This window comes from Mesorhizobium sp. M1312 (genome assembly GCF_040318115.1).
Classification (GTDB): Bacteria; Pseudomonadota; Alphaproteobacteria; order Rhizobiales; family Rhizobiaceae; genus Mesorhizobium.
The window spans coordinates 115,015-207,675 of the sequence record NZ_JAMYLQ010000008.1; the positions used below are offsets into that span (position 1 = coordinate 115,015).

Annotated in this window: 79 protein-coding genes and 3 pseudogenes (1 of these 82 only partly in view); 26 read left to right on the forward strand and 56 right to left on the reverse strand. The window is 57.6% G+C overall.

Annotated features, from left to right (window positions below):
* Together NKH36_RS12275 and pcaF are read left to right on the forward strand one after the other, a co-directional pair.
* Nucleotides 1–71: the end of a 3-hydroxyacyl-CoA dehydrogenase NAD-binding domain-containing protein gene (locus NKH36_RS12275; RefSeq protein WP_352960496.1), read on the forward strand. The gene continues 2,011 nt to the left of window position 1, outside the view; 71 of the gene's 2,082 nt are visible here — the last part of the coding sequence; its start codon lies off the left edge, out of view; it ends in the stop codon at nucleotides 69–71.
* 1 nt (nucleotide 72) lies between these two features.
* Nucleotides 73–1,278, forward strand: coding sequence for a 3-oxoadipyl-CoA thiolase (gene pcaF / locus NKH36_RS12280; protein ID WP_352960498.1), 1,206 nt, complete (start codon nucleotides 73–75; stop codon nucleotides 1,276–1,278).
* Between the two features lie 88 nt (nucleotides 1,279–1,366).
* Here pcaF and NKH36_RS12285 read toward each other — a convergent pair whose 3' ends face one another.
* The 15 genes from NKH36_RS12285 to NKH36_RS12355 form a co-directional block, all read right to left on the reverse strand.
* A complete protein-coding gene (locus NKH36_RS12285; RefSeq protein ID WP_352960500.1) occupies nucleotides 1,367–1,510 on the reverse strand; it encodes a hypothetical protein in 144 nt (47 codons plus the stop codon).
* 123 nt (nucleotides 1,511–1,633) lie between these two features.
* The gene (gene gabT / locus NKH36_RS12290) at nucleotides 1,634–2,938 is read right to left on the reverse strand and encodes a 4-aminobutyrate--2-oxoglutarate transaminase (protein WP_352960502.1); all 1,305 of its coding nucleotides are present in this window, start codon (nucleotides 2,936–2,938) and stop codon (nucleotides 1,634–1,636) included.
* 469 nt (nucleotides 2,939–3,407) lie between these two features.
* Nucleotides 3,408–5,618, reverse strand: a complete 2,211-nt coding sequence (locus NKH36_RS12295) for a N,N-dimethylformamidase beta subunit family domain-containing protein (RefSeq protein WP_352960504.1) — start codon at nucleotides 5,616–5,618, stop codon at nucleotides 3,408–3,410.
* A complete protein-coding gene (locus NKH36_RS12300) occupies nucleotides 5,611–6,018 on the reverse strand; it encodes a N,N-dimethylformamidase alpha subunit family protein (protein WP_352960506.1) in 408 nt (135 codons plus the stop codon). The genes NKH36_RS12295 and NKH36_RS12300 overlap by 8 nt, the downstream gene beginning before the upstream one ends.
* A 266-nt stretch (nucleotides 6,019–6,284) precedes the next feature.
* Nucleotides 6,285–7,937, reverse strand: a complete 1,653-nt coding sequence (locus NKH36_RS12305) for an ABC transporter substrate-binding protein (RefSeq protein WP_352960508.1) — start codon at nucleotides 7,935–7,937, stop codon at nucleotides 6,285–6,287.
* A gap of 843 nt (nucleotides 7,938–8,780) precedes the next feature.
* Nucleotides 8,781–9,089 (reverse strand): hypothetical protein, encoded by a 309-nt coding sequence (locus tag NKH36_RS12310; protein ID WP_352960510.1) that lies wholly within the window; start codon nucleotides 9,087–9,089, stop codon nucleotides 8,781–8,783.
* Between the two features lie 10 nt (nucleotides 9,090–9,099).
* Nucleotides 9,100–9,294 carry an SDR family oxidoreductase gene (locus NKH36_RS12315; protein WP_352960512.1) on the reverse strand — a complete coding sequence of 65 codons (195 nt, stop codon included), beginning with the start codon at nucleotides 9,292–9,294 and terminating at the stop codon, nucleotides 9,100–9,102.
* On the reverse strand, nucleotides 9,261–9,548 hold the full coding sequence (locus tag NKH36_RS12320) for an SDR family NAD(P)-dependent oxidoreductase (RefSeq protein WP_352960514.1): 288 nt from the start codon (nucleotides 9,546–9,548) through the stop codon (nucleotides 9,261–9,263). The genes NKH36_RS12315 and NKH36_RS12320 overlap by 34 nt, the downstream gene beginning before the upstream one ends.
* Before the next feature lie 42 nt (nucleotides 9,549–9,590).
* Nucleotides 9,591–11,837: a N,N-dimethylformamidase beta subunit family domain-containing protein gene (locus NKH36_RS12325; protein ID WP_352960515.1), complete on the reverse strand. Its 2,247-nt coding sequence runs from the start codon at nucleotides 11,835–11,837 to the stop codon at nucleotides 9,591–9,593.
* A complete protein-coding gene (locus NKH36_RS12330) occupies nucleotides 11,834–12,151 on the reverse strand; it encodes a N,N-dimethylformamidase alpha subunit family protein (protein WP_352960517.1) in 318 nt (105 codons plus the stop codon). Before NKH36_RS12330 ends, NKH36_RS12325 begins: the two co-directional genes overlap by 4 nt.
* Nucleotides 12,152–12,153: 2 nt before the next feature.
* Entirely contained in the window at nucleotides 12,154–13,482 is a 1,329-nt protein-coding gene (gene gabT / locus NKH36_RS12335) for a 4-aminobutyrate--2-oxoglutarate transaminase (protein ID WP_352960519.1), read from the reverse strand.
* A gap of 44 nt (nucleotides 13,483–13,526) precedes the next feature.
* Nucleotides 13,527–14,261 (reverse strand): SDR family NAD(P)-dependent oxidoreductase, encoded by a 735-nt coding sequence (locus tag NKH36_RS12340; RefSeq protein ID WP_352960521.1) that lies wholly within the window; start codon nucleotides 14,259–14,261, stop codon nucleotides 13,527–13,529.
* A gap of 48 nt (nucleotides 14,262–14,309) precedes the next feature.
* Entirely contained in the window at nucleotides 14,310–14,924 is a 615-nt protein-coding gene (locus tag NKH36_RS12345) for a short chain dehydrogenase (protein ID WP_352960523.1), read from the reverse strand.
* Nucleotide 14,925: 1 nt separating this feature from the next.
* The gene (locus NKH36_RS12350) at nucleotides 14,926–15,795 is read right to left on the reverse strand and encodes a dihydrodipicolinate synthase family protein (RefSeq protein ID WP_352960525.1); all 870 of its coding nucleotides are present in this window, start codon (nucleotides 15,793–15,795) and stop codon (nucleotides 14,926–14,928) included.
* Nucleotides 15,796–15,812: 17 nt separating this feature from the next.
* The gene (locus tag NKH36_RS12355) at nucleotides 15,813–17,165 is read right to left on the reverse strand and encodes an NAD(P)/FAD-dependent oxidoreductase (protein WP_352960526.1); all 1,353 of its coding nucleotides are present in this window, start codon (nucleotides 17,163–17,165) and stop codon (nucleotides 15,813–15,815) included.
* A gap of 117 nt (nucleotides 17,166–17,282) precedes the next feature.
* Between NKH36_RS12355 and NKH36_RS12360 the strand changes: the two genes are divergently transcribed.
* The 7 genes and pseudogenes from NKH36_RS12360 to dddP all read left to right on the forward strand — a co-directional run bounded on the left by NKH36_RS12360 (nucleotide 17,283) and on the right by dddP (nucleotide 24,903).
* Nucleotides 17,283–18,191, forward strand: coding sequence for a LysR substrate-binding domain-containing protein (locus NKH36_RS12360; protein WP_352960528.1), 909 nt, complete (start codon nucleotides 17,283–17,285; stop codon nucleotides 18,189–18,191).
* A 208-nt stretch (nucleotides 18,192–18,399) separates the two neighbouring features.
* A complete protein-coding gene (locus NKH36_RS12365; RefSeq protein WP_352960530.1) occupies nucleotides 18,400–19,938 on the forward strand; it encodes a trimethylamine methyltransferase family protein in 1,539 nt (512 codons plus the stop codon).
* A 59-nt stretch (nucleotides 19,939–19,997) separates the two neighbouring features.
* Nucleotides 19,998–21,645, forward strand: a pseudogene (locus NKH36_RS12370) (ABC transporter substrate-binding protein).
* A gap of 91 nt (nucleotides 21,646–21,736) precedes the next feature.
* Nucleotides 21,737–22,432 carry a cobalamin B12-binding domain-containing protein gene (locus tag NKH36_RS12375; protein ID WP_352962233.1) on the forward strand — a complete coding sequence of 232 codons (696 nt, stop codon included), beginning with the start codon at nucleotides 21,737–21,739 and terminating at the stop codon, nucleotides 22,430–22,432.
* Between the two features lie 23 nt (nucleotides 22,433–22,455).
* Nucleotides 22,456–22,851, forward strand: a complete 396-nt coding sequence (locus tag NKH36_RS12380; protein ID WP_352962236.1) for a type 1 glutamine amidotransferase family protein — start codon at nucleotides 22,456–22,458, stop codon at nucleotides 22,849–22,851.
* 173 nt (nucleotides 22,852–23,024) lie between these two features.
* Nucleotides 23,025–23,384: a helix-turn-helix domain-containing protein gene (locus NKH36_RS12385; RefSeq protein WP_352962238.1), complete on the forward strand. Its 360-nt coding sequence runs from the start codon at nucleotides 23,025–23,027 to the stop codon at nucleotides 23,382–23,384.
* Nucleotides 23,385–23,571: 187 nt separating this feature from the next.
* Nucleotides 23,572–24,903 carry a dimethylsulfonioproprionate lyase DddP gene (dddP, locus tag NKH36_RS12390; protein WP_352962241.1) on the forward strand — a complete coding sequence of 444 codons (1,332 nt, stop codon included), beginning with the start codon at nucleotides 23,572–23,574 and terminating at the stop codon, nucleotides 24,901–24,903.
* Nucleotides 24,904–25,015: 112 nt separating this feature from the next.
* Here dddP and NKH36_RS12395 read toward each other — a convergent pair whose 3' ends face one another.
* The 4 genes and pseudogenes from NKH36_RS12395 to NKH36_RS12415 form a co-directional block, all read right to left on the reverse strand.
* A complete protein-coding gene (locus NKH36_RS12395; protein WP_352962244.1) occupies nucleotides 25,016–26,131 on the reverse strand; it encodes a mandelate racemase/muconate lactonizing enzyme family protein in 1,116 nt (371 codons plus the stop codon).
* A gap of 10 nt (nucleotides 26,132–26,141) precedes the next feature.
* Complete coding sequence (locus tag NKH36_RS12400; RefSeq protein ID WP_352962329.1) at nucleotides 26,142–27,215, reverse strand: alcohol dehydrogenase family protein; 1,074 nt, start codon at nucleotides 27,213–27,215, stop codon at nucleotides 26,142–26,144.
* 417 nt (nucleotides 27,216–27,632) lie between these two features.
* A pseudogene (locus NKH36_RS12410) lies at nucleotides 27,633–28,126 on the reverse strand (HupE/UreJ family protein).
* A 278-nt stretch (nucleotides 28,127–28,404) separates the two neighbouring features.
* A complete protein-coding gene (locus NKH36_RS12415) occupies nucleotides 28,405–31,056 on the reverse strand; it encodes a CehA/McbA family metallohydrolase (protein WP_352962247.1) in 2,652 nt (883 codons plus the stop codon).
* Between the two features lie 919 nt (nucleotides 31,057–31,975).
* Here NKH36_RS12415 and NKH36_RS12420 point away from each other — a divergent pair.
* From NKH36_RS12420 to NKH36_RS12430, 3 genes are read left to right on the forward strand one after another with little or no spacing between them, the layout of a single operon-like run.
* Entirely contained in the window at nucleotides 31,976–33,463 is a 1,488-nt protein-coding gene (locus NKH36_RS12420; RefSeq protein WP_352962249.1) for an aldehyde dehydrogenase, read from the forward strand.
* 1 nt (nucleotide 33,464) lies between these two features.
* The gene (locus tag NKH36_RS12425) at nucleotides 33,465–34,352 is read left to right on the forward strand and encodes a dihydrodipicolinate synthase family protein (protein ID WP_352962252.1); all 888 of its coding nucleotides are present in this window, start codon (nucleotides 33,465–33,467) and stop codon (nucleotides 34,350–34,352) included.
* 2 nt (nucleotides 34,353–34,354) lie between these two features.
* On the forward strand, nucleotides 34,355–35,689 hold the full coding sequence (locus NKH36_RS12430) for an NAD(P)/FAD-dependent oxidoreductase (protein ID WP_352962256.1): 1,335 nt from the start codon (nucleotides 34,355–34,357) through the stop codon (nucleotides 35,687–35,689).
* Between the two features lie 644 nt (nucleotides 35,690–36,333).
* Here NKH36_RS12430 and NKH36_RS12435 read toward each other — a convergent pair.
* The 12 genes from NKH36_RS12435 to NKH36_RS12490 all read right to left on the reverse strand — a co-directional run bounded on the left by NKH36_RS12435 (nucleotide 36,334) and on the right by NKH36_RS12490 (nucleotide 45,377).
* Nucleotides 36,334–37,128: an SDR family NAD(P)-dependent oxidoreductase gene (locus NKH36_RS12435; RefSeq protein WP_352962259.1), complete on the reverse strand. Its 795-nt coding sequence runs from the start codon at nucleotides 37,126–37,128 to the stop codon at nucleotides 36,334–36,336.
* Nucleotides 37,129–37,264: 136 nt separating this feature from the next.
* Nucleotides 37,265–37,402: a hypothetical protein gene (locus tag NKH36_RS12440; protein WP_352962262.1), complete on the reverse strand. Its 138-nt coding sequence runs from the start codon at nucleotides 37,400–37,402 to the stop codon at nucleotides 37,265–37,267.
* Nucleotides 37,399–37,731 carry a transketolase C-terminal domain-containing protein gene (locus NKH36_RS12445; RefSeq protein ID WP_352962265.1) on the reverse strand — a complete coding sequence of 111 codons (333 nt, stop codon included), beginning with the start codon at nucleotides 37,729–37,731 and terminating at the stop codon, nucleotides 37,399–37,401. Before NKH36_RS12445 ends, NKH36_RS12440 begins: the two co-directional genes overlap by 4 nt.
* Nucleotides 37,732–37,772: 41 nt before the next feature.
* Nucleotides 37,773–38,030 carry a thiamine pyrophosphate-dependent enzyme gene (locus NKH36_RS12450; protein ID WP_352962268.1) on the reverse strand — a complete coding sequence of 86 codons (258 nt, stop codon included), beginning with the start codon at nucleotides 38,028–38,030 and terminating at the stop codon, nucleotides 37,773–37,775.
* A 196-nt stretch (nucleotides 38,031–38,226) separates the two neighbouring features.
* The gene (locus NKH36_RS12455) at nucleotides 38,227–38,391 is read right to left on the reverse strand and encodes a hypothetical protein (protein WP_352962271.1); all 165 of its coding nucleotides are present in this window, start codon (nucleotides 38,389–38,391) and stop codon (nucleotides 38,227–38,229) included.
* A 239-nt stretch (nucleotides 38,392–38,630) separates the two neighbouring features.
* The gene (locus NKH36_RS12460; RefSeq protein WP_352962274.1) at nucleotides 38,631–39,404 is read right to left on the reverse strand and encodes an SDR family NAD(P)-dependent oxidoreductase; all 774 of its coding nucleotides are present in this window, start codon (nucleotides 39,402–39,404) and stop codon (nucleotides 38,631–38,633) included.
* A 259-nt stretch (nucleotides 39,405–39,663) separates the two neighbouring features.
* Nucleotides 39,664–40,641, reverse strand: a complete 978-nt coding sequence (gene proX, locus NKH36_RS12465) for a glycine betaine/L-proline ABC transporter substrate-binding protein ProX (protein WP_352962276.1) — start codon at nucleotides 40,639–40,641, stop codon at nucleotides 39,664–39,666.
* 453 nt (nucleotides 40,642–41,094) lie between these two features.
* The gene (locus tag NKH36_RS12470; RefSeq protein ID WP_352962279.1) at nucleotides 41,095–41,448 is read right to left on the reverse strand and encodes a SemiSWEET family sugar transporter; all 354 of its coding nucleotides are present in this window, start codon (nucleotides 41,446–41,448) and stop codon (nucleotides 41,095–41,097) included.
* A 313-nt stretch (nucleotides 41,449–41,761) separates the two neighbouring features.
* Entirely contained in the window at nucleotides 41,762–41,995 is a 234-nt protein-coding gene (locus NKH36_RS12475; protein ID WP_352962282.1) for a tautomerase family protein, read from the reverse strand.
* An 8-nt stretch (nucleotides 41,996–42,003) separates the two neighbouring features.
* A complete protein-coding gene (locus NKH36_RS12480; RefSeq protein WP_352962284.1) occupies nucleotides 42,004–43,245 on the reverse strand; it encodes a mandelate racemase/muconate lactonizing enzyme family protein in 1,242 nt (413 codons plus the stop codon).
* A 206-nt stretch (nucleotides 43,246–43,451) separates the two neighbouring features.
* Entirely contained in the window at nucleotides 43,452–43,871 is a 420-nt protein-coding gene (locus NKH36_RS12485; RefSeq protein WP_352962287.1) for a response regulator, read from the reverse strand.
* A gap of 111 nt (nucleotides 43,872–43,982) precedes the next feature.
* Nucleotides 43,983–45,377 carry a M24 family metallopeptidase gene (locus tag NKH36_RS12490; RefSeq protein WP_352962290.1) on the reverse strand — a complete coding sequence of 465 codons (1,395 nt, stop codon included), beginning with the start codon at nucleotides 45,375–45,377 and terminating at the stop codon, nucleotides 43,983–43,985.
* Between the two features lie 186 nt (nucleotides 45,378–45,563).
* On the opposite strand from NKH36_RS12490, the gene NKH36_RS12495 reads away from it, so the two are divergent.
* The 3 genes from NKH36_RS12495 (at nucleotide 45,564) to NKH36_RS12505 (ending at nucleotide 49,414) form a co-directional block, all read left to right on the forward strand.
* Entirely contained in the window at nucleotides 45,564–46,391 is an 828-nt protein-coding gene (locus NKH36_RS12495; RefSeq protein WP_352962293.1) for an SDR family NAD(P)-dependent oxidoreductase, read from the forward strand.
* A gap of 10 nt (nucleotides 46,392–46,401) precedes the next feature.
* Complete coding sequence (locus NKH36_RS12500; protein ID WP_352962297.1) at nucleotides 46,402–47,214, forward strand: SDR family NAD(P)-dependent oxidoreductase; 813 nt, start codon at nucleotides 46,402–46,404, stop codon at nucleotides 47,212–47,214.
* A 163-nt stretch (nucleotides 47,215–47,377) separates the two neighbouring features.
* A complete protein-coding gene (locus tag NKH36_RS12505; RefSeq protein ID WP_352962332.1) occupies nucleotides 47,378–49,414 on the forward strand; it encodes a hydantoinase/oxoprolinase N-terminal domain-containing protein in 2,037 nt (678 codons plus the stop codon).
* A gap of 406 nt (nucleotides 49,415–49,820) precedes the next feature.
* On the opposite strand, the gene NKH36_RS12510 is transcribed toward NKH36_RS12505, so the two are convergent.
* The 6 genes from NKH36_RS12510 to NKH36_RS12535 form a co-directional block, all read right to left on the reverse strand.
* Nucleotides 49,821–50,681 (reverse strand): GlxA family transcriptional regulator, encoded by an 861-nt coding sequence (locus tag NKH36_RS12510; RefSeq protein WP_352962300.1) that lies wholly within the window; start codon nucleotides 50,679–50,681, stop codon nucleotides 49,821–49,823.
* A gap of 196 nt (nucleotides 50,682–50,877) precedes the next feature.
* Nucleotides 50,878–52,398, reverse strand: a complete 1,521-nt coding sequence (locus tag NKH36_RS12515; protein ID WP_352962303.1) for a trimethylamine methyltransferase family protein — start codon at nucleotides 52,396–52,398, stop codon at nucleotides 50,878–50,880.
* Nucleotides 52,399–52,663: 265 nt separating this feature from the next.
* The gene (locus NKH36_RS12520) at nucleotides 52,664–53,380 is read right to left on the reverse strand and encodes an SDR family NAD(P)-dependent oxidoreductase (RefSeq protein WP_502912023.1); all 717 of its coding nucleotides are present in this window, start codon (nucleotides 53,378–53,380) and stop codon (nucleotides 52,664–52,666) included.
* A 153-nt stretch (nucleotides 53,381–53,533) separates the two neighbouring features.
* Nucleotides 53,534–54,586, reverse strand: a complete 1,053-nt coding sequence (locus tag NKH36_RS12525) for a betaine/proline/choline family ABC transporter ATP-binding protein (protein WP_352962310.1) — start codon at nucleotides 54,584–54,586, stop codon at nucleotides 53,534–53,536.
* A 148-nt stretch (nucleotides 54,587–54,734) separates the two neighbouring features.
* On the reverse strand, nucleotides 54,735–55,721 hold the full coding sequence (locus NKH36_RS12530) for an ABC transporter permease (protein ID WP_352962313.1): 987 nt from the start codon (nucleotides 55,719–55,721) through the stop codon (nucleotides 54,735–54,737).
* Between the two features lie 284 nt (nucleotides 55,722–56,005).
* A complete protein-coding gene (locus NKH36_RS12535) occupies nucleotides 56,006–57,025 on the reverse strand; it encodes a LysR substrate-binding domain-containing protein (protein WP_352962314.1) in 1,020 nt (339 codons plus the stop codon).
* A 406-nt stretch (nucleotides 57,026–57,431) separates the two neighbouring features.
* Between NKH36_RS12535 and NKH36_RS12540 the strand changes: the two genes are divergently transcribed.
* Together NKH36_RS12540 and NKH36_RS12545 are read left to right on the forward strand one after the other, a co-directional pair.
* Nucleotides 57,432–58,124: a cobalamin B12-binding domain-containing protein gene (locus NKH36_RS12540; RefSeq protein WP_352962317.1), complete on the forward strand. Its 693-nt coding sequence runs from the start codon at nucleotides 57,432–57,434 to the stop codon at nucleotides 58,122–58,124.
* Nucleotides 58,125–58,292: 168 nt separating this feature from the next.
* Entirely contained in the window at nucleotides 58,293–59,234 is a 942-nt protein-coding gene (locus tag NKH36_RS12545; protein ID WP_352961067.1) for a GlxA family transcriptional regulator, read from the forward strand.
* Between the two features lie 491 nt (nucleotides 59,235–59,725).
* Here NKH36_RS12545 and NKH36_RS12550 read toward each other — a convergent pair whose 3' ends face one another.
* The 3 genes from NKH36_RS12550 to NKH36_RS12560 form a co-directional block, all read right to left on the reverse strand.
* On the reverse strand, nucleotides 59,726–60,820 hold the full coding sequence (locus tag NKH36_RS12550; RefSeq protein WP_352961065.1) for a GlxA family transcriptional regulator: 1,095 nt from the start codon (nucleotides 60,818–60,820) through the stop codon (nucleotides 59,726–59,728).
* The gene (locus NKH36_RS12555) at nucleotides 60,817–61,860 is read right to left on the reverse strand and encodes a mandelate racemase/muconate lactonizing enzyme family protein (RefSeq protein ID WP_352961064.1); all 1,044 of its coding nucleotides are present in this window, start codon (nucleotides 61,858–61,860) and stop codon (nucleotides 60,817–60,819) included. The genes NKH36_RS12550 and NKH36_RS12555 overlap by 4 nt, the downstream gene beginning before the upstream one ends.
* Nucleotides 61,861–61,931: 71 nt before the next feature.
* Nucleotides 61,932–63,485, reverse strand: coding sequence for a trimethylamine methyltransferase family protein (locus NKH36_RS12560; protein WP_352961063.1), 1,554 nt, complete (start codon nucleotides 63,483–63,485; stop codon nucleotides 61,932–61,934).
* A 628-nt stretch (nucleotides 63,486–64,113) separates the two neighbouring features.
* Here NKH36_RS12560 and NKH36_RS12565 point away from each other — a divergent pair.
* From NKH36_RS12565 to NKH36_RS12580, 4 genes are all read left to right on the forward strand, one after another.
* Nucleotides 64,114–65,004: an SDR family NAD(P)-dependent oxidoreductase gene (locus NKH36_RS12565; protein ID WP_352961061.1), complete on the forward strand. Its 891-nt coding sequence runs from the start codon at nucleotides 64,114–64,116 to the stop codon at nucleotides 65,002–65,004.
* Complete coding sequence (locus NKH36_RS12570) at nucleotides 65,001–65,732, forward strand: SDR family NAD(P)-dependent oxidoreductase (protein ID WP_352961059.1); 732 nt, start codon at nucleotides 65,001–65,003, stop codon at nucleotides 65,730–65,732. Before NKH36_RS12565 ends, NKH36_RS12570 begins: the two co-directional genes overlap by 4 nt.
* A 70-nt stretch (nucleotides 65,733–65,802) precedes the next feature.
* Nucleotides 65,803–66,927, forward strand: a complete 1,125-nt coding sequence (locus NKH36_RS12575; RefSeq protein WP_502912024.1) for an alcohol dehydrogenase family protein — start codon at nucleotides 65,803–65,805, stop codon at nucleotides 66,925–66,927.
* Between the two features lie 10 nt (nucleotides 66,928–66,937).
* Nucleotides 66,938–68,053 (forward strand): mandelate racemase/muconate lactonizing enzyme family protein, encoded by a 1,116-nt coding sequence (locus tag NKH36_RS12580; protein WP_352961057.1) that lies wholly within the window; start codon nucleotides 66,938–66,940, stop codon nucleotides 68,051–68,053.
* A 123-nt stretch (nucleotides 68,054–68,176) separates the two neighbouring features.
* On the opposite strand, the gene NKH36_RS12585 is transcribed toward NKH36_RS12580, so the two are convergent.
* A complete protein-coding gene (locus NKH36_RS12585) occupies nucleotides 68,177–69,850 on the reverse strand; it encodes a flavin-containing monooxygenase (RefSeq protein WP_352961056.1) in 1,674 nt (557 codons plus the stop codon).
* A gap of 360 nt (nucleotides 69,851–70,210) precedes the next feature.
* On the opposite strand from NKH36_RS12585, the gene proX (NKH36_RS12590) reads away from it, so the two are divergent.
* Nucleotides 70,211–71,185 (forward strand): glycine betaine/L-proline ABC transporter substrate-binding protein ProX, encoded by a 975-nt coding sequence (gene proX / locus NKH36_RS12590; protein ID WP_352961054.1) that lies wholly within the window; start codon nucleotides 70,211–70,213, stop codon nucleotides 71,183–71,185.
* A 46-nt stretch (nucleotides 71,186–71,231) separates the two neighbouring features.
* A complete protein-coding gene (locus tag NKH36_RS12595) occupies nucleotides 71,232–71,981 on the forward strand; it encodes an SDR family NAD(P)-dependent oxidoreductase (protein WP_352961052.1) in 750 nt (249 codons plus the stop codon).
* A gap of 19 nt (nucleotides 71,982–72,000) precedes the next feature.
* Here NKH36_RS12595 and NKH36_RS12600 read toward each other — a convergent pair whose 3' ends face one another.
* From NKH36_RS12600 to NKH36_RS12625, 6 genes are all read right to left on the reverse strand, one after another.
* Entirely contained in the window at nucleotides 72,001–72,258 is a 258-nt protein-coding gene (locus NKH36_RS12600) for a hypothetical protein (RefSeq protein WP_352961050.1), read from the reverse strand.
* Between the two features lie 30 nt (nucleotides 72,259–72,288).
* A complete protein-coding gene (locus NKH36_RS12605) occupies nucleotides 72,289–73,413 on the reverse strand; it encodes a mandelate racemase/muconate lactonizing enzyme family protein (RefSeq protein WP_352961048.1) in 1,125 nt (374 codons plus the stop codon).
* A gap of 39 nt (nucleotides 73,414–73,452) precedes the next feature.
* Nucleotides 73,453–74,541, reverse strand: a complete 1,089-nt coding sequence (locus NKH36_RS12610) for an alcohol dehydrogenase family protein (RefSeq protein ID WP_352961046.1) — start codon at nucleotides 74,539–74,541, stop codon at nucleotides 73,453–73,455.
* 405 nt (nucleotides 74,542–74,946) lie between these two features.
* Nucleotides 74,947–75,690 carry an SDR family NAD(P)-dependent oxidoreductase gene (locus NKH36_RS12615; protein ID WP_352961045.1) on the reverse strand — a complete coding sequence of 248 codons (744 nt, stop codon included), beginning with the start codon at nucleotides 75,688–75,690 and terminating at the stop codon, nucleotides 74,947–74,949.
* 188 nt (nucleotides 75,691–75,878) lie between these two features.
* Entirely contained in the window at nucleotides 75,879–76,907 is a 1,029-nt protein-coding gene (locus tag NKH36_RS12620) for a quaternary amine ABC transporter ATP-binding protein (protein WP_352961043.1), read from the reverse strand.
* Nucleotides 76,904–77,875 (reverse strand): ABC transporter permease, encoded by a 972-nt coding sequence (locus NKH36_RS12625; protein ID WP_352961041.1) that lies wholly within the window; start codon nucleotides 77,873–77,875, stop codon nucleotides 76,904–76,906. The genes NKH36_RS12620 and NKH36_RS12625 overlap by 4 nt, the downstream gene beginning before the upstream one ends.
* Nucleotides 77,876–79,039: 1,164 nt before the next feature.
* Here NKH36_RS12625 and NKH36_RS12630 point away from each other — a divergent pair.
* Entirely contained in the window at nucleotides 79,040–79,951 is a 912-nt protein-coding gene (locus tag NKH36_RS12630; RefSeq protein WP_352961039.1) for a LysR substrate-binding domain-containing protein, read from the forward strand.
* A gap of 3 nt (nucleotides 79,952–79,954) precedes the next feature.
* Here the strand turns inward: NKH36_RS12630 and NKH36_RS12635 are convergent, their stop codons facing one another.
* Genes NKH36_RS12635 through NKH36_RS12645 form a run of 3 tightly spaced genes read right to left on the reverse strand, consistent with a single transcriptional unit; the run spans nucleotide 79,955 to nucleotide 83,740 of the window.
* Entirely contained in the window at nucleotides 79,955–81,277 is a 1,323-nt protein-coding gene (locus NKH36_RS12635; protein WP_352961037.1) for an NAD(P)/FAD-dependent oxidoreductase, read from the reverse strand.
* A gap of 14 nt (nucleotides 81,278–81,291) precedes the next feature.
* A complete protein-coding gene (locus NKH36_RS12640) occupies nucleotides 81,292–82,818 on the reverse strand; it encodes an aldehyde dehydrogenase (RefSeq protein WP_352961035.1) in 1,527 nt (508 codons plus the stop codon).
* Nucleotides 82,796–83,740, reverse strand: coding sequence for a dihydrodipicolinate synthase family protein (locus NKH36_RS12645; protein WP_352961033.1), 945 nt, complete (start codon nucleotides 83,738–83,740; stop codon nucleotides 82,796–82,798). The genes NKH36_RS12640 and NKH36_RS12645 overlap by 23 nt, the downstream gene beginning before the upstream one ends.
* 1,243 nt (nucleotides 83,741–84,983) lie before the next feature.
* Here NKH36_RS12645 and NKH36_RS12650 point away from each other — a divergent pair.
* Nucleotides 84,984–86,066 carry a proline racemase family protein gene (locus tag NKH36_RS12650; RefSeq protein ID WP_352961031.1) on the forward strand — a complete coding sequence of 361 codons (1,083 nt, stop codon included), beginning with the start codon at nucleotides 84,984–84,986 and terminating at the stop codon, nucleotides 86,064–86,066.
* A gap of 560 nt (nucleotides 86,067–86,626) precedes the next feature.
* Here NKH36_RS12650 and NKH36_RS12655 read toward each other — a convergent pair.
* Nucleotides 86,627–87,742, reverse strand: a complete 1,116-nt coding sequence (locus NKH36_RS12655; RefSeq protein ID WP_352961030.1) for a mandelate racemase/muconate lactonizing enzyme family protein — start codon at nucleotides 87,740–87,742, stop codon at nucleotides 86,627–86,629.
* Between the two features lie 11 nt (nucleotides 87,743–87,753).
* Nucleotides 87,754–88,881 (reverse strand): annotated as a pseudogene (locus tag NKH36_RS12660) (alcohol dehydrogenase family protein).
* Between the two features lie 746 nt (nucleotides 88,882–89,627).
* Between NKH36_RS12660 and NKH36_RS12665 the strand changes: the two are divergent.
* Nucleotides 89,628–89,957 carry a hypothetical protein gene (locus NKH36_RS12665; RefSeq protein ID WP_352961029.1) on the forward strand — a complete coding sequence of 110 codons (330 nt, stop codon included), beginning with the start codon at nucleotides 89,628–89,630 and terminating at the stop codon, nucleotides 89,955–89,957.
* 76 nt (nucleotides 89,958–90,033) lie between these two features.
* Here NKH36_RS12665 and proX (NKH36_RS12670) read toward each other — a convergent pair whose 3' ends face one another.
* The 4 genes from proX (NKH36_RS12670) to NKH36_RS12685 all read right to left on the reverse strand — a co-directional run bounded on the left by proX (NKH36_RS12670) (nucleotide 90,034) and on the right by NKH36_RS12685 (nucleotide 92,539).
* Nucleotides 90,034–91,044, reverse strand: coding sequence for a glycine betaine/L-proline ABC transporter substrate-binding protein ProX (proX, locus tag NKH36_RS12670; protein ID WP_352961028.1), 1,011 nt, complete (start codon nucleotides 91,042–91,044; stop codon nucleotides 90,034–90,036).
* Between the two features lie 474 nt (nucleotides 91,045–91,518).
* Nucleotides 91,519–91,575, reverse strand: coding sequence for a hypothetical protein (locus NKH36_RS12675; protein WP_352961072.1), 57 nt, complete (start codon nucleotides 91,573–91,575; stop codon nucleotides 91,519–91,521).
* 48 nt (nucleotides 91,576–91,623) lie between these two features.
* A complete protein-coding gene (locus NKH36_RS12680; protein ID WP_352961027.1) occupies nucleotides 91,624–92,037 on the reverse strand; it encodes an FAD-dependent oxidoreductase in 414 nt (137 codons plus the stop codon).
* 223 nt (nucleotides 92,038–92,260) lie between these two features.
* Nucleotides 92,261–92,539 (reverse strand): FAD/NAD(P)-binding oxidoreductase, encoded by a 279-nt coding sequence (locus NKH36_RS12685; protein WP_352961025.1) that lies wholly within the window; start codon nucleotides 92,537–92,539, stop codon nucleotides 92,261–92,263.
* Nucleotides 92,540–92,661: the final 122 nt, after the last annotated feature.

Genomic DNA, 92,661 nt, shown 5'->3' on the forward strand with positions numbered 1-92,661 from the left:
GCCATGGATCTGGTTTCCAAACTGGACCGGTGACGGCCCTTCTGTTGGATAAAACCGAGAAGGCTTCCTGATATGGCCGAGGCCTATATCTGCGACTACATCCGTACGCCGATCGGCCGATTTGGCGGTTCCTTGTCTTCCGTTCGTGCAGACGACCTCGGCGCCGTACCCCTGAGGGCACTGGCGGAGCGCAATTCCGGGATCGACTGGCAGGCGGTAGACGACGTCGTCTACGGCTGCGCCAACCAGGCCGGCGAGGACAATCGCAACGTTGCGCGCATGGCGCTGCTGCTGGCCGGCCTGCCAAAGGAGATTCCGGGCTCGACCGTCAATCGGCTGTGCGGCTCCGGCATGGATGCGCTGACCATCGCCGCGCGCGCCATCAGGGCAGGCGAAGCCGAGCTGATGATCGCAGGCGGCGTCGAGTCGATGAGCCGTGCGCCTTTCGTCATGCCCAAGGCGGATACCGCTTTCTCGCGCAATGCCGAGATTTACGACACCACCATCGGCTGGCGCTTCGTCAACCCGCTGATGAAGAAGCAGTATGGCGTCGATTCTATGCCGGAAACCGGCGAGAACGTGGCCGAGGATTTTTCTGTGTCACGCGCCGACCAGGACGCCTTTGCCGTGCGCAGCCAGGACAAGGCGGTCGCCGCGCAAGCCAATGGCCGGCTGGCGAAGGAGATCACGGCGGTGACGATCCCGCAGCGCAAGGGCGATCCGGTGGTCGTCTCGAAGGATGAACATCCGCGCGCGGGTACCACGGTCGAGGCGCTGGCGAAACTGCCGACGCCGTTCCGGCAAGGCGGCACGGTCACCGCCGGCAACGCCTCCGGTGTCAATGACGGCGCCGCGGCGCTGATCGTCGCATCCGAGGCAGCCGTGAAGAAATACGGCCTGACGCCGATCGCCCGCATCCTCGGCGGTTCTGTCGCCGGCGTCGCGCCACGCATCATGGGTTTCGGCCCGGTCCCGGCAACGCAGAAGCTATGCGCGCGGCTTGGCCTGACGCCGCAAAAATTCGACGTCATCGAACTCAACGAAGCCTTTGCCTCCCAAGGCATCGCCGTGCTCCGCGCCCTCGACGTCAAAGAGGACGCGGAGCACGTTAATCCAAATGGCGGCGCTATCGCGCTCGGCCATCCCTTGGGCATGTCGGGCGCCCGCGTCTCCGGCACGGCTGCACTGGAGCTTCGCGAACGTGGCGGCCGCTATGCACTGGCCACCATGTGCATGGGAGCCGGCCAAGGCATCGCTGTGGCGTTTGAGCTAGCCTGAGGATCTTCGCGGACTCTCAATCTAAAGTGCAACAGGGTTACACAAATCGCATAAGATATATTATGGAACTTGATTTTGTTTAATTATATCAAAAGCTTAATATTGCTCTGCCGATGATAGCGGCCTTCATCAGCGGGCACTGGCGGTCCGCAAAATATTCCAGCAGCGTGCCGCCGGCTGAAACCATGACCAGCGGTCCGAAGTCCGCATCGTGGACGTAGCCGAAAGCCAATTCGATGCCCCTTGCCGGCCATCTTTTGAACGATCACGCGGTCGCCGAGGCTGGCGCGCAGATAGACTATGTCGGCCAACGGGCTCGCCCCTGAATTCAAGGACGAGCCTCGTCGGAATCTTTTCAGGCACGGACAGGATCGGCCGCCCTTGCAAGCGAGCCCGCGAATATGGAAAGAGCCTCATCCAGAATTTCGTCCGATGTGGTCAGCGGCACGAGCACGCGGATAACATTATGGGCGCGACCCGCCGAAGCTAGGAGAAGTCCGTTCTCGGCCGCATCCTTAATCAGCCACGACGTTAGTTCGGGAGCCGGACGGCGGGATTCGACGTCCTCCACGAGTTCGACACCGACCATCGCTCCGGCATTCCGGACCTCGCCGACAATCTGTCGGTTCGTGGACTGGTTGAGGGCGCGGAATCCGGCAGCAAGACGATCGCCGATCTTCACACTGCGCGCAGCGAGGCCCTCTTCCTGGAGCACGTCTAGCGCGGCCACGGCCGCCGCGCAGGCGAGCGGGTTGCCTGCGTAGGTACCACCGAGGCCACCGGGCGGCACCTTGTCCATGATCTCGGCCTTGCCGATGAGAGCGGCGATCGGCAGTCCCGCGCCGAAGCTCTTGCCGATAGCTACGAGGTCCGGCTCGACACCGGAATGCTCGATCGCGAAGACCTTGCCAGTCCGTGCGAAACCGCACTGTACCTCGTCGGCGATCAGGACGATTCCGCGCTGGTTGCAGACCTCGCGCAGTCCCCTCAGGAATTCCGGCGGTGCGGCGACGAAGCCGCCTTCACCCTGCACAGGTTCGATCACGACGGCGGCGATTTGCTCGCCTTCCGTCTGAGATTCCACCAGGTCCCTAAAGGCATCGAGCGCTTCGGAAGCGCTAGGCCCACTATACGGCGACGGGAAAGGAGAGAAATGGATATCCCCCGGGAATGGGCCGAACCCGCGCTTGTAAGGGTCGATCTGCGAAGTCATCCCGAGGGTCAACAGGGTACGGCCGTGGAAGCTGCCGCGGAACACCACGATGCTTCGCCGCCCTGTGTGGTAACGCGCGACCTTGATCGCGTTTTCGACCGCCTCGGCACCTGTCGTGACTAGAAGCGTCTTCGACTTCCCGGAGAACGGAGCCAACGCGTTCAGCCGCTCGGCAAGCTGAATGTAGCCCTGGTAGGGAATGCTTCCAAAGAATGTGTGGGAGAACCGGTCGAGCTGTGCTTTCACAGCCGCGATGACCTTGGGATGAGAGTGTCCGACTGCCAAGGCCCCCATACCGCCGATGAAATCGATGTAGCGACGGCCCTCAATGTCCCAAACCTCGGCGCCTAGGGCGCGCTCGGCATAGACCGGAAACGCAACCGCAACCCCGTGGGGCAACGCCTGCTCGCGCCTTGCCTCTAGATCCGCGCCGACTTCCGATACCATACCGCAATCCTCCGCCACTCTGTTCAAGCCGCGCCGCTTGGGAAGGCAGTCCGACGGCTCTATTGCCGAATGGAACGTCTAGCAGATGGCATACTGGTCGCTATCGAGAAAAACGAACCAGGCGGGTGAGAATTATTCGCCGGCGAGCGGCGCTTCTCAATAACGGGCCGCCTTCGTCGGCTGAGCAAGACGTCCTGATTAGGCGACTGATCTCGGCTTGAGCGGATCCTGCGCCGCCAAAGTCGATGTCGAGCTTGGCATAGCGCACTCCATTCGCCTCACAGAGGCACTCGGCATATTTCGGCACACGGACTGACAGCCTTCAGCCTGCCTCAGCAAGACGGCGCTCGCTTGAGACCCTATGCGCTAGATCCTAAGGGCGGATCACACTTCCTGCAACACCATGTCTTGGGAGACCAGCACCGGCTTGTCCGGGCCATTTGATAGCTGCTTTGAGCGACTGCCACTATTACTCAGGCATCCGGAAGGGTGTCGGATCGCGAAAGCGGCGTAGCACGTTCGCAGATATGTGTGCGACGTGGTTGTTATTTTCGGCGTGCGGGAGGCAACTGCCCCAAGCTATCGAGCCGACAGAAAAGACCGCGCCGCCCGCAGGGGTCTCAAAGAACGTCATATCGGCACGAATGGGCTCCCTTGGTGCATCGTTCCACAGTCTGGTGAAATAGTTAAGCCCTCCCAGTGTACGAATGAACGAACTACCATGCTGCTCGGAGGATGCTACGACGAGTGCGTGACGCGGCGTACCTAGCCCTACATCAGCCACGTCAATCTCAAGTCCGGCGGCTCCGCCTGTAATGCCGAAATCGCCAATGATATCTTCTGTAATACCATCGAAAATAAAGCGAGCTCGGGGGTCTTCTCCGGCCTCCAGACGACGATAATAGCTGCTGCGGTCGAATGCCTCGGTCAAATACCCAACGCCCACCAAGGATTGTTCGGGTCTGCCTAGATCCGACCACGTCCCGCAGGGGCGGCCAATAAAGCTACTGTATGCTTCTCCAGCACCAAAGCGGCCGTTTCCGGGCCGTCTCCGCCTGATCTCAATCAGGCCGTTTCGTGCGGGATGGAAATCGATTGCCCAGTAAAACCCGTTGGCGCCGAGGTACATAAGCCGTCCACCTCTCGCGAGAAATCCGTCGAGAGCCTGCAACATCGGTAGCGACCAATATTCAGGATGACTTCCGGTAACGAGCACCTGACATCCGTCCAGGGCCGCCAATCCCTCACGGTCGAGGTCTTCGTCTGTCATTGTCTGGTGATCCGGAGCTGCATGGGCAAGCCAGCCGAGCAAACAGAGGTCGATCTGGAAGTTCCAGAGCCAGCCCCCGGGCTGGAGGTTCAACGCAGGTCGCCGCAGAGATCCAATGCATCGCTCACTGCCATCATCATGGGGATCGTAGAGCGATTTGCCGAGGCCGGGGTGCTCAAAGGCCAGAAGATCAAGCGGGGTGTATGAGGAGGCGACGCAACCGAGGTTATATTCGTTCGTTTGCCGCTGCATGGTCAAGTTCGCATAGGCCGCATATGTTGCAGTCGGTGCCAGAAAGGCAACATCGCCGATAGCGTCGGCAGCCTTCCGCACAAAGAATGGAACAAAAAACTCGGCCTCCGCGCCGCGCAAGCGCGCTGCGTAGCATCCGCTGGGCCAATCAGTTGGCACGGTAAGCCTCAGGTCCTCCTGCCAGCCGGGGTTCTCGATGTCGTCGTGGTGGAAATGAGCTGCGCCATACTGTTCAGGCGCGCTGCGCCAATCCATGGTTGGGCTTTCCCAGTTCGAACCCTGAACGGCGCGGGTGGGCTGGTTAATGCACACGCCGTCATGGCCACAGCCGGATCGATCCGGAACAATTTCTGACGCTGGATCACTCAGCAAATCCCAGTCGCCCAGACAGGACCAACTCAAAGGTTCCGTCGGCTTGCGCAAAGCCAAGTCGTTAAGACTTTCGAGCGACAGCGCCCCAGCCAGGATGCGAGGACGCTCGATCTTGCCATTAAAGTGGTGATGGGGAATTCCACTGTGATCCCGCTCCGCCGCTATCAAAAGGCGACCATCGCTTAGTGCTGGCGGCTCCACATTGTCTACTGTTAGGCGGCTTACGCCAATATAGTCATGTGTTCCGGACTTAAGACCACGCGTCACAACCAGCAGATGATGGCGCTCAGCATCATAGCTCAGGGCAACGAAGCTCCATAGCCAGAGAGGCAAGGGGCCATCCAGGCGGTAGGTGCGCGGCCCGGCGGGACCCCCGAGAATCGCCGCCAGACAGCCGTCGGCCTCCAGACGCAAGGCCATGCCCCCATCTCCACCGGCGGTCAGAGTACTGAGCACGCTGTGAGGTTGGCCTGCAATCAGAGTCGGCATGACATTGGCACAAATGGTCACCGACCTAAGATCGGCCAAGCGCTGCGATCCCTTAACCTCAATGCGGGAGCCGGCACGAATGGGCTGCTCGCGTCCGGGATAACGGCGAGCCTCGGGCGCCGTCATGACGAGCGGGCGAAATGGTAGCATCTCCGGCCCGAAGTCGCCGCCGAGCAGGCGGACGAAGTCGCATTCGAAGCTGTCGAGTTTCAGACAGCTTACAGCGAAGGCGATACTTTCGCCAGGCTTAACGCTGTCGCGGTCGGCATAGGCGAGAATCGCTGCGCGATCAGACATCGTTGCCACCCTCCTGCATGGGCAGCGGACCGATGAGATGCTGCCAACGCTGCTTGAACACCCAGCGATCAACATCCTCGCGTGATTGAAAAGGCAGTGGCCCGATCTCGACCACCCGCATGGGCAAGTCCAGCGACCATCGCGCAGCACGCCATTCGCTATACGGCTTGGTCATAATGGCGATCCATTTGCCAGCGACCGGCTGTGAGCGCATGACGTCCAGAATAAGGCTCAGCTCGGCACTGTGCCGACCGAAAGGTGCGGCCTCGAATTCGCGGACCAGGTCCGAACGACCGGCAAAGCCAGCCAACGCAGAGCGGGCGGCAGCTGTACCGGCGCTCTCCGGCGAGTAGTCCGGTTGAAAGTTCTCGAATTCAGGGCTCGGGCGGTAGGTCGTCATAGCGGGCCTCTCGGCGGAGCGTGCCAATCGTTCGATCCGTGCATTGTCACCCCTCGATACCGCTACATTTCTCCCCGACGAACTCTTCGCGGCATCATGTTTTTCTTGTAGCGACGATGGTCGTGGGAGGCGGCATGTCGTTCGCGCCAAGTGAACGTAACGCACCACGAAACTCCACCTGGAACGCCTGTCGACGAGCGAAAACCCAGCTGCCGGCGAGATGACGGGGCTTCGTCGTACCCGACGAAGCCCTAAACAAACCTAGCTCATGAGGCTAGGTCGAGCCACACCTTATCGAGGTGGATCTCAAATGTGGGGTGCATCGCGTTGCCCCTAACGTGCTTTGCAGAATGATTGAACAGGGTAAGCCAATAAGGTTGTATGATAACGCCAGATTCCTGCAGGAGCGTTTCTACATCTTGCATGAGCGCTTTGCGCTTCTGCGGGTCCGGAATCGTCAACGCGGCGTCAAGTTTCTTATCGAATTCCGGATTTGACCACGCCGTCTCATTCCATGCTGCGCCGCTGCGATAGGCAAGCGCCAATACTTGTACGGCCAATGGCCGCATGTTCCAGTTGGTAGTCGACAGGGGGTATTTCAACCAGTCGTTCCAAAAAGTGCTACTGGGAATAACCGTACGTTTGACCTTGAATCCGGCCTCCCGCAACTGCGCGGCAATCGCATCGCCCGTGTCTTTATGCCAATCCTCGTCATTGCTGATGATCTCGTGTTCGAAGTCCATTTGGTTGGCATCGATCATGAGGCGTTTGGCAGCCTCAATATCCCGTTTCTTTTCCGGAACCGGGTAAAACTCGGGATGTATCGGCGCGACATGATAATTCGCGCCAACGGTGCCATAGCCACCAGCCGCAAGTTGCAACACAGAACGGTTGTCAACTGCCAGCTGCAGTGCATTGCGCACCCGCTGGTCGTCGTACGGTTTGGTAGTGGCATGGGCGCGGCACACCAGCGTTGTGGCCGTTTGCGCTTCAGACCTTACCAAACCGAGTTTATCGAATATGGTGACGTAATCTGCGAACGTCTGATAATTCGCGTCGACTTCGCCTGACTCAAAGGCGCTCATAAGAGCGGACGGATCGCTGCCATAGTCTATGAATTGCACTTCGTCTAGGTAAGCTTCACCGCCCCACCAGCTTCCATTGGTTCGACGCTTCAGAACAGCCTTTTGGCCCACGTCCAATGACACCAATTCAAACGGCCCCGTGCCGACGGGATGTGCAACGAGGTCCGCCCCGTTCTTTTCGTAGTCACGGTGTACAATTAGTGCAGGATAATCGGCAAACCCCGGAATGATGGTAATATCGGGCTTGGGAAGCTTGAGTTTGACGGTGTGGTCGTCAATTTTTGTAATAGCGCCCTCCAATGCTTTGCCGGTCTTTTCATCAACGAGCGTGGCCATGCGCGCAGCCATTGAATTCCCAGGCACATCCCTTTCACACCAGCGCATCAGGTTAAAAATGACGTCATCTGCAGTGAAGTCATCGCCATTGTTCCATTTGACGCCCTTGCGCAGATGCAAGACGTATTCCGTCGCGTCGTCATTCGTGTCCCAAGATTCAAGAAGCATCGGCTCAAAAGTATATGCATTGGTATATTTTACCAGCGATTCAACGTATTGACGATACATATTCCCTAATACAGGAAGATCATTTATACGGGGGTCCTTCTGACCAAAAAGCTGCATGGCAATTCGCAGAGTTCCACCCTTCTTCGGGACTTCTTCGGCATGCGCCGGCGGTATTGCATCCAGCATCGAGTACGCCATCGCTGTTGACGCACCAAAGACGGAAGCGAGAGCCAAGAACTCGCGCCGGTCCATTTCCTCCCTTTTTGCTCCCTCGGCGAGACTGTCGAAGATCTTCGGCATAGGTTTGCCATGCCTAGTAAAATACCCCATTTAAACCTCCCAATTGGTTAAGGACAGCGGCTTTATACCCGCACGAAAAGCGCCAAAATCTCTGGTTCGATAGTCGGAAGAGCTGTGCTTTCCGCTGAATGCTCCATTCACGTACCAGGGAATGCTCCATTCACGTACCAGGGGATGTTACAGAGAATGGCGCTTCTGAGCATGTGAATTAAAATCAACCGGCAAGCGACTTTTTTGCGATGGCTTGAGGTAAACCATGCTGGAATGTCCGTGTATGGACGCGGAAGCCCGGGCATTTCAGACCCGCTGCGGCAGCTTACCGCTAGCCTGTCGAAGCTAGCCCCCGAACATTGCGCCAGCCAGAGGACCGAGATCCCCCTCGAAAATCTTTACCTAAACCCGCCAACCGGGTTAACGTCGAACGCCAATCCGTACACCATTGTCCAGATCCGAGCTGGGCGGAGTACGCCCGACTTAGGAACCGTCAGGGCTCTTCGAAAGTTTGGATCACGCCGTCAGTTCATTGATCCGGATTGCTTTACGATGAACGATGCGGCAAGAATGTCGACGGTATCTGGGCGATTTCCCTTCGTGCCGGGAAGCGGATCAAAGACCCTCGAACATGCGACGATCCCTAACGAAGGCCGAATCGGCCGGTTGGAAATAGCGGCGATCGGTTCAGGCCGGCCAGATGGCGTGGGAGGCGTTCAGTCTCCTCATCACCTCATGCTCCCTCAACTCAGCGCACCGGCGTTCGATCAGGGGCTCGGAACCTCGGCATGAATTCGTCAGCTGCAACGGCGCAGGCTGATGTGACGATGGTCAAGGCGCCTTCGGCAGGGAAAGTGGGGTTGGGCTCTAGAACGTTGCGCGTCATCGCGACACGTCATTGTCATAGTCGTTACAGGCAGGCTCATGCGCCAGGAGATCGAGCCGACTGAAAAAACCGCCCCCGCCCCCGCCGTTTCGAAAAAGACATATCTGCCCGCACGTTTTGTTCTCACTGCCGCCAATCATCCAATGCATGGCCCCGAATTCTTCCTTAGCCAGTACCATGTAGTCGGTGTGGTTCGTTGAGGAAGCAATCACCACAGCGTGTTGTGGCGATCCCAACTCTGGGTCATACCGATCCAGCTCTTGTCCGGCCGCCTCATTGCCAGCAAGACCATAATCGCCGAACACGCGGCCTCGGCTATAACGGCCTTCTTCTGGCTTGCCTGCGCGCTGCCGATTTGCTTACGGAACGACTTGGGCTCAGGCATACTTCAATAAAATCCACGTTCAAATCGGTGTCGATCCAACCGGGCGCGACCGCGTTGCAACGCACGCCATCGTCGCTGTGGTCCGCCCGGGTCAGGCCGTGGAGACCCGCCTTGGAGGAGCGCAATAGGCCGCGTGTTTCGGATTGGACCCTAGTCCCTCAATTGATCCCACATTCACGATTGTGAATTCCCGGTCCTCACCGCGTTGCGCCGTAAACACGCGAGCCTCTTCGGTCCGAAGCCGATGCGCTACTGCGAAGCCGATACCGCTACGCCCGCCTGTCACAAGGGCAACCTTTATGCTTGCTGAAGCGGCCTCTGCCGGAAGGACCTTCACCCGGCAGAGCACTTTGAGAACTTTGAGATGCTTTCTGATCACGTTCTTCGCGACGCTCGAAGGGCGAGCGCCCAGCTAGATTGTTCAGGACGGGGACGAGAGCGGAAACGGTGCGGGATCACGGAACCGCTCTAACACGTTTCTGGTCAATCGGGACACGTCATTGTCGTATCCGTTACTGGGCAGGCTCATGCACCAAGATATTGAGCCGACTGAGAAGACTGCCCCGCCGCTGGAGGTTTCGAAAAAGACCAGGTCTGATCGAACGTTCTTGTTCTCGCTCCCCCCGATCATCCAGTGCATAGCCCCGAACTCCTCCTTGGCCAGCACCATGTAGTCAGAATGGTTGATTGAGGACGCGATCACCAGCGCGTGTTGAGGCGATCCCAGATCTCTATCATAGCGATCTAACTCCTGCCCGGCCGCTCCATTGCCGGCAAGCCCGTAGTTGCCGAACGGTCCGTCCTTGCTGATATCCTTGCAAATGAAGTCAACGCGAGGGTTGGCGCTGTCCGGATTCCACTGATAATAGGATCCGGACTGGAACCCTTGAGCACAAAAACCCACTCCCAAAAGTTCGTTGGGGGTCCGATCTTGGCGACGCCAGAGGCCCCCGTATTCGCCCGTCGTACTCATAAAATACTCGCCGGGCTCAGCAGACCAGGTACGCGAGCCGTCCTCGGAGCGCCGAACTTCGATCAAACCCGGTAGGGTCGGATGGAACGCCGTCCTCCAGTAGAACCCGTTCCCACCAAGATAGATCAGGCGCCCGCCCCGGCTGAGATGAGTCCGCAAAGCATCCCACATAGCCATGGACACATATTCGGGGTGGCAACCGGTCAGGACGACGCGATAGGGTTCGAGTATGCTCTCGCCCTCTTTGTGAAGATCCTCGTCGGTGATGACATCCGCGGAGATACCCATGGCATCAAGCCAGCCCGTGACATACCCGTCGCCGCCAAACGACCAATACTTTGCATTTGGAGATATGTTCAGGACCGGCCGCAAACGGGACGAATAACAAACGCCACTGCCGTCGGTGTGTAGATCGTAGACCGATTTCCCATATTCTGGGTTTTCGTCGAGGAAGATGTCGTCTTCACCGAAAATGGGAAGAGCCCCCATGCTCATCTCATCAAGAGGGTCGCGTGCGATAAGCCTTTGGTTCGCATAAGCCGTGTAGGTCGCCGTGGACGCCAGATATACAACCTCGGAGGTCGCTTGCCCCTTCGGCGGCCGCACGAAGAAGATCACGTACGCCGGCATCGCACCGCGAGCGTCAAGGCGAGCAGCATAGACTCCGCTGGCGATGCCCTCGGGCACAGTGAACGTAAAATCTGTCGACCAGCCAGCGTCGTAGAGATCATCGTCATGGAAATGAATGGCACCATATTCCCCTGGCGCAGAACGCCAATCGTGAACCCTTCCCGTCCAATTAAAGCCTTTCATCGCCCTGGTGGGCATATTGACGAGTTTTCCGTCCAACGCATGTCCCGATACGTCCCTGAAGACATCGGATCCCTGGTCAATGCTGAAATCCCAATCGGCAACCAGATGAGGGGCTAGTCGGCTGACTCCAGTGTCGCCGCTAAGTGAAGCAATCTCGTGGACGGACGCGGCGCCGGCGTAGAGCTTAGGGCTGTCAATCTTGCCATTGTAGTGTCCACCCGCTCGCACGCCTGCTGCTTCGCTGGTTTGTCGATGGGAGGCGATATAAAACGAATCCTGCGGAGAGATTTGCGGACCTGAAGTTTCATCAAACAGTCGGGTTTCCGGGGAGCTCAGGTCGCCTGCGTTGCAAAGGGAACTCTGGTGAAGGATGACCGCACGCGTTTTCGCATCGTAACTGGCTGCGACGAAAACCCACTGACGTTCCCGCAGAGGAGTGTTCAGTGTAACCGCCGACACATTCCCTTTTCCATCCCCACTGAGGAAAGCTAACCGGCACGCCTCGTCAATCTGAAGCGCAAAACCTGCGCCGATTCCGTCATCCCAGGTACCTGCAATGGTCTGACGTTTGGACCCAAGCAAAGTGGGCCAGAGCCATGCATGGAAAGTAAAGTCCAGCAGGTTGGAAAACGCGGTCTTGTGTTCAATATAGCCGTAAGAGCCGGTGTAGATTCGCTGGCGTCGCGCTGGGTATTGGCCGGCGAAAGGTGCATCGACCTCGCGTTCAATGAGGCCAGCGGTTTGCGGATGGTCTTCCGTTGTGATCAGCCTCACTAGTCGGGCCGAAAAGTCAGCGGCGTCGCCTATTGAGCTCACCTTGAATTCGATGGTGTCGCCGGGCTTTGCGCTTAAGACATTGGCGTAACCAGACAACGTCCTCACGGCCGATCTCCGCCTGGAAGTTCCGTTCCGAAATGTTGGCGCCATCGCTGGCGAAACACGTACCACTCCGCATCTCCCAGATCGTTGAAAACGACGTCCTCGTGCCTTTTGATGGGCTGGCCTGGGATCCCCGTCAGAGTCACGAGCATCCAGCTTCGGTTCGCCTGAATGGCGAGCAAGGCATGTTTCCCGGCTATGGGAACGCTTCGAAACGTCCGCAGAAGTTTCTGCAGATTCGGGCTGTGATGCCCGAACGGTGCACGACGGAATTCGGCCGCCAAATCAAGCGACTCTGATGGGTCGTCAGCCTGCATGGCTACTCAGCCTCAGCTAATGCAGGCGTGCCCGAAGTAAGATCGCTATCGACGGCAGCATCGATCGAGTCCTCAATTATTTTCAGAGACTCATCTATGATTGCATCCGGTATCGTAAGCGGAACCAGGAAGCGAAGCACGTTAAAGTACCGGCCGGCTGACGCCAGCAACAGCCCCCTCTCAGCTGCTTCCTTGATCACTCTCACGGTCAGTGATCGCGCGGGCTTGCGCGACTCCGCATCTTCGACCAATTCGACGCCGATCATCGCCCCTAGCCCGCGGATGTCCCCTATCACCGAGCTATTTCGTTTCTTCTGAATGCGTTGCAGACCGGACTTAAGGCGCTCACCAACCTCTTGGGCCCTGGTGAGAAGGTTTTCCTTATCTATGACATCCAGAACGGCCAGGGCCGCAGCACACGCCAAAGGGTTACCCGCATAGGTTCCGCCCAAGCCACCCACACCGACGCAATCCATGATCTCGGCCTTACCAACCACTGCCGCAATCGGAATACCCGCTGCCAGGCTTTTCGCCGTCAGGATCATGTCAGGTTTGACCCCGGTGTGCTCAATCGCAAACAGGCGGCCGCTTCTTCCCATGCCACACTGGACCTCGTCCGCTACGAGTACAATGCCATGACGGTCACAGAGCCGCCGGATACCGGACATGAAATCAACCGGCGCAGGGATATAGCCGCCCTCCCCTATCAGCGGCTCGATCACGATGGCGGCGACTGCGCTCGCTTCAATTTCCGTTTCAAACAGCGTCTCCAACGCTGTGAGACAATATTCTACGCTGACGCAACGATAGAGGTCCGGATAAGGCGCGCGATAAATGCTCCCAGGAAACGGCCCAAACGACTGCTTGTAAGGATTGACCTTGCCGGTCATAGCCATGGTCAAAAGAGTACGACCATGGAAGGCTCCGCCGAAGACAATGATGCCGCGGCGCTTCGTATACGCACGGGAAATCTTGACAGCGTTCTCGACCGCTTCAGCTCCCGTTGTCAGGAGGAGGGTCTTTGCCGGTCCCCCAACGTTGCAAAGTTTGTTCAAACGCTCCGCGAGGGCGATATAGCTTTCGTAGGGGGCCGTCCCGAAAAACGTATGGCTAAACTTGTTAAGCTGTTCCTGCACAGCAGCCACGACGTCAGGATGCGAATGTCCGACTGCCAGCGCGCCCATCCCGCCCACGAAATCAATATATCGCCTGCCCTCCACGTCCCAAAGCTCGGCATTGCGCGCTTTGTCCACGTAGATTGGGAAGGACATGGAAGCCCCTCCGGAAACGGCGGCCTTTCGACGCTCGTCGAGAGCAGTGTTCGATGCCATCTTGGTTTCTCCTATCGTTTTCGTGATGATCTCAGCTCAATCGCCTAAGGTAGGCTGATTTTGGCCATTCGACCGCCGTCTATCGTCCAGACCTGCCCCGTGACAAAGGACGCCTCGTGCGAGGCCAGCCATGCAACCAGGTTCGCCACCTCTTCTGGCTTACCCGAGCGTCCTATGGGGTGAATGCGAGCAATCTGCTCCCGGAAAGTTTTGGGATCAGTCATGCTCTCGATGAAGTCCACGTTCAAATCCGTGTCGATCCAGCCGGGCGCGACTGCGTTGCAGCGCACACCTTCACCGCTGTGATCAATCGCAATCGCCCGGGTCAGGCCGTGGATGGCTGCCTTCGAAGCGCCGTAAGCAGCGTGTTTTGGGTTGGACCCAATCCCTTCTATCGAACCGATATTGACGATATTGCCAGCGGTCACACGCAGGTGGGGCATAGCACGTTTGATCAACATGAAAGGAGTGGTAAGGTTGACAGCGATAGTCTTCTCCCAGTCCGCCAGGCTCATGTCTTCGACGAGTGCCTCTCGCATCATCCCGGCGTTATTGACCAAGACGTCGAGTCGTCCCGCGCGCTCAATGACCACGTCGATGGCACGGCCTGAGTCCGCCGGATTTGCAAAATCAACCGCAATTCCTTCGAATTCGAGATCCTGACCACGTTGCGCAGTGAAGACGCGAGCACCCTCGGTGGTAAGACGCTGCGAGATCGCAAAGCCGATGCCGCTCCGCCCTCCTGTTACAAGCGCCACTTTGCCCTGAAATCGTCCCATCGCTCTATTTTCCGTACTTCCTCACCAAACGCCCGAGCGCCGCCAGAGTCACCGTTCTCGCGTCCACCCAACCCTGTATACGCACCCGGTTTGCCGCCCCTCCACACTTTTGACGTAGGCCAGCACCACATCCGCAGTGGCCACAGGCTTGGTTCCAACAAAGAAGGATCCGTAAAGCGATGAAGATTCCTCGAGCATCGTGGGACTGACCAAATTGATCCGACGGTTGCTTTGAAGCTCGATCGCCGCACTACGGACAAAACCCTCCAGGGCGCCGTTGACCATAGCTGATGATGTGCCAAGGGGGATTGGATCCTCGTTCGTGGGTCCCGAGGTCAACGTGAATGACCCCCCTTCTCGAAGATATTTCCTCCCAGATCTGACCAAATTGACCTGCCCCATCAGCTTGCTCTTCAACCCGATCGAGTATTGCTCCACCGAAAACTCGGCTAGCGGTGCAAAGTGGACAGCGCCGGCTGTGCAAATCAGACTGTCGAAGTGGCCGGTCTGATTGAATAAACGGGCGATCGAGGCCGGATCCTCCATATTAACCTGAAAATCCCCGGAGCTTCGGCTGACGCGGACAATCTCGTGCCGTTTGCCAAGTTCATCGGCCACGGCTCTGCCGATAACCCCTCCTGCTCCAATGTGGACAATCTTCATGTCAACCCAGTTGCCCCAGTGAGCGGCGCAAAAGGGCCTCCTGGACTGTCGAGAGCGGTCTGAGCGGGCGTCGAACTTGACCTGTTCCGTAGCCACGCAGTTGCGCTGCCCGAACAACAGAAGGCGTATACGGCGCGCGCCATATGAACAGGAGAGACGGCAGCATACGTTGCCACAAAGCCAAGGCCTGTGCGTATTCACCACTGGTAACGAGGTCATAAAGCTTGACTGCTTCGTAAGGCATATAGTTTGCAGCGCCCCAAATCACGCCACGCGCGCCTGCCATGAGAGTGTAAACCGTGGTCGGATCCGCGCCATTCAACACCGTTGCGCCTGTCTGCAGAAATTCTTGATGTACAGTGAAATCGCCAGCACTGTCTTTGATGTAGTTGAAGTTCTTCAATTGCGTCAGGCGCCCCAGAAGTTGTGGCGAAACCGAAATCCCGGTGGCTTGCGGGATGTTGTAGCCGACGATGTCAACGCCCACAGCAGCGTCGATAGCGTTGTAGAAATCGAAGAGGCCATCGTCATCGCTCGGTCCCTCGAAATAGGGAGGCAATATCATCAAAGCCTGAGCGCCGACTGACTCGGCGTGTTGCGATCTCCGGATGACTTCCTCCATGTTGAGAGCCGAGGTTTGACAGATAACGTTGCAGCGCCCCGCGATGTGTTTTGCACCGATCTCGTACAAGCGATTGCATTCGGCCTCCGTGAGGTACGGATGTTGTCCGGTACCCGCACCAAGGACCAGGCCGTGAACACCCGCTTCGATGTACCTGTCTATGAGTTCCTCGAATACAGGATAGCTGATCGCCCCGCTCTCGTCGAACGGTGTCTGCATTGCCAGATTGATGCCCTTCAGGTCCGCCATTTCTCTCTCTCCATCACCTAGACTTCAGCACCAGCCTGCCGAAAACGATAAGCTGTAACCATGCGCACGCCCATCGCCGTTACCGGCTTCGGATAGGGCTTGCTCGGACTTGCTCGCGTCTTCAGGATGTCAATGACCGGCGAGGATTTTCCTGATGCCAGCTCGGCCACGGCTTTGCCGAAGGCAGCGCCCCGCGCCACACCGGTGCCGTTGCAGAAGGCCGCGCCGTATACATTATGATCCAGTTCGCCGAAGACCATCCCACCATTTTGTGCGAGGGTCAGAAGGCCGCCCCAGCTCGCTTCGAAACCTATCGACGAAAGTCCGGGCCACCGACGATCGAACGCGATCTGCTGTTGAACACGAGCCTTCAGGACGTCCTGCTTTGTGGTCTTGAAGTCTGTGGCATAGGAATAAACGTTGCGAAGAAACAGCCGATTGTCGACTGTGCGCCGCACGGTCGTGCCAAAGCTATTGGCCGGTATAAGTCCGTAAGCGTCTTTGCTGCCGACCTGCGACAACTCCCGCTCAGTGAGCTGCCTGGTCATGCTCGCAAATGTGTAGACAGGTATTGCACGGTTCTCGAAGAAACCAAATTTTGTCAGATAGCCCGCAGCGCATATAATAACCTTCGAGGCCCTTATCGTTCCAGTCGGTGTCTCGCAGATATGTCTGGGTGTGCCGAACTGCACTGCAGTGATTGGTGTATTTTCGTGAACAAGCACGTTCGCCGGCAGCCGCTTCGTGGCGTTCTTCATATACTTCGCGGGCTGCAGAAGAATAGTGCCGGGATGGTGAAGCGCTCTGATGTAGTGCTTGCTCCCGATAATTGCTTGGATTTCAGCGCGCTCGACCCAACTGTATTTTTGGCCGAGAACGTCCAGCGCTTCTGAAAAACGCCTCAAATCCTCCACGCCATGTGCCGTGGCAGCGCTGTGATACTTGCCCTGGGGGTCCCAATCACAGTCGACCCCATGCTCCTCAACTGCGCTGCGGATATAGGCTATACCGTCGAGGTTGACGGAGAGCTCCTCATTGTTACCCTTGATGTCTTCGACAAAGTCCTGCTTGCGGGGATTATGTGCAAGATCGATCACGAACCCCATGCACCGGCCGGACGCGTTGTTCCCGATACGTCCGGCGTCGACCAGCACCACAGAGGTATCTGGATTCAGCTCTGCATATCGCCGTGCCGCATGCAGCCCCATCCAGCCGCCGCCAATTACGAGGCAGTCACAGCTCACGTCGCCCTTTTGAGGCACCAGGTCCAATTCGGGGCCTGATGTCGTATACCAACCGGACGCTGTGGGCTCGGTATGCGGGGGCTCAACAATGATCCGCTTCGTCTTATGATGGTTTCCAGGGTTCACATCGAACTCGCTTGGTGACGGCGCCGGATGCGGTCGCGTTAAGTTTGGCGTTTCGATTAAACTATCCCGGCGGCGGCTCGTAGACGGAAAAGATCGCGGCTGATATAGAACTACTTCATGTCGACGCTTCGAAACCTCGTGCCCTCCACACACTCTCTCTTCGTCTTCGAAGCAGCTGCCCGCACCCTCAGTTTTAAGAGCGCTGCGAGGGAGTTGAATGTGACGCAGCCGAGCGTGTCCCATTCGATCAAGATGTTCGAAAAACACTGCGGACTGGCACTGTTCGTCCGCGACAACCGCGGTGTTCAACTCACTGAGGCAGGGCGTCAGCTGTACGAAGAAGTAAGAACGAGTTTTCGCAGGCTGGAACAGAGGCTGGAAGCCATATCCGATCGCGGCACGAAGTACATAACTTTTGCCGCCTCAACGTCTTTGGCCGCCCATTGGCTCGCGCCGCAGCTTTACCATTTTCAGCAAGAAAATCCGGATGTTAAAATCAAGGTTGTCGCTACCGACCGAGATATAGAGCCGGACCACGAAGTTGACGTGACGGTTTGGGTGCGTCCACGCGATTTCGGCAGGGCAAACACGTGGTTTGTCTGTAACGAGGTGGTTTTTCCAGTCTGCTCGCCTGCGTATCTGCTGTCTCATCCTACCCTAACGTCGGTCGATGACCTGCTGCAGCATCAGCTAATCCACTCGTCGGATGCATTTCGAAAGCGCTTAGGATGGGTAGAATGGATGGAGTTGGCTGGTGGCAACGCGACAGAGATCACGACGAACATCGTCTTCAATGATTATCAGTTGACTTTTCAAGCGGCTATCGCCGGCGAAGGGATTTCACTGGGATGGTCGCTCACCGCACAGCATCTCCTTAGAAACCGCCTTTTGGTTCGTCCATTGCCGATCGAGGTCAAAACGGACCGCGCCTTCTTTCTGTTGGCGAGTGAGGATCCGGTCAAGAACAAGAGAAGCAAGCTTTTGGTTGACTGGTTTATCGCAAAGACGGCTGAGCTTCGGTCCTAGTCCGGGTGCTGGGGCACAGCTGGGAGAGGTGATTGCCAAATCATAGAGGCGTTTCACTCGCCCAGGGATAAACTGGATTGACGGCCAGCGAAACCTTTTGCCAGTTCGCAAGAGCCGTGCAAGGCCCTATTGTCCAGAAATGTGCTGCGCATAGCGGCAAATCCAATTCGCAGCGGGAGTCTCTCTCGCAGTAGAGAGGGTGTGACTTATGAGCATTGACGCTCCCCTGACGCGGCGCCGAGGCGGACGCTCATCGGTCGTGGCCGCTCGGGAAGCTGAACGGAGACCTCGAGTTACCACCATTAAATACGGCATCAAACCGGTTGAAGCGGTTACCGCGGAGCAGTTGGAGCGCATTCACCAAGCCTCGTTAGCAATCCTGCGCGAAATCGGCATCGAATTCCGGGACGAGACAGCTATCCGGCAATGGAAGGATGCCGGCGCCGATGTGCGCGAGCATCGCGTGCGTCTGGAAGGCGACATGGTGATGGACCTCCTCTCCAAGGCTCCTACAAGCTTTGAGATGACGTCGCGCGATCCATCGCAGCGTTTCGAGATTGCGCTCGACACAATGACATTCGGGGCCATGCAGGGCGCTCCGAACATCCGTGACCTTGAAGGCGTCCGACGAGCCTCAACGATCGAGGACCTGAGGAATATGAACCGGCTGACACAGATGCTGCCCGGGTTTCATATCGCCGGCGGCTTCACCTGCGAGCCCACCGACATCGCGGTTCCTTGGCGTCACCTGCACATCAATCACTCAAGCCTGGTTGAGACCAACCTGCCGTTCTTCGGTCTCACTACCGGACAGCAGCGAGCCGAGGACTCGATCGCGATGGGGCGGATCGTCCACGGCAAGGAATTCATGGACGAGAACGCGGTGATGATGGGACACGTGTCGGGGAACTCGCCGCTTGTCTGGGACGCCACGATGTTGGAAGGGCTTCGCGCGTTCGTGGAGGCAAACCAGGTCGTGCTACTCTCGCCCTTCGTGCTCGGGGCCGCCAACACGCCGGCCGATATACCGGCCACGATAGCGCAGTTGAACGCAGAAGCGCTCGCCGCCCTCGCCTACACACAAATGGTAAGGCCAGGCGCAAAAATGATTTATGGGCAGTATTCGGTTTCCGTCTCTATGCGGAGCGGGGCTCCCATGTCGGGAATGCCTGAGGTCACCTTGATCAACGCCGTTATCGGCCAGTTGGCGCGTAGCTACGGGGTTCCGTGGAGGACCACCGCCTCACAGTCCTCGGCCAAAAGCTTCGATGCTCAATCCGGCTACGAATCCGCGGTCGCGTACATGTCTGGCGCCAGCGCCAACGCCAATCTGATGATGCATGCGGGGGGCTGGGACGAAGCTGGTATGGTGTGCTGCATGGCCAAGTTCGTCGCTGACGCTGAACAGAACTTGCTCATGGAGAAATACGCAAAAGGCATTTCCTTCGAGCATTTCGATGAAGCGCTTGAGGCCGTCCGGCGCATCGGGCCGGGGGGGCACTATCTCGGAGACTCGTTCACCTTGAAGCACTTCAAGGACGCATTTATTGCGCCGGAAATTCTCGATTACCTCAGCTACGAGCAGTGGAAGGTCAAGGGGTCGCGCGACATGGCCCAACGCTGCCGCGAAAAGGCAGGTGCGATTATCGCAAGCTACGAACAGCCTTCAATGGACCCCGCCGTGCGCGAGGAGCTCGACGCCTTTGTAGCGAAACGCCAGGAGGAGATTTCGCCAAGCATTTCCTAACGCTCAGCCTCCTGCTTGACCAACGAAAACGAAATGGGAACACAACGAGGGAGAATGAAGTGGGATTTTTCAAAAGCAATGGGGACCGCGTCCCCGCTGCCATCGAGGATATGGCAGGTGAGGTCAAGGCGGGCAGGATGGATAAGCGCGAGTTCCTGGCGCTTGCAAGCACCTTCGGCGCTTCGGCCGCAATGGCTTATGGCCTGATTGGAGTGGCCCTGCCCGATACGGCGCTCGCCGACGAACCAAAGAAGGGGGGCAGCCTGCGTGTGTCTATGCCCGTCAAGGCGCAGAAAGACCCTCGCACCTACGACTGGGTGGAAATGGCCAACATCACGCGTAGCTGGCTCGAGCCGCTCGTGCGTTATACGCACCAGTTCACGTTCGAACCCGTGCTGCTCGAAAGCTGGGAGGTAAACGCCGACGCCACCGACTATACGCTCCACGTCCGCAAGGGTGTCACCTGGAATAACGGTGACGCGTTCAACGCCGATGACGTGGTCTTCAACACACCCGCCGGTGCGACAAGGGTATCTCCGGCAATTCAATGACCTCCCGTGTCGGTGCCCTGATGGACGTCAAAACCGGCAAGGCGCGGGATGGGGCGATCGCCAAGGTCGACGACCACACGGTCAAGCTGAATCTCAGCCAACCCGATATCGCAATCATCGCCAATTTCACTGACTATCCGGGACTGATCGTGCACCGTAGCTTCGACAGCACGGGCGCGGATCCGATTGGCAAACCGATCGGGACGGGAGCGTTCGAACTGGTATCCTACGCCGTGGGCAGCAAGGCTGAGGTCAAGCGCCGTGCCGACGGCAAGTGGTGGGGCGGCGAAGCGTTGCTCGACGGCGTGCAGTTCATAGACTATGGCACTGACTTCCAGGCGACCGTGTCCGCGTTTGAATCCGGCGAGATCGACCTGAACCTGGAGACTCCAGCGGACTTCATCGACATCCTGAACAAGATGAACGTGGTCAAGTCGGAAGTCGCCACCGCTACGACGCTGGTGAGCCGCACCAACACGACGAACAAGCCATATGATAATAAGAAAGTCCGCAACGCGCTTCAGATGGCGGTAGATAATAACGCCGTACTGCAGCTCGGCTACAACGGCCGCGGCACGGTCGGCGAGAACCACCATGTCAGCCAGATCCACCCAGAGTATTACGCATTGCCAAAGAAGGCGCGCGATCTCGAGGGCGCTAAGAAGCTGATGGCAGAGTCAGGACAGGCGGACTTCGAGCACGAGCTGATCTCGATCGATGAGGAGTGGCAGAAGAATACCGGCGATGCGATCGCGGCTCAACTGCGTGAAGCCGGCTTCAAGGTGAAGCGCACGGTTCTTCCAGGCTCGACATTCTGGAACGACTGGTCGAAATACCCGTATTCCTTGACCGTCTGGTACATGCGGCCGCTGGGCGTTCAGGTATTGGCGCTGGCTTATAGGACCGGCGAGGCATGGAACGAGACTGCCCACTCTGATCCTGATTTCGACTCCAAACTCAAGAAGGCATTCTCGGTGAGCGACGTCGACAAGCGCAAGGAACTCATGAAGGACCTTGAAGCGATTATGCAGGACTCGGGCGTGATCATCCAACCGTCTGGCAGAGCCTCTATGGTCACATGAGCAAGAAGGTCCAGAACTACGCGATCCATCAGACTTTCCAGATGGATCTGCAGACGGTCTGGCTGGCAGCCTGATCAACTCCCAAGGCTCCAGCCGGAAGCCTGGTCGGTACCCCATAGAGCATGGGGTACCGACCCCCTTTAATTATGCACGAGGCAAACCGATATGGCCGACGACGACGAGATCATCCTTTCCGAGCTTTCCGACGAGGAACTTGTGCAGCAGATGCACGACGACCTTTATGACGGATTGAAGGAAGAGATCGAGCAAGGAACGCATATCCTTCTCGAGCGCGGCTGGCAGCCCTATGCCGTGCTCACCGAGGCGCTGGTTGAAGGTATGCGCATCGTCGGCGAGGATTTCCGCGACGGCATCCTGTTCGTGCCGGAAGTGCTTCTGTCCGCCAACGCCATGAAGGCTGGCATGTTCATCCTGCGACCGCTGCTTATCGCCACGGGCGCGCCGAAGCAGGGCAAGATGGTGATCGGTACCGTCAAGGGCGACATCCACGACATAGGCAAGAACCTCGTCGGCATGATGATGGAAGGCGCCGGCTTCGACGTGATTGACCTCGGCATCAACAATGCAGTCGAGAAATATATGGCCGCGATTGAAGAGCATAAGCCGGACATTGTCGGCCTGTCGGCCCTGCTGACCACGACCATGCCTTACATGAAGGTCGTCATCGACACGATGAAGGAAAAGGGCATCCGCGACGACTATGTCGTGCTGGTCGGTGGCGCGCCGCTGAATGAGGAATTCGGCAAGGCCGTCGGCGCCGATGCCTATTGCCGCGACGCAGCCGTGGCGGTCGAGACCGCCAAGGACTTCATGAAGCGCAGGCACAACACCCGCGGTTGAAGCTCCACCGATCTGCTGCAGCCATGAAAACCCAGTCACTGCCTGTCGGGCAACCAACAAGGACGTTTGTGCTGAATGCGCCTTTTACGCAGGTCGACCGGCCGCGCTTCATTCAATGGAACAGCAAGCGTCAGGCTATCGAGGCACAGGCCGATCAGTACCAAATAATCATTCTGGTGCTGCCTGGATTCTCGCAACTCAGTCTTTCGTCTTTCGTGGATCCACTTCGTCTCGCTAACTCCGTTTCATGCCGATCCTTCTTCAAATGGATGGTAGCGAGCTTGGATGGGAAGTCGGTCGAATGCGCGAGCGGGCTTGGCGTGTCAGTCGGCAGTGACTTTGCCAGGGTCGGACAAACCGTACAGGCTGGCAGATACCCGGATATGGTCGTCGTCTGCGCAGGCGAGCGCGTAGAATAGCAGGCCTCGGCACCCCTATTCAATCTGCTACGGCTTTGCAGGCGGCACGGAGTGCCAATCACTGCGCTCGGTACCGCGACCTGGCTCGTGGCGGAGATCGGGATGTTAGACGATGCGGCTTGCACTATTCATTGGGATAAGCGGGCGGCTGTGAAACATTCGGGCGCTTGCGCGTGACAGACCAGCTGTTTGTCAGAGATGCCCACGTCATCACCTGTGCGGGCGAATTTGCGTGCTTCGATCTCGTCATGCATCTGATCAGCGAACACCTCGGACGCGAGGCAGCAATATCTGTTTGTCGGCATACCAATGGATATTGGCGCTCCGATGATGACCGCCAGTGGACCATCAACGCCGAAGAAACCGGCATCTGCAAACCTCTAGCCGAAGTAATCCGGATCATGGACGATCACATCGAAGATCCGTTGCCCTACGCGACATCGCCCGATGTGTTGGTCGGTCGCAGCGGCAGACTGAGCGGCTCTTTGCTCGCGCTCTCTCTGCCTCGCCAATGCGTTACTACCTGCATCTGAGGCTCTCTCGTGCCAAGCGACTTATTGAGCAGACAGAATGATTAATCGCCCTCTCGGACGTATAAATTGATCTTATACCGGACGCGTTTTTTTCCCCCTTTTGCTACGCGTGCAACCACGCTCAAACTCGACCAGCAGCAGCTTCTGCTTCGGCAGGATGCAGCGCATCAGCATCGGAGCATTGTCAATGTCGTCGTTCTCGATCACGAATCACAAAATTGATCCAACGCGAAACGCCGTCGCGCTGAAGCCTGACGGCAGCATCGATGACAACGACCGCGTGGAAATCGGGCCAACCGACCTCGCCTTCGCTGAGTGGAAGAAACTCGGCCTCGTTCCGCCCAACCTGGCGCGTATGAGACAAACGCGCCTCAGCCGCATCGTGCAACAGTTGCGGCAACGCGACTACGCAGGCGTTCTTTGCTTCGATCCGCTAAACATCAGATATGCAACGGACTCGTCCAACATGCATATCTGGATCATGCACAACCCCTCCCGCGCCGTGTTCGTGTCAGCAGACGGCTACGTCGTCCTTTGGGATTTCCATCGGTGCAGCCACCTGTCCACACACCTCCCTTTGATCGACGAGATCCGGGATGGCGGAGCGGGGTTTTACTATTTCGTCGCCGGCGACGAAGAGGAGGCAGTTGCCAAGGAGTTCGCAGGCCAAATCGACGAACTGATGCGCCGCTTTGGCGGCGGGAACCGGCGTCTTGCCATCGACAAGATTGAAATCCCAGGCTTGCGCGCACTGGACGCCGTTGGCATCGAGGTTTGCAACGGCATGCAGCTCATGGAGCATGCGAGGGCCATAAAAGGCGTTGACGAGATCCATGCTATGCGCTGCTCCCTCTCCACCTGCGAAATTGCCGTGGCCAAAATGCGCGATCGTCTGCAGCCAGGGATAGCGGAAACTGAACTCTGGTCAGTACTGCACGCCGAAAACATCGCTCGTGGCGGTGAATGGATCGAGACGCGGATCCTGACCTCAGGGCCGCGGACAAACCCGTGGATGCAGGAAGCTGGCCCCCGTCGAGTGATGGCAGGCGACCTGGTGGCTTTCGATACTGACATGGTTGGCCCTTACGGGATGTGTGCGGATTTTTCTCGCACCTGGTATTGCGGTGACGGAAGACCGACTGACGAGCAGCGGAGATTGCACTCAATCGCCTATGAGCATGTCATGACGAACATGGCCATGCTTAAGCCCGGGACCTCCTTTACGGAACTCACTGAAAAGAGCCACAAACTTCCAAGCGAATTCGTCGAGCAGCGTTATGGCGTCATGATGCATGGTATAGGGCTCTGCGACGAGTACCCGGCCATCCTTTATCCCGAAGACTTCATACCAGGAGCGTTTGACTACGTGCTCGAACCGGGAATGACTTTATGTGTGGAGGCCTATATCGGCGCCGTGGGTGGCCGCGAAGGTGTGAAACTGGAAGAGCAGGTGCTGATCACCGAGACCGGGGTTGAGAACCTCACAAAGTGCCCTTTCGACCCAGCTTTGATTGGCTGATGGTCGTTGGAGCGCTTACCTGCTCGCGGCGAATAGCTGCGCCCCTTTTTTCAAGGTGAAGGCAAAACCGTTGGAGCAAGCTATTCGATCATCTCTCACCGGTAGGTCGCCATCATTTGTAGCTGACGACTGGTTTTCCAAGAACGTCCAGGCGCGGGGTGACGCCCAATCCGGGCGTGTTCGGCGCAACGATGCGGCCTTCCACGACGTCAAACGCACCGTCGGCGATCTTTAGCGAGACGAGCTCTCGACAGTCGAACACGCATCGCAGATTCCTCTCGCGAAAGGTCTGAGCGAGCTGTACAGTGGCAGCGAACGCGATTTCGGATCCAACAGTATCCATAACGCTCGTTGTGAAACCGGCCGCGACGCCGATATCTCGCTGTCGCCGCCCTTTCGTAAGGCCGCCATTTTTGCAGATCTTGATGCCAAATCCCTCTGCCGCGTCGTCAGCGATCAACTGGAGGATTGACGCATCAGTAATCGCCAGTTCATCGAAGATTATTGGAATGTCAGTTCGACGCCGTAGTGAGAGACACTCGCGCCAAGTGGCACAGGGTTGCTCTAACACAAAATCGAGGCCGTTAGGTAACAAACGCAGCATGCGAAGGGCGGTCTCCACTGTCATCCCACCGTTTGCGTCGACGATAAAATACTCGCCAGCCTTCTTATCTGCTAGTGACGCCACAATCCGAGCCGCGTCTTCAGCTGGATCACCTCCAACCTTAACCGAATGGCCCGTATAGCCCATCTCGCGATGCTCTGCCACTCGCCTACGCATGTCCTCCGGCTGGTCCATATAGATTCCGGAAATCACTGGCATTTTGAGATCTGTACGCCCTCCCAGCAACTCGCATATTGGCAGGCCAACTGATTTGCCGAACAGATCCCAGCAGGCGACATCGAGCGCAGTCTTCGCATGCTCATGGCCGACGAGAGCTGCGTCCATCGCATCGTTGACGCGATCAACCCGCCTGGGATCCAGGCCAATGAGCCAGGGCGCAAGCTCCGCTATACCAGAACGAACACCAAGCGCATGGGCCGCGACATAAGTCGATCCAAATGGCGTGCTTTCACCCCACCCTTCAAGCCCGTTATTCGTCGATATGCGCACAAAAGTCGCGTCGAAGGATCGGTACTCGCGTCCGCCCGACAATTTATAAACATCACCCGAATAGGGAAGGTCGACTTGAAAAACATCGATTGCTACGATTTTCAGTTCCGACATTTTCCACCCTTTATTGAGGGACGACGAGGACTAGCTTGCCGCTAATACTCTTCGAGAGGAACTCTTGCTGAGCTTGCACGATGTCTTCTAACGGATAAGTTTTCCCGACGAAGGGACGGATCTCATTTTTTTCGATGTACGATATGAGATTGTCAAAAACCACCTCGTCATAAAGTGTACAGCCAAAGACAGTCAGATCTTTCAGATACAGCGTACGGACATCGATTTCGACAATCGGTCCCGCAATGGCGCCAGCGACAGCGTATCGTCCGCCTTTCTTCAAGACCTCCAGGAATTCGCCAAAAGCCGGGCCAGCAGTGACATCGACTACAACATCGACTGCCTCTTTTCCCAGGTGTTCGATCAGACTTTCGCCGCGTGACACCACCCGGTCAGCGCCCAGATGACGTATTTGCTCGGCCTTGCTTAGACCTGCGACTGCAGTCACAATCGCTCCCCGCCGTTTCGCGAGCTGGACCGCTGCAGATCCGACCCCGCCAGATGCGCCGGAGATCACGACGTGTTCACCTTGTGACACCCCGGCACGGTGCAGCATGCCCTCAGCCGTTGAGTAAGAGCATGGCACTGAAGCGAGTTCGACGTCGCTCCAATTGCAACTGACCGAATGGGTCTCACGTGATGGAGCTTTGGTGTACTGAGCAAATGCCCCATCGCACTCCGAGCCGAAAGCCCAGTGCTCGCCCGCCCGGTAGTTGACATAAGACCGCAGCATGTTTCGTACGATGACGCGTTCGCTAATTCGACCCGGGTCCACGCCGTCTCCGACGGCGACAATGCGACCACAACAGTCAATGCCCTGGATTCGTGGGAAGGACATCGGAATGCCGGACCACGTTGCGTCGGCGTCCTTTGCGTTTTCAAAGCCCAGAGTGCCGCCCTCGGCGGTGCCGCTTTTCACGGCCTTCGAATACCAGCCGATGCGCGTATTGATATCAGTATTGTTGATGCCTGCAGCGGCCACTTTTATCAGAACTTCCCCTGGTCCCGGAATCGGAACGGGGATGTCGTTCCGATATACAAACTTATCGAAACCCCCATGCCCCATCAGAAGCACGCCCGCCATCCGTTCCGGAATGTCATCAGCTGATCGGGATTTCGCCAAGGAGCATCTCTTCAATTGAGCTTTTGATCATAAAATTCGCCGTCTGATCGATCGAAAAGCTAGCAGCGGGCCTTGTTACAAAACAACTCCACAAAAAGTGATGTAACGACGCACAAAATGTTATTCGTAAAGGAGTATCCGGGGCGCGAAGCGAGTACGTCGTGTCCCAATCTCGATGTTTGGTTGAGCGGATACCAATGGATGCCAATTTGCTGGCAGGTTCAAAGCCACCAACCCGCCGGAGTCAATTCAAAGAAGTGATAGCGATCCGGCTCGCCAGTCGCCGCTGTTGGCGATCTTCGACGTAACCGTCGGCAAGCCCTTATTCAGCTCGATCTCGCCCTTGCCGTAACGTCTTCGCCCAGGATCATCGCGGCCTCACAGCATGCCGTAGGCAAGGCCAACGCCGAACGCCGCGCAGGCGGCACCCGCGGCGCGGGTCAGGCCGCGAAAACGCATGCCCAAGCTCAGAGCGGCCGCGCTGCCGGCGGCATGGAGAAGCGCGGTGGCAACGGCAAAGCCTGCCATGTATTCCAGCCCGCCGACATTCTCTGGCACTTCTGTGCCATGCGCGTGGCCGTGGAACAGCGCGAGACCGGCAGATCGACCGCCAGACCAAGCGCAACCATGGAAGCGAGGATGCCGGATTCCACTAATGGTACCGGCACATGTAGGATACCAAGCCCGCCACCCGCCAGCATGACGGCGACGAAGGCGAGGGGCCATGCCCAGATTGCCTTCCCGCCCTTCAGCGCCGCCCCAAGGCCGATGGCGATCATCACAGCCATGTGGTCAAGGCCGGACAGCGGATGCTCAAACCCGGCGGCGAAGGCCGAGGTGGCGTTGACACCGATATGGGCGTAGGCAGGCATCGTGGCCGCGATGAGCAGGATTGCGGCGAGCGTGGTGCATCTTGGCCGAAGCGGAGATCATGGAGTGCGCCTTTTCTTCTAGCTGGATCGTGCAGAATTAAGCGGCCCGGGGGCCGCGGTCATCGGCCTTGAGCACGGGTCTGGACGAGCCAGACATTCAGCATTGCCGCCGCCGGGTCAGCGACTGAGAATACACCAATGCTCGATCAACGTGGATAGTCACATCAGTTGCTGGCCATAGGTTTGTGCGCACTTTTCAAGTGCTCTCGATGCCCAACTCAATGCTCGCGTGCAATATGCGGCGAATGAATTGGACTGTGCGTATGGCCAACACCCTGATGATGCAGGCGGTGGTGCAATTGATGGTGAGCTAGCTCGAGGGCGGCGCGCATTCGCGCTTGCTTGGCTTCGCTGCTTCTCGGGGCGAGCGTGTCCAAGTAAGCAATCGAGCCTTCAATCTGGGCAAGAACAGCCACGGCATCCGTCGTCGCAAATATCGGGCGCTCTCCTACTTCGACGAACACAGAACTCGTGTGAGCTGCAATATCGTCCTTACGTCCGGCGACACTGCCTCTGACCCTTATAGCCACCCAACAAGACTCTGCTACCTGGAAGGAGCAATGCCCTGTCGCAGAAAGGTGATCGTACCGAAACTGCTCCTTTACGAGGCCATTGCAGATCACTTCGACCGCCCGCGTTCGAACACTGACAGATTCAATTTCCCAGTGGACCGTGATTGTGCCGCCTGTGGGTGGGAGGGAGACCTTGCTGCCAGGACGGCGTCCTTCAACTGTCGCATTCACTAACGGGCCGACAGAAACAAAGGTATCGCCGCCACGGATGCAATCCATCCAGTTCTTGAAGGTGAAGTCGTTGTCGGCCAGCTTGGCGTAGGTTCGAATTCCCCCCAGGAGCGCAGCGGCATCCATCTTGTCAGATCCTGCGACGAGAGGAAGCTGATAGCCGATATTGAGGAACCGATACCAATCCGCGAGAGCGAACGCACTGATCTGCCACCGCCTTGGATTCATGGACATCACTTCGAGCGCATCGACCAGACCAAGGACGATATCGGCAGCACGCTCTGCTTGCGGGTTGGGCGCGTGCGGCATCACAACAAGACCGTTTTGCTTGCGACAGCGCTCTGCCCATTCCGCCAGAGTAGCTTCCAGAGGATCGCCGACCGCGGCCTCGTCCGGCCCACCCGTGCAGAGGGGTTCAATCATGTTTCCTTGATATCCGAGCAGCGATATGTGGCCGAGAACCTGTTGACGGTTTTCGGTCCCGACGCGGACCATAAACTCCCCGTCGCCGCCGAAGTCTTTTGCGCCAAGCGTTGTGTGGCCGTCGAAATCGCCCACGTTGCTGAACATCTCACCCCATTGGGATGCCAGCAGGTTGACCACATTAACCCCCTCAGCCTGCCCTTCCAGCAAAGCGGTCTGGGGGCTAAGGAAGTGGACATGCGTGTCAGAGCTGACCCAACCTTTCTCACGCCAATGCAGGATTTTTTCCAATTCGAACGTTAAGTCGGTGCTCTCCTCGGTAATATCAACGACGCACCTCGTCGGTAATACTTCGAAACCCTTGGAGACTTCAACGAACACTTTCCCAATCGGGAGATCGATGACACAATGGCCGTTTATATAAGCATACTGGTTAAAGCCATTCGAAAATTCCGCGAACCAGTCCTCAAATGTTCCAACATTGACTTTACGATGATGCCCTTTTGGGGGGAGATACTCGCCATGGGGGCCATGAACGTGTATTCTGACAGGCACGCGCTTGGACGTTCCCTTCTCAACGATTGTGAATTGTACGCTCTTGGTGGCCGGCGCGATCGGCAAAGCAGCAAGCTCGTTTCCGTGTGCCGTGGCTTGATCATTATGCGCCAGTGATCTCAGCTCCTTCTCCCAAAGTGTGCCATCGTCAGCTCTCAAAAAGAGCCGCGCATCAGGATGGGCTGAATACTCCACGATGACCTCTGATTCTGAGGCCTCGGGCTGGACGTCATGCAGATCGCTAAGCCATTCCGGTTGCTTGTAATCCAACACCCTTCGAGCGGAGATAACGACTCCCAAATCAAGTCCGATCTGGTTGCCGCGATCGTCACAGTCAAGCTCACCAAACCTGTTCAGGCTCACTCCCACAGGGAGACTCAGTCTCAGTTTTTTCCGCGTCTGTAGGCGCAAGGGGTGCTCCTGAAGCTCGGTCGTGCTTATGGCGTATACCAGCGACAGTTCCGAGTCTGCGCGTAACCCGATGCCCACGACTTCCTTTTCCGGATGTTCGTTCGGCATGGCGTAAAGCCAGAGATTGTCGTTCCTATAATCAAGCCCCGATTCCGTACGAAATTCCGCTCGCCCGTAATCGACCAGCGATGCGCGCCCCAGCGCAACGTCTTCGGCGTGCGTGGCAAAGACCTTCGGTCCTCGCGCTGGCACCGCGGCAAACGGGCTTGCTCCCCAACATACGTGGTGTTGCTGAATAGCGAACCGCCGCAATATACGCGTTTCGGTTTCCGTGCCGTCCGCGTACATGATCGTGTAGCGGGACACGACATCACCCAGAGCATTGGCCGCAACGCCTTTCGAGTAAGGACTATCAAGCGGCGCCGTGTCACCAAATCCGGGCGGTACAACGTCCGCCCGGTCTGCAACGGCCTGAGCAAACAAAATGTAGGTAAGTTTCTGCGGCGTCATCGGAATATGAGTGGCTGCGCCATCAGGCTTTAGTATTATGACGTCTGCGTTGCTCAGCTGGCCAAAAAGGAAGGGGATGCCTCGCAGCGATTGGAGACCGGCAAGCGATTGGCTCCAACCCTCGTTTGGTGGGCCCATAGAGGTTCCACCGTTTAAGGTCGCGCGGGACGCATTGAATAGATCCGTCAGCTCGACAGCGTTAAAATGTGGTGAGGGAGGAATTACCATCCGATTGCTTCCTGGCAGCAGCGGTCTGTTGGCCGGTGGGAGCCGGCGGCGGCACTATGGTTCATTGCGTCGCGTTTGCGTGGGAGAATGTCGAGTCAACTTTCAGGAATTTCCCTTCCAGACCCTTATAGCGCCCCTGCGAGGGCTGCAGACTCCCGATAGCAAATTTCGTGGCGCTACGGACCTCTAAAAATGTCATGGGCTTCATAACTCAGTTTGATCGCGTTCCGCTTTCTCCCGAAGGGATAACAACCTGCCCCGACTAGCGGCCGCAGAACCTGAGATGACAACGTCCTGGCATCATAGGCGCAAGTGGCCGGTATTGGCAATTTCGAGGCCATGACAACTGACGGTGCCTTTGGCGAAGACTCGCATTGCGGGGCGAACATTGGATCGGCTTGAGGACAGTTTGCCATTGTTATCCAGGGCATTGCCAAGGCCGGCTCGCCCATAGGCCGAAGAATTAGCGCGGCGTGAAGTCGAACTGTGGACGGGCTATGACTCCTGGTTATCCGGCACGGCAATAATACTCATTTGAACTGCAGCTGGCTGCTGCTTATAGCGTAGCCAAGCGCGGCTCAGGCGTGAGGTGAGATCTATTGATGCCATCAAATGGTTGAAGGGATGTGGGATCATCAAATCACAAGACGTGACTTGAGGCAGATCCTGCGTCCGGGCTGTGGCGGAGCTTGTATGGCCCGATCGGTCAAATCTTTCGATCAAACAAAACGTCCTCGTATCTGCAAGGACCAAGAACTGAGGCTGGAGTGGCCCGGTACGGTCTTCCGCGGGAATTGATGCAAGCGGCGACCGAGTTTCTGCAAGGGATGTTGTGTGTGACTCGAAACTGACGTGGCGAGCGAACACGAGCGAAGTTGATGTCTCAGTGTCACGCCGTGACAAAAGGAGGAGAATCGGAATGCACGGGAAGGTGGACTACAAGACGAAGGCACAATCCATCAGCCTGCCTACCAAAATGATCGTGGATGGGGCGCAGGTCGCGGCATTGTCGGGCAGGACCTATGCCACTCTCAATCCGGCGACGGGCAAGGTTCTGGCCGATCTACCGGCGGGCTCTGCCGCCGACGTCGACAGGGCAGTTACCGCCGCACGGCAGGCGTTCGAGGATGGACGCTGGTCAAAGCTGACACCGACGGCCCGCAAGCAGATGCTTTTGAGGCTTGCCTCCGTGATCGAGGAAAACTTGATCGAACTGGCGCTGATGGAGAGCCTGGATAGCGGCAAGACGATCACCGACTGCATCAACATTGACGTCCCGGAGGCGATCAACAGCCTTAGATGGCATGCGGAAGCCATCGACAAGATCTACGACCAGGTTGCGCCCGCAAACGACTCTTCCCTGGGGCTCATTGTGCGCGAGCCCATCGGTGTCGTCGGCATCGTCCTTCCGTGGAACTTCCCTCTTCTGATGTTGGCCTGGAAAATTGGGCCTGCTCTCGCGGCGGGCTGCACCGTCGTTGTCAAGCCAGCGGAAGAGACGTCGCTAACCACTTTGCGCGTGGCGGAACTTGCGCTCGAGGCTGGGCTTCCGGCTGGCGTCTTCAACGTGGTGACTGGTGACGGTCCCGACGTCGGTGAACCAATCGGCCGACATCCGGACATTGACGGAGTTTCCTTTACCGGCTCGACCGAGACCGGGCGCCGCTTCCTCAAATACTCGTCGGAGAGCAACATCAAGGAAGTGGTTCTCGAGATGGGAGGCAAAAACCCCTGCATCGTTATGGACGACGTCCGCAATCTTGATGCCGTGGCCGCCCACATCTGCAACGGTGCGTTCTGGAACGTGGGCCAGAACTGCTCGGCCATTTCTCGCCTGTTTGTCCATCGCAGCGTGAAGGATCGCCTGCTTGAAAAGCTTATCGATGTAGCCAAGACATGGACCGTTGGCGATCCGCTCGACCCAGACACACGCATCGGTCCGCTGGTTTCGACCGTTCATTTCGAGAAGGTCAGCAGCTACCTGAAAACCGATGGCCGGGTCGTGGTTGGCGGGAAGGTATTCGGCGGTACAACGATCGAGCCGACAATCGTTGAATTCTCGCAGCACGAAGGTAGGCACGTCCGCGAAGAAATCTTCGGCCCGATCCTGTCGGTCATTCCGGTGGACTCTCTCGCAGAAGCAGTCACGCTCGCCAACAAGACTGAATATGGCTTAGCAGCATCAGTCTTTGTCGGCGATGGCACGAGGGCGCTTCGCGCCGCACGCTCAATCAAGGCGGGAACGGTCACTGTGAATTGCTACGGAGAGGGCGATGCCGCCACTCCTTTTGGCGGCTACAAGCAATCAGGTTTTGGCGGGCGGGATAAATCCATTCACGCGCATGATCAGTATTGCCAGACAAAGACACTGTGGGTCGATCTGAGTTCGTCCGAAGAAGGAGTTTGAGATGTCGACATTCGCTTTTCCTGGGCTCAATCTGGCAATTACGACACCCTTTGATGCAAACGGGCGAGTCGATTTCGGCCGCTTGGAGGAACTCATCGAGCGTTACCTGGCCGCCGGCGTCGATGGTTTCGTGTTCAGCTCTGGAACGGGCATGCATGTCTACCTGACTCCTGAGGAATCGAAAGCCGTCATTGAGCGCGGCGCGCGCAAAGTGGCTGGACGGGCCAGGGTGATCGCACAGGCTTCGGCGCTGCTGACCTCAGATGTCGTGGGAAGAACTCAATTCGCCAAGGATGCCGGTGCCGACGGTGTCATGGTTCTCCCGCCCTTCTTCGAAGGTCCATCGGACGACAACAGCATTGTCGACTTCTATGCTGAAGTCGCGAAAGTGGGCCTACCTATCATTGGCTATAACGTTCCTCAAGCAGTCGGTGTTCGGATTACGCCTGATCTGCTGCGAAGGCTCTGCGAGCTGCCAGAGTTCCGAGGGGTGAAAGACAGCAGCGGAGACCTGATCTCCCAGGTGCGGCTGATCGCAACCGGCCTGGATGTCATAAACGGGGCCGATCCGCTAGTTCCTTTCTCGCTGTTTGCGGGCTGCTCTGGACTGATTTGGGGTGGTGCAAACATCGCTCCTCGAACCTGCGTTGCAATCACGAAGGCCGCCAAGGAAAAGAGATGGGATGATGTGCGGTCTATCGGGCGCCAACTTGAACCGCTTATGTCCCTCCTTTGGGAGGGCGACTATGTCCAGCATGTATACGCGGCGGCAGATCTTACTGGCTATGGCTGTGGCAAGGCACGAAAGCCGTTCGGCTCTCTCTCGTCAGATCGGATCGAGGCGCTTCGCCAAGCGCTTGGCGGGCTGATCGAGCAAGAAGCCCTGTAACAATGGGAAAGACATTTCGCGCCAGTCGACTACCGGCGCATGGAGCGGAGCCCGGCTGGGCAGCATTGCTTCCCGCAAGAACGCCCACGCCGGAGCTCGATCGCGCTATCAGTGCTGATGTCGTCATCATCGGCGCCGGTTTCGCAGGGCTGGCCGCGGCCACGCGGCTCACTCAACTCGACCTAGGCCTTTCGGTCGCAGTCATCGATGCCGATGTCGTGGGAAACGGGGCGAGTGGCCGGAACTCCGGTTTCCTCATCGATTTGCCGCATAACATCTCGTCAGGCAACTTCGGAGCGGATGCTGCCACCAAAAGCTGCAACGAGATAACCGTCGCGCGCACTGCCATTCAGCTATACGCTAGATTGGCTAATGAGAACGGCTGGAACAGGGACATCCTTGATCCTAGCGGCAAGTACAGCGTTGCCATCACCAATGCCGGTACGGAGCACCTTACCACATACTCATCCAAGCTGAAGGCGTTGGGCGAACCCCATCAGCTGCTTGGCGCAGCAGAGATTGCGGAGGTCACAGGCACGCGCTCCTTCAAGTCGGGGCTCTTCACTCCAGGCGCGGTCATGGTGCAACCCGTTGCATTGGTCCGAAACATTGCGGATCTGTTTCAGGGATCTGTCAGGCTGTTCGAACGGACCCCGGCCCTGTCCATCGAAACCTCGTCAAGCGGGTGCAAGGTAAAGACTCCGCAGGGCGAGGTAACAGCCGCCAAGGTGATCCTGGCGACGAATGGTCACGCGGAAAGCTTCGGCTTTGGAAGCGGTGAACTCCTCCATGTCTTCACCTACGCCTCACTGACAGAACCGTTCGAACCTTCACTCCTTGGCGGTCTGCGAAAATGGGGAGCGACGCCAGCCGCCCCGATGGGCACAACGGTGAGACGGATCAACGGCCCCGGGGGTGACCGGATCCTCATACGGTCGCGCTATAGCTATCACCCCAACATCAAGGTTGGCGCAGGCTCGATGAAAAGCGCGGCTAACCTGCATGATCGCAAGTTCGCGGACCGCTTTCCTGATCATCGTTCCCTTAAGATGCAATACCGCTGGGCGGGCGCGATGGCCCTAACCTGGAACACGGTGCCCCTATTTGGCGAGCTCGAAGACCGGATTTTTTCCGCCTGCGCTTGCAACGGCATAGGCGGGACAAAAGCCACCGCGGCAGGCATTGCAACGGCGGAGCTGGTCGTGGGGCATCGATCTCCGCTCGGCGAAATATTCCAGGCATTCGACAAGCCTCAAAAATTGCCTCCTCGCCCGCTAGTCGAGGTCGGAGCGAGGTTCAATCTCAAAATGCGAGAATGGCGGGCCGGACGCGAGTAGCAGATGCCGGAGGCAGAATCGCTTCGCGCGCGCTTCCTGCTTTCCCGCTTCTGCTCCTGATGAACCCTGAACGCCGCAGCGACCGGGTGAGACTCGGGGGCCGCGCTGTTTCCCGTTTGCCGAGAATTGGCAAACAACCCCCCGCGCGCGGAAGGCGTCGCTAAGCTGAAGCCGGCTCCATCGCAGCACCCAGTCCGCTAGGAAGGTGACCGGCCCGTATGTCGGACTTGGCGCACAACTGGATAGCTTCAGGATGGATGCTGTTGGGGCGGATCGAGACCGGATCACTGTCTCGGGTCGATTACCAGTGGGACGCCTGGCTCCGCCATTTAGCTGGCCGCATCGCAGGTCACAAAACAAAACGCAATTTTGTCTCATGCGGCTGACCCAACTTTTCGCATCGAGTTGGCCACGCACTCAGTCTGGGCTTCTTCCGGAAGATTGGCGACCTTCTCTGATCCACGCAGCCTGAAGCGACTGCGTTGCGCAGGCGGCTGATTTGCCTGCTTGCGGGCAAAAGTGTTCGTGAACTTCTTCCCGCGGGCTCAATGGTAATGCCGAGAAGCGCGCACTTATTTCCCCTGTGGCTCGCCCGCCCCCTGCCGCAATCTTCGCAGTGGGAAAAGCCATGCTCGTGGCACGGCCTAACCCCCTATATAGGAACCACCATTCACATGAATTGCCTGGTCGAAAATGTAACTCGATGCACCGCTGCAAAGAAAAAGCACCGCGCTCGCCACTTCGTCCGTTGTTCCCACACGGCCGGCAGGTGTCTTGGCAATCCAGCTGGCTCCGTTTTCCCTCATGAACTCCTCGATCATTTTTGTATCGATTGTACCGGGAGAGACAGTGTTCACTCGGACTTTCGGGGCAAGCTCTTTCGCCAACGATTTCGTAAAAGCTAGCACTCCGCCTTTTGATGCCGAGTAATGTACATGCCCGGGCGATCCCGAATGTGCTGCACCTGATGCAATAGTCACGATAGTGCCGCCATCCGCAATAAATGGAATGGCTCGTCTGCAGATGTAGAACAGTCCGTCGAGATTGATCGCCATTGTCCTTTGCCACTGTTCGTCCGTCATATTGGCAATGGCCTGGCTTTCAAAAATCCCCGCGGCCGGCACCAGGTGATCGATATGTCCGAAGGCAGAGATGCACTTGGAAACGAGCCTATCGGCATCGGAGGGCTCTGTCGCATTGTAGGCAACAGATATCACCCGTTCCCCAGTGGCATCCAATTCCGACGCTAATTTCGATACCCCTTCTTCATTGAAGTCGGCCAACGCCAATCGAGCACCTTCCCGATCGAACCGTTTTACAAGTGCGCTTCCGATGCCGCCGGCCGCCCCCGTAATAACCACTACGTGATCCTTCAGGCCGCAGCTGCCCGCCATGCGTTCAATATCGCGATGTTGCATAGTACGACCGTCAGCCGACATAGTTTCTGGGTATCCATGCACACGATGCCTGCGCCATCACGATTCTGCACCGGAGCTGCGATTACAGTGGGTATGGTGTCATTGCCTCATGCACCGTCCGACTGCGCGTGGCTGATTTCAGCAAATGGGATATGCATCACGTTGGGCGCAGCCGGCAGATGACTACGCCAACCTCCTGGCCGGGCGTGACGGTCGAGCCTTTAAAAACGTGCCATTTCGTGAGATCGACTGCCACGGTGGCAGCGCCCATCTTGGGGATCTTGATACCAATCATTTCGAATAACTCCATACAGAGCAGATCGCCTGTTCCAATTGCTTTGGAGAAGGCAGGACGGCAGCCTCAAGGTCGGGATTATAGGGAAGCGGGATGTCAGCACGCGTGACCCGCTTGATAGGCGCAATCAGGGATGAAAAGGCGTGTTCGCCCAGAACCGCACTTATTTCCGAGGCATAGCCGCAGCTGCGGTTTGTGTCATCGTAAATTACGACGCGTCCGGTCTTGCGCACGCTCTCCAGCAGGCCGTCTCGATCAAACGGCAGCAAAGTGCGGGGATCCCAGACTTCCACACTTACGCCCCGCTGTTCGAACAATGACTCGGCCACCGCGAGCGCCTCAGGAACGAGATGTCCGACAGCCACAACAGTTACGTTGTACTCGCCATCCCATAGGCTTGCGCACGCACATACAGTTCTAGGATGGTCACGTCGCGAAGTGGCGTGGTCATTGCGTACAAGTTGTTCTCGCAGACAAAGATAACCGGCAGGCGCCAGATTGCCGCAAGGTTCATCGCCTCGTGAACGACGCCTTGATTTATGGCACCGTCGCCGAAAAACGACACCGCGACATGCGGCTCGCCAGCTGCTTTGAACTTGTGTGCCAGCGCCGCAAGCGATCGGAGCACCTGCTCCTACAATTCCATTTGCACCAAATATGCCTAATGAAACGTCGGCAATATGCATGGAGCCCCCGCGGCCTTGTTGTAGCCGGTGGACCTGCCGAAAAGTTCCGCAAACATCTTTCCGACGTCACCTCCCTTAGCCAGCGTATGACCATCCCCTCTATGGGTACTCGTCAGGATGTCTTTGTCGGACAGCGCGCTAACAGACACCGACCGCGACGGCCTCCTGCCCGCAATATTCGTGACAGCTGCCAGGAATCAGATCGTCGTCGACACGTTCGACCACCTTCGTGTCGAACTGTCGAATTCGAAACATGTCGGAGTACATCTTCCGTGCCAGCTGGGGCGGCAGAATGTTCGACATCAATTACCTCCGCTTCAGAATTCTTTTTTGCATTTGAGTGCGCCTCTGCCGTGACAGCCGCTCCTAGGACATTGTCTGGCCAGACAAACCACCTTGATGAATCGCCTGCCAGGGAGTTTCCCAGCTCGATCCGCTATCGATTGCCATAGGGTTTCGGCCTGACATGTTTCGGCCTCACCGGCCGCATTCAAGGTATCAGCGACGCCACCCGTCGAGGACTGTGGCCCAAGTCCTGCCGACTACAATGATGTATATCCACCGTCGGCTGACAGGATTGTGCCCGTGCAGTAGCTGGAAGCGTCGCTGGCGAGATAAAGGACAGCTGAAGCGATTTCCTCCGGCGTCCCCATGCGTCCCAGTGGGGTCTGTTGAATCCACCGATCGTGCAATATGGCATTGTCGGTTTTGAACCGGTCGAGCATGTCCGTTGCTATGTAACCGGGCGCAACTGCGTTTACTCGCACGTTGAATTTGGCCCAGGCGCAAGCAAGTGACTTCGTCATCATGTGAAGCGCCCCTTTGCTGGCGATATAGCAGGTATTGTTTTGCGGTTGGGTCACGATCAGACCACACATGGAACCAATATTGACGATGTTTCCGGAACCACGTTCAGTCATATGGCGTCCAAATGCGCGAGAGCACCAGAAAGGCGCATCGGAGTTGACGCTCATTGTTTTCAGCCACACCTCATCCAGGGTCTCGAGTGCTTCGGCCCTTGGCCCAACACCGGCATTATTGACAAGAATATCGACTGGACTTTCTTTGTTTAAATCGTCCGCAAGAGCCGTTACATCGGCAGACCTTGTTACATCAAGAACCCTGTGACTGACCGCGAGCCCCTCGCTCATGAGACTAGAGGCAGAAGAACGCGCAGCCTCCTCATCCAAATCAACGAGCACAATGGCGGCCCCAGCCTGGCCGATCGCACGGCAGATCTCCAGACCAATACCGCGGGCCCCGCCCGTGACAATGGCGCGTTTACCTGCCAAGGAGAATCTTTCCAGATAGTTCATTCCGATTTTCTCCTGCCAGACTGGCGGTCTTTGATGCCTCACCGTCGATTAGAGCCTCAGGGCGTCGCGTGGATTCGGGCCGATCCGACTTGGCCGCTTCGGATGATTCGGTTCCGGTTTCTACGCAACCAGCGCCTTGCCGCGAACATTCGAGGACACCGGCGCTGACATAGCGCCGCTGTCCCGATCGCTTTCTTGCCGACATAAATATCAGGACAGGTGGAGAGCCGGACGAAATGTCCGGCCCTCCACTTATGAACTACTTTGCGGCTTTCGCGTCGGCAATCCACTTGTCCCACTGGGTCTTGTGAGCAGCTATCCAGTCCGTGGCATGTTTTGCGATTTGATCGGGATTTTTCTCGCCGTCATAAATCAGCTTGTTCTCAGCGCTCACGTCTAACACAGGGATCGTTAGCTCCTCGAAGAATTTCTTTGCCGAGGGATTGGCTTTGAGCCAAGCGGTGTTGGCGATGACTTTGGTGTCGTTGATCGGAAACCCAAGATTACCAAGGTCTTGGATCTCAGTGCTTCCGGTCTGGCCATCAGGAAGAGAGGTCGACTTGACATTCAGCCATGTGACGTCCTTTCCGGGGACAAGCACGCCCGCGATCCATCCAGGGATCCAAGTATAGTATAGCGTTGGCTTGCCTTCCTTGATGCGCTCGATAGCGTCCGCCATGATTGCGAAATAGCCACCTTGCTTGTGCTCGACGGTGTCGCGCACACCATACGCATCGAGTTGATGTTCGATGACACGTTCGCAACCCCAACCCGGATCGCAGCCAAAAAGATCCGCCTTGCCATTGCCGTCGATATCAAAAAGCTTCGCTTTTTCCGGATATTTCAGGTCCTCAAGGTACTTGATTCCGGTCGCGTCCGCGGTCTTCTTATCGATCAGATACCCTTGAATGTCTCCGTGCACGAGGGTGCCGACGCGCATGAGCTTCTCGTCGCCCCCGGCTCCCTTCCAGAATGCATCGTGCAATGGCGTCCAATGCGCCGGATAGAACTGCAGATCCCCGGCTGCCACCGCGGTATGCGCGAGTGGAACCTGGACCTGCTCGGGCTGCTCTTCGACGTCATAACCGAGCTCTCGCAGGCCATCCCTCACCAGATAGCCTTGGAAAAGTTCTTCGTTTACGCCACCAATCCAGCCATACTTCACCTGATCGGCGCGAGCGGTCAGAGTACAGCATGCCGTTAGCGCGAGCGTCGCGAAGATGAGCTTAAGCTTCATTTTGTTCTCCCCTAGGTATCGAGCACCATGCTCGATTCTTTAGTTTTTCTCGTCCCGACGGACACCTAGTCGGCGACATACGCCATCTCTCTCGCGCAACCGTTCGGCGCAAATGACGAGTGGGACGGATCTGAGTTACTGCCATCGATGCTCATCTATCAGACCGCTGAACGCAATTGCCTTTTTGTTGAGGGCGCAATAACTACAGATCATGATGACAGTGGTTTAGGATCGTCCGCGTGCGCGCCTGAGCCGGCAATCTTTGCCCGCCGCAGAACTTAAGATCTAAGCTGGAATTCAGGAGCAAGCCCGCGCAGTTTCCGGGCCGACTAGGTCTGTTTGCCGCGAAGTTCACGTGTTGCGTATCTCCCGCGTACGATTTCAGATGCGAGTTGCCGAGGAGACGAGGTGACAGCCCGTTAAATGGCCGCCATCCGTCCGTCACCTTCGTGTCTAGCGATGGACGTCACCTTTGTGTTTCATCTTTCGATCGGCCGGACCGGCTCGCTCGACCCGGCTGGTGCTTGACGCAGTGGGGTCGAGAGCGTCCGCAACCGCATTCTTCTTCGTGCGGGGAAGAAGCGTCATAATGAGAATGAAGGCCGAGAGAGCCAGGATGAGCAGGTTGGTGATGATCAAGGCCCATTCATTCTTCAGGATTCCAAAGGCGAGCCACAACGCAAATCCCACCACATTGATCGCGTACATTGGGGTGGAAATGCTGCCGGTGTCGCGGGTTTTAATGATCTTCCAGGCTTGCGGCGTAAACGCAGTCACGGAGCACAGCGCCGCGAGGTAACCAATCACTGTAACCCAATCCATAGTTCGCCAGTTGCCTGCTAGACCAAATACAAACCGGTCCGCAAATGCGGTTTGAGCGATTTTCGCCGCTCGGCACCCGCCGCCCTATGCCCCGATTAATAGGGCAAGGTGTCAGACGCCGACCCTACTGTGTCATCCCATCCGGGTTTTGCCGCGTCGTCCCTTCGCCCCCTCAGATCGAGACGTCGAAGGGATACTTCTTCCTCAACGCCGAGGCCCAGAACGTTTGTCGATGTCGCCAGCATAGCTTTTGGGTGCAGCAGTGCGTAACCGCGGATCGTCGCGATGACGGACCGCATCACATTCTGGACCATAGCTTTCCGCCAGTTGCCCAATTGTTGGGTTCATATTCATCGAAGACCACGTGGATCTGTTCCGGCTTCAAGTTCATCTGTTCGCAGAACAGCTTTGTGATTTCGGTAACTAGATGGGCCTTCTTGTTGTCGTCTGCCTTGAACGTCTCAATGTGGATAACCGGCATGGTTTTCTCCTCTTTTGTTGTGCTGGCGGGTTTGTTAAAGTTACTGCCCATAACTTGGCTCAAAACTCTAATATAGGTGGGCCGAACATCGCTTCGTCAACATCCAAACCAAGCCCAGGTCCAGTCGGGAGCGAGACGTAGCCGTCCTTGATACGTATTGGGTTCTTCGGATCATAGTGACTTTCGTCAGAGATCTCGTTGACCCAGCTACACCCCTCAAACAAATTTGGCCTGGTAGTCGCCCCAAGATGGACGCAAGCCGCCCCGGTGTTATCGCCTCCCCAGCTATCATCACTTGTATGCGGGAGCGAACGGGCCTCGCAGAAGTCGCGGAATGTCGACATTGGCCTCAAACCGCCAATCCGCGTAATCTTCATCCCGAAGCCATCGCATAGTCCGCTGCTAGCGGCCTGGACGACAGTGCCCAGGTCGACACCGCTCTCGTCGATATAGATTGGGTCCTGCACCCTGCCCCGTAAGGCGGCAATCTCGTCGAGCGTATTGCAGGGTTGCTCAAGAACGAACGGCAGATCCCTGCACCGTTGGCTGAGAAAGATTGCGTCCCGCACCGTCAGGCTCCGGTTTCCGTCGACCGCCCAACGCATTCCCTTTCTCAGGACCTCGCCAACTTTGCGGATCACCTCGATGTCCTGATCGACGGGGCGCCCGCCAATCTTTGTCTGAATCCGTACATATCCCCCAGCCTGCGCCTCCTTTACGGACCGAACCACTTCGTCAACGTCGCCAACGCCGATGAAGAAGTAGATTGGAACGCGCTCTGTCGTTGCGCCTCCGAGAAGGTCCGCTACTCGCATACCGACGCCCTTGCCGATCAAATCGTGGGCCGCAATATCAAACGCCGCCTTTGCATAAGAGTGTCCGTTCAATAGAGAGTTCATCTTGCGATGCAGCAGCACCGGACTAATCGGAGCATCGATCAGGCCGGGGCCCATTTCCATGATTGCGGCGCGGGCTCCAAGGGTGTGGCTCGGAGCATAAGTTAGACCGATTGGACATGTCTCACCCCAGCCAATCACGCCACAATCCGAAACAACCTGCACAATCGTGGAGTCGAGTTCTGAAAGCGTGGCCAGGCCGATAGTGACCCTCCCCCCCGGGATCGGCAGGCTCTTCTTGAATACCCGAATACGCTTTATCTTCATGATATCCTTGCCGCAATATCCTTGCCGCGAGTTGGCGCTGTCGAACTCCCGCGGCCGCACCTTCAGCGATGCGGCTGACACCGCCTGGAGGGGATGATCGCGCGGCCGCTTTTTGGCACCCGCTCGTTCACCCGGCATGAATTCCCCTCTAACGCCCAGGTGAGATAACGCCCACTGGCGGCGCACTTCAAATGAGTATTAGTCGCAGGCCGGATAACCGTGAGTCATGATCACGACAAGACACGAGCTGACACCAGATACCGTGAAAACTGCGATCTGCGGCCGGTCGCATTTCTTTGCCGCTTGCGACGCGGCGGTCAATCGCGCCCGGACAGGGAGCGCCCTCAAGCAGCTCCAGTACCAAGACCTTCTCCGCGACCTTGGCTGTTGTGCGCTCCAATAATGAGCGTTTGAACAAGACCAACCATATTGCTCAGATTGCCGGACGTTACGAGCTGAACGATATCCTTGAATTCCTCGGGGATATCCGGTGCGTTCTGGCCCATCAGAAACGCGAACGGGATGCGACGCCGAACCAGATTTTCGGCCGCGACGAACGTGACTTCACCCTGCAACGATAGACTGAGTATGGCGGCATCGATTCGCGATGAGCTCATGATGATGTCGAGACTGTCCTCGATCGTATTCGCAGGATAGATGACGTCAGCGCCCGCCGCGCCGAGTGCGTCGCTCAGCCGGAAAGCGAAAGCGCTATCATCCGCACTGATCAAGATCCTGCGGCCCACAAGCTTCTGTTGGCCCAACACGCCATCTCCTGCGGTTGATCAGTCTTTCCCTCGCCTGCTGAGGATCGACATGCCTTGCGCTGCAAAGCTGCTCACGCGTGCTGTCGTCCGCGCTGGTAAGCCCGGTCCCTAACTCAAAAGACGTTCGTCAAACGGATAATTTGAGAGCAGTTCGTAGCCGTCGGAAGTGACCAGGAGCTGTTCTTCAAGCTTCACACCGTCTCTTTCGCCAACCGCCCCGACGTAGCTTTCAACACAGATCACCATGCCCGGCTCGAGTGTGGCATCGTAAGCCACTGGGCCGCGGAACAACGGTTTGACCTGCGGATATTCGTCGCACATTCCAACGCCATGTATCAAGCAACTGTAAGCTTGCGCCCGAAATTCTTCGGGCACCGGCCAGGCGGATGCCTGTAACTGCTTCATGGTAACGCCTGGCCGAATAAGCTTCATGTTCGTCTGCAGTTCCTCATAGGCAAATTGATAGAGCTGACGCTGCCGGGCGGTGGGCCGATCGTTGCCGTAGTAGAACGTTCGCGAAATGTCGCAGAAGTACCCGAATGGGCCAACCATATCGGTGTCGAATCCTACCAGGTCACCGGGTTCGATAACCCGTTGGGTGGCCTCCTGCAGCCAGGGATTAATCCGCGGCCCGGACGCCAGCATGCGCCCTTCATGCCAACCGCCTTGGTTGGCGAGATTTGTATAATTGAGAATGCCCCATAGCTGAGCCTCCGTGACGCCTGGGCCCATGCTGTCCTGCATGCGCGCGATGCCGTGCTCTGCCACGGCGCATGCCCAGCGGATGCAAGCTATCTCGTCTTCGGATTTTATAACCCGGGCGCCTTCGAGGATGTCGACGGCGTCAATAACCTCCAATCCACGCTGCAGAAGCGCCTGGGTTATGCTCGGGTTTACGTATTCGACCGCTACTCTGCGATTGGTGGCTCCGATTTCACTCAGAAATGCAACGATGTCGTCGGCGAGCAGCCTCGCGCCCTCCGCCAGTTCGTCGCCACCCTCGAAAAATGACATCGGCCTGCCTAGCCTTAAGCGGTCAGCAGAAGAAGGGTGGCCAGGAGTGCCTTGATGAAGAGTGATGGGGCCGTCGAGAGGCAAGAAGAGATATGTGACTGGAATGTGCGACTGGAACAGAGGATATGAGTTGTAGTCTACCGCATACCGGATCGTGATGGGGCTTACCAAGACACACATAGCGACATCTGCGTGGCGCATCGCTGCCCTGAGCCGCTCCTTCCGATAGCGATCGAGTCTCTTGAAGTCGATGTCCGGCATCGGTCGAAATTGCCGCAAGTCACTCCAGTTATCGTGCAGAAGAAGGCCATCTGGGCCGGCAGAAAGTTTGCTCTCGGTCATTGCCCTTGCATCTCCATTCCCTGCGGCCTTCAGCCTCATACCGGCGGTGCGACCGGAAAGCTGGCAGCCCAGCATCCAGAAATCTGTAGGGAGCGGATGCTCGCTCTTCAAATGAGTAATAATTTTAGCGGCATAACTGAGACTCATGATCGTGCTTGCGGACGAGCCATCCGCCGGGGGTCGGAGCAGGCGAGAGTCCAGCTTGGCTGATCAAGCCCGGGACATTGACGATCCCGTCGTTTGTAACGAGGAGGCGACAACGATAACTTCAGCTTGTTCGCCGCATGATTTTTTGGTTGCTTGCGAAAGGAACCGGACCAGAGGTATGCCGACTTGATCAAGAAATTGGCCGACGAAGATATTCGCCAGGCCGCATCACTTGGCTGGGCAAACAATTCCATGACGCATTCGGACAGGGTGGTAATCGTTACTGGCGCGACATCCGGGATAGGCGAGGCCGTTGCAGAGGCATTTGCCGCGACGGGCGCGTCGCTCATGTTGGTCGGCAGAGATCGCGAACGAGGTCAAAGGGCGCTGGAATCGGCTCGGAAGCTCAATTGCCAGGCCGAATTGATGCTCGGCGATGTGGCTGACTCGGGGTTCGCCAGTCGAGTGGTCGATAACACTGTACAAAGGTTTGGCAAACTCAGTGTGCTGGTCAACAGCGCCGGTATCATTCGGCGCGGAGATGCAGTCGAGACATCGGATGATGACTGGCGCCAGACTTTCGAGGCCAATGTGAACGGGGTATTCTACTTCAGCCGCGCTGCCGTGAAGGCCATGCGGCTCAACGGCGGTGGAAGCATTGTCAACATAGCCTCGAACGTGGGGTTAGTTGGTTGTCCAGGATTGGCTGCTTATTGTGCGTCGAAGGGTGCGGTCGTCTCGCTGACCCAAGCCATGGCCCTAGATCACGCAAAAGAGCAGATCACCATCAATGCCATATGTCCCGGCGCGGTGGACACGCCGATGCTCGTTTCAGCTCATACCAAGCCGGTCACAGCGGCCGAAGTTCTCCAAAGGAACATCGCTTCAAGTCCTCAGGGCCGCGTGGCGGCGCCGATGGAAATCGCGAGTTTGGCCCTATTCCTTGCAAGCGAGGGAGCACGGCACATCACAGGGGTTGCCATTCCAATAGATGGCGGCTTCACGGCGGGATAAGGAGGAATTCTTGGGGACTCGGTTGTCGGGAAAGGTTGCCATCGTTACCGGTGGCAATCGAGGCATAGGGCGTGCAATCGCCGAAACGCTCGCGCAAGAGGACGCTATGGTCGTCATCGGGGATTTGCGCAACGATAACTCCGCTGGTTCCGGGGGCGTTGAGCGGCTCGCATTCTTGTCTCTCGACGTCACGGACGAAGCTTCGATTCGCGCGTTTGTTGACGAGGTTCTGGAGAGATTTGGCAGGATCGACATCCTTGTCAACAATGCGGGTCTGGTCCTCCATAAGTCCATTGACGATCAAACCGCCGAGGACTGGGACAGGCTGATGGCAGTCAATCTTCGCGGTCCGTTTCTGATGGCCAAGTATGTGGTCCCTGAAATGAGACGTATCGGCTCGGGGGCGATCGTCAATATCGGATCGGTCGAGGGCTATATGGTTAACCCGTGGCATACAGCCTATGCAGCCACAAAGGCCGGAGTGCATGGCCTTACGCTGGGCCTGGCGGTCGATCTTGGGCCGGACGGGATCCGTTGCAACACCGTTTGTCCCGGCTGGATCGATACCGACCTCAATCGCGCATATGTCGAGATGCATCCGGACCGCAGCTTGATCGAGCGGGAGTTGGGACAACTCCATCCGGTAGGAAGAATAGGCGCTCCCAAAGAAATAGCCAACGCCGTGCTTTGGTTAGCCAGTGAGGAGTCGAGTTTCGTCAGCGGTGAAATGATCTCCGTCGACGGCGCGCGAACCAAAAAGATTCCCCTGCCCTCGATCTTGGATGAGGAGTACCGGGCCAAGCTTTCGGAATCGCGGGCATAAGCAAGTGTCCACTCCTTCGCGTGTGGGGACGGCGTCGCTTTCGCAAGACAACTTTTGCAAAACCTAGGGGCGCTTCTGATGACCTCCCGCTCACGAGGCGCAAAAGCCGTAACGCAGCAGGTGAGGTGCGAAAGATGCAGTTCAAGCAGAGCCCTTGTTGTCAATGAGGGTTAAGCCAAAACCCCTCTTCCTCGGCATCGACACCGGCGGCACCTATACCGATGCCGTGCTGTGGTCCGAGACCGACGGCCCGCAGCAGGGGCCGAACAAGGGCAAGGTGCTGGCCAAGGCCAAGGCGCTGACCACCCGGCACGACCTTGCCGTCGGCATTTCCGGCGCCGTCGACGCGGTGCTGCGCAAGGCCGATACCGATCCGGCTGACATCAAACTGGTCTCGATGTCGACGACGCTGGCCACCAACGCGCTGGTCGAAGGCCAGGGCGGCCGGGTGGCGCTGGTCATGATCGGTTTTTCCGAAGCCGATCTCGCCCGCGATGGGCTGAAGACGGCACTCGGCTCCGATCCGGTGGTGTTTTGTCCGGGCGGCCATGACGTCCACGGTAATGCCGCCAAGCTCGACCTCTCCGGGCTGGAGGCCGCCTTGCCGGAACTCGGCGCCTCGGTGTCCGGCTTTGCCGTCTGCGCCTATTTCGCCACCCGCAATCCGGCACACGAGATCGACGCCCGCGAGCTGATCCGCGACAAGACCGGCCTGCCGGTCACCGCGAGCCACGAACTGTCGGCCAAGCTCGGCGGGCCGCGCCGGGCGCTGACCACGCTGCTTAACGCCAGGCTGATTTCGATGATCGACCGGCTGGTGGCGGCGACCGAAGGCTTTCTGGAGCAACGCAACATCGCCGCCCCGCTGATGGTGGTGCGCGGCGACGGCGCGCTGGTCTCGGCGGCGTTCGCCCGCCAGCGGCCGATCGAGACGATCCTCTCCGGCCCTGCCGCCAGCCTGGTCGGTGCCCGCCACATGACCGGGCTCGACAATGCCATGGTGTCCGACATTGGCGGCACCACCACCGACGTCGCCGTGCTCGACAACGGCCGGCCGCGGCTCGACCCGGAAGGTGCCACCGTCGGCGGCTTCCGCACCATGGTCGAGGCCGTCGCCATGCGCACTTTTGGTCTGGGCGGCGATTCCGAAGTGGCGCTGGAGGATGGCGCGCTCAATCCGAAAATCCTGCTTGGGCCCCGTCGCCTGGTGCCTTTGGCGCTGGCCGGCATGGCGCATGGCGAGGCGGTGACGTCAGAGCTCGAGCGTCAGCTGCGGGCGCCCAACACCGGCCGCATGGACGGCCGCTTCGCCGTTCGCACCGGCGTTCCAGACTGGCTCGCCGCCGGGCTGACCGCCCCGGAAGCGCGGCTCTACGAGGCGATCGGCGCGACCCCGCTCGCCCTCGACAGGCTGCTGACGTCGAATGCCCAGAACGCCACCTTGAACCGGCTGGTCTCGCGCGGGCTGGTGCATATTTGCGGCTTCACCCCGTCGGACGCGGCGCATGTGCTTGGCAAGCAGGCCAACTGGGATGCCGCCACCGCCCGTCTTGGCGCCGACCTGTTCGCCCGCAAGCGCGACGGCCGTGGCCAGCCTATAGCGGCTTCACCGGAGGTGATCTCGGAGCAGGTGCTGGTGACGCTGACACGCTGGTCGGCCGAATACATCCTTGAAACCGCTTTCGCCGAGGACGGGCTCGATGGCGCCGCGACCGTGGCGCACGCGCTGGTGCAGCGCGCCGTCGACGCCCATCCCGGTATCGCCCGGCTGAGCGTCGCGCTCGACCGCCCCGTCATCGGCCTCGGCGCCTCGGCGCCGCTGCACTATGCCGGCCTGGCGCCCCTGGTCGGCAATGACTGCGTGGTCCCGGAAGACACCGATGTCGCCAACGCGCTCGGCGCCGTTGTCGGTCAGGTCAGGGTGTCGGCCGAAGCGCGGGTCAGCCAGCCCAAGGAAGGGCTCTTCCGCCTGGCGTCAGGACAAACCGTGCGCGACTTCACTGAAGAGGAGAAGGCGATCGCGGCAGCCGAGGCCGATGTGCGCGCAATCGCGGCTGAGCGCGCCAGGGACGCCGGCACCGACAGCGCCGAGGTGGACGTCGCCACCGAATTCAGGGTCTCGACCATTGAGGGACAGCGCATGTTCATCGAGGCGCATGTGGTGGCGGTGGCCTCAGGGCGACCGCGGATTGCCGCTTAGCCGCTACGACAGATCGGCAATTCTTGCACCAGTGACAGTGAATTCGGGTTAGAGTTGCCCCAGAGTCATCAAGCAATGGGCCCCCACAACTACTGCAACACGATACAAGTCCCTGGTAGGCCAGGACGTGGCTTTGGGCGGGCTCCAACAGCTTGGCAAGCTGCTGAAAGCGGAGCGCCTTTGACTCCGCGTCCCCACTTTCTGCCTTTCTGCAAACCGAATAGGAATTATTGTTTGCATGGCCCCGCCGATAGGGCGCCGCAATTTCCAATCGAACCGTCGAGGAATGGCTTACCCGTCGTAGGCGGTGACATTCCCGGATTTTCTGCAAGCGCGCGGTCTTAAGAATGCGAACTTGCAGAGAACTTTATCCAGGTAGGTCAACCCCGTACAGGCGATGAGCAATCTAGCCGAGCCCAGGCCCGACCCACGCTGGCACCATCGAGCGGCACTGCTGGGGCGACATACTATTGAAATCTCTAAAGCACTTTGCGAAGTGCGAAGGTGAGATAAATCCGCAGGCCATCGCGACATCGATGATGGGCAAGCGTGTACCTTCAATCAGCCGCCTGGCATGCTCCACGCGAATGCGTAAGTATTGGCGTAACGGAGGCACACCAACCTGTTCGGAAAACAGGCGTTCCAACTGGCGCCGGGAGACGCCGACGCGTTGGGCGACTTCGCTCATGGCCAAGGGACATTCTATATTCTCTTCCATGATCCGGATCGCCATACGAAGCTTGTCGCTTACCCCTGCAAAGGCGAGACCCGAAGGCCCGGTTTGACGATGCGATCCCGATCGCTGGCCCTCGACAATGGCATGACGGCACACTTCCTGGGCGATGAACGCGCCGGCGTGGCCGGCAATGAGGTCGACTGCCAAGTCGAAGGCTGCCAGCTCGCCCGCGCAGGTCGAGAACTGCCCATCTTTGATGAAGAGAGAATCGCGGATCCGCGGTTGGGTGAAGACCTCTGAAAAAGCTGGAAGCCGGGACCAGTGGATTGTGCAGCGCGCAGCTCCGAGAAGGCCCGTCTGCGCCAACAACCAAGTCGCTGTTCCAATCGCTGTCACTAGAACTCCATGGCGCGCAGTTATACGCAAAAACGCGTTGAGTTGTGGCGTGAGCTGGTGCTCCACTGGCTCGCCTGAAACGACCGCCAGATGGTCTAGCCTGCGCTTTTGCGAACCGGCGGCCTGTTTGCCTATCGTTGTGTCCACGGCGATCGATAGACCGTTCGCCCCCTCGACCGAGGCAGGAGCGTTCATCGGATACGTCCATGCAGTTGGCCGAGGCCTGATCCGCAACCGGGCTCAACGAGATCCGGCGGGGTTGAGCTACTGCCCGGTGTCAACAATTGGCTCCAGTTACGCTCAAACCGAGATAGATTCGTCCCGGATGCCGCCACAAACCGCTGGCGTCGCAGCGTGCTATCCTTGCTTCTTGCCAACCGAAAATCTCGCCCTAAAGCACTGCATCACCGATTTCCAGTTCCCGGCGTTTGATAAAATCAAGGAGCGCTTCGTCAATGGCTTCGTCGATCGGCGGTTCCTGGTATTCATTCAGCGCCCGTACTGCTGCCTCGATCCCACGTGTATTGGCATCCTTGGCGCCGGCGAAGGACCACTGCTCAAAGCTGTCGTGATTCATTAATTCGGGAACGATAAAGGCGCGCTCAAAATTCTTCAGCGTGTGCTCGGTTCCCAGATAGTGACTACCTGGCTCACTTTGACGGATCGCATCGAGCGCTTCATCGATCTCGCGCAGGACTATGCCTTGTCCAAGCTTGTAAAACATCACCATCTGCTCGGAATCGAGCATGAATTTGCTATAGCTCTGGGTCAACGCCGCTTCAAGATAACCGGTCGTCGAAAGGACGAAATTCGCTCCAGCAATCAGCGCGCCATACATATTGCGCGCCGCCTCATACCCTGCCTGGGCATCGACCAGCTTTGAACTTGTATTGCTGCCGCTGCAGCGCCAGGGCAGCTTGTAGTGCCTGGCCAGTTGGCCAACCAGCATGTTCATGTGGCAGATCTCAGGTGTGCCGGCCATCGGCGCGCCGCTTTTCATGGAGACTGTGGCTAGCCACTGCCCATAGATGCAGGGCGCGCCTGGCCGAATAAGCTGCGCGAAGGCGATACCGGCGAGTGCCTCGGCATTGAGCTGGGCAACCGCAGCCACGGTGCTGGCCGCCGTGCTGGCACCGCCAAGAACGAATGGCGCAAAAATCATCGCCTGGTTATTCGCCGAATAGACCTTGACCGCATCGAGCATGGTGGCGTCCCAAACGAGCGGAGAATTGCAATTGGCAAGGGCGATGATGACGGTGTTGTCTTGCACGAATTCGTCGCCGAAAACGATCCTGGCCATGGCCACAGTGTCCTCCGCCCTCTCGCGCGAGGTTACCGCGCCCATGAACGCCTTGTCGGAGTAGCGTATCAGGCTGTAATTCATGTGCAGATGGCGCTTTGGAACCGCGATGTCCATCGGCTCGCAAAGAACGCCGCCAGTCATATGCATCGCTGGTGCCTGGTAGGCTAGCTTCGCGAAATTGACGAAATCGGCGATCGTGGAGTTTCGCCGCTTACCTTCGAGGTCAAGCACGTTTGGCGAGCCGTAGGCTGGAACAAAAATGCTCTTTCGCCCACCAAGGCGAATCGTCTTGGCGGGGTTACGCGCGTGTACGGTGAAGGTTTCGGGAGCTTTGGCTACAAGCTCCAGCAGCAGGTTCCGGTCGATCCTGACGCGCTGACCGGATACGTCGGCGCCGGCAGAGCGCCACAGTTCAATCGCCTCGTCGTCACGAAATTCGATGCCGATCTCTTCAAGTATCTGCATGGAGATGTTATGGAGCCGCAACAGATCATCCTGGTTAAGCAAATCCATATAAGGCAGCCCCCGCTCAAGCGGCGGTAACCAAGTAACTGTTCTGTCAGAACGCAGTTTTTGCCGAGCGTCTCGGCCCCCAGATCTCGCGGACATTTTGGTGATCCCTGATTTTGCATAACAATATACGGCGCTCGTTCCTAAACGGCCAGCAACAAAATATGATGTAACTTATGAACTGATGTTATGACCGGAGTTACGCCCGGGTTATTCGTTGCGCGCGACGAACCACTCCAGCCCGCCTGAGAAAGCTGGCCGTTCCCAGGCGACAATGACCATTAAAGAGGCTGCTCGGGCGCCGACCGTTTCAGCGGCAACCTGACGATTCGCTCGTACGGGACGGTTGCGAGCTGTGGATCACCTAGTAGACGGCCTTGGCCCCGGCGACTTCCAGTGTGGTCCCGGCAATGAAAGCTGCCGCATCGGAACTGAGAAAGTAGACCGCATCAGCAATATTCTCAGGGCTGCCCAGCCGGCCCAGGGGGTTCGACTTGCTGAGTTCCGCAACCGCTGTGTCGGGATTGAACCCACGATGGATGAAGCCGGAACGCAGCATGGGTGTGTCAATCTCACCGGGGCAAACGGCATTGACCCTTATCGCGTCGCTCGCATGGTCGCGGCCAAGGCATTTTGAAAACGTCGCGACGGCGGCCTTGCTCGCGCAATAAGCTGCGTGACTTGGTCCTGGATAGATGCCCCAGGTCGAAGAGATGTTGACGATCGAGCCGCCACCATTCTCCTTCATGAAGGCTATCGCCCGCCTGCAGGTGTAGAACACCGCTTTAAGATTGATGTCGAAGGTTCTTTCCCAATCCTCATCGCTCGTATCGAGGATTGTTCCGCGCGTGATGATGCCTGCATTGTTCACAAGGGCGTCCAGGCGATCGGTAAGGCTGGTGGCGGTATCGATGAGATCCTCGCAATAGGCTTTGCTTCTAAGGTCACCGGGCTTTGCCAGGCCGTTATCCCCGCTTCTGTTGATTTCGCTGATCGTCTCAGCCAAGCGTTCCGCATTGGTGTCGCCGGCGACGACAAAATAACCGCTCGAGGCGAACTTCTTACAGATCGCCTGGCCCATGCCGCCCGCCGCTCCAGTGACGACGACGGTCTTGCGTTCGGTTTTCATTTTCGTTCACCTGGTGAATTTCGACGGAACCCCAGTCCGACCGCAAAGCAGGGTTGCAAGCCGCAGCAAGGGAGAGATGTTTCAAGAAAGCTGATCATTTCATGGCTATAGACGGTCATGCACACCACGCAGAATTGCTGAGGTGGTGATCACACCCACGTCAACCCCGCCTTCATCGACAACAACCAGCGGAGTGTTGTCATGTCGATTTGACAGACCAAGCAATTCCTTGATCGAGGCATCGAGGCCGAGCCGCGGGGCGCCGGCCAATGGCTTGCCTTTTCCCTCCTTGATAAATTCCTCAAGCGGCACCATCACAGTCTCTGCTTTCAGAAGCTTCAACCGGCTGCTGCCTTGGACGAATTTTTCCACGTACGGGTCATTGGGATTCCCGAGGATCTCGTCGGCGGAACCGATCTGAAGCATCTTTCCGTCTTTCATCACCCCGATGTGGTGCCCCAGCCGGACGGCTTCATCCAGGTCATGGGTGATGAACAGTGTGGTCTTTCCCAGTCTGGTCGAAAGAGCCTTGAATTGGTCCTGCAACTCGCGCCGAATGAGCGGATCGAGGGCCGAAAATGGCTCATCCATCAACAAGATGGCGGGATCGGCCGCCAGAGCTCGGGCGAGGCCAACGCGCTGTTTCATACCACCGGAAAGTTGATCAGGGTAACGGTCGCCCCAACCTGCAAGTTGGACGAGCTCCAGCTTTCCTTCAGCAATCTCGGAGCGCTGGCGAAGGCTCGCCTTTCTCAGTTCCAGCGGCAGGGCGACATTGTCGCGGACTGTTCGATGCGGCAGAAGCGCCACATTCTGGAAGACCATGCCCATTGAGCGGGCGCGGAGCTCGCGCATTTCAGTTTCGGTCTTCCGGTTTATATCTTCGCCGCCGACAATGATCTGTCCGGAGCTCGGCTTGATCAAGCGGTTCACATGCCGGACAAGCGTTGATTTTCCGCTTCCGGACAGACCCATGACACAGAAGATCTCCCCGGCCTCCACCTTGAAGGAGACGCCGGCAACGGCTGCCACGCAGCCATGCTTTTCGAGGAGCACGGCGCTTGAAAGGTGATCGCGTTGGACACTGGCAAGGTCAAATTTGGAGTTCGTCCCAAAGACCTTCCAGACATCCTTAAATTCGACGGAATGCGCTTCCAAAGGTAAGCTCCAGGTTTGAGAGGTATCGCCGCTAACCGGGGGTCAGCACTTCCTTGGCTGCGTGCCTTGCTGGAGCGATCCGGTCGCGTCCGACTGATCAATGCGGGCCGACTTTGAGGCCTGAGCATCATGGTAGCCCTTCTTGCTTTCAGCTTGGAGCCTGTTGCCGGCGGATGTCCGGCTCGTCCGGGCCTGCCGGGAGCTGCTGTCGGGGAGGCGCGAAGATTGTGGTGAAGAGTGCGGCCGGGCCACGTCTATACCACGCTACGTCGGCAAAGCGTCTGCCCTGAGACATCGCGGACTGCGTCAGACGATCGAGAATGATTGCCAGGATGACGATGCCCATCCCGCCGGTTGCTGCCAGACCAATATCGAGACGTCCGATCCCGCGCAAAACCATCTGCCCAAGTCCACCGACGGCGATCATGGAGGCGACAACAACCATCGAAAGTGACATCATCAAAGTCTGGTTGACACCGGCCACTATGCTCGGCAGTGCCAACGGCAGCTGGGCCTTGAACAGCAGCTGGTTGTTGGTGGCACCGAAGGCACGCATGGCCTCGACCACTTCTTCGGAAACCTGCTGAATGCCAAGGGTGGTCAGCCTGATGACCGGCGGGAGCGCAAAAATGATTGTCACAATCACGCCAGGCACGTTGCCGATACCAAACAGCATGACCACTGGCACCAGATAGACGAATGATGGGATGGTCTGCATTGTGTCGAGGATCGGCCGGCAGATCGCAGCAGCCCGATGACTTCGAGCGGCAATGACGCCCAACGGAATACCGACGATCGTGCAGAATAGAACGGCGGTGAAGACGAGGGAAAGCGTTGTCATCGTCTCACCCCAGATACCGAGAAGCCCGATGATCACCAACAGGCCCGCGACCTGAAGTGCCAAACGCCACCCGGCGATCTGCCAGGCAATCAATCCGAAGCACAGAACTGTAATGACGGGCGGGATGCCATTAAGCGCGAAGTCAAATCCCGTCAAAAGCCGGTCAACTGGCCATTTCAAGCTCTGAAATAACGGTCGGTAGTGTTCGACTATCCACCCCACCACATCGTTGACCCACTGGCCAAACGGAATTCGCCAGGTTTTGAAGGGATCCAGAATGTCTTCGGGCTTCACGAAAGCTCCTTTCGGTAGAGCACAGGCTATCGAGTGCTTCCGGAGATGGCCAAAGTCCAGTTGACGAGTGGTTACGTCGTCAGTTCACGATAAGAAATGGAAGGAATGGGCAGAAGACAGTTTCGGCTGCCGCTGCTTAAGGCAATCTTTGCTTGTGTTGCATTGTTGCACTTCCTCCATCCGTGACTGCAGCACAGCTTGCGACGCTGTTGTCTGGGGTTATTCCAGCACGCTAACCAGGCATGGGTGGCAAGACAACCGAACAAAAACTTATATGTAGCAGACTAAATGTTATCAGGCGTCGATGGAGCGGTTTTCGCGATCGGAGCCTCATCACCGAGCAATGGCTTGGCATCAATGAATTCAGGGGACGACTCCGGCTGGAGAGGCTTCAGGTCCGAGACCTGCGTGGTCAGCCAATCTCGAAAGATCTGGACGTCCTCGCGTCCGATCGCTGTGACCGGAATGACAAGGTGATGCTTTCGGCCAGTGAGATAGCTTTCGGCCACAGGCCTCACAAGGGTGCCTTCATTGAGGTAATCGCTCACCAGATGACGCCAGCCCAGCCCGATGCCATGCCCTCTGATTACCGACTGCATCATCGTTGGATAATTGTTGAAGGTGATGGTGCGCTTGAAGGAGGACGAGATTCCGAATTGCTCCAGCCAGTGCGTCCAATCGAAAGGTGACCAGGGGTAGGCCGACCAATGCTGGTCGTCCATGGCCAGGAGAACCTCGTTTACGAGATCCGCCGGCGTCAGGATTTGCGAGTGTGCCTGATAGGCCTTGCTGCAAACCGGGAAGACCTCCTCGCTGAAGAGCTCGGTCGCGATGAAGCCCGGGCGCGGCAGATATCCCATCACCACCGACACATCGAAACCGTCGGTTGCCGGCGCCGGGCTGCGCTCGAGCGAGACCAGGTGAAGGTCGACTTTCGGATTGCTGGCGACGAAGTCTCCGATCCGGTGGCTTATAAACAGAGTCGCGAACGACATCGGCATGCCGACAATCAAGGGTTGGGCTTTTTGCCTCCTGCGCACGCTGTCAAAGGCCGCGGCCATGTGGCCAAGGCTAAGCGTCACGGCTTCGAACAACTCCTCGCCGGGCGGAGACAGGGAGACCTTCTGGTTGCCGCGATTGAAGAGCTGGATCTGGAGGTGGTCCTCCAGCGTTAGAATGTGGCGGCTCACGGCCGCTTGGGTGACCGACAGCTCATTTGCGGCCTTGGTGAAGCTTAGATGCCGGGCCGCTGCTTCAAATGCCCGAAGGGCGCTCAAGGGAAGCCTGCGATAGTCCTTCGACATGAGAAATTGTTATCCGGTCCGGACAAAAAGTAAATTGCGTCTCGCTCCGTTCTCTATAAGCATCGGGTTGATCGATATCAATTATCCAATTGCGGAGGATCGAGGGAACTTCAGTCGAGGTGCGGGTCGACCACACAGCGGATCGCAGTCCTGATCAGACAAATAGAAGTCATTGACTGGCCAGGAAGACAACTGTGAGGGGTGACCGACGTTTGATGAGGCCGGTGGTAACATCCTCGCTGCCGATCGAGATCAACGGGGCTTCGGCATTCATCCCTCTAGCATGTGTCTCAAGGAAGTGTGGCTACAGCTCAATCAACTCCCAAGGCTCCAACCGGAAGCCTGGTCGGTACCCCATAGAGCATGGGGTACCGACCCCCTTTAATTATGCACGAGGCAAACCGATATGGCCGACGACGACGAGATCATCCTTTCCGAGCTTTCCGACGAGGAACTTGTGCAGCAGATGCACGACGACCTTTATGACGGATTGAAGGAAGAGATCGAGCAAGGAACGCATATCCTTCTCGAGCGCGGCTGGCAGCCCTATGCCGTGCTCACCGAGGCGCTGGTTGAAGGTATGCGCATCGTCGGCGAGGATTTCCGCGACGGCATCCTGTTCGTGCCGGAAGTGCTTCTGTCCGCCAACGCCATGAAGGCTGGCATGTTCATCCTGCGACCGCTGCTTATCGCCACGGGCGCGCCGAAGCAGGGCAAGATGGTGATCGGTACCGTCAAGGGCGACATCCACGACATAGGCAAGAACCTCGTCGGCATGATGATGGAAGGCGCCGGCTTCGACGTGATTGACCTCGGCATCAACAATGCAGTCGAGAAATATATGGCCGCGATTGAAGAGCATAAGCCGGACATTGTCGGCCTGTCGGCCCTGCTGACCACGACCATGCCTTACATGAAGGTCGTCATCGACACGATGAAGGAAAAGGGCATCCGCGACGACTATGTCGTGCTGGTCGGTGGCGCGCCGCTGAATGAGGAATTCGGCAAGGCCGTCGGCGCCGATGCCTATTGCCGCGACGCAGCCGTGGCCGTTGAGACCGCCAAGGACTTCATGAAGCGCAGGCATAATAGGGCCTGAGGTTGCGTTGCGGCCTTGTGCGATGTCCTGCGCTGCCTTGCTTTTGATCGCTATCAAGAAGGACCTGTGATCCTAATGAATGCGCCAGTTTCAGCGCGAGACCTTTCGCGCATTGTGGGATGGAACGCCGGCCGGCCGCAGATCGAAAGTCGCGACGAAGCATACCATGTGACCATTCTTGCGCTTCCGGGTTTTTCCCAACTCAGCCTGTCTTCCTTCGTCGATCCGCTTCGTCTGGCAAATTCGGTTGCCGACAAAAGGGTTTTCGAATGGACGATCGTCAGTCCTGACGGCAAGCCGGTTGAATGCGCCAGCGGGTTCAGCCTCGCGGTCGCCGGCGACTTTGCCGGAATCGCGCAGAGCATCCAGGCCTGCAAGAGCCCGAGCATGGTCATCGTCTGCGCCGGCGAGCGGGTCGAGAAGCAGGCATCGAGTTCCTTGAGCAGGATTCTTCGCCTCTGCAAGCGATTTGGCACTCCGCTTGCGGCGCTGGGCACCGCGACATGGCTGCTGGCCGAATGCGGGGTGCTTGAGGACAGCGCCTGCACAATTCATTGGGACAAGCGGGCGGCACTTGCCGAGACGTTCGCACGCCTCCTGGTGACTGACCGGCTGTTTGTGCGCGATGCGCAACTGGCCACTTGCGCTGGCGAGTTTGCCTCCTTCGATCTGGTGATGGACCTTATCAGTGAGCATCTCGGCAAAGAGGTCGCGCTGGCTGTCTGCAGACATACGACGGCCGGGCACTGGCGCTCGGCGTCCGACAGGCAATGGACGATCACCGGGAGCGAAATGGTGACCTCAAAGGCGCTTGCCGATATCATCCGCATCATGGAAGAGCATGTTGAGGATCCGCTTCCCCTGCACGACATTGCCAGATGCGTCGGCCGCTCGCGACGTCAGATCGAGCGGCTTTTCGAGCGCTGCGTTTCCTCCTCTCCCATGCGCTACTACATGACTTTGAGGCTTGCCCGCGCGAAGCGTCTGGTCCAGCAGACTGATCTGCCGATCGTCGAGGTTGCGATCGCCTGCGGCTTCGCGTCGGCCTCGCATTTTTCCAAATGTTTCCGCCAGGTGTACGGATGCAATCCAACAGCCTGCCGGGGCTGATGCCATCATTGCGCCCGAGGGTCCGAGAGTGCCGCGCAGGAGCAAAGCAACGCGCATCCGTGGCACAGCGAGCACTGCGGCGGAAGCAGGCGTGCGGCGACGCGCGATTGGCCAAAGTCCCTCATTAAGACTGCTCGTCGATAAGTCCAGATGTGCCGGCGGTATTTTGCAGACATGCTCATTGTGGAAACACGTAGCGGTCCGGCATCTTGATTGCCGGCGACAAAGCTTCATAAGTGATCGGAATTACGGACCGCCTTGCAGGAAGGCGGGCTCGCAGATCCTCAACCCGGTCAAACGCGGTGCTCCATCGGAAAGCTCAACAGCGGGACTGCACTGACGATACAGTCAAACTGCTCACCTGCGCGGTCACCCAGAGGTTCATCCAACGCAAATGCGTTGCCCAATCTGAAGTCCACGCCTGGGAGCGTTACACACGCCCGAGAAATTCGTGGAGTATTCGACCGCCCCGCAGTGCAACTGATATTTTCCTAGTCAACGGGAACGGGCACATAAGGCCGCGGAAGTGGATACCCGAGGCCCGGGCCAACCCAAGCGGGCACCATGGTGCGGCATTGCTGGGGTGAGAATCCGTTGAAGGTTCTGAAGCACTTTGCAAAATGCGAGGGCGACACGAAGCCGCAAGCGGTGGCGATATCGATGATTGGCATTCGCGTGCCTTCTATCAGCCGCTTTGCGTGGTCGATCCTGATACGGAGATAGTGCCGCAGGGGCGGCTGGCCGACGTGCAACGCGAACAAGCGCTCCAGCTGGCGACGCGATACCCCGGCCCTTTGGGCAATTTTTTTCATCGCAAGGGGAGTCTCAACATTCTCTTCCATGATCCGCATTGCCATCAGAAGCTTGTCGCTGACGCCAGCGAAGGCGAGACCGGAAGGGCCTGTCTGGCGGTTCGAACCTGAGCGTTGACCTTCAACGGTCGCGTGCCGGCAAACCTCTTGAGCAATGTAGTCACCGACATGGCTTCCTATCAGATCAACTGCGAGATCGAACGCCGCCAACTCGCCAGCGCAGGTCGAGTACTGGCCGTCTTTGACAAACAGGGATTCGCTGATTCTGGGCTTATTGAATACCTCCGAAAAAGCGGCCAGTCGCGACCAGTGGATCGTGCAGCGTTTGCCTGAAAGCAGGCCGGTTTGCGCAAGCACCCATGTTGCGGTGCCGACTGCTGAAATGGCGATCCCGCGGCGGGCGATCACCCGCAGGAATCCGTTGAGTTGCGGCGTAAGTTGTCGCTCTATCGGTTCGCCTGCAAAGACGGCGAGCTGGCCAAGTTTACGATCATTCGGGTCGGAGACCAGCTCGTCTACGGTGACCTCGACAGGAATTGCAAGGCCATTCGCGCCCGCCACCGGTTGCGCGTCCAAGGCGGCGATTCGCCAGCGAAACAGCGGCAGTCGCGACACATTGTTGGCTATGCGAAAGGGTTCCAAGTAAGCATGGAGGGCAAGGTGCGAAAACCCTGGCAGCACAAGAGCCACAAGTTCAAACGGCCGGCCGGCCATCGCCGAAATCTCTGGCGCGGCTAGTGACCTCATGGCGCTGATGTTGGCGGGTGCGTTCATCCGTACGTGGCCACCGGCTGGCCGAACATGCCGGGCTCGGGTTTCACGCCGAGGCCGGGCCGTTGCGGCACGGCAATGTGACCGTTTTCGATAACGATCGGGTGCTTCGCGTCGAAATGGCCCTTGATGTATTCCTGGGCGATCCAGGCGCCCTCCATGCGTCGCGGCTCCACGGTTGCGGCAAGATGCACGCAGGCCGCGGCGATGATGTCGCCGCCCCAGGCGTCGTCGCAAGTGTGCGGAAGGGATCGGATCGCACACATGTCTCGCACGGTGGTCATCTTCGTGAGGCCCCCAAGACGCGTGACTTTCAACCCAAACCCGTCGGCAATCCCTGCGGAAATCGCGCGAAGGACGGCGTTAAAATCTTCCGTGTTTTCATCGAGATAGACCGGGTGCGTCACGCGACCCTTGAGCGTGGCGACCTCCTCCATCGTGTTGCAGGGCTGCTCGAACACGAACGGGATAACCTGGCAGAGCCTGTCGAGATGGATCGCGGACGCCACTGTCAGCCCCCGGTTGCCATCGACCGCGATGCGTGCCTTGTAGCCGATAGCTTCCCAGACCTTGTGGAGGGTGGCGACGTCCTCTTCGAGGTTGCGCCCGGCGATCTTGATCTGCATACGCGGATAGCCTGCCTTGACTTTGTCGGCGGCAATCCTGGCGGTTTCGTCCGGCGGGCCGACGATCAGCGAATAGTAGGACGGGACGCGGTCCGTAACCGCCCCACCTAGTAGCGTTGAGACAGGCACGCCGAGCTTCTGGCCGAGAAGGTCGAGGAAGGCCATGTCGAGGGCGGCCTTGGCATAACCGTGTCCATTCAGACGCTCGTCCATCCGCTTCGTCAGAAGCCTAATGGAGGCCACCTCCAAACCGATCATGCCCGGCGCGATTTCAGCGACCGCGGCGCGGGCGCCGAGCGCATGGTGCGGCTGGTAGACCGGCCCGACCGGACAGGTCTCTCCCCAACCCACAAGGCCGTCATCCGTCACGATCTCCACTAGGGTGCTGTCGAGCGACTGGACGTCGGTGCTCGCCATCCGGTAGGCGCCCCCCTTCACCGGCAATGGGGTCGTGTATACGTTGATTGTCTTTATGCGCATCGCTGAACTCAATATTCGTCGTTGAGGGCTTCAACCGCGGGAATCTCGCGCGAGCGGCGACTGATGTATTCCCGCAGTTCTTCATCCTTGACCGGGTCCAGCTTGGGCTCCTGATATTCTCCCAAGAGATGCCTGGCGTGTTCGAGGGCGCGCTGTTTTATGTCCTTCGAGCCGTCGACTTTCCACTGCTCAATCGAATTGTTGTCGAAGAGCTTTGGGATGAAGAATGCGCGCTCAAAATTGGCCTGGGTGTGCGGGTGGCCGAGGTAGTGGCCGCCAGGGCCAACATCACGAATGGCCGCCAGAGCTTCGTCGAAATCGTCCCACTGAATGCCCTTGGTCATGCGGTAGCCCATGTCGCACACCTCCGCGTCGACGACGAATTTGGCAATCGAGCAATGCATGCCGGCTTCGTTCCAGCCTGCCGAATGCCAGATGTAGTTCGCCCCGGACATCAGCACGGCCATCATGGTCATCGCGCTCTCATAGCCAGCCTGAGCGTCGAATATTTTCGCGCCGCCCAGCAAGTTGGAGGTGCGCCAGGGGATGTTGTAGCGGCGAGCCATCTGACCGATCATGAAATTCATCAGCGATATCTCGGGCGTTCCCGCCATGGGGGCGCCAGACTGCATCGAGACCGTCGAGAGATAATGCCCATAAATCGCCGGGCAGCCTTTGCGCACTACCTGCGTATAAGCGAGCGCGGAAAGCGCTTCGGCATTGAGCTGCGCAACGGCCGCCGCGGTAGAGGCTGGCGTGTTTGCGCCGCCGAGCACGAAGGGCGAGCACAAGACCGGCTGGTTGCGCCGGCAGAAGGCGCGCATGGCGCCAAGCATGACCTGGTCCCACACAAGCGGCGAATTGCCATTGCAATTGCCGGTCGTGACGGCGTGGGTCTCGAGGAAGCCCTCGCCGAAGAGGATCTCGCACATGTCGAGCACATCCTCTGCGTTCTTGGGCGAGGTCGTCATGCCCATGAAGATCTTGTCGGAATGCTTCATCGACGAATAGGTGATATGCAAGTGCCGATGCGCGACGACGAGGTCCATCGGCTCGACGATGTGATGCGCCGATGAATGCAGCGCCGGCATCATGTGGGCCAGCTTATGGAAGGTGCCGAGGTCCGCGATTGTCGGGCCTCGTCTGACGTCATCGAGGTCGCGCATGTAGGGCGCGCCGGTCATCGGCACGAAGATTGACTTCGGTCCGCCGAGCTCGACATTCTTCGCCGGATCGCGGGCAAAATATTCGACCTTGGAAGGGATGGTCTTGATCAGCTCCATGACCAGGCCGCGGTCGAGGTGAACGCGGTCGTCGGCGCGCACGTCGGCTCCGGCGCGCTTCCAGTCCTCGATCGCGATCGGATCTCGGAAAACGACGCCAACTTCTTCCAGGATCGCCAGAGACGCTTCGTGAATGCGCTCGACCTGCTCGGCGTCCATCGGTTCGACCACCGGCAGACCCCGCTTGAGCGTTGGCAGCATTTCAAAGTTCGGCGCGGTGCGAATTGTTCGCCGCGCTTCCCGCCCTCCCCTGCGAGACGTTTGCACTTGAGCGGTCATAACGGCCTCCAAAACAGTCTATCTGGCCCCTATGAGCCGACCGGCACTATTGCCGAACCGCCATGATATGACCTACTGCAAAAGTCTCACGCGCCTGTTGACTAAACTGACACACGATCCGCGCACATCTTCCCCCCGCAGCTTTGCAACGCCTTTTTTCGCAAAAAAGGGGTGGGTCGCGCCACGACCATCACTCTGTCACTGCCCTATCGCCGAACCGATCCGTGCCCGCGCTGCCGTCGGCTCCACTGCGAAAAAGTAGCTTGGCGCTTGACTTTATTTCGAGTTCGCCAATGTCGAGTTTTCGATAGCGTGGTGCCGTCGTTCGGCAGCGGCGGGAGCGTCCTTGTTCATGGTCAGCATACGACTGAAAAATCAAACGCAAAGCGCCTGCAAGTCGGCAGCCGCCGCGGCTTGCCTCAAGGCGTGCAGCATAAATCCCGCTTTCCATTGGGGAATTATGAATGAGAAGTCGTCCGATCACCCGGCGTCCTGGAGATCATCTTCATGAGATGAACGGGCTTGCTTCGCGTCAGGCGCGCCAATCAAAACGATCTCAGCCGCTACTGTTTTTATGGCCCGCGTTGGCATGTCCACCCGGCAGTGCGACTGATTGACGGATCCATCTTTGCTAAATCAGCGCTCAATCAAAACCAGTTACCAAAATGGCGCTGACATGGAGGATCACTTCACGTTTGATTTTCGAGGCCCGCCGACGGCATTTTTCGGCAACTCGCCAGGTGGCAAGCGATCGACCCTCAACTGTAATCGAGCAGAAAAGAACATGAGTAATTTGGTAGGAAAAGCAGCCCTGGTGACAGGTGCCGCCGGCGGCATCGGAGCGGCGATCGTCAGGCAGCTGCGGGCACAAGGCGCCAGGGTCGCCGTCGCGGATCGCGACGTGGCAGGCCTTGACGCGGAGGTGCATCTGCCGGGCGACCTACTGAACGCAAGCTATGCGGACGGTTTATCCGCAGCTGCATTTGCGGCGCTGGGTGGCCTGGACATCTTGGTCAACAATGCGGGCGTCATCACGAGAGGCCCGGTGACCAGCACAACAGATGCCGACTGGGCTTTGTCACTCGGCGTGAATGTGGAAGCGCCTTTTCGTATATGCCGGGGCGCCATTCCGATCATGGCGGATCGGGGCGGAGGTGCGATCGTCAACGTGTCGTCATGCTGGGGCGTTCGCCCAGGGCCGAACCACGCCATATACTGCATGACGAAAGCTGCCATCGCTTCATTGACCCAGTGCATGGGTATGGACCACGCAAATCAGAACATTCGGATCAATGCCGTGTGCCCCAACGAGGTCAACACACCTATGCTACGAACAGGGTTTATCAAACGCGGTTTCGACCCCGACACGGCGGTTGCCGAGCTTGGAAAAACCGTTCCGCTTGGCCGGATTGCGGAGCCCGAGGATATTGCCGAGGTGGTCCTATTTCTCGTCTCTGACGCCGCCCGATACATGTGCGGTTCGCTTGTCGAGGTTAATGGTGGAAAGTCGGTGGGATGAGGTTTACAGGAAAAGTTGCACTCGTGACAGGTGGTCGGACAGGCATCGGCCTGGCCATTGCACGGCGCTTGAGGGATGAAGGTGCGCGGGTATTTACCGCACAACGGGGCGAGGACCAGGAGTTCGAAGGGATCGTCGTTGATTTCGCCGATCCATCAGCCGCGTCGTACACAGTGCAGTCGGTTGCGCGCGATGCCGGAGGGATCGACGTTCTGATCAACAACGCCGGCATCATGCAGGAAGCCCTTGTTGAGGAAATGAGCCTTGAGGATTGGCAGCGGACGATAGCGGTAAACCTGACAGCACCGTTCGTCATGATCAAGGAAGCACTTCCCCATTTGCGAGCGGTCGGGGGGACGATTGTCAATATAGGCTCGATCGAGGGGCTCGGCTCCAATCCGAGACATGCTGCCTATTGCGCTTCCAAAGCTGGAATTCACGGCCTGACGCGCGCGGTGGCCGTCGATCACAGCGGCGAAGGCGTCCGATGCAATGCCGTTGCGCCTGGGTGGATCGATACCGACCTGAATCTTGAGTTCATCGAGAGCTTGCCAAACTCGGCAGGCTTTCGCCAAGGTGTTGGCACAATTCATCCTGTAGGACGCACCGGAAAGCCCGAAGAGGTCGCGAGTCTGGTGGCTTGGTTGGCATCGCCTGAATCGTCGTTCGTGACAGGTCAGGTTTGGACCATCGACGGCGGTCGGATGGCGAAGCTTAGCCTTCCTTAATGACTAGCGAGAGGCGCGTTGGCACCCCAGCAGCCGTCCTGCGGATTTTTATCCCTCAAGGATCACAAGCATGAACAGAAGGGCAGCGAAATTGTCCCCACCAACCAGCATTCCAACGACTATGTCAGGGGTGGTCCTGACCGGACATGGCGGCTTCGAAAAGCTGCAATTCAAGACAGACCTTCCGGTGCCCCGACCAGGGCCAGGCGAAGTTCTCATAAAAGTTGCTGCGGCAGCGATCAACAACACCGACATCAATACCCGGATCGGCTGGTATTCCAAGGCAGTGAGGAGCGGCACTTCCGAAGGCGGCTACACCGGATTTGACTCATCGGACGATGACGACGCGAGTTGGACAGGTACGGCCTTGTCATTCCCTCGCATTCAAGGCGCGGATTGCTGTGGTTGCATCGTGGCTGTTGGAGAGGGGGTCAATGATGAACGCATCGGCGAACGGGTCATCGTGCGGAATTTGCTCCGCACCTATGTGGACTATCGCGCTTGGGAATGTTGGACATTTGGGTCCGAATGCGACGGCGCGTTCGCGCAATATGCGAAAGCGCCATCGCTAGAGACATTCAAGGTCAAATGCGACTGGAGCGACGTCGAATTGGCTTCAGTGCCTTGCGCCTATTCGACCGCTGAAGGCATGTTGCATCGGGCAGACGTGAGGGCCGGCGAGACCGTGCTTATCACCGGCGCATCCGGCGGCGTCGGGTCGGCAGCGGTCCAATTGGCAAAGCGGCGCGGGGCCACGGTCATCGCGGTTGCGGGCGAAGCCAAGGCTGCCCAGGTACGCGATCTGGGTGCCGATCGCTTGGTGGCACGAGGCGATAGCCTGGTCAACGTGATAGGAAAAGGTGCCATTGACGTTGTCATCGACGTCGCGGCAGGCCCGCTGTTTCCACAGCTGCTGGAGGTGCTGAGGCGTGGCGGACGTTATGCCGTCGCTGGCGCAATTGCCGGACCGATCGTCGAGCTCGATGTCCGCACTCTTTATCTCAAAGACTTGACTTTCCTTGGCTGCACATTCCAAGAGGACGTGGTCTTCGAAAACCTCGTATCCTACATCGAGGGCGGCGAAATACGGCCCCACATCGGCAAAACCTATCCCTTGAAAGACATTGTCCAGGCGCAGGAAGATTTCCTTTCCAAAAAAATCAGCGGCAAGCTGGTCCTGGTCATCCCGAAGTGAAGGCGAAAAAATGCAGCACCTCAAGATCCAGAAAATCGACGTCTTTCAGATCAACCTTCCCTATTCTGGCGGCGTTTACCTCCTTTCGGGTGGGCGAGAATACCGCGGCTTCGATGCGACGATCGTCCGCATCACCACGAACACCGGTATAGAGGGATGGGGCGAAAGCACGCCCTGGGGATCGACCTATGTCGCGGCTCACGCCCTCGGTGTTCGCTCAGGAATCGCCGATATTGCGCCTAGTCTTCTTGGTCTCGACCCGCGCCGCGTTGACCGCATCAATGAGGCGATGGACCTCGCGCTGGTGGGTCACGAACATGCCAAGACAGCTCTTGATGTCGCGTGCTGGGACATTTTCGGAAAGTCCGTCGACATGCCAGTTTGCGAGCTGCTAGGCGGCCGCACGACCGCCCGCATGCCAATCATCTCGTCGATCTATATGGGTGATCCCGATGAGATGCGCAGCCGCGTCGCGGAACACCGAGCGAAAGGTTACACCGGGCACTCCGTGAAAATCGGTGACCATCCGGCGATTGACGCTGAGCGTATTGCAGCATCGATGGCCGACAAGAAGCCTGGCGAGTTCTTTCTCGTGGACGCTAATGGCGGTATGACGGTTGAGACGGCCCTGAGAATGTTGCGATTGCTGCCGCCAGGGCTGGATTTTGTCTTGGAGGCGCCTTGTGCAACGTGGCGCGAGTGCGTTTCGCTGCGTCGCCGGACTGACATTCCGATGATCTTCGATGAGCTGGCGACGAACGACGCCTCAATCATCCAGATCATTGCTGATGATGCGGCAGATGGTATTGGCCTCAAAATCTCCAAGAATGGCGGTCTCACCAAAGGCCGCCGCCATCGGGACTTCTGCCTCGCAGCCGGCTACACCCTTAGCGTTCAAGACACCGTGGGATCGGATATCGCGTTCGCCGGCATAGTGCACCTTGGACAGACCGTTCCCGAAAAGAACCTCCGATGCGTCCTGGAATGTCGGGACATGGTGACCGTAAAGCTGGCAGACGGCGAGTTCGAGGTGACCGAAGGGCATGTCATCGCACCTGATTCGCCTGGATTAGGCATTACTCCGCGCCTAGATGTTCTGGGCGCTCCCATCGCCACCTATTCCTGATTGGCCCTCACGCCGATCTCAAACACGGTGTGCCATGCCCAATATCGACATGAGGGAGGTCGATGCTGGGATCGCGGCGGAGGACTGCCCGGCACGGGTCAGCCTCCGCCTTTGCCTCGGAGCTCATGCGAGGAGGGCCTGGCGACTGTGCAGGCCTTTCGTCGAGGTCCCGATGCTGAAGCCTTTGTATCCAGAGGCAGCCACTTCCTCACAGACTTTTTGATAGGCAGGCACGCCACCGACGTAGGGCATGAACACAGCCGGTTTACCCGGAATGTTGACGCCGAGGTACCAAGACTTCGCTCGGGTATATAACGTTCCCTCGGCCGCCTGCCTGACCTGTTCCATCCAGGTTTCTTCGGCTGAGGCGGTGGCCTCGATGTAATCGGCGTGGACATCGAGCAGATGCGCAATGCAATCAGCGATCCATTCAACATTGTCTTCAATGGCAACTATGACGTTGGTCAGCACCGAGGGGCTCCCGGGTCCTGTGACGACAAATAGGTTAGGGAAGCCGGAACTCATCAATCCGAGAAACGTATTTGGTCCATCCCGCCACTTTTCCCTGAGGGTAAGCCCTTCCCGCCCGACAATGTCGATCTTGCTGAGCGCGCCTGTCATCGCGTCAAAACCCGTCGCCAGCACCAAACTGTCGAGCTTGTGGAAGTTGGAGCCTGCCGTTATCCCCTCTGGGGATATTTCGCGGATCGGGTTGGAACGGATGTCGACCAGGGTGACGTTTTCACGATTGAAGGTCTCGAAGTACTTCGTGTCGGCGCATATACGCTTGGCGCCAATGGGGTGATCGACCGGTGCCAGCAGGTCTGCTACGTGAGGTTTCTCAACGACGGTGCGGATCTTTTCCCGCACGAATTCAGCAGCGGTCCGGTTAGCTTCTGCATTGCGCAGCAAATCCGAATATGCCGCTGTAAAGCTGGTTCCTCCTGCATCCCAACGCCTCTGATACTCTTGGAGCCGCTCTTGCGGAGATACAGCCAATGCGGATTTGTCCCCGAGGTCGCATAAGATGCCTGCCGGCATCGAGCGCGCCCTCTTACGCCGCTCAGCATAATTCGTTTTCCAGGAATTCTCGTACTCAGGATCCATCGGCCTGTTTCGTGCCGGAATGCTGAAATTCGGCGTACGCTGAAACACATACAGGTGCTTGGCCTGCGCGGCGAGCTCCGGGATCACTTGTATACCCGAAGATCCGGTGCCGATGACCCCGACATTCTGGCCAGACAAACTGACCCCCTCATGAGGCCAGTTGCCCGTATGATAGATTTGGCCCTTGAAGGTATCGAGGCCAGGAATTTTTGGCCTCTGGGCAGCTGAAAGGCACCCCGTCGCCATGACGCACCACTTGGCACGATACCGCATCCCCGCATCGGTCGAGACCAGCCATCGGCAGTCCTCTTCCTGGAAGGCCGCTCTGGTGACCCTGGTGTTGAATTTTATGTCACGAACAAGATCGAACTTCTTCGCAACGTAGTTCGCATAGGCCAGGATCTCCGGTTGCGACGCATACCGCTCGGTCCAATGCCACTCCTGCTGAAGCTCCTCGGAGAAGGAGTAAGAATATTGCATGCTTTCAACATCGCAGCGCGCTCCCGGATAGCGGTTCCAAAACCACGTTCCGCCCACTCCGTAGGCCGCCTCAAGCACGACAGCCGAAAGGCCCAAGCGGCGAGCCAGATGCAGCATGTACATGCCGGCAAACCCGGCGCCGACAATGACAACGTCACAGGACGTGGGCTCATCGTCGGCGCGACCTTCCAAAACCTCGCTATGCTGCACGAGCCGCTTCCTTTGCAAATTTGTCGCTGAGTAGTGTGGCTATTAGGCTGCCAAAAAAACCAGGCGCACGCACTCTCCAAAAAACTCAACCGCCCGATTTGTTTTTTTCCGAACGCAGTTCCGGCCTGGGGTGCTAGAACGACACATAGGGAATTGCCATTTCAGATGCAACCAATCGACTGCGACGGAAATTCGCATCCCTAGTGTCCTTCAGCAAGACTTGACAAGAGTCCGACGGACGCTTTTGCGCAGAACAGCAATATTAGCGGTTGAGGCGACGTAGTTGTAGAGACAGCGCAAAAGAGCCATTCGACGTTTAGGGAACTCTACCATCAAACCAAACACATGGGAGTATAAATCATGAATAAGTCGTTGTTCTGCTCCATACTCATGGGATCTGTCCTTTGTGCGCAGGCTGCCTTTGCGAGCGAGAAGGTAATTCCGGCCTGGGATGGGATCACGGAGAACCTGATGCAGACCTACATCGTCGATGAAGGCTTGCGGCAGCTCGGCTATGATGTGGCAGATCCCCTTCAGCTGCAGATTCAGCTGGCTTACGTTGCAATCGCGAAAGGAGACGCGACTTTCTTCGCCGCCTATGCAGAACCGATCCACGATAAATACCTGAAGGAAAACGGCGGAGACGCCGTTCTTACTCGCCTCGGGCATGTTTCGGCGGATAATATACAGGGCTATTTGATCGACAAGAAGACCGCAGATGCCACGGGTATCAAATATATCGAGGACTTGAAGGATCCCGAGAAGGCGAAGTTGTTCGATATCGACGGCAATGGCAAAGCTGACCTTTACGGTTGCGAGCCGGGTTGGGGGTGCGAAGTAATCATTGAGCACCACCTCGACGCGTATGGTCTGCGCGACACCGTTGAAGAGAAGCAGGGCGGCTATTTCGCGATCATCCCGGACGCAATTGAACGTATCAAAGAAGGAAAACCCACGCTATATTACACTTGGACGCCGCTTTGGGTGTCCAGCATTCTGCAGCCTGGGAAAGACGTTGTTTTTCTTAACGTGAAGAAGACCGACTTGCCCAACGGCCAGTCTGCCAGCACCATAATTCCCGGTCTGGGCAATCTTGGGTTTCCAATGATTCAGCAGCGCATCGTTGCGGCTACGAGCTTTGTCAAAGGTAACCCCACCGCCAAGAAGTTCTTTGAGCTTGTGGCGATTCCGATTGACGATCTGAACGCCGAAAACCTCAAGATCTTTAAGGGTGAGAGCTCGAACGATCAGATCAAGCAGGCTGCGTTGGACTGGATTTCCAAAAACAAGAAGACGTGGGACGGTTGGATTGCAGAAGCGAAGGCCGCCCACTAACTGCATGTGCCACGGCAAGTCATAGATTTGTCAGGGGAGAATCCAATTGCTTGATAACAGCCTTAAAGATCAAGTCGTCATCTTGACGGGCGCTGCCGGTGGGATCGGCAGCGCAATCGCTCGGACTTTTCATCGTCTCGGGGCGCGCATGCTGCTGGCTGACTATGAGGAACAAAGCGTAACCCGATTGGCCTCGTCTCTGGATGCGACCGGCGCGCGAGTGGTAGCAATCGGGTACGACGCGAGCGAACCATCTGATGCTGATGCTGTCGTATCGAGATGCATCGATCGGTTCGGCCATATTGACCACGTCGTTCCGGCAGCAGCCATCTTCGAGGATCAGCCGTTCGCCACAATGACAGATGAGCAGTGGCGACGGACGATGTCGATAAACCTGGATGGGGTGTTCTACATCTGTAGACGCTCCATTCCACATATCAAGCCGGGGGGCACTATTGTAACCATCGCTTCTTCTGCGGCGCATGAAGGCTGCTCGCCCGAGCACGTTCACTATGGGGCGTCGAAAGGCGGCGTCCTGGCGTTCACCAAGTCGCTGGCAAGGGAGCTTTCACCGAACATACGTGTAAACACGGTGTCTCCCGGGACCATAGACACTCCGATGGTGGAGGAACTCCTGCGGCGGAATGGAGACAAGTGGCTGTCCATTACGCCGGCCGGCCGCTTCGGTACCGGTGAAGAAGTAGGTGATGCAGTGGCGTTTCTCTGCAGCAGCGCTTCGAGCTACATCATGGGCCAGACGATTCACGTAAACGGCGGGTCCTATATGGGCGGCTAGGGCTTGCCCCCAATCCCACCTAGTGCCCGTTTGCCATCCAGAGGGGATCATACTGTGGCTTCATGTAGCTGACAGGCATGCTTTCCGGCCAGGGCCCGAGATGATCAGCGGTATCATCGCTCAGATAGCTGGCCACATCGAGGATCTGGTGGATGCCAGCCTTGCCCAGCGGCGGGCCGAGTTTGTTGGTGGTTAAGTCGCAAGGGCAGCGGTGGAAATTGCTATCATTAGGATGTCCGATCTGGCCAGGAACGTCCGGACCCGTTAGCGCCGACATGTCGACATGTCAGGCCTGACGAAGGACCTTTTAGTCGCCCCAAATCGTGAGAGGGTCCCCGAGAACGGTGCGGTCGACTTCGATTCCCAGTCCCGGCAGGTCCGGCGGAATAACGCCTCCGTCGGCAAATCGCCCGTGGAACGTGGCTGTTTTTAACGTAACCATATCGTCGGTATTGGCCACACACCGCAGTAAACGCGTCGGTACGGTCGCGCCGAGATGAACGATCGAGGCGAACGCGATGGCAGACCCAGCAGTATCCTGGACACTCATTGTGAGGCCTGCAGCACAGCAAATATCGCGATGCCGCCGGCCACGAGTGAGACCCCCGGCTTTGGCAATCTTGAGGCCGATGCCGTCAGCCAAATCATTGGCCACAATGAATGCTATGTCTCCGTCGAGCTGTGCGAGCTCATCGATCACGATCGGATAGGCGCAGCGCTTACGCAGCGACATAGTTTCTCGGATTGTCGCGCAGGGAGCCTCCAAGACAAAGTCCAGTCCCTGTGGAAGCAGCCGTAGCATCCTCAGCGCGGTTTCAGGAACGAGACCACCGTTTGCGTCAACGAGAAAGAATTCGCCCGGTTTCTTATCTGCCAGGCACGCGGCGATACGTTCGGCATCGAGCGCCGGTCCTCCCTCGCTGTCCAATGCCCCGATCTTGACGGAATGTCCCAGATATCCCCGCGCGCGGTGATCCGCCGTGCGGCGGCGCATCTCTTCGGGATCCCCGGCATAGATCGACGAAATCATCGGAAGGGGCTTTCCGGACCCACCTCCAAGAAGGTCTGCAACCGGTAGACCGACCGATTTCCCAAAGATGTCCCAGCAGGCGACATCGAGTGCCGATTTTGCGTGATTGTGGCCGACGAGCGCGGAATCCATCGCGTCGTTGATGCGGTCAACTTGGCGAGGATCGCGCCCCAGCAAGCTAGGGGCGATTTCAGCGATTCCCGCCCGAGTGCCGAGCGCATGAGATGCAATGTAGGTGCTACCCCACGGGGTGCTTTCGCCCCATCCCTCCGTCCCATCGTCCGCAATGATACGGACGATTGAGGCGTCAAACGATGTGTATTCGCGGCCTCCCGACAGCAGGTACACGCCGCCGTAGTAGGGAAGATCGGTCTTATAGAGCTCAATTCTGGCGATTTTCATGGAGGGCCTGTCTGTTATGGAGGACGGTGGGCCTGCTTGTCACCTTCGCGGAGGCACAAGCACGAGTTTCCCGGTATGGGCCTTCGACAAGAAGTCTTTTTGCGCCAGAACGATCTCATTAAGCGGATATACATGCGCGATCACAGGCCGGAATTGTCCACTTTCGATGTAGCGGACTAGGTTCTCGAACACCTGGTCGCCCAGGAAGGTGCAACCAAACAGGGTAAGATCTTTCAGGTATACAGTCCGGATATCGATTTCGACGATGGGTCCACCGATCGCGCCCGCTACAGCACAGCGGCCGCCACGCCGTAGCAACTCCAGGAGCTGTCGCAGCTGCGGGCCCCCAACCAGATCAATAACGACGTCGACGGCCTCCGAACCAAGAGCGGCTACAAGATCACTGTTTCGCTCGAAGGTCTGGTCAGCACCTTGTGCTCTAACCTCAGCTGCCTTATTCGGGGCGCAGATTCCGATGACCGTCGCGCCCCGGCGCTTGGCCAATTGCACTGCGGCCAAGCCTACACCTCCCGAGGCCCCGGTGACGAGTACACGCTCCCTCCCCACCGCAGCCCTATCGAGCATGTTTTCTGCGGTCGAGTAAGCACAAGGGACAGCAGCAAGTTCTTCGTCGCTCCAGTCACAATTGACGGCATAAGTTTCACGGGCCGGGGCTACTACGAACTGCGCAAATCCACCGTTGCACTCGCTTCCGAGTACCCATCCTTCGAATGGACGATAGTCTACGTAGCTGCGCAGAAGCGGGCGTACGATAACACGCTCGCCTATCCTGTCGCTGGGCACCTCGGCTCCGACCGCGACCACCCGGCCACACACATCTCCGCCTTGTATGAGGGGGAACTTGAGCGATGTACCGGACCAGCTTGCGTCGTCATCGTCGATCGATGCAATTCCTACTGCAGCTCCAGTGCCGGTCTCGGCATCAACCTTCTTCGAGTACCACCCGATGCGCGTATTTATGTCAGTGTTGTTGACGCAGGTAGCGCCGACCTCAATGAGTAATTCACCAGCTTTCGGCTGCGGCACAGGAACGTCGTTTCGAACTTCAAGTTTTTCAAGCCCGCCATGACCTATCAGGACAGCAGCAGTCATCTTGCTCGGAATCATCGAACTTCTTTGTTTTCAGGATGCGTAGGGCACGTCTCTGCAATCGCCAGACTGTATCGGAACGGGGCCCCTCGGCGACAACGAAATAAATTCACTTGGCCGGTGACTTTTTCACGACATGAGGCCGGTCAGGATTCGAATTCGTCGCAGAAAGCGAACGTCGCCTCGAGGATCGCGGATCGCGGATCGCCGTCCGGCTTGTGCGGACGGTCAATAGGCGCGATAGCAATCCTAGGTCCGCCGCCGAGTTGGCTGACAAGTCTGGGTGAGCGCATCCGGCCCGCTGCTATCTGCCTAGCTCTGATCGCCACGGATGGCTGCCGTCGTCCTGAGCGCCGTTAAAGGCACTCGACGCCTTCCCAATCTAAGGCGTTCACCTGCCTTCCGCCTGGCGATGCTTGGTCCTTACCAACAGGTATAACCGCCATCTACCAACAAAACAGTTCCGGTAATGTAGCTCGCCGCATCGCTCGCCAGGAATTGGACCGCAGACGCGATCTCGTGAGGCTGGCCGAAGCGACGCATCGGTGTCTGATCAGACCATGCCTTGACCACTTCTTCGGGATACTTATCGGTCATCTCAGAGCGTACGAACCCAGGCGCCACCGCATTCACGCGGACACCAGATCTCGCCCACTCGCACGCAAGTGTCTTGGTCACCATATTCACTCCGGCCTTGCTCGCATTGTAGGCCGTGACCACGGACTCTTGTCGGGTAACGACATCGCCGCACATGGAACTGATGTTTACAATGGCTCCCGACCCACGCTCCGCCATGAGGGAGCCGAACGTGCGGCTGCAATAGAAGACACCGTCCAGATTCACAGACAGAACGACGCGCCAATCCTCGTCCGTCGTATGCTTGGTCGGCGCTGCACGAGACACGCCGGCATTGTTGACCAGGATGTCAGGGCAAAACCCGATTCTAGCAGCGAGATCGCGCACGGACTGCGAATCCGTGACGTCGAGTTGGTGGACCTGCGGCTTGACGAGGAACTGATCTGCAGCGGCAGTGGCTCGAATCGCGTAGGCGTCGGTTAGGATTACGACGGCACCTGCTTCTTGCAGGGTAAGGGCGATCTGCAAACCGATGCCCCGTCCCGCGCCGGTAATTAAAGCGGTTTTCCCTGTCAGATCAAACTTGCCCATTGTTAGCCTTTGCTATGTACCTTGCTTTTAGTGTGATCCGCGTCTGCATCCGCCAAGGGTAAGCGGTCGCCCTTCAGCATGCCCGAGGGCTTTGACGAGGTCGCATCGATTTTCAAAGATTGATCTCTTGCGGTTCTCTTCACCCCGCTAGATGAGCCGTTTCAACTCGAGGGTACCTGGAATTCCGCTCAACCTCGGATGCCGACAAGAAGGTCGCGGCGCGAAATCGTGCCCACCGGCCGGTTGTCGTCCATCACCGTGATGTCCCCGCTATGATGGGTTGCCAAGTCGATGATAGTACCGATCTTGTCAGTAGCTAACACCGTCGCTCCGTTGTGATGCGTCGTGGCCGAAGGGTTCGGAATCGGTGTCATGATCTTGCGAGCGGTCACAAGTTCAAGTCTCGAAATGCCCTTCACAAAGTCTGCCACGTACTCGTCCGCGGGTTCCGTGACAATTTCTTCCGGAGTTCCAACCTGCACGAACCTGCCGTCCTTCATGATCGCGATATGAGTGCCTAGCCTGATTGCTTCATCGAGATCGTGAGTGATGAAGACGGTAGTCTTTTTGACGAGCTTAGCTAGTTCGAGGAACTGCTGCTGCAATTGGCGGCGAATCAACGGATCGAGAGCGGAAAATGGCTCATCCATCAAAAGGATTTCCGGATCTGCCGCCATGGCCCGGGCCAGGCCGACGCGTTGTTTCATGCCGCCGGATAACTCGTCGGGATATCTCGAAGCCCACTCTTCCAAACCTACGAGCTCTAGCTTTTCCTTTGCTGTCTGCAAGCGCTGGGCCCTGCCGACACCACGCAACTCGAGGCTCAGAGCGACGTTGTCTTGAACGCTGCGGTGGGGCAACAACGCCATGTTTTGAAACACCATTCCTACGCTCCTCGAGCGCAGATCACGGAGTTGAGAGTTGTTCAGTCGGCTCACATTGCGGCCGGCTACGATGATCTCGCCATCCGTGGGTTCCACCAAGCGGTTGATGTGTCTGATCAGAGTCGACTTGCCGGAGCCGGAGAGGCCCATGATGCAAAAAATTTCCCCCTCCGCGACCGAGAAGGATACGTCGGCAACCGCGGTGACCGCGCCGTACTTTTTTAATATCTCAGACTTGGAAAATCCTTGCTCCCGAATAGCCTGGAGGGCGGCTTTCGCGTTGTTTCCGAAGATCTTCCAGACTCCGGAACACTGAACAACGGGGTTGGTCATTGGATACCCTTGTTCATTTCAGCCGCCGGAGGCTGGCTGGAAGAGGCTCGAAAAGTGCGCACCGCATATACGATCGCCGCAGCTGGACCGCGGGCCCAGAATTCCCCTGGACGCTGTCGAGGCTGGGCGAGGGCTTGTGTGATCCGATCGAGAATGATCGCCAGCGCGACAATGCCGAGGCCTCCGATACTGGCGAGCCCAACGTCGAGGCGACCAATACCACGAAGCACCATCTGGCCGAGTCCGCCAACTGCGATCATCGAGGCGACCACCACCATGGAAAGCGACATCATCAGCGTTTGATTCACACCTGCCATGATCGTAGGCAGTGCCAGGGGAAGTTGAGCTTTCCATAGCAATTGACGATCGGTCGCGCCAAAAGCCCGCATGGCTTCATTGACCTCTTCAGGCACCTGGCGGATGCCCAAATGAGTCAAGCGGATCACCGGTGCGACGGCGAAGATCACGGTAACAATCACACCTGGCACGTTGCCGATGCCGAACAGCATGACAACGGGAACAAGATAAACGAAAGCTGGGATCGTTTGCATGCCGTCAAGGATCGGCCTCAGTATCATGTACAACAGCTCAGATCTGGTTGACAAAATGCCGAGCGGAAGGCCGATGGACAATGAAAAGACGAGCGCGGTAAGCACGATGGCCAGTGTGATCATGGTCTCGGGCCAAACGCCGATGAAACCCACAAAGACGAGAATGGCCGTTAGTGCAGTTGCGAGCCGCCAGCTTGAAAGCTGCCAGGCCAACAGCGCTATGAAGGCGATGACCAGGGTCGGCGGTGCAGCGGTCATGAAATGAGTGAGCGACTGCAGGACTGTGTCAAACGGCGCCTTGGCTGTCTGGAAGAAGGGTCGATAGTTCTCAACCACCCAACGCAATGCATCGCTTACCCATGAGGCGAGCGGCAATTTCCCGCAATCAAACGGATTCCAAAGGCCACATCCGTTCATTTTCGTTCCCCGTTCCAGATTTCTGAACTGGTTCAGCTGTAAGAGGTACCATGACTTGTCCCCGGAAGGAGGCGCAAAAAAATAGCCTGACGGGTGACTTTATTTCGGCCCCGGTCGCGAATGTTTCGAGACGCGCGAACATACCTGAAAGGCGGCGCAGGTGACACACTATGCCAGCTTTGGAACCCGGGCTCCAGCCTTTGACCTTCTGATCCGTGGGGCGGCTTACATAATGGTAGGGCGTTCATAGCGGGCGTCAACCAAGCGCGATGCCGGGTAGATGGGTTGTCTAATCGCAAAGGTGACGCCAAGTATCTTGCACTTCTAAGACGCGTGTGCCGGTTGCAGGGTTGTCTTCGCGGTCAACATCAGTTGCCGCTGCCTTCACGTCGAATGGAAACCGCCGTCTCTTTCATCGAAACATCGAGGCCGATATAGTCTTCCATGGCTGTTCTCCCTGAGATGCCTGGGCCCGGTGCGAATCGTGAGCCCGTATTTCCATCCTGTCTGGGAACAGCCACCCACTTCCATAGCTAAGACTTGGGCAGCTCGCTCCCGCGATTACCCTTTGTATTTTCGGTTTGCGCCCCTTCTTCGAGTGATGCCGTGATTTCGAGCCTCATAAATCGCATTCGTAATCGTCGCGGGTTACGGAGGATTACATCCTTCGGGGGATGTTCCGCGTGCAGGTCGAACGCGTGAACAGGCGCATCAGCGACACGATCCGACAGACCGACGAAGCACCGCCATAGGCGGAGCCCCGTTCACGTAACGGGCCGCAGCAGTTTTTTGGTACGGCCGCCATTTGATTATGTAACCTGACCAGTCACGAAGGTGCTTTCCTGCCGAGGGTAGCCAGACAGCGGGATTGTCAGCGTCCTTCGGTTCTCCCAAGCGCCCGACCGGATGCATGCTTCATCAGTGCCGTGCGGACACGTGCCGTGTCCATTGCTTTGGAAATAGATTCGCTCAGCCGGGCGCGTCCGGTCTTCGAGGTCGACGGACCTTGATGGGACGGCATCGCATATAGCGAAGGGCGCTGTATATGGTTCATCACAAATGGTTGGGGTGTCGCTGGTTATCGGACACTTGTGTCCCGGTGCATTGAGCGCCTCTTGCTTAAGATAGCGTGCCGCGCGATCATCGCGATTTTTGGAGCTTGAGATGGTTCGCCGCTATTACGACCTGCCCTCCTTGACTGCGTTGGCGGTGTTCGAGGCATCCGCGAGGCACCTGTCGTTTAAACTTGCGGCTTCCGAGCTCAACGTCACGCCCGGCGCGGTTAGTCGGCAAATCAAAGCGATTGAGGAGGAAATCGGCGTTCCTCTGTTCGTACGGCTTGGGAGCGGTGTCATGCTCACCAGCGCCGGGGAAGATGTTTATGCTGTCCTGGCAAGTGGCTTTTCGAAAGCCTCCGAGGTTGTCAGAACCGTCAAGCGCGGCGATCGCTCCAAGAATGTTACCGTTGCCTGCTCGGATGCATTTGCATCGATGTGGTTGATACCTCGCATGCCTGGTTTTTGGACTCGCTATCCTGACATTGCGGTCGATCATCTCATCTCAGACAATTCGCGAGATTATCGGCGCGCAGAAGTGGAATTGCGTATCCGCTATGGCTCCGGTTTCTGGCCCGATGAAAGCACCGAATTGCTTTTCAACGATCTCATTTATCCTGTCTGTGGCGCTGGGTTTGCCCAAGTCCACCGCGATGCCACGGCAGAGTCACTGCCCGAACTTCCACTCCTGCATGTCAACTGGGTCGATCCTGAATGGCCTGACTGGGACGAAGTACTGCGCCGCGCTGGCGTTCCCCATGGAGCTCCCCGTGGCCGCAGGTTTGGCAAATTCTTTGTGACTTTGCAGGCTGCTCAGGCTGATCAGGGTGTTGCCGTCGGTTGGCATAGGCTGGTGCGACAGTTGGTAAAAGAGGGCAAGCTGGTCAGGATTACAGATCTTGAGATACCTGCTCCTGGAGGATATTACCTCACTTGGAACGATAACCGAACGTTGTCGCCTGCAGCCGAGCTCTTCCGGACCTGGCTGACAGAGATCTCCGCGGAAGAACGAGCTATTTGATTGCTACAACTCGCGTCCAGCGCGCCTATGCATCGCCCAGAGTTTCAGCGGCACTCCGATCGACATGATCGGCTCCGGATAGAGCCGAACCGGAGCTGGCTCGTTCAACGCGTCCGCAACCATCGGTTCATTGCTCTTAGCTGCAAGGTCGGCGGCTAGCATGCCATAGAGCGTGCCCTGCACCGTTCCCAGGCCGTTGCAGCAGCCGGCCACGAACACCCGCTCTTCAACTTCGCCAAATGCCGGCGCGGAGTTGAGGGAAAGGCACAGATGGCCCCCCCAACGAAATTCCATGGGTATCTCACTGAGCATCGGGTAGCGCGCTTGGAACGACCGATCGTGCGAAGCGCCGATCCGGCGGATCTGCTTGTCACTGGTAGACATATCCGGATTATAAGTGAAGGTGTTTCGCACGACGATGCGGTCGTCAATCCTGCGGAGGGTTGACCCCATGGGGTCGGCCGGGATCAAGCCCCACTGCGGGGCGCCGCCTAGGACAGCCTGCTCGCTCTTGGAGAGCGACCTTGTCATGCTGGCGTAGGTGAACACATGTAGCAGGCGTTTCTTGAAGAAGCCGAAACTTTCGAGATGGCCATTGACCGTGAGTATCAGCCGTGGCGCCGAAATCTCGCCTTCGGCCGTTTTCACCGTGTGCAGTTTGCCGGTGGTCACAGATGTGACCGGTGAATTCTCGAACAGCTGCACGCGGCTGGATAAACCTTCAGCAAGTCCGCGAATGAACCCCGCTGGCTGGGCCATCACCGTGCCCGGCGTGAAAGTGCCGCCGATGAAAAAGTCGGTTCCAGTGATTTGCTTCAGCTGCGGCCCGTCGAGCCGCTCGAACGGTTCGGCCAGGCCGGTCAGGTGGTTTTCAAAGTCGCGCAGGACGGCGAGACCATGTTCGGTCGCAGCTCCATGGAACTTGCCGGCCCGAAGAAAGAAGCGCTGCAATCCGTATTCGTCCGCCGCCGAGGCCGAGAATTCAATCGCGGCGCGGTTCATGCGGATGCGCTTGCGGTCGTGATCCTGGCTTCCGCCATAGTTCTCGCCGCCAAGTTCGTGCGGCAGGTCAATCATGAAGCCCGAGTTGCGCCCGGCAGCACCCCAGCCGACTCGCTGAGCGTCGACCAACACTATGCGCTCGTTCGGCACCAGTTGTGAGAGGCGCCGCGCGGCCGCCAATCCAGCAAAGCCAGCTCCTACAATGAGCCAGTCCGCTTTGTGACGGCCGCGCAGCACCTCCGGCGCCTTGGGAGGCGGAAGGATTCCATACCAGCCCGGCATGGATGTATCAGCAGGCGTGCGGACAGCCTCATGGTCGCTCATCGGTGCAACCAGGGCTAGTCTACCGAACGCGAGACCTTCGGATCGGAAATGTCCGCCCAGATGGTCTTGAGTTCGGTATACTGATCGTGGGCATGCAATGACTTGTCGCGCCCGCCAAAGCCTGAAAGCTTGAAGCCACCGAAGGGAGTCGTGACGTCTCCCTCGCCGTAGCAATTAATGGTGACCGTGCCGGCACGGAGGTCACGCGCGATGCGATGTGCCTTGCCGATATTGGCGGTGAAGATCGAGGCCGCGAGCCCATATTGCGTGTCGTTAGCGACCCGAAGCGACTCGTCGGCGCTCGCAACCTTGATGACCGAGAGCACCGGTCCGAAGATCTCTTCGCGCGCAATCGTCATTTCCGGCGTGACATCGTCGAATATGGTCGGCTCGATGAAATAGCCCTTGCCGTGCTTGTGGGCATTGCCGCCCGCCACGATCTTAGCGCCTTCCGCCCGCCCCTTCTTGATGTAGCCCATGATGCGGTCGAATTGTTCCTTCGATACGATAGCGCCTAGGCGATTGCCCGGGTCCAGCGGCTCGCCCAAGGGCCATTCCGTCAGCTTGTGAATAACCGTTTCGACAAGGCGGTCCTTGATCTTTTCATGAACGATCAGGCGCGAGTTGGACGAGCAATTCTCGCCCATGTTCCAGAAGACAGCTTGGGCGACATGCTGCGCGACAACGTCGAGATTCTCGGCATCGTCCAATACAATGCACGGGTTCTTGCCTCCGCATTCGAGCACGATGCGCTTGAGGTTGGACTTGGCGGAATATTCAAGGAATTTCCGGCCGACGTCAGTTGACCCCGTAAAGGCGACCATATCAATATCGGGATGCATGCCGAGAGCCTTGCCGGTTACCTCGCCCGGACCCGTGACAATCTGCAGGACGCCCGGCGGCAAGCCGGCCTCATGCGCTAGCTCGGCAATCCGCAACGTCGACATGTTGGTCTGCTCGGCAGGCTTCACGATCACCGAGTTACCGGTCGCGAGCGCCGGCCCAATCTTCCAAGCCAGCATCAGGATCGGAAAATTCCAGGGCAGCACGCAAGCGACCACGCCAAGCGGCTGGCGCACGATCATCGATACGACGTCGTCGCCCGAGGGCGACGTCTGGCCGTAGAGCTTGTCCGTGGCTTCTGCGTGCCATTCCAGGCAATGCAGCGCCTCGGGAATGTCAATGGTTTCGACGTCGTAGATGGGCTTGCCGCTCTCGATCGTCTCAAGCACGGCAAGCTCATGGGAGTTGCGCTTCATCAGCTTGACGAGGCGGCGCAGGACCCGCTTGCGCTCGCTCGGATGAGCCCGCGACCATACACCCGATTCAAACGCCAGCCGCGCCTTCTCGACAGCGAGGTCGACGTCCGCCTGGCCGCAGGAAGCGATCCTGGCGATGACCTGTCCTGTCGCGGGATTGATGGTCTCGAATGTGTCGCCCGATTGTGACGCCCGCGCCTTGCCGTCGATCATCGCGTTGGTTGGCAGTGGCAGGCTGTCCGCCAGGTTCTGGTACTCATCACGCGTTAATAGCGATGACATTCTCGGAAGCCCTCTTTTGCGATTTTGCAGTAATTGACGCGATGCCTACCTTAAGCGTGCGGATCGTCGTCTCGAGTTCGCGCTTCTGATCGTCGTCGAGCGCTCGCATCGGCCGACGCACTGGCCCGGCCGGTAATCCAGCCAATTCGCACCCGAACTTGATGCTCTGGACGAATTTGCCACCCTGTTCGAGAAGCCTCATCAGAGGCAGCAGCGCCGACATGATCTTGCGGCCCTTGGCGAAATCCTTCTCGATGACGCACGCTTCATAGAGCGCAAGATGCTCCGCCGGCAGGCAGTTGCCGGCGCCACAGACCCAGCCCTTGGCGCCCCAGGCGAAAAACTCGAGCGCCTGGTCATCCATGCCGCAGAACAGGTCGATATACGGATAGTCACGCGCCAGGGCGTGCAACTGGTTCATGCTGCCGCTCGACTCCTTGATAGCGCAGAAATTGGTGCTGCGGCCGACCCGATCCAGGAACTCTAGGTCCATCATCGTGCCGGTGCGGGCGGGATAGTTGTAGAGCATCACCGGCAGGTTGGCAGCCTTGTCGATTGCCAGAGCATGATTGGCGAGTTCGAGCTGAGTAGGCACAGCGTAGTACGGTGATCCGATCAGGATGCCGTCATATTTGAGGTCCTTGGCGACCAGCGCATAGTCGATACAATCCTCCGTCCGGATTGCGCCCACACCGGCAATCAGTGGAACCGCGCCCTTCGCCATGGTTTTGGCAAGCTTCAGCAGGCCGACACGTTCATCTCGCGATTGGGCGTAGTATTCGCCAGTCGTGCCGCCGACGATGATGCCGTGCACACCCGAGGCGACCAAATACTCGACCATGACGCAGAAGCCGTCGCGATCGATCGACCCGTCCGCATGGAAGGGCGTGGTGACGGGCGGAATAATGCCTTTGAACGACATCTGCCTGGCTCCAATTTGGGTTCAGGCTCGTGGTTATACGCAAGGATGGCGCGAGCAGCAGTCGAAATAAAATCACTCGACAAGCTACTTTTTTGCGCAAGCCCGTCCCAAAGCCGGCAGAGAGGGTGCCATGGAGGTTCACGAATGAGGAGCTCGATTTCGAGTTTTTGAGGCCTTGGTTGTCTGCGTTTTTCCATGTGCTCATTGGGCTTATCGGTTAGTTGGTACGGCGCACTTGGTTGAAGGCCCTGCCGGCCCGATCGGAGCGCTGTGGACAAGATCGGTGCCGTCAACCGCACTTGGCGTCTTTCCAGATCGGAAATTTGTGTCGGTCCAATTTCCGACACTGCTATTACTAAAACACGGTCCCACGCCGGGCCATGCCATCTGCAGCCAAGATGCAGCCTTTGGCAGTAAGATACAGCTCCCCGCAGAAGGAGGCACTTTGACGTTGAATTGGCAAATTGAACCCCTCAGCGTGGTTCCCCGGCTGGCGATGTCTTAGAGCAGTTCCATTGCGACAAACTCAGGTGTGAAGGGCAAACCTCGCTGAGAGTTAAGGAATCAAGCTGGGTCGCGGTTCGGGTCGAGGGAGTGTAGCGCGACGGGATCCCGACATTGCGGCACACACCAGTTCTGTTTTCCTTGAAGTGGGAGGAAAGCCCATATTCGCGACGTCAGACGCGTGGCGATCCTTGCGCAGATAGAAGGATCGATTGCATACCTCGACACGCTCGCCCCGCAAACTGACGAGCACGTACAGTCCCGTATACGGGCCACCTTGGAACTCGCGCAGGAGCCAGTCATACCCGAACCCGACTTGGATGGAGTAGCCTCCGCCTCATAACATTTGTTCTGGCCATACATAACTTTTCGTTCGGTTGTTTTGTGACAACTGTCTCGCTAGCATCACCGCATGATCCGCAGGTGAGGTAGACAACGAAGGACAGTCGCCGGAATGCGCAGCGAACCGGTGAATTTTTCGGACGGCTCAGTCGTCGAGATACATAGCTGACGCTGACGGCGGAATGACCTGCGATACGCGTATTAAATTGGCGCAAGCTCGTCTTGCTGGAGACCGCGGACGGGGCAGTTTGAGGTCGCTGACGGCCGGGACCAGGCATTTTGCCGAGGTTGAAAGTTCTCCGGCAACCGGTCGCCAGCTACCCCTGACGGCGAGTTCCGCAAACCGCAGGCTTCCCGACCTAGCTGGACCGATTTTCAAGCGATGTGAAAGGTCAAGATGTCCCACCCGTCGAGCTACGAAATTCCGATCACTGCAACCTTCACTGCCTATGACTGCCACTGTGAAGGCGACGTTGAGAAGGTTGTGGTTTCTGGGCTACCTGAATTACCCAAGGGCACTGCATTCGAAAAAATGAAGTTTTTCCGGCAGCACCACGACCACATCCGGCTATTCTTCCTGCGCGAGCCTCGGGGCAGCATGATCCAATCGGTTAACTTCATCGTGCCTTCGGAAAATCCCGAAGCAGTAGCTGCATACATTATTGCCGAGGCAGAAGAATATCCGGAGATGTCGGGCGGCAATACAATCAGTGTCGCGACCACAATGCTGAAGACTGGCATGATACCCATCACAGGCCCGATTACCCGGTTCAAGCTTGAAGCGCCTGCGGGGCTAATCGGAATCGAGTGCGATACCGCAGATGGAAAGGTCGGGCCGGTCAGGTTCATTAATCAACCGGCTTTCGCTTACTGCCTGAACAAGGCAATCCAATTGCCTGGCTTCGGCGAATTGGTCGTGGATGTAGGCTATGGGGGCATGACCTACGCCATTGTGGATGCACAGCAGTTTGGTTTCGACTTGGTTGCCTCAGAGGGGCGCAGGCTTTGCGACCTCGGACAGGAAATCAAGGCGGCGGCGGCGGCGCAGATAGCGGTGTCCCACCCGCTAAACCATGAGCTGCCGGGCATTACACAAACGATGTTCGTAACCCCGATTAAGCGCTCAAAGCAGGGTATAGAATCGAAGAACACCGTCGTCGTTTCACCGGGGCGTATAGATCGTTGTCCTTGCGGCACGGGCACCTCTGCACGCCTTGCTGTGCTGCACGCCAAGGGCGAGATTGAAGAGCGCGAGCAGTTCACACACAAGTCGCTGATCGATTCTACGTTCACTGCAGAAATCGTCGCAACCACTACAGTAGGCCCTTACAGCGCTGTCGTTCCGTCAGTCAGCGGCCGTACGTGGATCACATCAAAATGCTCCTACATTTTGGAGGAAGACGATCCCTACCCTACGGGTTATGCCATTTCGGACACTTGGCCAGAAATGAAGCTTTCAGTCCGTGCAGGTGCGCATTAGCACATGAGGATGAGCGCAAAAGATGAAGGCTGGCCAGTAAAACATCTAAACTTCGGGGCGGTGTGCGTAGTGACGCCTTGCCTATGGCAAGACCCTAGTCTCAAGCGTACGATCGTTACGGCAAGTTGGCAGGAAGTCCGAAACAGCCGGGAGCAATTCAAGATGCCACAAATCCCCATCACCTCACAAGAGGACTTACGCGGAGCTTATCTCAGACAGGCTATTCCTGCAGCAATGATATCATTTGTTATATGCGCCACCCTATTCCTCCTTCTTATAACATTTAAGATCGGCGTCATTCTGTGAACGTTCATCGCAATTAGCAATTAGCTTGCGCACGGCGGAGATCTCGCAGTTGCAAGGCGATCCGCGCGCTGCGGTACGACGAGTCCTCGGTACGCCTCGCCAACCTAGACTAGCACCGGGAGCCTTCCATCCCATCGATTTTGAACACTCTTGTTCTGATCCCTGCTTGCGGCAGAGTCCCCGTCCTCGCACCAGCCGCCTGCTCCTCCAGCATCCCGATCTGGAGGAAGGTCAGGGTCTCAGGTCACGAAAAATCAAAAATAACTGGCGACCGGCTCGCCAATAACATCCATACGAGGAGTGATTCCGAGCCCTGGCAGATCGGGAGCAGTAATAAACCCCTCCCGCACATCAAAGGGTCCATCAGCGGTCTTCAGACCAAGGAAATCTCGAGTGCCGAGCACGCAGCGCAGGTTCTTTTGCGGTATTGTTTGGCCAAGGTGCACAATAGCCGCAATGGCTATGTCAGATGCGGTCGTTTCTTGCACGCTAATGGTATATCCGGCCGCGATGCAAATGTCCCTATGACGGCGCCCCTTCGTAAGGCCACCATTCTTCGAGATTTTGAGACCGATACCCTCCGCAACGTCATCAGCGATAAGCTGAATGATGTTGGGGTCGTCCACCGCTAGCTCATCAAAAAAGATTGGTACGTTTGAACGTCTTCGCAACGAAACGCACTCCCGCCATGTCGCACATGGAGCTTCCAACACGAAATCAAGACCGGTTGGAAGCAGTCGAAGCATGCGAAGCGCGGACTCAACAGTCATGCCTCCGTTAGCATCGACAATAAAAAATTCGCCAGGCTGCTTATCAGCCAACGAAGCCTCAATGCGAGCAGCGTCTAGCGCTGGATCGTCGCCGATTTTAACAGAATGTCCGCGATATCCTTTTGCGCGGTAATCGGCGACTCGCTGGCGCATTTCCTCGGGACTACCTACTCCCACTGACGAAATAACGGGCAATGCGAAATTGGTGCGTCCCCCAAGCAGGTCGCAAACGGGCAATCCAACGGATTTTCCAAAGATATCCCAGCAAGCGACGTCGAGCGGTGTCTTGGCGTGAGAATGCCCTAAAAGCGAGACGTCCATGATCTCATTGACTCGATCGAGCCTTCGAGGGTCAAAACCAATGAGGTTGGGAGCAATTTCCTCAATGCCGGCACGCACGCCTAAGGCGTGCGCAGCAATGTAGTTCGGACCGAATGGTGTGCTTTCACCCCAACCTTCAATGCCATCATCCGTGGTGACCCTCACCAGCGTAGTGTCGAAGCTGCTATATTCTCTACCGCCGGACAGCGTGTAGACGCCGCCTACATACGGCATATCTATCTTGAAAACATCGATGCGCTTGATTTTGAGCTTTGTCACTGGATGATCCTTCACTCAGGAATTGTAAGAACTAGCTTGCCGCTAAGAGTTTTCGATAGGAAATCTTGTTGTGCGGTAACTATATCTTTTAACGCATAAGCCTTGGCGACTAGCGGACGTATCTCGCCATGTTCGATGTAAGATACGATCTTTCTTATCACGAACTAATCTTGGAAAGTGCAACCGAAAAAAGTCAGATCCTTGAGGTAAAGAGTTCGCACATCGAGTTCGACGATAGGGCCAGCAATTGCACCTGCCACGGCGTATCTGCCTCCCGGTTTCAGTACGTCGAGCAGTTCTCTAAAGTCTGGGCCAGCGGTTACATCGAGAACAACGTCAACGCAATTCCGCCCGAGAGCATCCACGATACTCTCACCGCGCGGATGCACCCTATTTGCCCCAAATTGTAGCATTAGCTCGGACTTAGCTGAGGACGCAACCGCAGTGATTGAAGCACCACGACGCTTCGCAAGCTGGATTGCAGCCGAACCGACTCCACCAGACGCTCCGGTTATGAGTATGTGGTCACCCGCTTGGACGTGCGCCCTGTGCAACATATTCTCGGCCGTGGAGTATGCGCACGGGGTTGATGCTAATTCGATGTCCGACCAATCGCACTCGACTCGATAAGTCTCACGCGAGGGCGCTTTGGTGTACTGGGCGAAAGCGCCGTCTACTTCCGAGCCAAAAGTCCAAATCTCCCAGGGGCGATAGTCAACGTAGGACTGAAATACGTTTCGGACAATAACGCGTTCGCCAATCCTTCGCGAGTCCACCCCCTCGCCGACGTCTACGATGTAGCCGCAACAATCTCCACCTTGAATTCGCGGGAACGATATGGGCGTGCCAGACCAGCTTGCGTCCGTGTCTTTAACCTTTACAAATCCAGTAGTTCCACCTTTTCCCGTTCCACTTTTCACTGATTTTGAATACCAGCCGATACGGGTGTTGCTGTCAGTGTTATTTACGCCCGCGGCGGCAACGCGGATCAAAACCTCCCCAACTCCTGGGGTAGGCACGGGAATGTCATTCCGATACTCAAGTTTGTCGAAGCCGCCGTGTCCGGTGAGCAATACTCCGGTCATTACCTTAGGGACTGCGGCAGCACTGGGCAAAGATCTTGTTTGGATTCGAGGCATCGTGCATGTCCTGTATTCATCGTCGTTATAAGTGCGGCTACTGCCAGCTACCGTTCCCGGTGTTGTATGGCGAAGTGCCAATGTTGATGATGCCAAGAGGGCAAAATGCTCGCTGGCGGGGAAACATTATCTCCTTCAGGATACGCTACTCGCCTGTTACTTGGCGGCCCTCCCACATGGTAAAGCTAGCGCGGCGGCAAACGCCGAAACAACCGTATAAAAAGTCATGCCCTGCCAGACGAAATGTTATCGGAGGAACGCCATGCCAGTGTCTAATCGCGCCGGCCAAACGCTGGCGCATGAGCCCCGGTGCAATTGAAAGCTTGTCGCTACGCCGAGATTCCCTTGGGGGGAGCGGGTATTTTTTCACCGCGAAAGGCAAAGATGTCGGGCTTTGGGGCGCGAAGTAGGCTCATGCGCCCCCGCCGCATCCGACGTAGAACAGATTTTTCCTCGAGTGGGTTGCGGCTTGGAACGATCTGCCCAGACATCGGAATGTAGCCAGCCTCGCGCAGCATACGGTCGAAACGTGGCACGGTCTTGCGATTGGTCTCGCCATCCCGGCCTTCGGCCACAAGTCTCACATCTCCATCGGTGGCCGCTTCCGGCTGATACGACGCTGGAAAGCAACGGCTGCCACGCGCATGACCGGGCCAGGCTGCGCGAGGGGCGTATGGACCGCAGCAACACGGACTCCAGCGTCTGGGCCGACACCGCGTATCCGATCTGCCGCGAACGAGACCCACATGGCGCGCCACGGCTTTGTCTCGAAGGTCCACCAAAAGAAGCCGCGGCACTGCGACATGCCTGCCCCGACGCGGCGCGGCAATGCCAGCAAGTCCGTTATCCGCTCCCGCCTCGAGTATGTGTTCTCATATCAGATAATCAAGCGCGCCGAGATGAAGATCGGCATGGCCAATCTCGTCTACACCATCCGGCGCCTCATCCAAGCGTCAAAACTCAGTTCTTCGATCCTTCTGTCTCCTGCCCGTGCCGGACGAGTTCATCCACGACAACGCGAACTGTCCCATCAGCGATGCCTGGCCGGGGACGGTCAGCAAAGTTCCTCGACTTAGATCCCCTGAGGATGAATAGCGTCCGGCGCTCTGTCAGCGTGAGGCTTCACAGCCCGGGTGCGCCGGGCTGCAAATGTTACTTAGCCGCGGCCTTTGCTTCGGTAATCCAGCCATCCCATTGAGCGCGGTGATTTTTCCGCCACTCTTCCGCACTCTTACGAATGTCTTCTTCACTTCCGTGCCCTTGGTATATCAGCAGGCTTTGAGCGCTGATGTCTTCTTGCGGGATTTTGAGCAGCTCGAACCACTTCCGCGCTGCTGGATTTTTATCCAAGAAGGCGGTATTTGCGAGCACGCGCTCAGTGAAAAAAGTAAATCCGAGATTACCAATTCCAGGAACAATCGTCTCTGCGCCTTGCAGTTCTTTGGGAAGAGCGGTAAAATCGACGGTCAGCCAAACCACGTTCTTGCCCGGAGTAAGAATTGTAGTTAACCACATTGGGCTCCAAGAATAGTATAGAGTGGGCGTACCGGCTTTGATTCGCTGGATTGCGTCGGCGATGATCGCTTCGTAACTACCCTGAAGGTGTTGAACGGTATCGCGAAGGCCATAAACATCTAGATGATTCTCAATAACTCTCTCGCATCCCCAACCGGTTTGGCATCCATAGAGCTCGGCTTTGCCGTCTCCGTCGTTGTCAAACAGCTTTGCGATTTTAGGATCCTTAAGCTGATTGATGGTCTTAATGTTGTAAGCGTCGGCCGTCTTCTTGTCGATCAAGTAGCCTTGAAGGAATTTTTCGACCAATGTCCCGACTGGCTGAAGCTTGGATTTCCCTCCGGCCTTCTCCCAAAAAGCTGTATGAAGGGGATCGTCATATGTAGCGTAAAATGTCGCATCCCCATTTGCGACAGAGATTATGGCCGTCTGCAACTGCATGGAGGCAGATTTTTTTACGTCATACCCAAGATCCTCCAGCCCCATGCTGACGAGATCTCTTTCAAACCACTCGTTGGGGTAGTTCTGATCGGAGGGTTGGACTGAAATCCCGGCTCCTGGAAGTTTCTCTGCCGATCCAGCGGTACCAGTGATGGTGCACGCTAGCATAAGCGCCCCAAAGGACATTGCTATTGCTTCTACACGCATAGTTCGTCTCCCATTGCTTTCGGTAGATGTATTGTTGCCCTACCTAATTGTCATTGAAGTAACCGACCAGGCTAGGGGTGGCTTCACTGACCCTTTCAGCGCCTTCAGGACGGTTCGAGAGCCATCGCTTTGACTGGCCTAAAAACGCTAGCGGCGGGGGGAGCTACAAATCAACTGTATAAAAAGTCATGCACCGCACGAGTAAATGTTATCAGGCGGGCGATACGCTTGGGTGGCGGGCGATATCTGACGCGTCCTGACTTTTTGCTTTCCGGCGCTAGCGTTTCCGGATTGAGAACCGTGTGATCAGTCAGTTGAGGAGATCTGGACATGGTCTCGCCCGATTACGGTAACGGGGATCGCCGGCTGATGTTTTCGGCCGGTTAGTGAGCTTTCCAGCAGAGGGGCTTACCAAGGTGCGTGGAGGCGGCAAGCCCGCGATAGTAGTTTGACGAGACACCTGGCCCGACGTTGTTAGTCGTCTGAGTTCGGCACTATGATCCGATCATGCCCGACATTGAGACCGGCGATCTGGAGTTTGACGTCGTATTGATCTGACCAGAACCACGGCCGTGCCTCTTATGGGCGAGATGCACCGAGCATGTTCTCCGCAACGACTTCGCCATGATCTATCGCGTGTCCAACATTCTCCAGTCTGATAAGGTCTTTCCTAAGTGGAAAGGAAGCGCATTCTCCTGTCGCCCATATGCTTGGGTCGGAGGTGCGGGCAAAGGCGTTTGTCACAATTCCATTGTAGATGAGAACACCCGCATCAGAACCAAGCTGCGTTCTTGGCGTAATACCGATGCCCACGATCGCGAAATCGACCTCAAGCTGACTCCCGTCGGATAGCCGCGCGCCGGAAACGCGCCTCTCACCACAGGCGGTCGAGACCAATGCTTTCTCTGATCGTGACCCGTGCACGGTATGCAGGTCGCGGAAGAAGTCGGACGTCGCGGGGGCAGCGACCCGCTGCAGGATACGAGGCGCCATTTTCGATCAGGGTAACCTTGGCCCTAATTTTGCGCCGACGGCGGCCGCTTCCAGACCGATATAGCCGCCCCCGGGATGAGCAATTTGCGGCCGGCGCGGAATTCCACCGCCATCGCGTCCACATCTCCATCCAATTCGCCACCGACCGCTGCGGGCAGCCCCCGAGGGCTGGACCCTGTCGCCAGGACGAGTTGGTCATATAGAACGCTCTCTTCGCCCAACTTTACTTTTTTACTTTTTTGGTCAACCAATCGATTGCTGTGACGGGCGCGCCGAGCTTCAGGTCGATGTCGCTATCTTTCCAGAACGACGTGGCTCGGAGAAAAAGGCGTTCGAGATTGGTGTCGCCGAGCAGATATCCCTTGGGACAAGGGAGGGCGCTGATAGGGCGCGACAGGTTCGTCGCCGAGCATCGTAATCGCACCCGAAAGCCGAGGCGCCCGTGCCCTCGCGCAACAGAGGTTCCGGCTTGGCCTGCGCCTATTATCACGATGCCTGACATTTATTCTCCACCTGTCGTTGAGATGGGCCAACCGATCCTGGTTGAGGCGAAGCCGAACGCGCGCTGGTCGCTGGACTTCGTCCATGACCAGTTCGCCTGCGGGCGGCGGTTCCGGGTGCTGA

Bases quoted from the DNA above. Each gene is read 5' to 3' on its own strand.
- NKH36_RS12600 (WP_352961050.1), bottom strand. From the start codon at position 72,258: ATGTCGGCGCTAACGGGTCCGGACGTTCCTGGCCAGATCGGACATCCT.
- NKH36_RS12375 (WP_352962233.1), top strand. From the start codon at position 21,737: ATGGCCGACGACGACGAGATCATCCTTTCCGAGCTTTCCGACGAGGAA.
- NKH36_RS12550 (WP_352961065.1), bottom strand. From the start codon at position 60,820: ATGAACGCACCCGCCAACATCAGCGCCATGAGGTCACTAGCCGCGCCA.
- NKH36_RS12295 (WP_352960504.1), bottom strand. From the start codon at position 5,618: ATGTCTGATCGCGCAGCGATTCTCGCCTATGCCGACCGCGACAGCGTT.
- NKH36_RS12490 (WP_352962290.1), bottom strand. From the start codon at position 45,377: ATGAGTCTCAGTTATGCCGCTAAAATTATTACTCATTTGAAGAGCGAG.
- NKH36_RS12380 (WP_352962236.1), top strand. From the start codon at position 22,456: ATGAAAACCCAGTCACTGCCTGTCGGGCAACCAACAAGGACGTTTGTG.
- NKH36_RS12625 (WP_352961041.1), bottom strand. From the start codon at position 77,875: ATGAACGGATGTGGCCTTTGGAATCCGTTTGATTGCGGGAAATTGCCG.
- NKH36_RS12635 (WP_352961037.1), bottom strand. From the start codon at position 81,277: ATGAGCGACCATGAGGCTGTCCGCACGCCTGCTGATACATCCATGCCG.
- NKH36_RS12435 (WP_352962259.1), bottom strand. From the start codon at position 37,128: ATGTCGGCTGACGGTCGTACTATGCAACATCGCGATATTGAACGCATG.
- NKH36_RS12400 (WP_352962329.1), bottom strand. From the start codon at position 27,215: ATGGCGGGCGTGCTTCTGATGGGGCATGGGGGTTTCGATAAGTTTGTA.
- NKH36_RS12365 (WP_352960530.1), top strand. From the start codon at position 18,400: ATGAGCATTGACGCTCCCCTGACGCGGCGCCGAGGCGGACGCTCATCG.
- NKH36_RS12455 (WP_352962271.1), bottom strand. From the start codon at position 38,391: ATGTCGAACATTCTGCCGCCCCAGCTGGCACGGAAGATGTACTCCGAC.
- NKH36_RS12540 (WP_352962317.1), top strand. From the start codon at position 57,432: ATGGCCGACGACGACGAGATCATCCTTTCCGAGCTTTCCGACGAGGAA.
- NKH36_RS12430 (WP_352962256.1), top strand. From the start codon at position 34,355: ATGGGAAAGACATTTCGCGCCAGTCGACTACCGGCGCATGGAGCGGAG.
- NKH36_RS12480 (WP_352962284.1), bottom strand. From the start codon at position 43,245: ATGCCGGGTGAACGAGCGGGTGCCAAAAAGCGGCCGCGCGATCATCCC.
- NKH36_RS12475 (WP_352962282.1), bottom strand. From the start codon at position 41,995: ATGGGCAGTAACTTTAACAAACCCGCCAGCACAACAAAAGAGGAGAAA.
- NKH36_RS12520 (WP_502912023.1), bottom strand. From the start codon at position 53,380: ATGGGCCAGGCGATCTGTAAGAAGTTCGCCTCGAGCGGTTATTTTGTC.
- NKH36_RS12460 (WP_352962274.1), bottom strand. From the start codon at position 39,404: ATGAACTATCTGGAAAGATTCTCCTTGGCAGGTAAACGCGCCATTGTC.
- NKH36_RS12340 (WP_352960521.1), bottom strand. From the start codon at position 14,261: ATGGGACGATTTCAGGGCAAAGTGGCGCTTGTAACAGGAGGGCGGAGC.
- NKH36_RS12560 (WP_352961063.1), bottom strand. From the start codon at position 63,485: ATGACCGCTCAAGTGCAAACGTCTCGCAGGGGAGGGCGGGAAGCGCGG.
- NKH36_RS12580 (WP_352961057.1), top strand. From the start codon at position 66,938: ATGCAGCACCTCAAGATCCAGAAAATCGACGTCTTTCAGATCAACCTT.
- dddP (WP_352962241.1), top strand. From the start codon at position 23,572: ATGTCGTCGTTCTCGATCACGAATCACAAAATTGATCCAACGCGAAAC.
- NKH36_RS12420 (WP_352962249.1), top strand. From the start codon at position 31,976: ATGCACGGGAAGGTGGACTACAAGACGAAGGCACAATCCATCAGCCTG.
- NKH36_RS12505 (WP_352962332.1), top strand. From the start codon at position 47,378: ATGAGGGTTAAGCCAAAACCCCTCTTCCTCGGCATCGACACCGGCGGC.
- NKH36_RS12300 (WP_352960506.1), bottom strand. From the start codon at position 6,018: ATGACGACCTACCGCCCGAGCCCTGAATTCGAGAACTTTCAACCGGAC.
- NKH36_RS12555 (WP_352961064.1), bottom strand. From the start codon at position 61,860: ATGGCGAGCACCGACGTCCAGTCGCTCGACAGCACCCTAGTGGAGATC.
- NKH36_RS12630 (WP_352961039.1), top strand. From the start codon at position 79,040: ATGGTTCGCCGCTATTACGACCTGCCCTCCTTGACTGCGTTGGCGGTG.
- pcaF (WP_352960498.1), top strand. From the start codon at position 73: ATGGCCGAGGCCTATATCTGCGACTACATCCGTACGCCGATCGGCCGA.
- proX (WP_352962276.1), bottom strand. From the start codon at position 40,641: ATGAAGCTTAAGCTCATCTTCGCGACGCTCGCGCTAACGGCATGCTGT.
- NKH36_RS12570 (WP_352961059.1), top strand. From the start codon at position 65,001: ATGAGGTTTACAGGAAAAGTTGCACTCGTGACAGGTGGTCGGACAGGC.
- NKH36_RS12305 (WP_352960508.1), bottom strand. From the start codon at position 7,937: ATGGGGTATTTTACTAGGCATGGCAAACCTATGCCGAAGATCTTCGAC.
- NKH36_RS12645 (WP_352961033.1), bottom strand. From the start codon at position 83,740: ATGTCGTTCAAAGGCATTATTCCGCCCGTCACCACGCCCTTCCATGCG.
- NKH36_RS12640 (WP_352961035.1), bottom strand. From the start codon at position 82,818: ATGTCATCGCTATTAACGCGTGATGAGTACCAGAACCTGGCGGACAGC.
- NKH36_RS12615 (WP_352961045.1), bottom strand. From the start codon at position 75,690: ATGGGCAAGTTTGATCTGACAGGGAAAACCGCTTTAATTACCGGCGCG.
- NKH36_RS12685 (WP_352961025.1), bottom strand. From the start codon at position 92,539: ATGTCAGGCATCGTGATAATAGGCGCAGGCCAAGCCGGAACCTCTGTT.
- NKH36_RS12610 (WP_352961046.1), bottom strand. From the start codon at position 74,541: ATGATTCCGAGCAAGATGACTGCTGCTGTCCTGATAGGTCATGGCGGG.
- NKH36_RS12440 (WP_352962262.1), bottom strand. From the start codon at position 37,402: ATGATTGGTATCAAGATCCCCAAGATGGGCGCTGCCACCGTGGCAGTC.
- gabT (WP_352960519.1), bottom strand. From the start codon at position 13,482: ATGGCATCGAACACTGCTCTCGACGAGCGTCGAAAGGCCGCCGTTTCC.
- NKH36_RS12330 (WP_352960517.1), bottom strand. From the start codon at position 12,151: ATGCAGGCTGACGACCCATCAGAGTCGCTTGATTTGGCGGCCGAATTC.
- gabT (WP_352960502.1), bottom strand. From the start codon at position 2,938: ATGGTATCGGAAGTCGGCGCGGATCTAGAGGCAAGGCGCGAGCAGGCG.
- NKH36_RS12665 (WP_352961029.1), top strand. From the start codon at position 89,628: ATGGCGCGCCACGGCTTTGTCTCGAAGGTCCACCAAAAGAAGCCGCGG.
- NKH36_RS12510 (WP_352962300.1), bottom strand. From the start codon at position 50,681: ATGAACGCTCCTGCCTCGGTCGAGGGGGCGAACGGTCTATCGATCGCC.
- NKH36_RS12535 (WP_352962314.1), bottom strand. From the start codon at position 57,025: ATGTCGAAGGACTATCGCAGGCTTCCCTTGAGCGCCCTTCGGGCATTT.
- proX (WP_352961028.1), bottom strand. From the start codon at position 91,044: ATGCGTGTAGAAGCAATAGCAATGTCCTTTGGGGCGCTTATGCTAGCG.
- NKH36_RS12650 (WP_352961031.1), top strand. From the start codon at position 84,984: ATGTCCCACCCGTCGAGCTACGAAATTCCGATCACTGCAACCTTCACT.
- NKH36_RS12620 (WP_352961043.1), bottom strand. From the start codon at position 76,907: ATGACCAACCCCGTTGTTCAGTGTTCCGGAGTCTGGAAGATCTTCGGA.
- proX (WP_352961054.1), top strand. From the start codon at position 70,211: ATGAATAAGTCGTTGTTCTGCTCCATACTCATGGGATCTGTCCTTTGT.
- NKH36_RS12360 (WP_352960528.1), top strand. From the start codon at position 17,283: ATGTCGACGCTTCGAAACCTCGTGCCCTCCACACACTCTCTCTTCGTC.
- NKH36_RS12425 (WP_352962252.1), top strand. From the start codon at position 33,465: ATGTCGACATTCGCTTTTCCTGGGCTCAATCTGGCAATTACGACACCC.
- NKH36_RS12415 (WP_352962247.1), bottom strand. From the start codon at position 31,056: ATGGTAATTCCTCCCTCACCACATTTTAACGCTGTCGAGCTGACGGAT.
- NKH36_RS12605 (WP_352961048.1), bottom strand. From the start codon at position 73,413: ATGAAAATCGCCAGAATTGAGCTCTATAAGACCGATCTTCCCTACTAC.
- NKH36_RS12350 (WP_352960525.1), bottom strand. From the start codon at position 15,795: ATGGCGGACCTGAAGGGCATCAATCTGGCAATGCAGACACCGTTCGAC.
- NKH36_RS12345 (WP_352960523.1), bottom strand. From the start codon at position 14,924: ATGAAGATTGTCCACATTGGAGCAGGAGGGGTTATCGGCAGAGCCGTG.
- NKH36_RS12575 (WP_502912024.1), top strand. From the start codon at position 65,803: ATGAACAGAAGGGCAGCGAAATTGTCCCCACCAACCAGCATTCCAACG.
- NKH36_RS12395 (WP_352962244.1), bottom strand. From the start codon at position 26,131: ATGTCGGAACTGAAAATCGTAGCAATCGATGTTTTTCAAGTCGACCTT.
- NKH36_RS12680 (WP_352961027.1), bottom strand. From the start codon at position 92,037: ATGGCGCCTCGTATCCTGCAGCGGGTCGCTGCCCCCGCGACGTCCGAC.
- NKH36_RS12515 (WP_352962303.1), bottom strand. From the start codon at position 52,398: ATGTCCGCGAGATCTGGGGGCCGAGACGCTCGGCAAAAACTGCGTTCT.